Below are 113,517 nucleotides of genomic sequence, written 5' to 3' on the forward strand. Positions count from 1 at the left end.
GCTACGCTGGCGCCAATGGCACGTGGAATCTTCAATTCCCCAGTCGTCCGGTGGTTCAATGCGGCAGCCGTAGGCCTGACCCGGGTTCCAGTACTCGGCCGATGGATAGGCCACGGCGTGGTGGTCATCCGTTACGCCGGGCGGCGGTCGGGCCGCACGTTCGAGACCCCGGTTTCAGTGACGCGCGACGGCAACCAGGTGACCATCAATGTGATGACTCCGGACAGCAAGAACTGGTGGCGCAACTTTCTTGGCGACGGTGGTCCACTCACATTGGTGAACCTCGACGGCCGGGACTGGACCGGGCACGCCACGGCGCACCGCGACGGACAGGGCAAGGTGACCGTCACGGTGCAGCTCGACGCGCCCTGAGAGTCAGACGTCGATGCGCTTGCGCCGGTACAACGTTCCGGCCATCAGCAACAGTAGGCTCACCACCAGGATCGCCGTGGCCAGCACGTTGATCTGCGGTGGCACTGCGGCCTTGACCGCCGCGTTGACGTACAGCGGATAGGTGACCGTGGAACCGCTGACGAAGTAGGTGATGATGAAGTCGTCCAACGACAATGCGAACGACAACATCGCGGCGGCCACGATGCCCGGAACGATCAGCGGCAGAGTCACTTTGAAGAACGTCCGGGTGGGGCCGGCGCCGAGATCCATCGAGGCATCCTCGAGGGTCCAGTCGAAGCCGCGTACCCGGGCCCGCACCGTCATCGCGATGAAGCTGACCTGGAAGCCGATGTGGGCCAGCAGGATCGTGGTGTAGCCGGTCGCCCAGCCCAGGTCGAGGAAGAGAGTCAACAGCGACGCACCCATGACGACCTCGGGGGCGGTGAGCGGCAACACGAGGAAGGTGTCGACGGCCTTCTGGCCGCGGAATCGCTGGCGCACCAGGGCGATCGCCACCAGCGTGCCGAGGACGAGGGCGACCGCAGTGGACACCGCGGCAACGTTGAGGCTCAGTTTCAACGCGTCGGTGAGCGCCGGGTACTTGAAGGGGTGGGCCCAGTTGTCGAGGGTGAATCCCTGCCAGGTGTAGTTGAACTTGCCGACCGGCTTGTTGAACGAGAACAGCACGATCACGAAGATCGGGAGGAACAGATACAACAACACCAACCCGGCGACCAGGCGCAGCACCAGGTCGCCCCATCGCGGAGATCCTTTGACGGACTTGCGTTGCGGCTGGTCCAACGCCTCCGTCATGGCCTGAGTGGTCAAACCAGATCCTCCGTTCCCAGGGCCCGGGTGTAGAGGAGCACACCGACGAGGATGATGGCCATCAGCACCATGCTGAGCGCGGCGGCGGCAGGGTAATCCTTGACCACCAGGAACTGCTTCTGGATCACGTTGCCGATCATGCTGGTTTGGGTACTGCCCAGATAGTCGGCGTTGATGAAGTCGCCGACAGCGGGAATGAACACCAGCATGCTGCCGGCCAGCACGCCCGGCATCGCCAGCGGCAGAATCACTTTGGTGAAGCTGCGCCGGTTGGATGAGTACAGGTCCTTGGACGCTTCGATCAAGCGGGGATCGATCTTCTCCAGGCTCACGTAGAGCGGCAGGATCATGAAGATGATCCAGTTGTAGACCAGGCCGCCGATCACCGCCCAACTCGTCGAGAGCAGCCGTCCCTCGCTGGGCAGCAGCCCGATCGAGCCGAGCGCACTGACCACCAATCCGTCGTCGGCCAGGATCGTCTTCCAGGCCAACGTTCTGATCAGGAACGTGACGAAGAACGGCAGGATGACGAGCCCGAGGATGAGGTTCTTGTACCGACCTGCCTTGAACGCGATCACGTATGCCAGCGGGAACGCCAGCATCGCGCACATGACGGTGGCGACCAGGGCGTAGCCGAAGGACCGCAGGATCTGATCCTGGTACTGGCTGAACGCGTCGGTGTAGTTGCCGAAGTTCCAGTCGAAGGTCAGCGTCGGCAGGTAGATCGACCCGCCGGACGTGGACAGCGAGGTGCGCGCCAGCGAGAAGAACGGCACCACGAAGAAGATCCCGAGGTACACCAGTGCCGGCAGGATCATCAGGTAAGGAGCTATCTTGCTCCGTTGCCGGCTACTGGTTGCCACGCCCGCCACGCGGTCAGCCTCCGGTCACTGCGGCATAGAGCTCGTTGAACTCCTGGGTCTGCTCGTCGGTCAGGGCTGCCCAGGACTTGAGGTTGTCCAACGTCGCGGCCGGCGGGTTGATCAGTTGGTTGCCCGCGATCGCGGGGTCGATCTTGCTCAGCTCGTCGGTCATGTCCGACAACACCGGGACGAACTGCGTGGTGGCGATCAACTTCGCGTAGTTGGCCCGGTCGTAGATGTAGTCGATCCACGCTTCGGCGGCCTTCTGATTCTGTGTGGTGTAGGGGATCACCATGGTGTCGATGAACCAGGTACCGCCGGCTTCCGGCACGATGAACTCGATGTCGGGGTTGTCGGCCTTGAGTTGCACGGTGTCACCCGAATAAGCCTGGGCGATAACCACATTGCCCGATGCCAGTTCCTCGGCGTAATCGTTGCCGGTGAATTTGCGGATCTGGCCCTTGTCCTTGTTCTCCCGGATCGTGTCGACGGCCTTCTTGACCCCGTCGCTGGTGGGATCCTCTGGTGAATTGCCCTGCGAGAGCATGACCATGCCCACGCCGTCCTGCAGGTCCGACAGCAGGCTGACGCGACCCTTGAAGGCCGGATCCCACAGATCCTCGATCTTGGTGATGGGGCGGCCGGTGGCGGCCTTGTTGTATGCCAGGCCCACCATGCCCGACATGAAGGGTGCGATGAACTTGCGGCCCGGATCGATCTTCGAGTTCAGCAGATCGGGGCGCAGATTTTTCTTGTTGGGCACCCTCGAGTCACGAATCTCACTGAGCCAGTGCAGATTATTGATGCGGGCAGCCATGAACTCGGTGGGCACCACCAGATCGGCGCCGATATCCTGCTTGCGCGACAACGGCTCCTTGACCTTGGCGAACCACTGCTCGTTGTCGTTGAAATCTTCCTTGTAGTCGACCTGCAAGCCGGACGACTTCTGGAATGCCTCGACGAAACCGGGTGCCATGTACAGCGGCCAGTTGGAGACCCGCAGCAGGCCGCTGGCCGGTGAGCCGTCGTCGGGCGCGGCCGACGTGGACGGGGCACTGGATTTCTCACCTGAACTACATGCGGCCAGGACCGAGGGGCCCAGCGCGAGAGCGGCGGCAGCTGCGGCACCGCCACCCAGGAATCGGCGACGTGAGGTGCGGTTCGCGGTGAGCCGGGCAAGCAGTTGGGGATCGAATTGAGCGGGCATGGGCGACCTTTCTGAATTCGGCGCTTTCGTCGATAAAGGGTGGATGGCGGCTTCTGCTGCTGATGCCTAGGTGTCGTCGAGCATCTCTTCGAGATCTTCGGTGGTGGGGATGTCCGCGGCCGGAAGCACCCGCGACGCGTCGGGTGACCAACCCACGTGGACCTGATCGCCCGGACGCAGCAAGGGGAGCTCCTGCTCGGGGCCGACGTGGGCGATGATCGTCGAATCATCAGGAGCGGCAAGGGAAAGCCGGAGCACCGGACCCTGGAACGTCAGGTCCTTGACGGTGGCGGCAACGGTGGCCACATCCCCGGTGGGAACATCCATCGAGACGCGGACCCGTTCCGGGCGGACCATCAGGGTGGCGTGCCCGCCGGGTTCGATGGTGGTGTCGCCGGGCTTGGCCTTGAGCGTGGCGCCCAGCACTTCCACCTCGACGAAGTCGCGGTTGGCGCGTCCGGTCTGTCGGCCCGCCCACAGGTTCGCCTGCCCGATGAAGCTGGCGACGAACACCGTCGCCGGGCGGTCGTATATCTCGGTGGGGCTGCCGATCTGCTCGACGTTGCCGTTGTTCATCACTGCGATCCGGTCGCTCATCGTGAGCGCCTCTTCCTGATCGTGGGTGACGTAGATGAACGTGATGCCGACCTCGCGCTGGATCCGCTTGAGTTCGAATTGCATCGCGTGCCGCAGCTTGAGATCCAGGGCGCCGAGCGGCTCATCGAGCAGGAGCGCGCTCGGGTAGTTGACCAGGGCGCGGGCCAGTGCCACCCGCTGCTGTTGCCCGCCCGAGAGCTGGCCCGGCTTGCGCTTGGCGAAGTCGGTGAGCCGAACGATTTCCAGCAGCTCGTCGACGCTGCGTTTGATCTCGGCTGCGTCTTTCTTGGCGGTCTTCCTTCTACTTCGCGGCCCGTAGGCGACGTTGTCCCACACCGTCATGTGCGGGAACAGCGCATAGTGCTGAAAGACCGTGTTGACGTTGCGCTTGTGCGGCGGCACGCGGGAGACGTCGACACCCTCCAGTCGGATGGCGCCCTCGGTCGGGCTTTCGAAGCCGGCGATCATGCGCAGGGTGGTGGTCTTCCCGCAGCCCGACGGGCCGAGCATCGAGAAGAACTCACCCGACGCGATCGAGAAATCCGCCTCCGTTACGGCGACGTAGTCACCGAACCGTTTCGTAACATGGTCGATCTCGATGACGGGCGCGCCAGTGCGTGGCGCGCCGTCGTGTCCCGTCGATTTGTCGACGGCGGTGATATCTGGGCCGGTCAGCGGACTCCTCCTCCATTACAGCCGCGGAAGCTGTCGGTAAACAATCGCGGATTGCGCCGACCTTCGCAAGCGATTCCGCAATGAATTAACAATTATTCAATGGAATCCTTCGTTTGGACGGTCTTGACAGCGTGATTCCATAGCGTGATGGGTGAACGGCCGCGGCGCCTGTGATCGGTCTACGGTTCGATGGAGCAGCAACTGACTGGTCTCAAGTTTCGCAGCCCAGCGGGTCGTCACGGCGGGAAACCGGCGACTGAGCGGATCAGCCCCACTCGTGGTTCATCGCGCGGGACTCCGACATGGTGTGCACGGACTCGCCGTGGCGGTCCGGTGCCCGGGAGACTGCGATGAGTGCCATCGCCAACGCGGCGGTGACCGCGCCGGCGACGAAGATGGTCACGAAGCTGACTGCCGAGGGCACCATCTGATGCCCGAGCAGCACGGCCACGACCGCCGCCGCCACCGAGCTGCCGATGGTTCGGGCGATGGCGTTCATGCTCGTGGCGATGCCCGTCTCGCTGGTATCCACCTCACTGACCACCAGTGCGGGCAACGCGCCGTATCCGAGGCTGATGTACGCGTTGGCCAACATGCCCGCCAGGACGACCTGCCAGGGGCGGTCGTGGGCGACGGCAAGCATGACGAATCCGGCGATGCCCGCGAGAGCGGCCACCATCAGTACCCGGCGGGCGCCGTACCGGTCGATGTAGTGGCCACTGACCAGCGCCACCAGGAAACCGGTGAGCGCTCCGGGGAGTAGGAAGTAGACGCTCGCCTGCAGAACGGTGGCCCCGAAACCGTAGCCGGCGGCCTGGCGTGACATCTGCACGAACTGGGTGAGGCCGAGAAAGGCGAAGTACAGGCCCATTCCGACCAGGATCGTGGCGAGATTGGTCAGCAGAATGGGGCGCCGGGCCAGCATCGTGGTCGAGACCAGAGGATCGGCGGCCCGTCGCTCCCACCACCACCATCCGGTCAGTACGCCGACGCCGCCGAGCAGAAAACCGACGGTCCCCGGGTGACTCCATCCCCACGAATTGCCCTGGGTGATCGCCAACAGCACCGACGACAAACCGACCGCCAGGCCGACGGCGCCCAGCCAGTCGATCGCCCCGCCCGCATCCGGTCGACGGTTGGGCACGACCACGACCGCCACGACGATGACGACGGCGGTGAATGCAGTGGTGAGCCAGAAGACCCGGTGATACCCGGCATCGCCCGACATCAGTAGGCCGGTGACGACCAAACCGACGCCGCCGCCGAAACCCAGCGTTCCGGACAACACCGACATCGCTCCGACCAGTCGATCCTCGGCGAGTTCCTCACGCAGGATCGCGATGCTGATCGGGTAGAGCGCGTACGAGGCGCCCTGCAGGATGCGTGCCGCAACCAACAGAGGTACCGACGCGGTGACCGCGGCCAGCACGGAACCCGCCAGCACGACCACCAGTACGCCCAGCAGGACACGCTTCTTGCTGTAAAGGTCGGCCAGACGCCCGATCAGCGGGGTCGAGGCGGCCGCGGCGAGCAGGTTGGCGGTCACGGCCCAGCTGACAGCCACCGAGGTGGTGTTCAGCTGCCGGGCGATGATACCCAGGATCGGAACCACCGCGGTCTGCAGGATAGCGACGGTGAGAGCGGTCAGACTGAGGCCGGCGATCAGGACACCGGCGCGGCGCGGCGTGGGGAGCGAGGGGGAAGCGGACCGGTCAGTTTCGGTCCTGGCCACTTCGGCTCCGATCCATAGCTAACCTTTGTGTTCGGTCGATTATGGCCTTGGTCCGGCACGTGCCCGCACACCGGGTGCGTGGTCGAATAGACGAATGGCTTTCGGAGTCAGCGGACTCAACGCATCCACGTTCAGCGGGCGCCGCCCGACCGGCTCGGGTGATCTGACCGTGGAGACCCATGGGATCGCGCCACTGGCCGCCGACCAGCGCTACGGACATCCAGCCCGGCTGTTCACGGTGTGGTTCGCGCCGCAGGTCAATATGACCGGAGTCTTCACCGGCACGTTGGCGATCACCCTCGGGTTGGGGTTCTGGCTCGGGCTGCTGGCCATGGTGATCGGCACCGTCCTGGGTTCAGCCGTGGTCGCCTACCTGTCGACCTGGGGCCCACGCACAGGGACGGGTCAACTTCCCAACGCGCGCATGGCATTTGGCGGTCTCGTGGTAATACCGGGCATCCTGCAGTGGGGATCATCGATCGCCTGGGACGCCCTCGTCGGATTGTTCGGCGGAGAGGCGCTCGCGGCACTGCTGGGCATCCCGTTCTGGATCGCGGTGCTGATTGTGCTGGCCGTACAGGGCGTGGTGGGGTTTTTCGGTTACGAATTGATCCACCGCCTGCAAGCGGTGTTGACCGTCATCCTCTTCATCACCTTCGCGGTCTTCACCGTCAAACTGGTCAGCGGCCATGACATCGTGGTGGCGGCATCGGTGGGCGGCGCGGATCTGGCCGGGGCATTCGTTTTCGAGGTCACCATCGCGCTGAGTCTGGCGATCTCGTGGGCCAGTTACGCCGCCGATTTCAGCCGTTACCTCCCCACGGATTCGCCACGGTGGCAGGTCTTCGGATATTCGTTCGCCGGAATCGTGTTGGGCTACATCTTCGTTCAGGGCATCGGTATCGCAGCCGCAGCCGTCATCGGTGAGCACACCGCCGACGGCGTCCACGCCGTCATGGGCGGGGGTCTGCTCGGCGGTCTCGCCTTGTTGGTGATCGCGCTCGCGGCGATCGGGTCGGGAGTGATGAACGATTACAGCGGCTCGTTGGCGTTGCAGACCATCGGTGTGCGCGTGCGCCGACCGGTGTCGGCGATCATCGTGACGGTGCTGGCGTTCGGCTTGATCCTGTGGCTGCACGCTGCCGACACCGCGACCCGCTTCACCGATGTCCTGCTGTTGGTCAGCTACTGGATTCCGGCGTTCGTCGCGGTGGTCGTGGTGGATTGGATGCTCCGTGCGCGGGGACGCACGAGCATCGATCCGAGTGCCGAACCCACGGTTCGCCGTGACGCGATAGCTGCGCTCATCGCGTTCGTACTGGCCTACGCGGTGGCGGTGCCGTTCATGAACACCACGCTGATCCAGGGTGCGGTCGCCACCGCATGGCACGGCGCCGACATTGCCTACTTTGTCAATTTCATTGCGGCGCTGATGCTTTACGGTGGCTATCGGCTGCTGACGCGGCGGTCTCACCGACCCTAGCGGTCACTGCAGTGCGGCGAGCACGTGCTCGGTGATGGACAAGGTCATCACCACCGGGTTGGCGATGTCGCGTCCGGCGACGAGCACACTGTCATCTTCCGCTCAAACGGGATGGGCCGCGAACCACTGCAACAACATTCCTGCGATGTCCGCCGGCTTCTCTTCCGGAAGCCAGTGCGAGGCCCCGCGGAGCGTTTCGAAACGGTAGGGACCGCTCACGTACTTCGCGGTGTCGCGCGCCGGCTTGGCGGTGATCGCGATGTCGCGGTCACTCCAGACATACAGCGTCGGCACGGTGATCTTGCCCGCTGCGCCCGGGCCAGATCGGCTCAGCGGCATGGCGCGATACCAGTTCAGTGCCGCGGTCAGGGCCCCGGTTTCCGCCATGGATCGAGCGTCGCGCATGGCCGCCTCCGGAGGCAGTCCGCTGCGGATCAGCGTGTTGGCCATCGCTTTTCCTGTGCCGTCGCGCCCGAGCATGAGCCGTTCTGGCACCCACGGCAGTTGGTTGACGTACATGTACCAGGACGCCAGTCCCTGGCGGCTGGTCAACATCGACCGTAGGAAGGCAATGGGGTGGGGCACCGACAGCGCCGACAACGAGGCCAGCCGCTCGGGCGCGTGGTCGGCCAGGCTCCAGGCCACTGCAGCTCCCCAGTCATGACCGACGAGATGCACGCGGTCGGCACCGCTGGCATCGATCAGCGCGAGGGTGTCTTTGACCAATTCCGTCGGACAGTAGTCGCGGCGGCGTGACGGCCGGGCGCCGGGTGAGTACCCGCGCTGGTTGGGTGCCAGACACCGGAAGCCTTTGCCGGTGAGCAGCGGGATGATCTGCTCCCAGCTGCTGTTCTGCTGCGGGAAGCCGTGCAGCAGAACAACCACCGGCCCATCGGCAGGTCCGCTGTCGGTGACGTCGAATACGAATTCCCCGCGGCGGTATTGATCCATGTCCAGCATCATGCCAAGCAGGCCTGTCGATCAGGCGTTGTCCTTCGATGAGATGTTGTTGAGCAGGCTTTGTGCCTGGCGGTCCACCATCCCGGTGATGCCCTGCTGCGATGCTCCGAACAGCAGCGAGTAGCCGACTACGTGGGCGTTGGTGGTGACGCTGACCCCGTCCCCGGCGATACCTGCCTTGACCATCAGCAATCCGGCGACAGCGGTCAATGCGCCGGTGGGAAGTTTCAGCAACAGCGAGGCCATCGGCACCGCGTAGGCCGTGGACGTTCCTTTCATCCGGCGGATGGCCACTGCCCCTACGAGGCTGGCGCTCACCAGGCCGAGGAGCTCCGCAATGGCGATATCAGCGCGGGGAGACGATGTGCCGGTGGTCACGAGACCGAAGGTATCCGGACGGAGGGCGCCGACAACGCCGAAACATATGGCCAACAGCGCCAACGCCCCGGTGGCGCCCAGCAGGACGTTGCGGAAACTGCGTAGCCGCATGCTCTCGCTGTCGGAGGCGGCATGTACCGCCTTGGCACTGCGCGCCAGGGCTTCCCGGTCGTGTTCGGTCCACTTCGAGTGCCCCAGAATCTCCCGGATCGCCACGACCGACTCATGGCTGTCACCGAGCAATTCCTTGCCAGTGGAGATGATTTCGGGTAGCCGGGCCCGGACCAATCCGGGTGTCGCCAGCCGGATGACCATGACGTCCACGGCGTGAATTCGAATCCACGTGGCTTCCACAGCTGCGCCGTTGAGCAGGCCACGCAGGCTGCGCGGGGCATTGACGATCTGGGTGGCCTCCTTGAGCCGGCGCCGTGCATCGAGGTAGCGCGGGTCGTCCCGGCAGTCGACCGGGAGCCCGTCGAGATCGACATGGAGATCGGCGAGCCGGCCCCGGGCCACCTCACGCCACACCGACAACGGCCGGTGACGCAACGTGTCCCGGAGTCTGGAACCGGTTGGTTGGTTGCCAGCCGCCGCGGCCCCGGCGAGCGTGAGCGTCGGGCGGTCGCCCACCGCTGAGTGCTGGGTGGTCAACGCGGTCATGTCCACGTCTGATTCGTCATCGTCATCACCGTCCGGCAACTGAACTGACAGATCGAGCATTCACAGCATGGCCGGGCTTTTGAGTGCGGGCACGCGTAGTGCGCTACCTCAAACGCACTACCTCAGATCTGATGCCGTCATTTGAGGTAGCCGGCTACGCGCGACCGTCTCCGTTCATAAATCCGACACTGAGCCGATCGACGCCTCATGCGATCAGAAAGGTACGGCCAGATGAAGAACTACACCGTGGCGCTCGGGGACACCCTGTTCGGGATCGCCCAGCGTGAATATGGCGACGGCGGTCTCTATCCCGTCATCGCCGAACAGAATCACCTCAGCAATCCGGGTCTGATCAACATCGGGCAGGAGATATTGATCCCGTACGTCACCTACCGGTACCTGTTCACCACCGACGACGGCACTGCCGCCCGTCAACAGCTCACGCAGTCGTTCTATGGGACGCAGAGCCCGGCCATCCAATTGATTTGGGAAATCGTCAACGGTGTGGCGCAGCGGGAAATCCATCGTGGCACCTGGTTGCTGCTGCCGGATCTCACCAACGTCGGGCACCACACGGTTGTCGACGGGGAGACCTTCGCAGGATTGGCAGGCCGGTGGTACGGCGATCATCACCTCGCAGCCGTCGTCGCCAACGCCAACGACCTCGACGCGTCGACCGATCCGGCCCCGGACCAGATTCTGATTGTTCCCGGACTCAACCGTCGCCGCCACATCGCCGGTGACACCCTCGAGTCACTGTGTGCCGAGGAGTACGGCGACCACGATGTGAGTACTCGGGCAGCAGTTGCGGCCGCAGTCAATTACATCGGCCGCCCGCACACCTTGTTCTCCAACCAGGCGGTGTACTTTCCGTCGTGAACACACCGGGGCGGTCGACAGTGGTTGTTTGCCAGTGGATCCCGCGTTGCCGTTGCCTTGAGGCGCCGTGATCTTTCGGTGGCCAACTTGTGACAGCAACGTGGTGACGTAGCAGTGCTGTCCCGGTTGCCGAGCGTGCACAGGATCCGGTACCAATCATCAGGTGTGGGTGGGAAGGGCGAGCCGATGACCGGGTTTGGGGCAGAAGACGTTGCGGGGCACTGGCTGACCGCGGCAGAAATCGCCCAGGCGTCGCAGCTGCGCGAGGATCTGGTCGAGCGGTTCCTCCCGGCCATACCGCCGCAGGAGAATCTCTACGGCCGCGATCTGGTGTCGGTGGCCAGATTCGTCAAGGCGCTCACGGACCTCGGGACGCCGACCGCCGCGGTCGAAGTGGCTGTCGCTGAGCTTCGCGCCCGCCCGGACGCGGCGTTCAACGTGGCACTCGGCGCTGGTGGTGGTGCCGGTCGCCGGCAGCTGAACGCCAAGTTGTCCGGTGCGCGAGTGTGGAGGGCGATCGGTGCGACCACCGCCGCTGCATTGCTCGTCGGCGGCGTCGTGGCGGTCACCGTCTCCGGCGATGATGAGCAACGCGCCGCGGGACCGCCGCCGTCCAGTGCGAAACCTGTTCCCGCTGAGGTGATTGCGTCGACAGTGACGGATGAGCCGGGCAGCAGGCCTGCGCAGGCGTTTGCCGCGCCCAAGCCGGATCCGGTCTGCGCTCAGTGGCAGCGGGCCAGCGCCGGGTTCGACGGCAGGCAACACGCTTGGGACAAGACCGATCATCGTGTTGCGGCCTCGCGATGGTCGCCCAAACAACGGTCGGTGACGATGTCCGTCATCCCGATCATGCGTCAGGAGGCTGCCGAACTGCGCCGGCTGGCGGACAAGGCCACGGATCCGCTGCTGGCCGGACTGCTGCGGGCACAGTCCCGGTATGTGGACAACTACGCCACCAAGCTGCCGAAGTTCGAACCTGTGGACCATGGGAACTGGACTGCGGCAGCCGCGATGGGCGGCGCGGTGAAAGCAGTTTGCTCCACGCCACGTTGACCGTTCTCATTTCGGATTCTGGTGGGGCACTAGGGGATGAGTGCCCCGCCAGAATCGGTCAGCTACATCGGAACCCATCGATCGAGGAACCAGAAGCCCCAGCCGCGGCCGTCACCGGAGGGCATCGGGGTTACCCGCTGGCCATTCCATTCGAACGGTTGATGATCGCGACGCCCCGCGTCGATGCCGCGACCGTGCCAGTCGTCGGGCCGAGCGCCACGGTCGTCGTGACGGTCGCACTGCGGCGCGCCCGGACGGTCGCAACCAGGGCCCGGTTCGGCGGCGGCGGTACCGATGCCAAGGCCTAGTAGCCCGGCCATGCCGATTCCTGCCGCCATCGCCGATATGCCAACGGATTTTCTGAAACGCATCGCTTTACTCCGTTTCTGACCAGTGCGACGACGGTGCCGCACGGAGAGCAAAGCTATTTCGGCGGGTTGTGTTTGCCCTGTGCTGATTGTGGGGACGGGCTGTGCAATTGGTAACGTATTGAAATCCGCACGGTATCAAGATGATTGATCGCTGACAGCCGATTCTCAGATACGGACCGGCGACCCACCATCACCAGGTCAGGTTGTGCTTTTCGAAGTGGCGGGCCAGCGCCTCCATGTATTCGTCGCCGTGGAACGGCCCGCGAGCGCCGATCGCCTTCTCCAGGAAAGGCCCGTACTCCTCGTCGTTGACGTAGGTCGACCAGTGGGTGATCTGGCCGTCGTCGTTGGTGTCGATGAAGCTGATCGAGTAGAAGCCCATCGTCTCGCCGTCGGCCGTCGTGCCTTCCCAGCGGTAGCGCATGACAAGGCCGTTCTCTGCCGGCCAGAACTTGTGGTCGACGGGTTTCCAGTCCGGGAAGGCCACCGAGTAAGCCTTGGCCTCGACGGTGGCCGCGACGTCGAACGATGTCGCCACGTCTTTGAGGACCAGTTCCTGCCCGGCTACGAAGTAGGGCGAGGTGTATACGGCGTCGTCGGTGAATTCCCACTCGTCATAGGACTCGCCTTCCTGGACCTTCCGCAGTACGTATTTGTCCCGGTAGCTCTCGGCCATACGGCGGTGTTTGGCGATTCGATCGACCAGATCCATTGCGGTCCTTTTCCATTGGGGGGGCGATGGGTGCAGGCCAGCGACTCATGCGGCGTGGCGCACACAATTAATATACAGAGCTGTATCGTAGATTCAACGGTGAATTTCCGGGGTGGGGCGACGGTGACCCATGTTTTGCGGGGGCGCTGGGAGGATGCGGCGGTGGCTGAGCGGTGGACCAGGCAGAGGCGGGTTGAGCACACCCGTACGTTGCTGCTCGACGCGGCCGAGGAAGTGGTGGCGCAGCAGGGTTTCGGCGCCGCCGCCCTCGAGGTCATTGCGGATGTCGCCGGTTACACCCGCGGCGCGATCTACTCGCACTTCGGCACCAAGGAAGAATTGTTCCTGGCCGTGATGGAGCGCCAGCTGCAACGCTTTCTCGACGGGTTCACCGACATTGTCGAGTCTTTTCACACGGTCGGTGATTTCGACGCCGGCAAGTTGGCCGAGCGCTGGCGAGAACTGAGTATCGGCGCACCCGACCGTGCGGCGCTCGGCTACGAGTTCACTCTGTTCCTACTGCGCAATCCCGAAGCGCGGGAACGGGTGGCGAAACAGCGTCAGCAGACCGTGCGTTTGCTGGCCGACTACATCGACGCCCACCTCGCGAAGATCGGGGGACGCCTACGGGTGCGCTCCGACCTGCTGGCCAAGGTACTGATCGCCGCCAACGAGGGAATCACGCTCGGCAGTCACATCGATTCCGAAGACTTGTACCGGCCTTTTCTGGAAATGGTGATGGCGCACGTGGAACCCGACGACCGGAGCTAGACCAGGTCTATGAGGGACGCTCGGAGCCGGATTGGATACCCGTGCTTTTCGGATGGATTTGCCGTCCGAGGTGACTGTCTTCGAGATCGACCTACCTGAACTCTTCGCGTTCAAAGAGCCCGTTCTGGCCAACGAAGCCGTCACCCCCGTCTGTCATCGCCGTGTCATCGCGACCGATTTGCGAGGGGATTGGACGACGCCCCTGCGTGAAAGCGGATTCCACTCGGAATCGCCGACCCTCTGGGTCGATGAAGGCGCACTGGCCTATCTGCCCGACGGCTCGCGTCGCGATGTGGTCGCTGCACTGACCGAATTATCCACTCCCGGTAGCCGATTCGGCGTCAGTCGGTGCTCGGTGGATTCCAACAGCCGGCCCTACTCCGGGCTGCGAAACCTGGTCGGCACCAACACGGCAGGTGACGTCCCGCGTGAAACCATCGGCGATGTCCGCGAGTGGCTCGACGGCCTGGGTTGGGACAACGAGTTTCACAGTTGGAACGACACTGTGGCCCCGCTTGATCGTGCTGTCGCGGTTGAGGATTCCGAGGTTGGCCACATCGCTGCGGTGCGTCGGGGACAGTAAGCGCAGCGCCACCGCTATATCGGGGCATTTGCCGATACGGCTGTGCGAACCGTGGGACCGCCCCGGTCTCCTTTCATCGGCTCGTTCCGTGCCCGGTTCGTATATTGGAAGATAGAGCGAACGGTGAACGGAATCGACGAACGGCTCGCCGTCGACATGATCACCTGGGCACAGCTGCACGGGGACGAGCGCGTCTCGCTGCCTTTTGCGCCGTTTCCCGATCTCTTCGGGAAAGACCGAAGCGGTGAGGTCACCGTGCGCGCACTGCGAACTCTTGCGCACGTCGGCGACCGGCTCATCAAGCTGGAGTCCTTGTATCGCTACGTCCGGAAGTTCGACGCGATGGCCGAGCAGCGTTACGTGTTGCTGCCGCTGGTGGATGTCCTTCCCGCGGCGGCTGCGTTACTCACTTTGGAACTCGCTCCACAGCGCCCGACCCCATTGACCAGCGCGTTTCGGCAATCGCAGCCTCGGTATGCTGGATCGGGATGTTGTCGCGAGTTTTCTCCAGTCTGATCCGGGTCCGAGTCACCCTGACGTACGCGACGGCACTGTTCGTGATCGCGTCGCTGCTGCTGATCCTGGGGCCCCAGGTGCAAGACCGTGTGGTCGGCCACCTGAGCACCAACTTGGAAAACCTCGGCCGGGGCAATCTCGCAACGCTCCTCGGGAGTGCCTTCGTCACCGCCGAGGGATACACATATCTGCTGCTGCCGGGCCTGGTGTGCCTGCTCGCGTTGGCAGAGCTGCACTGGCGCAGCAGGCGGTTGATCCAAGCATTCGCCATCGGCCACGTCGGGGCCACCCTGATCGTCGCCGCCGGACTGGCCGCCGCGATCAAACTCGGCTGGCTGCCCATCTCGGTCGCGCACGCCAACGACGTGGGGTTGAGCTACGGCGCTCTCGCAGTCCTCGGCACCCTGACCGCGGCGATCCCGATGCGGTGGCGCCCGGCATGGATCGGCGGTTGGGCGACAATTGCCCTCGTTGTCGCGGTATCGGGGACAGATTTCACTGCGACTGGACACGCCATCGCGTTGATAATCGGAATGCTGTTGTCGCTCCGGTTCCGCTCTGAGTCGAACTGGACGCCGGTCCGGCGGACGCTGCTGGCGATTGGAATCGGGTTTGGACTTCTGCTGCTCGTCGGCGCATCGCCAGATGCGGCGCCGATGGCGCTGCCCGCGGGTTTGGCGGTGGCAATGGTTGCCACGTGGGCGGTTCCAAACTTGCCTGGCTGGCGTTCCCGTTCCTGCGCGAAAAGATCCATGGACGGGAATTTCTGAGACCGACGCGCCGGGGTCTGCGGAGCCAGCCCTCGCATCTGAATTCGACCTGAATTCACCATGAGGTTCCTATGCGGTCATTTATGCATCGCGTATGACTTTCTCCCACGCTTCGTATTCGCAACTAGGCTCGGTGTCATACGCCTTAGGAATACGAGGTCGCCTTAGAGACTGGCCGGAAAGGGAATTCGATGACGAATAATCTGCTCGTGAAGACCATCGCTGTTGCCTCGGCTGCGGCAGCACTGGGACTTGCTTCACCCGCGTCGGCACTTGCCGCACCCACTGGTCAGACGTCCGCTCAGACGACCATCAACGACCTCGAAGCGCAGGGATTTCGCGTGATCCTCAACAAAGTCGGGAATGCACCGATGGATCAATGCACCGTCACCGCGGTGCGGCAGGGCACTGACATCAAGCATTCGTGGGTGCAGCGGGGCCCTTCGGGCAACGTGAACAACCTCGTGCGCTATACCACCGCATACGTCGATCTCATGTGTAATCGCTGAACGCCTGCCCACCCATGACAATCAATTGTCTGACTTTCGATTCGGAGAAATTCTCCGCAACAATTCAATGCGACAGAAAGAGCCGAAGTAGGTCGCAAATCAAGGTGCCGGGCTCGGCGCCGGCTCGTTGATCTTCACCAGCATCTTGCCGATGTTGGCTCCGGTGAACAGTCCGTTGAGGGCGTCGATACTGGATTCGAGTCCCTCGTAAACGGTTTCGCGATGGACGAGCAGACCTTGTTGCTCCCAGTCGCTCAGGGCGGCGAAGGCCTCGTCGAAGTGCGCCCACTCCTCGAGCGCGATGAAGCCCTGCATCGTCGAGGACGTTGCGAGCAGGTTGACGTAATTGGACGGGCCCGGGTGCTCGCCGTTGAGATAGCTGGAGATGATGCCGCACATCACCACGCGGGCTTTGTGCGCCAAGTTTCCGAGCACGGCATTGAGAATGTCTCCGCCGACATTGTCGAAGTAGACGTTGATCCCGTTCGGGCACTGCGCCTTGAGCGCGGCGGGCAGGTTGCCCGCCTTGTAGTCGACGCAGGCGTCGAAGCCGAAATCCTCGACCACAGCGCGACATTTGTCCGGGCCGCCCGCGATACCGACCACTCGCGCGCCGGCGATCTTGGCGATCTGGCCTGCCACCGATCCGGTGGCACCCGCTGCGGCCGACACAACGACGGTCTCACCGGCTTGCGGCTTGCCGACGCCCTTCATGCCGAAGTACGCCGTGGCGCCCGTCGGTCCGTAGATCGACATCACCGCGAGCGGATCGGTGTAACCGACCACCGGTGTACTGAAGAGATCGTCACGGATGATCGCATAGTCCTGCAACCCCGTCAGCGTGGTGACCAGGTCGCCGACTTTGTAGGCATCACAGCGTGATTCGACGACTTCGCCGATACCGGCCACCCGGACAACCTCGCCCAATTCGAGGGCCGGCAGGTAGCCGGACTCACCGTCCAGCCAGGTACGCGCGGCAGCATCGATGCCCACATAGGTCGTCCGCAGCAGGGCTTCGCCCTCGGCAGGGACCGGTGCAGCCGTGGTCACCATCTCCGTGTCATCGGGGGAGACCAGCCCGTCCGGGCGGCGACGCAACCGGACTTGACGGTTCTGGCGGTGCGCGGAGTCAGTCATGTCGCTGCTCATTTCTGTGGACGATCGAGGTGGTCATTACGGGCTTCCGCCGGAACCCGCGGACTAATAACTACCCGGCATGCGGCGAACCAGGCCGTCGTCGAGCATCTGCTGGAAGTGGTCGGTGACGGTCTGCGCGGCAGGTCGGTAGGCCAGTGCCAACTCGTTACGGCTGCGGCTGTTGTCGAACGTCAATGGGTAACCGATGTTGCGGTCGACGAACTTTCGCGTCAGCCCGGCAACTGGGGCGATGGCTTTCACGACCGCCTTGGGCGCGGTCATCCTCGGGAACGGGTACCAGGGACCGAACCGGCGGCGCAGCACCTTGCCCATGTCGAGGAGGGACAGCGATTCGGCGTTGACGATGTAGCGGCCGTGGGCCTCGGGGGTGTACCCGGCCCGTAGATGGGCATCGGCGACGTCGCGCACGTCCACCACACCCATGGTCAGTGCGGGCGCTCCGGCCAGCAGGGTGCCGTCGGTGAACTGCTTCATCGTGCTCAGGCTGGCCGAGTCGCTGGCACTGGTCAGGGCAGGCCCGAGCACCAGGCCCGGATGGATGGTCACCATGTCCCAGCGCTCCTGCGCCTTTTGATACCGCCAGGCCTCCTGCTCCGCCACCGTCTTGGAATAGGGGTACGGCTGGTGATCGACGCTACTGGTGGTGTTCCAGTGCTCATCGCTGAAGACGCCGCCCGGCACATCCCGCGACTCACAGGCGTCCCCGTAGATCGCGACCACACTGCTGGTCAACACCACGCGTTTGACGCTCTCGGTGCGGTTGACTGCGTCCAGCACGTTGCGGGTGCCTTCAAGCGCGGGGCGGATCAGCGCCTCCTGCGCATCCTTGAAGCCCGAGAGCAGGAATGGCGAGGCGGTGTGCATGACAAGCTCGCATCCCTCCATCGCTTCGTCGAAGCTGCCAGGGTCGAGGAGGTCGGCCTTGAACAGCTTCAGCCGGCCGGGATGGTCGGCCGAAAGCTTGTGCAGATGCTCCAACCCGGAGGCCTTCTGCGGGTTGCGCACCGTGCCGTGCACGGTGTGACCGGCTTCGAGTAGGTACCGGACGATCCAACTGCCGATGTAGCCGCTGGCGCCTGTCACGAGCACTGGCGCGTCCGGGTCGATCAGTGTACGACGGGATGTGCTCATGCGGGTTCCTCTCCTGCGGGTCAGCTCGAGCATATTGGGGACGGCGTGGCCCATGTGGGGGACAGTTATCGGTATGAGTAGCCCGAAGGTTCAGCACGGGCAATGACGCCTTCCCGAGGTTGACGAACATCCCGGGCATTTCCACCCTGGGCCGGATCGCCGGCCGCGGTCAGGACGACCGAGGCTGACTGCGGTTCACCTGTCGGCCTACGTGATGCCGAGAACGGCAGCGGTAAAGCGCCAGAGCGTCTGCGTGGCCTCGTCGGAGTTCGGAGTCGGGATGACTCGGAGTTGTTGCGCAATGCCGTGGCGCAGGCCGCCGATGACGTAAGCGCCGGCGCTGTCGGGATCCAGGTCTGCTGGGAGTTCACCCAGTTGCTGGCCGTGGCGGATGTTGGCAGCGGCGTTATCCATGAGGTTGTGAATGTAGGCGGCCTCGAGCTCGGTGAGTTGCGGGTCACTTGGGGTGCGGTTGAGCAGAATTGGCGCCAGCGGGTCGGCGAGGTGATAAGCGACGAAGCGGTGGGTGCGTTCGCGTTCGCGCGCGGCCCAGTTGCCGCTGGGCAGGCGGGCGTCGGCAATCGCGTGTCGCAACCCGTCGTAGAAGCCGTCATACAGCGCGGTAAGGAGACCACTCTTCGATCCGAAGTGGTGGTAGAGCGCACCGGTGCTGAGCCCGGCGCGTCGGGTCAGCCCGCTGAGTTCGATGGCACCGTTTCCGGCGACGAGTTCGTCGCGGGCTGCGTCAAGAAGTTGTTGACGTCCGACCGGGGCCCGTGCCATAGTCCGAACCATAACAGAAGTCAGTTATGTTTCGGTGAGGGTGACCATGAGCACTGATGTGACCTCGTTGACGGAGTTGGCCGGCGACCTGGCCGGTACGTATCGGCGGACTCCCAGCAGTGGTGAACAGGTGGACCCTGCGGTAGCCGATGCAGACCTTGTGGCAGTGCTGCGCGACGGATACGTGATCCTGCCTGATCTGCTCACTGCAGCCGAGCTCGACGAGATTCGGGAATCTGTGGGTCCGCTGTTGGATCCGCTGGGCCGCAACGGGTTTGAAGGCCACGCCACCCAGCGGGTGTACAGCGTGCTGAACAAGACCCGCAGCTGCGACCGGATCGCCGACCATCCGCGCGTGCTGGCGCTGTTGGATCGGCTGTTCTTGCCGAACTACCTGTTGTCGATGTTGCAGGTGATCAACATCCTGCCGGGGGAGCAGGCGCAGATGCTACACACCGACGATGGCTTCTACCCGTTACCGAGGCCGCGAAAAGCCTTGGGTGCAGCCACGATCTGGGCGATCGATGACTTCACCGCCGACAACGGCGCAACCGACATCGTCGCAGGCAGCCATGCGTGGGGCGATCGATTGCCCGAGCCTGCCGAACGTGAACCGGTGGTGATGAGCGCCGGGTCGTGCGTGTTCTTTCCCGGGACCTTGTGGCACGGGGGAGGCGCCAACCGATCCCCGAACGCTCGCCTGGCGCTGACGGCGCAGTATTGCGAACCGTGGCTGCGGCCGCAGGAAGCGTTCACCTTGTCGATGACCCGCGACACCGTGCGTGCGGTGTCCGAGGACATCCGCCGCATGCTCGGCTACAGCATCCATCCGCCGTTCATCGGCCAGGTCGATGGCATGCACCCCAAGCGTCTGCTCGAACCGGGTGTGCAGCCAGTCTGACGCATTGCTGTGCAAAATTGCCCTCCATGCAACATGATTCGTGATGATCGCCGTCAATAATGCTCGCTCAGTTGAGGATTGACACGGCTGTCGCTTTTTCGTGTGACTGCGAGTATCGTTAAACCTGTTGGTGTTCCGTCATAACAGATTGCCCATTCGGGTTTGAGGGCATCAATTCAATAGGCCGATTGGCTCGGCCGTAGATGGGAACGGCCACATGGCGCTACAAGTGATTGACAATGGGCCACGGTCGCAAGGCTTGTCGCGTATTTCGAGGTTGCGGTTGAAACCGACGGCGCCACGCAGTGGGTTCGTCGATGGGGCATGGTGGCCTCGCAGTGATGACCTCTGCGCTGAACTTCCCGATCTTCTAGCGGGGCTGTCCGTCAGGCTGGGGCATGTTGAACGCGTGCTCTACCGATTGTCTGACTGGCGGCCCGCGCCGCGAAAACTCTACGTAGACGGCGGTCCAGTCAAGCTGGACGGGTATGAGCGCCAACGGATCTCAACCATCAGTCTGCTAGGCCCTGGATTCCTTCGACTCGATTTGCTGGTCTTGGCTGTGCATGCGGAAGCCTCCGACGCGCACGCGACGATGATGAGGGCCGCACATCCCTGCGACGAGACCCGGGTGGATCGCCTTCTCGGAATCGACCCGCGCGTCCGGATCAGCTTGGATCGAGCCAGCGTTGCCCAGCAGCGCTGGGAATCAGCAATCTCCAAACCACGCAGTGCGTCCCCGAATACCCATCCGGTGACCGCTTTCTGAAGACCAAAACGCTGGCGATATCGTCAGGGATCGGATTTGACCATGACTGTACAAGTAACACGCAACGACGGCATCACTGATGAGTTTGCACGCTTCGGCGATCGCTACGTCAAACACGCCGACGGGTCACTGGAGGTTGTCCGCGCCGGAACGATGCAGGCCGCGACCTATCCGGCGGACGGCTGGACCGAGGTGGCCGGAGACGAGAAGCGCAAGCCTCACGGGCTATTTCATCACCGCACATAGTGCGGCTAGTGCCGAGTGAGCATCGAGTCACGTTCGAGATTCACTCGTCCCGTCATTCCTCCTTCTGATTCCCAGCGCTCTTGAGCATTGGATGCCTGCGTGCGGCTGTCACGTTCTCGCTGGCTGATCCTGAGCAATCCGTCGACGGTCGCGGCGTTGTGGGGTTGCGCTGCGGTCATCATGGTGCGGTGAGCGTCGTTGTCGTCGGCATGCGGCGGAATCACCAGAAGGGTGAGCCGGTCACCGTCGAGCCCGAGAACTTCAATGGTGTTGATCGGCTGACGCCGATAGCCATCCAAGCGCACCGCGCGCCCTCCGGTGGTGAGCTTTCGTGGTGCGTTGGCCCATGCCTTCAGGTGATACATCACCCGGTCGATGCGGCCCAGACGTACCGAGAGCACGGCCAACAGGTCTGGCAGCTCGGCGCTGAGGTCGTCGCTATGCGGCCACCAAGCCCCGTCAACATAGCCGCTTTGGGGTGCCTTGGGTTTCAACCGCAGGCGTGGCGTACGCGCCGGCACGGTGGAGTTCTGATCATGTTTGCGTGTCTGCTGTGGCGTCATGACGACGCTCCTGCCCGGACCGCGTGAAGCGGTCCTATCCTTCAAACCAGCGATGACACACTCAAAATGGTTGCGTGTACGAAGTACCGCCGATAGTTGTGATGCTACGCCGATCCGGCTGACTGCAGTGCCCACCACGATAAAACCCATGCCGGGTCGTATGCGTTCGTGGGGCATGTGGCCTTCCACCGGCTAGTCAATTGTTCTGGCGGTCCTTGCCGTCAGGAGTCGTGCACGTCTGGGGTGACGGTGGGTCTGTATCCATCGTGTCCGCGCGGTCCCACTGGGTCGTTGAACTGCTCAGGGGAGGTCGGCGCCGCGTTGCGGGGGACGTCGTCCCGCTGTGGCAGACCCCAGGCTGGGGCCGCACAGATATCGGCTTCTGACTGCGTTTGTTGCCCGCCACCCACGCGAAGACCGCGATGAGCGTTGTCACCGCGAACACCACTAAGACGATGAAAACGCTACTGCTGGTGGCCATCTCGGCTCCTCCGGTCAGTAGTAATGGCGTCGGCCGCCGACGGCGTGACCCGTCCGCCCCATCAGCATCATGAGCAGGCCGACGACCAGCAGGATGACCCCGATGACCAGTACGACATGGGCGAAGGCGAACGTAGGGACGAGACTGGGGAGGAGTAGCCCCAGAACGATCATGATGATTCCGAGGATGATCATGGCTTTTACCTAGTTTCGGTACGTGAAGCAGGGTGAGATCGGTCCCGGCAGCTGCGTTTTGAACCGCCGGAACCTCAGCGTTCTGAGCCGCCGGCAGCACACAACTCCGTAGTTGAGTAGTACCCGTTTCACGCCCCCGTCAACCGTTTAAATGTCACGCGGCGATGAAAGCAGCATTAGCCGAGCCCGTCCCAGAACCGGGTTAGGGCGGCCGCGCCACGAGCCGGGCGGATCAGTCGCCTGCGGCCCGCAGCGTGATCTCTGAGATGCTGGTTCGGCTCTGCCCGTCGAGGGTGCCCAACTTCGAAATCCACACCACCACATTCGAGGTTTCCGTCTGATTGTCGACTGTGATGGTGTTTTCCCCCGGCTGTAGCACCACGTTCGGCGTCAGCTCGGTTGTGTCGGACAGGCTGTTCGGGTGGGCACTGTCGGCCGCACGAACCTGGACCTCTGTTCCGGTGCTGGGCACGTCGACCGTGACCTCGCTCAACGCGGTCGGCGAGGGCAGGTGAAGTAGCAGGCCGACGCCTTCTTTGAAGACAGGAAACGGCGCGGCGTCCTGGTAGATGTCGGTGGACCACGAGGTGTCCGGGTTGCCGTCGATGGCCAGACCCGCCTGATCCGGATGGTCTGGTGAGCCGCCGGGGGAGAACACCGTCGCACTCTCGGGCGTCACGATCGGCCCCGGGGCGCTGTGCGACGACGAGCCCAAACCGCGAATGAGGAGGACGGACATGGCAACGATCATCGCGATCACCGCCAGGACCGAGACGATGCGCACCGGGCGGGACGTCAAAGCACGGCGGCGCTTAGCTGACCTCACTTCGAACGGGTCGCCCCGGCGGCGTCCACGGGTCCCGGCCGAATGATTGACCACCGAGTCGGCGAACAGCGTTCGGTCATCCCAGGGGCCGCTGACCTCCACCACATCCCCGTCCGAGAGTTCGCCCGTAATGGAGTTGCCGCGTAGCTCGACCGGCACGACGGTGTGCGCTTCACCGGTCGATTCGTATCGTTCCACACGGAAGGTCCAGATCTCTTCGTCGCCGTCAGGTCCGGACGGGTGCTTCTGCACCCCCTGGGCAGTGCCCAGGATCGTGAGCATGGCCAGCCGCCTGGTCTCCGGTGCACTGCTCCGCTCGCGGACGTGGGGGATCTCCAGCGGGGCGGTGTGCCCACCCGTTTCAGGGGGCGCCGGCGCGGCATCCCGCGCCGGGACCGGCTCGGGCGCGGTCGACACATCCGTACTGCCGCCCAGCGCCCGGGCGAAGTCCAGGCACCGCGCATAGCGCCTATCGGGTTGCTTCGCCAGCGCCTTCGCCATCACGGCGTCGAGATGGGCAAGGTCACGGCGGCGCTCGGACAGCAGGGGCGGTGGTGCGTAGAGGTGGTTGCCGGCCTGGACGATGCGATTGGCGTCGTCGAAGAGAGGCTCGCCGGTCAACAGATGGAAGGCGGTCGCCGCCAGGGCGTACTGGTCTGCTCGGCCGTCGAGCGTCTTCCCGGTGAGCTGCTCGGGCGCTACATACGCGACGGTCCCGATGGCCACGTCGGTCTCCGTGAGGCCATTCGCGTCGTCGGCTTCCCGGGCGATACCGAAATCGGTGAGCAATATGCGTCGGCGGGCACTTCCCGACGGGGTGGTGACCAGGATGTTCGCCGGTTTGACGTCGCGGTGCAGCAGGTTCCGTTCGTGCGCGACGTCGAGGGCTTCGGCGACGGCCGTGACGATCTCCACCACATCCTGCAGGGGCATCCCTGACGGGTACTGCTCGATCAAATGCTTGGCATCGGTGCCCTCGACATAGTCCATCGAGATCCACAGCCGGCCGTCGAACTCGCCACGGTCGTGCACCCCGACGATGTGCGGATGCCACAGCGCCGCGGCCAACTCTGCCTCTCGGGTGAACCGGGCGCGGAACTCCTCATCGCGCGTGGTGTTCAACGAGAGGATCTTGAGCGCATCCAGACGGGGAAGGCGGGGATGCTGGGCCAGGTAGACCTCACCCATGCCACCGGCACCGAGGAGCCGCTGAATGGTGTACCCGGCAAAGACGTCACCGGCATTGAACGGCATATTCGAAGCCTACAAACCACCGCAAATCGAGCCGAACAGGTGTTCGTCAGGGCTGCGACGCTCTGAACAGCATCAGCCGAGCCCGGCCCAGAACCGAGTGAGGGCGGCCGCGCCACGAGCCGGATCCTGCACCATCCACCAATGCCCCAGTCCGTCGAGCACCGCCGTGCGTGCAGCGGCCCGCGTCGCGGCGCGCTGTCGAATTTCGTCGGAGCCAATGTAGGGATCATCGGTGGCGAGCAGGGAAAGGCCCGGCCGGGCCTGCGCGTTGTCCAGCGCGCGCCCGGCCTCCGCCATCGCGGGCTGGCGGGCCGAGCGGTACAACAAGAGGATCGCCCGCCCCATCTCTGGTCCTTGCTCGGCGGCGATCGAAGTCGCGATGTCGATCGGGATGCCCAGCGCGGACATCTGGGCAGCGCGGTCCTCGACGGTTCCGCCGAGCATGGTGTCGACGAGTTGTTCACCCTCTCCGGGCGTCTGCCAGACCTGGGCCATGTCGTGCCACACGTAGTCGGGGTCCAGGACACCGATGACATCGGTGGCCCAGCTGCGCACCAGCTCGGGTCGATGCATGACAACGCTCATCACGTGGCCGCCGCCCCAGTCATGCCCGACCACATCGACTGGTTCGTCGATGTTTTCCAGCTCGTTTTCGAGCCAGTCACGGTAGGCAAGGAAGGTCGCCGAAAAGCCGTCGGGGAGTGGGGCACCGAAGCCCGGCGGCGACAGCCGCACCACATCGTCGCGACGGAGCGCATCGACGAGTGGACCCCAGATCGCGTCAGTCTCCGGATTACCGTGCACGAGAACCACAGTCATGGCAGTCATCCTTGCATCGTCATCGTCCTGGCGCGCCTGTTCGCTTGCTCCGCCTGCCGCGCAATCGAACTCCGTGCCCAAGGCCATGAACGTTCCAGTGAACGGGCCACCGTCAACCGTCCCGTTCACCGGAACATCGCGGTGGTCAGCGGGAATCGCTCGGGTCTGTGTCCTCGAGAGAGACCAAGCCATTGCCATCAGGATCGGTGAAGGAGAACATCGCCGGTACACCCTCCGTCCGGACAAGCCCGTCGTTGGACCATTCAAAATGCCTTCTGCTGCAACATAATACGTCACAGTGACGAATTTGGCGCTTCTGCGTGTTCAGGGAAAGGGGATAGGGGGAATCGCTGACGGCAATTGAATCCGAGGGATCGCGGCAGGTAGCTCAACTTGCGGTACATCTGCTGGAAGTTGAGCTCGCGGAATCTCGTTCGGCATCTGCACGTCAGGGATGGCGCTCGGCAACGGTACAGGCGGCAGGTCGCTCGGAAATGGGAAAGGTGGGATGTTGGTCGGAACCGGCAATGTCGTCACGGGGTCATCGGATGCGACAGATCGGATTGGATCGACACTGCAACCGGCGGTGACCGCCAGCACGGCCATCAGGGACACGAGCGGCGCAGTTCGCTGCCTCGTCCATCCCGTCCCGATTTTCATCTGGTCGACCCCTTGCGATTCACCATCGACGTTATCACCGGTATGACACCTGGGGCCTCCGTCCAGCCCTGGGGCCAATGAAGTGCCGAAAGCGACTGCAGGGCAATTGAATCAGCGCACAGGCACTAGTCACAGAAACGTCACTGTGACGCAATTGGCGAGGGGGCACAGGGGCGGGCGGTGGGGCAATCAATAACCGCAGCCACCGGCGGACCGGCGCTGCTGGTACCTATCCCAACGTCGACGCGACGCGACGCGACGAGATCCTCGGGCGCAACCCGCATCGTGACGCTGGTGCGGCTTGCATATGGCGCAACAGCGCCAGGGATGGCGTTTCGGGAACGGCTCCACAACGAGCCGAGATGTCCGATCCGGAATTACATGAAAGTACGGCGGTACCCTGACCTGCGCACTCTCAATTGGTCTTGGACGTCGTTTGGGAGGTCTGTCCACGAAGACCTGAGAGTGTCGGACAAAATCCAGAAAGACCTGAGAGTGTCGGACAGTCGGCGGTTGATGCCCAGCTTTCGAACGAAGAGTCATCGTGGCTCGAAGGTCTGCCCGCGGTGGCTTCGCATTCAGCCGCCGCTCGTAGGCGCACTTAGGCTATCCGGGGAAGCTCACATTGCTTGGTCCGCCGGGGTCGAGGGTCCACGCGATCGACTTTCTTCGGGTGGGAACCGGATCGGTCCGGTCAACGTCCTAAGTGGTATGGATGCTGAGGACCGCGAGGTGCTGGTGGATGAGGGTCTTGATCCTGATGACCCGCGAGTGGTGGCGGCGATTGATTTGGTGCGGTGGGAGCTGTCCATGTTTCTCGATGACGGCTGAGATAGCAGCGTTGGTATCCGGTACGGGCACCTGGCCGGTGACGTCATGAGTTGGCGGTCGGCCATCATCACCCGACGCCAAGCGTTGACGACCGACCCCCAGCGATTCAGAATGAATCAGGAGGTGTCAACATGTGCAACGAGGCGGCCGATGAAACCCTGCCCGAACATCGGCTCGCGGCCAAGGCCGCGCGTCAACGAGTCTGCGAACGTGACCTTGAACGCGAGATCTACTGCGCCGCAGTGATTCACGGCCTCACGCAGCGCCAGATCAGCGGACTGGTTGGGAATCTGTCGCAGCCCACTATTCAACGCATTCTGCGTCGCTTCGCGGAGGACACAACCCAGCTCGACGTCAAGCCCGCTGAGATCATCGATCAGCGCACCGCCGGCATGATCACCACAGATGAGATGATGGAACAGCTCGTGGGGACGACGTGCAGCTTCGGTGAGGTAATACGGATCGATGGCGTGGCCTCCGACGCCTACACCGCCGGCGACTGGGATGACATCGAAGCTGCTTACTATCGTGGCCAACTTTGCGACGAGGAATTTCGGCGACTTGCCGTCCATCAAACGTCGGGCTGACCTTCCCTGATTGATTCGCCCAACCCAGATCCGACCGATACGAACGTATTAGGCAACAGCAGGCACGGTGCGCACAGTTTCCGGCCGGCAACCAATGTGCTTGGCAATCGGACTTCTAGGCCGGCCCGTTGATCGTCGACTTGCGCGCTTGCTGGCCAGGTTCTCGTGCTGCGTTCAATGGCCTGGCAAGCGACGAGCGCACGCCGTGCGTAACGCGGTGTCGGTGGCACCGAGGCGGGCCTCGGCGTGCGCTGATCTGCGAATTCGACGTGCCAACTCCAAAAATGGCGCTCAGGAGGGCACTTGAGGGACGTCTGGACCGATATTGATCGTCGTGCGCGGTCGACTCTTCACCTCGATGGTCGACTCTTCCGAACAGCCACTCCTGAGCTCCACCGAGAATACCTCATCTTGTGGGGGCGTCACAGGGGTGAATGTCCGGGAGATTGCCTGTAGAAATTGCGACATTTGCCGTCGACAACTTGTGCGAACCCGGCGTGCACACCACGGAGTTCGAGGTCCGGTCTCGATAATGAGGGCCACGTGTTGGCCGATGCCCGATATGGTTCGTTGCCACGGCCGGTGACAGTACATCGGTATCGGCGGTGAGCCTGCCTGCAGTGGGCTCGCCTACGGCACCGGATGTGTGGGCGCGAGCTGCGCCGAAGTGGTCACCGAAGTGATTCGGTTGCGCCAGGTGCTGTATCGGATTGAGGTGGTTGCTGCTCGGGTTCCGGAAGTCACTGCTGCAGAGGTGGTGTCCATCAGCATGTAGGACACGGCGGCGCCGCCGAGGAAGGTCATTGACGTGTTCCACAGCGACTTTCGGGTGATTACGTCGGCACCGAGAGAATCGATCTGAACGTGCAGTAGGTGGGTGGGTGCGCGGCCACCGGTTGTCGCGGCGTGGACAAGCGCTGCGACCAGCGCTGGCGATGAATGGTCCGTGGGAGCGCGGGTGTGCTCGTGCAGAAAGGCGGTGACCTGATCAAGCAGGTAGGCGGCATTGGCGAGGGCCGCCTCGGTGGGTGCGGCAGTGTCTAGCAGGGCGCGTCGTTCGGCATGCAGTTGTGTGAGGCGGTCAGTGACCGTACCCGGGTAGGAATTGGTGGCGCGGAGGTCGTTGATCTGCGTTTCGAGGTCAGCGACGGTGCGCCGAACTACGTCCAGCACAGCTACCTGGCGGGATGCGTGGGCGGCCGTCAGGGAGTTTCGAGCATCGTTGATTGCACGTAGGCGCAGGAGGATTGGGTTTGTCGTGTCGATCAGTTGGTAGGTCGGCACGATGGCCGCTATTCCGGACGGGTTGGTCAGTGCGTTGATAACGGCTGCGGTGAGTGATGAGCGTTCTTTGTCCACTTTCCGGGTGGTCAGGGTGGAGTCATTGCGCAGCAGTCCCGCGATCTGCGCTACGGCCCCGAGAGTGAATCCGGGCAGATTCGGGGCCGAGAATGTTACCGCGGCCGGCTGCAGTCCTTGGCTGAGGTTGCTTGCAGTGCCAGTGATTTCAGGGAGAACGAGGGATTCTATTTCTGTTCGAGAAATCGATAGAAGTCGCTCGTAGCGCTCGAGTGCGTCCTCGAATACCGCAGCAGACCAACTGGCTTCGAGGACATTCGCGTGGGGGACCAGGCAGACGACAGCATCGCGGTTGAGCGTGGTTGAGATCTCGGCGCCTAGTCTGCGGGCAGTGCTGTCGAGGGCGATGTGTGAGGCGAGTTCGGCGAGGTATCCGGCGTTGCCGTGCGATGTGGCTTTGTCATCGGTGACCCAACGATCAGGCCGTGGGGGAGTTCCAGCGCCGGTCCCAGATCGCTCGTTTGCGAGGGAGGGTGGCCATCCGGACGGGGTCGACGGGGCGGTGCAATCGTAGGTGGATGGCCTCGTGTCAGCTGGTGGCGTGGAAGGCATTGAAGGTTCCTCTCCGTTCGCTGGGAACTGGTCAGGGAAACCACTCGCCGATTTCCAGGATCGCTTCGGCGGTGGCCTGGATGGCGGGTTGTCCACCCAGGTAGGCGATTAACGGTGCGAGCGCGCCGAGATCCTTCAGCAGGGAGCTGCGGTGGATCGGCGGTAGATGCCGAAGCAGATCTGCTGTCGGGCGATAGAGATCCTTTTCGGGCAGCTTAAGTAGGTGCGGCACGAGTCCGGGCAGGATAGGTCCGACGATGTGCACGGGGCCGTCGCCGGACAGTGCCTTGTATTGGGGCAGGGCGCCGTGGCAGCTTGCCTCGCGCAGCGCCAGCGGTGCGAGCGTGAAGTGACTGTCAGCGGGTGTGTCAGGCGGGCGGATGAGGGTACTTGCGCGGTCAAGGAATTGTTGTGGAATCCGTTCGGCGATCGCGCCGATCACCGTCCGCACGGTGTTGGGGTCTTTGGCTGGCGGCTGCTCAAGTTGCTGTAGGCATTCTTCGACGTAGCCCATGTGGGCCAAGGCAATTAAGCAGCGCGGCATTAGGGCGCGGGCAAGCTTGTCGTGGTGGCTGATCGTGTCGCGCCCGCTGGTGTGAAGGCGCGTGGCGACGGCCTGGTAGAGGTGTCGCACGGCAGTGTCGTCGAGGCCCGCGATCGCCGCGGCCAACGTTTCGTCAAGAAAATTACCGTTGCCGAACACGGTGAACAGTAGGTCGGTGAGCGTGTCCGGGGGCAGGTGCGGGGCCACTGCGACCAGTAGTCGTCGACGCACGAATGGATCGAGAATGTCGGTGGTTCCGCGCAGGGTGGTGAGCGCCAACTCGACAATGGCGGGGGCCGGTGGGGGCTCGGCGCATGTCAGGAGACGTACGAGTGTGTCGCCGCGGTTTTCAGGCTGGGTGTAATCGGTCAATGCGGCCCAGATGGATTCCATCAGCTCGGCCCGGGCGGATTGGTCGTCGATGTAGGCAAGGCCGGCAGCGGCGACTTCGAGGCGGAATCGGTTCCTGGGGTCAAATTGGCCGTCTGCTAGCCACCGGGCGGCGGCTGGCCTCAGGATGTGCGGATTTTGTGCCCGCCATTGCTCGGGTAGGTTGAGTAGCCGCGGGAAGTCCCAATTCCCATCCCTGAGGATCGAAAGCACCGCCGTGTTGAGGCGGGCATTGCCGGTCGCCGCGGCTGCGGCCGCCAGAGACGTGGCGAGTGTGTCGCTGAGGTAGCGGTTCTGGTCGTGGTGCAGCAACGCCACGGCGTCATCGGTGCAGTCCAGTTCGCAGAGCCGATGCAATATCTGCGCAAGCACTTTCGTATTGTTGGTCGTGGCGGTGGCGCGGTCAGTTTCGACGTTGGCGAGGTTGAGCACTTCCTCAGCGCCCAGTAGCGGCAGCAGTGCAGCGACGAGGTCTGGGTAGTTGGTGGCGATGTCAACTGCAGAGTGCTTGGTGTCGAGCCGCTGTCGGATCAGGGCGGTCCAGGGTTTACGTTTCGGATCGTCGAGGTGTGCTGCGGCGATGCTCAGGGTCCGCAGCTGCTCGACGGTGTCGGCGATGTGCATCTGCAGGCTGAGCAATTCTTGCAGCGCCGCTTCGGGTGCCTGGGGGGCGACGATCTCAGCCGCGGCCAGCCGCACGTAGCCGGTGCTGTTGGCAATGAGTTCGGTTACCACTGAGAAGAACTCGCCGTGAAGCTCGTCGTCCACTTGGTCGAACGCGGCGAGCAACTGTGGTAGCGCGGCCAGCAGACCAAGCCACGAATACTGGACCCGCGACGGTGCTGCGGTAGCCCGCAGGGGGGTTAACAATTCACGGGCCGGAAGTTGATCGGCAAAGTCCATCACGCGACCAAGATCGTTGAAAGCGGAGCAGGTCAGCGCCGTAGCCACCTCCTGCGCAGTGTCGGCGAGATTCAGGTGCCGTCGTCGATCATCGGTTGCTATCGCCAGATGCAGTCGGCCCAGCGCCGAGAGTTTGGCCTCTAGCGGTGCCCATTGGTCGATCTGCTCGGACGGAAGGTCTGACAGCAGTTCTACAGCGACCCGCTCTTCGTCGATCGTCGGTGGCCGCAAGGTGCAATCCTGGATCGCCGCAAGTGCTCTGCCACCCAGTTCACGCTTACGCAGATCGTCGAGACGGCGGGCCAATCTGGTCATGAACTCCACGCCGTTCAAGGCCAGGGAGCTTCCGCGTTTCCACAGGCCGTCGGGATCGTTGATGACCCAACTGGCAAGCTGATCGAGCAGGTGCTCATCTGCTTCCTCGACGAGATAGCAGAGCATGTGGACCGGTTCCCCCCTGCCTGTTCGGGTGGCTTCTTGTATTTCATCGTCGATTGCGGCCAGGATGTCGGCGTGCAGCACATGGCGCTGCGGTGGCGCCAGTAGCCCTGACGTACTGATGAGGCGGATCATCTTGTGCGCGGGCTCGGCGATCAGGTTTGCCTGCCGTTGGGCTTGAGCTGACACAACGTCGCGGCATGCACCGTCGCTGCTGGCTCGGGCGATGCTCAGGAGCACATCGCAGCTGACCTCTGGATCGCCGATGGCACTGGCAGCGTCAGCCGCCTTCAGCAGCAGCGGCGTTCGCTGCGCGGAAGGCCGGATGAGAGCGATCGCTAGTAGTGCGTTGGCGCGGCCGTGCGTATGGGTCATGGTGAGAAGGGTTTCGGTGAGTTCTTGAACTTGAGCATCGGTCAGGATGGGCAGGATTGCGTTGACCGACTCGGCCGAGTTCGGGACCCGGCACGCGCGCGGGAACATGGACAACGCGGTGTGGCTTAGCTGTGCGCGTCGGGTGTTGTCCTGTGTGCCAATTCCCGACAGCACTTGCAGGTGCGCGGTGGTGGGGCCGAGTTCTTCTGCCGTGCTCAGGACTTCGTCGATGCGGTCGGGGTCTAGGCGGGCGACGGCCAGCAGAACTGGGACGCGCTGGACGTTGGTCATGCCTCGGCTGAATGCCAACGCGCGTTGCACGCTCCATATACCGTTGTCGAGCAGCGCCACCACGATGGCGCCGGAGACGTTGGCCGTTAGGCTGTCAATTGAGGACCGCACCAGTGCATAGCGGGTGATCATCGAGAGCAGCCAGCCCGCCATGCGCCCACGGCCAAGCTCGATCTCTGCGTTGAGCTGCTGATCGACTCGATCCCACGCCCGGTCAAGATCGGCCAGAAAACCGTCGTAGGTGTCGGTCAGTTCCAACCAGGCTCGCTGCCAACTCGGTGTCACAAGTGCGTCGAATCGCTCGACGCTCACGAGTTCGGCGTCGAGTTCACTTTTGTTGGCCTTGAGGTCCTCATGTGCTTTGGTCAGGTGCGCGCCGTAGTGGCGCACCGCATAGGGTTGGTCGACTGTCGATGGTGTTGGGCTGGCAACGCGTTGCACAGTGCGGTGGCCGAATTCCAGAAAGAGCTGGTCGCAGTGCGCGCGCTCGGCGGCGAGCATTTTCTCTTCGTTGAAAAAGTGGGCCAATCGGGAGTGGCTGAAAACCCACCCGTGCCTGCGTCCGTCGCCGGTGATGAATCGTGCCGCATCCTCGCTAAGATGCTCGAGTTCGGTGGATGACCATGTGCCCTGGCTGATTTCGGCGACATCCTGGAGGGTGATCGGCCCCAGGGCCCGGGCGCACAATCGAAAGAGATTCATGACACCGACCTCAGCTTGTCGAGCATCGCGTCCGTCTTGGGTCCATTGCCATTTTTGCTCGACCAACCATTGGTTAAACACTTCGGTCAGGCCGGGCTGGAGGCGATGTAAGTTGTCTGCGGTCACCGCGTCCTGGTCGTATTGGGCTCGGTTCCATAGTGTGGTGAGCCATAGCCCGAGCATCAGCGGGTCTCCCTCGCTGAGCCTGGTCAACTCGGCCAGGGCCGCCGAATCGTCGGCAAGACCAGCCAACGACGACCCCATCGAAGTGACAGCTTGGCGTACGCCGCCGGCATCGAGGGGCCCGATGTCCAGCACCGTGGCATCAGGCCAGTTCAACTCCCGAGCCCATGCCCGGCCATCACGACTGCCCGCATGTCGAGCCACCACAATGATCTTCACCCCTGACGCGACGGTGGAGAACTTGAGATCGTGGGGCAGTGTCCAGCCGGCGGCCTCATCGGCACCGTCGATGATGACTACCAATGGGCGGTCCGGCGGGCGCTCATCATGCAGCATGCCAGGAATCTCACCGAACCATGTGGCGGGGTCAACATTGTCGTCGGTGGCTTGATTTGTGATGTGTCGCAGTCGGTTACCGAGGATGGTGGCGGTGGACCGCTTGGTTTCGGTGGCGAACCTGAGACTGACCGGTACCAATACCACATCCGCGGTGTCGCCGAGGACGAGTTGGGCGGCCCAGTGCGCGACAAGCGCGGATTTGCCCGCTCCTGCGGGAGCGGCCAGCACCGCGAATGGGTGGTCCGGATCGTGAAGCCAGCGATCAAGCTTGTCGAGAGCCACGTTACGCCCGCCGAAAGGTGCTGGTCTGGTGGCGGTTCCCAGATATTGGTGGAGGAACTGTTCGACACTGTCGTGCGGGTTGTCGGGTAGACCGGCCAGCCCGGCGGTCAAGACCGCGACAGGGTCGGTTACTCCCGGCCATTCGATGGGCACAAAGCGTGCCAACGTGTCGGTGGGCACCATCGTGGCTACCTTGCTCGGTGCCTGCCCCGGGGCGCCGCGGTGATGGTCACGAATCATTCCTACGACGCCTACGACACCACCGCCGCGCACCAACCACACGGGTGTCCCACTGAAGCCGGGTTGTATCGAAATACCTGTGGTTCTGGGCACTTCAAGCTGAAATGACCTATCGGGAAGCGGCAAACTCAGCCGCGCCCCGTCGGCCCACAAACCATCGCCGCCGCCGACTGGAAACCCGAGAGCGGCCACTTCCCTTCGCGCGGCGTGGGCCGCCGGCAACAGCCGGGCCGGACGAACATCGGAAGGAAACTGACCGGTGAGTCGCAGAATCGCAATGTCGGCCGCTGCTCGCGGCTCCGCGTGCTCCACCGTCGCGGTGGCAACACTGCCCGGCGCACAGGGAAAGGCCAGTGTCAGCGGCGTGCCAGGCAGCGGCGGGTCGGCGTCGATCGGGCGCCCGAGCGCGGCATTGAGGACGTGTGTGCACGTGCAGACCTGATCGTGGGTGACAAAAAACCCAGCGCCACAACTGTCCTGGCGGCCGTTCAGAATCCGCACCACACTGCGTTCGGCTTCAAGACGTTGACTGAACACCGATCGTCACCTTTCCCGTCACCTCGGCGCGTTGCGCCTGTGCCCAGCAGAGGCAGCCCCCCGGGTCTGGCTCACAACATCGCCGGAACCGTGCCGAAGGCGCCCATCGAAATTCGGCCACGGGCCGCGACCAGTACGTCCCGGTCGACGGTCCAGTTCTCGCTCATCGCCCGCGTTGCTGCGGAGCTCATAGTTGGGGCATGAGCGGACGTCGCCCCTGTGCCGTGCTGACATGGGGACTCTCGGTCCGGTCCATCGCACAGTGGCAACCTCGGTCATAGTCGCATCGTGGCAGATAGCCCTGACATCTCGTGTATGTCTACCTCAGCGTCGTACCGGAGTGTCCTACCCGGCCGAAAGCTGGTGGGCAGCCCGTGCGGTCCGGGGGAGTCGTCGCGGCGTCTAGAGCATCGCCGAGTGTCACAGGCTTGCCGAAACGGCGTCGCAGGTCAAGGGCCGCGATGGCGAAGACTTCTCATGGCGACGCTTTTCACCGGCACTAGAGATCGTGTCAAGGTCATCGCGGCATATTGTTCATCCGAGTGCCACTGGTTGATGCCGTGCTCGCGCGACACATTGCGACTTGCTGCTCGTGCCAGCCGAGGAGGATGTCCATGTGCGGGGAATCTGGGCTGATGTGATATCGCCTCGCCATGTCGCCGATGAGGCGCTGGAGCGCGGTGGCTGGGGAGCCCTCCTGGTTGCGACCGGGCAGGTGACGAATCAAAGTCGCAGTGAGGTGGATCTGTTCGACGTAGTCGACGAACGCCGCCTCGATGCAGGATGTGGAGAACTCGGTCGTCGTTGTGGCGATGGAACCGGTGTCGATTCGTTGCCAGCATTGCATGATTCGCACAGCGTCGCGGCGCAGAAACTCGATTTCTGCCTCGAGGTAGCGCCGCTGCAGCTTGCGATGTGTTCGCGCGGCCCCGATGACCGCCGGTTGTGAGCTGACGCTGACCTGGTCACGCGGTTCTCTGACCGGCAGCCCAATCCAGAGGTGGTGGCGCAAACACACCACCCGGTAAAGCCTGGGCATGCAGTACACCGGTTCGAGCACTTTGCGGCGGGCCATGCACAGTCGGCATGAGGCGACCACGTTCGCGTAGTAGCTTTGTCCGTCCAGAAGGCGCAGCCGGGTTTGTAGTGTCTGCTGGTCATAGCCGCTGACTGAGGCCAGGCGCACAGGGTCGATCTGTCTAGCTTGAGGGGTGATCCCCACGAGGGTTCGCAATGTCGACAGTGGAAAGTAGTTGGCGTTGGCGAGTCGCTGTAGGTAGGACGAGCCGATTTCGCCGTCAAACGGCGCCACCGTCACCGGCAGCGGTCGCAGCAGGGATCGTTTCCAGTCGAATCGGTGCATTTCGCCTGTCATGGCGGCGTTTCCACTTCGTCGGGTGGTTGCATATAGGTGGCGTCGAGGGCACGCACATAGGGGTCCCAGGCCCCGGTCGGGCGCAAACCGCTGATGATGCCGGCGATTTGGGTCCGGCCGCGTGCCAGGATTTTCGGGGTGGGCTCGCCGTGGTGGTCGAGGTCGTGGCGCAGTTGCAGCAGCATGGCGGTCAGTTGCACGGTGGTGGGGTAGTGCGCAGCGCAGTCATGCGGCGATCCGGGGCGGGGATCGATGGCATGCAGCTGTGCCGTTCGTGTGGCGACGGCGGGATCGGTGCGGGTGGCTCCCAGCCTGCGCCAGTTCTGCAGTGCGATGATCGCTTCTTCAAACCAGAACTGCACCCGGTGACGTCCCCACTGGGCGATCAGCACGCGGTGGGCGAGGTGGGCGTCGACGATCGCGGGGCACGCGGCGATGCTGAATTGGGAGCTGCCCGTGGTTGCAAGCAGTGGCCCTCCGGTCCAGCGGTAGTGAACCAGGCAGATGACCTGGTCGTGTGTCGTATGCACGTGGATGCGCGCGCCGGGATCGCCACGGGCAGCAGCGCACAATTGGCAGGCATCAGTGGTTTTGGCCGACGCGCTGGGTTTTCCGAGCAGGTAGGGCCATCGGGTGAGATCGTCGGCCGTGCGGGTCTGTGGTAGGGCGCTAACGATGCTGCGACGCGGTCTATCGGTGAGCTTGGCTACCGCTGTCGCACCATCCTCGGCGTTACCGACGAGGGTGGTCAGCGCGTGGGCGGGTAGGTGGTTCTTGGCGGCGAGGCGAGCCAAGAAGCTGGGCAACGTCTCATTGGTAAGTGGGGGCAGCACACAGGGAAGGCGTCGTAGTATCGCCTCCGGTGGGGGCATGAGGCCTGGGAGGTTCGGAGCGTCGTGCTGTGACTTGGTCACGGTGGCGGGGGTTGAGTGGCCTCAGCGGCGAGTCGGCGTGCTTCTTCGTCGACGGCGACTACGTCGAGAAGTTCGGTGGTAATGCGTTCTTCGCCTGAGGTGATGGCCAGGTAGGCGCCGTCGGCGATGAGTTCGCGCAGCGTCCCGATCGACCCTTGGCAGCGGTCCCACAGGTAGTCCGCGTGATCGATTAGATAGCCGCTGTGGTGCCGAGGAAGGGGCAGGTACTGCTCGAATCCACCGGCCAGCTCTGCCCATTCGCGTTGTTGAGCGTTGGTTTTGTGTTCGTAGCGTTGCATGTTGGTGCGCTTGCAGCGTGCACGCCACTGTGCACCGGCTTTCCCGGTAAACAGGGGTGCGGTGTCGAGGTCTGTCCCGGCGTAGATCATCGTGGCGTCGAGGTATTCGGCGAAACTCTTGAGTGAGTCGGCGACCTTGATGTCGGGAATGTGGTCGGTGTTGAGACGCTGGACCTCATCGACGAAAACGAACCGAGTGCCCAGCACGCGCAATAGCGCACAGAGCCGAAACATCGCGCTGTCGTCTCGGAAGCTGCCCTCCGGTAGCCCTAGGAAGTGGGCGATGATGGCCCACAACTTGGCCGGCGTTGTGGCCGCAGTCAGCGATATGTAGAGCAGAGGGAGGTATTGAAGGTCGCCGATACGGTCGTAGCGGCGCCGCATCTCTGCCTCGAGCTTGCGTGCCGCATAGGTGATGGCGGTCGTCTTGCCGACCCACGGGGGGCCCGAGATCTGCAGGCCCGAACGCAATGTGTGTCTTGGCTTCTCGGATGCATGCAGTAGTCGCTCGGCGGAAGCTTCGAGGACCAGGAGGTTTCGGGTCTTCATGACACGTTCCTCGTCGATATAGTTGTATCGGCGGGCGTTATAGGCTTTGCGTTCCGTCGGTGTCAAGTCGGCGATCTCGGCACAGGTGAGATTGGGCTGCAAGGCATCTGGAGTGTTCGTGTAGGCGCAGAATTCGCGCCACTGTTCTTTGGTGGTGGGGGCCGCCATGATTACCATTCCTCGCTGTAGTCGACGGCGCGGATCGGCGTGATGCGGGTCGGCAGTGGCGGCTCATCCTCAACGTCGACAACATGGCGGGCATCGATGGGGGCATGGTCGGGCGGAATCTTGGGGCGCATGACCTGGCGGGTGAGGTTCTTGCGGGCGGCCGCAGCTTCACGGTGACTGAATGCGAGGTCTGCCTCGTCAGGCCCGGCGAACAGGCGCATATGAATGTCGTTGGCCCGCTGGGCGATCTCTTTCTCGGTGGGCCGATTGGCATCGCCGTATCCTTCGAGCATCGTATGGAGAAGTTGCAGGCCGAAGGGGACAACCACCAAATCTGCGTGTTTCCAGCGGCATTCGATCCAGGTTTTCCGCTCATCGTCACGCACCCATATCTGCATGACATTGGTCGGGTCATACCGGACCTCCCAGTAACCGTCTGGCCGCCGGGACCGGGAGCGGGCCAGGCCACGCAGCCGGGCCTCGTCGGGGGAGTCGCGCTGTGGCGTGTAAGTCAGGTGGTGCATGTTGACGCCGTAGCGTTGGATGGTGCGTTTGTCGAAGGCCAGCAGGCCAATCCATTCGTCGCGGTCGAGCGTGCGGATTTGCCCGGGGATGTGGGCGCTGAGCGCGGCATAGAGGTCGTTGGGGGTGACTTCTTTGAGGTGGGGCGCCAACCCCAGGTCGAGTCCAGCGTGGGGGCGGTACTGATAGACCGACAGGATCCATTGGTCGAGCAGGCTTTGCAGCAAAACGATCGGCCATACCGCCTCGATCTTGCTGCTTCGGCCCCGGTTGGCCACCGAATTGCCCGTGTAACCGCGCATCCACTGCACGAAATCTGCCCCGATAGTCTTGATCACTCGTTCCACGATGGGTTTTGCGGTCGGCTCATGCGGTGAGGCAATGCGCTGGTGGATACCTCGCGACTCCATGGCGCCGACAAACGTCGGAACGACGAAGATCCGTCCTCGGTCGACGAAGACACCGCGGATATCGAGGATGGGGCGGGCAGCGGCCAGTTTTCGAAGTTCTTCTTCTGGACTGATCGAACCCCTGGGCAGGTAGTGGCGGGCGATCGACATTGTGTCGAGCCATCCCGGCAGCTGCAGCAGCGGGATCATCGCGCGGTTGACCATCTCGGTAGCCTCAACCGACAAGTGTGCCTTCGGCCGCAAGATGGCCGCGGCTATCGTGCGCGTCGCCACGTCGATGACCACAGCGAGATCGATTCTTGCTGACGTGCCGTCGGCCAACAGAGCCCAGGCGTCCAACGAGGTGGAGTCGATTTGCACTTCCTGTCCGGGATAGACCGCCGTGCACGTGCCCCAGCCACGGTCGGGGCTGGTGGCTACGCTCTGGCGACGAGTGGCCGCACCGAAGCTGCTCTGTCCCCGGTCCAGCTTGCGCAGCTCTTTGTAGGCGGTGCTGCGGCGCAGCGGCGTCAACCCCAGCTGCAGCGTTTCGCGGGCAGCAAGTTCGATGACCTGCGCCCCCGAAGGTGTGGGTTTCCAGGTGAAACCCTTGCGCACCTTGTCCAGGACCGCACGGACCTCGGGATCGATCGTGGAATTGCGGGTGTGGCCGGGCAGGCCACGCTTGTCGGCGCAGCCCAGCACACCATGTTTGAATCCGACGTAGCGGCGCCACATCGTGGCCATCGACACCGTCAACCCTTTGGCGGCCAATTCTTGTCGCTTACGCTCCAATCGCTGCACCACCGTGCCGACCACAGGCGGCGGGTCGAGCACGCCGCGTTGCGCTGGTGTGATCCCGTACGTCAGCTCGTACATCTGGTCGTACCAGAACTCGGCGTCACGTCGTCTCGAGGTGCTCAGCGCGGCAACAAGATGCTGATCCTGCTGACTGCCGGCGGGGTCGTCTGCGGCGGCAAAGGTGTCGTCGGCCAGCAGCACCGCCGCGGCGATTAGCATCATGGTGCCATCGACGGTGTTCTGCAGCCTGACCATCAGACCGTCACACTTGATGACCTCCCAGGTGCCGTCCTGGTATGAAATGATGTCTCCGTCGGTGACCACGTTCACCGCCACACCTCGCTATCGCTACCGAGTGGCCGTGCTAGATCCAGATGCAACTCCTGCTGCCACATCAGGTGATAGAGCCCGCTGAGCACCACAGAGCGGCAGTGATCGGTGCCCCGGCAACAGTCATCGACGAGGCAGTCCAGCAGGACCGGTGGCCGCGCTGGCTGGGGATCGGTGGCGCTCAGCAGAAAGGTGCGCAACGCGGCGGGTGGCGCGAACCGTGGATGCCCGAACCCGTTGAGTACGAGGATGTTGCGCTCAACGACCGGGTCGATTGCCGCGAATACCCCGTAGCCCCATCCCAACTGGGCGCAGACCTGCTGTGTGCGTTCGTGCCGCACTGCGACCTCGGCGTCGATCAATGCTTGCGGGTGCACATCGACCACCAGCGCGGTGCCGTCGCGCAGTCGCGCGAAAAAGTCGGGGGCATGACGTTGCGGCCGCGCCCCTTTTGGCCACAGGATCCAGAACGGATTGGAGGCTACGGCCACGACCTGCCCGCAAAAATCGAGCAGCATCAGCGCGATGAACTCGAACCGCGATTCGCAGCGAACATGGCGCTGCGATCGGGTGAACCAGTAGTTGCCCTCGTGGGCCCGCTTACCGGGGTAGACCGGGAATCGCCGGACTGGACGGTGATCTTCGAACCGAACACTGGACAGCTCGCTGGTGAGGCGGTGATAGGACAGCGCCCGGCTAGTCGCGTCACGGAACAGCAGCTGTGTGTAGCGGGCCGGATTGACGGGGAGCTTGGCAGCTGGCCGGGGCCTCACCGGGACCACCAACCCCAGGTGGGCCGACGAACCGAAATCCAGCGGGCATTGACATCGTGGGCCAGACACGGTGAAATGAACATGATTCCTCCCCAGCGGATGAATCGGGAACAACATCTTCAGATCGAGCCAAAAGCCGGGTGGCCGCCCGGCTTTTTTGCTTTGGCCCGACCAATACCGTAGGCGGGCGTAACGGCGCCCCTTCATTATCCGGGTCCGTGGATGCTGTGGCGGCTCCTTCCCGCTGCCTGGGTGTCGGTCTCATAACTGAAACCGACTCCGTGGCCGCGTTAGCTGCGACTGCTCCTGCCGACCCTCGTAGGAACCCCAAAGATCGAAGTCACAACCTCAGGTCAACTAACAGTTGAGCACAGCGTCTAATCGCAGAACAAGAGGCGCCACAGCACGATGGGCATCTAACTGTCGGTATTCACAGAGGATTTGGCGGCCGCTTTCCCCGCGGCAAGGGCTGGACCACACGGCCGGCGACGAGCACAGTCCCCACCCGGTCCGCTAAGGCGCATCCTGCGGCCAGACACCCTGCACACAGCGAGAAACGTTTGCTGTTCAGGAAAATGACACAATTGGCGAACGTACGAGCTGGTATATGACGAGTGCAGCACGGCCAGTCCACAACGTGCACGCTTGCTGGCAGTTGCTTTTGTCTCGACCAAATACGGTGCAGGCGAACCACAATGGGCTGTCTATTTGATACAGCTCGGTCAACACGTGAACACAGCACGAGGTGTTTGCAGAGTCCCCACATTCGCCCGGCTGCACAGGTCGCACCGGTACGACTGCCAACTCCGCGTCGCCGACGACCGGCACGCGCGCAGTGAACGCGTCCAGTCAGCGTTTCCGGGAACGGTTGCACGCTGGGTCAGACGACGTACGGGATAGTAGGGCGTGGAGGATTCTCGTATCGACGCGACGGGCCGGTGGCGCCATGTCGGGGCTATTGCGATCGTCATATCGCTGTCGGCATGTTCGAGCAGCCTCGACGGGAAGGCTGCCGCACACCGCCCAGGTCCCGAACCCAGCGCTGTCATCCAATCCATGATGAAGGCCCTGCCCGATCCCGCAGAACTGTCGGTGATGGTGGGCGCGACGATGCAGACTGAATTTGACGGACCCGTCGGCGGGATTGACGTGTTGCCGAACGGTATGGGGGACGCGTCGCCCATCGAGTGCCTCGGTGTTTACTCGCCCCGCATGCGTCGCACCTTCCAGGACGCCCCAGTGACTGCGGCCGTGGAGGGCCAGTGGGAAGCCACCTCGGAGTCCGGCGAGCCTGGCGACGCGGACGTCCGGATCACTGCCGGCCTGATCGAACTGGACTCAGCAGGCAGCGCACATTCCTGGTATTCCAAGTTCGCTGCGCAATGGCAGAGTTGCCAAGGCCAAACGGTGACGATGGCCAGTGCCATTGCCGGCTCACACGAGCAGAATGCCGCTGAGATCACCGATGTCGCTGACACTGACGGTCTGCTCCATGCCGCAGTACTGGTCAGCGCGCGGTACACCGCGGATGCCCGAATGCCACTGGTAAAGCAGCGGGCGCTCACCGCGGCGGCCCGTTTCATAGTCGATGTTCAGGTTGTTCGCATCAGCACCGACAGTGCTAATCATGTGGCGGATGACGAGGCGGTCGCGGTGGCCCACTTGATCGCGAATCGGATCGTTTCCACACAGTGATTTGCTACCGCAACATCCATCACGACAACGATGGGTGCGGGTATCGATCCCTACGGCACGTTCCATCCCGGCGACACAGCCGCGACCACACCTGCACGTTGACCGATTGCCGATGCCGCTCGCGCTACAGGGCGGTGGGACAAGCACGTGGTGCGCGTTGGCAGCAAGGCCAAAAATTGCCGCACGGCGCGCTCCAATGAGGGGGTTAGGCTTTTGCGGAAACGTCAGAGGGGAGACGTCGTCGTGGCCGATGATTTGAGGGTTGACCCAAGCGAGTTGCGTATGGCCAGTGACCATCTTGGGGTGGCTGCTGCCGATCACGCCACCGAGACTGCCCGTCATCGCGATGAATTCTCTGACGGAGCGACACGGTGGCGAGGCGGAGCCTCAGTGTCAGCACTGCAAGCTGTAGCCCAACAGTGGGAAGCCCGACACGCTCACCGCCAGCGGCAGGTCAACACCCTTGAACGACACATGTCGGAAGCGGCGCAACGCTACACCGCCACCGATGACGGAGCAGCAGAGTCGATCACCGCGATTCCGGGCATCGGCAACGCGGTCGACCTGTAATGAGTGACCTCACCACTGACGACGTTCGGCACTGGGATGTCTCGGTCATTCGACAGCTGTTCCAAGCAGCGCAAGGGGTGGGAGCCGCAGACCATAAACTCGGCGAGTCGCTGGACCATACCGGCAAGCGCACCAACTGGAACGGCCAGGCCGGCGAGGCGTTCCGCGACGAAATCGGCAAGCAGCGTAAAGACCTCGACCGCGATGGCCACGAGTCGAAAGGGGTGGCGACGGCACTGCAACGCGCCGAGAAAGACGTCGAATACTGCCGCAACAGACTTCTAGATATCGACGACCGCGCCCGCGAATACGGCTGGACGGTCACTTCAGACTGGCGCATCGACGACAGCCAAGACACGCAACGAAAACACGACCCGCAGCTGTTGCAAAACGACCTCAATCAGCTCAAGGCCCGGGCCCACACCGCTGATCAGGAGCTCGCGACCGCCATCCGCGCCGCCGTCGGCGATGTACTGGTCGACGATCAGGGTCACGAGACCGGGACTCCGCCTCCGGGTCAGCCCGCACCAGCCGGCAAGCTCACCCCGGAGCAGCAGGCGCAGGTGGGCCAGTGGTCACAGTATGCCCTCGACCACGGCGGCGGCGATTGCTCACGATGGGCCATCGCGAGCACCTTGGCAAACAAGTTCGGCGTGCGGGAAGGACCCAACGGCACAGAGATCAACCTTCCCGCGGATGTGCAGAACAAGATGATGGGCGGTGTGCCGCTGCACTTTCCGCCGACCAAAGCCGAGATCGACAAGATCGCCACCAAACAGGGCGTCACCCCTGTGCCCGGTGTCGAGAACGACGGTTTGCCTGGCGGGCCTGACTTGATGACCAGCCAGCTCAACGAGTTCGGTTTGAAATCCGAATACCACACTGCTTCCAGTCGCGACCAGATCCCCGGCCTCGTTGACCAAATGACATCAGATCTGCGTGCGGGCCATTCCGCCATCGTCAACGGTGCACCGCAACCCGGAGGCGGACATTTTCTTTCGGTCACCGGAATCACTACAGGTCCCAACGGCGAGACGTTGTATCTAGTCAACGATTCCAACAGGGCATCAGACGGGAGTCTGAGCAGCGGAACGCTTCCGCATCCGTGTACCCGACAACAACTGACGACGTTCCTTGAGAACAGGGCGTCAGCCGGGCCGCCCGGCTACAGCACCGTCGAGTAGCTCTCGGGGGTTATGAGCGCGTCCGATGCACTTCCTCGTCTCGTCTCCGCCTAGCTATCCTGGCTGCTGACTTGCCGAAATCCGCCAACGCCATTGCCACCTAGTGGCATCCACGAGACGGGAAACCAGATGTTTCGAGCCATCGTATGTGCGTCAGCGGTTCTGGTTATCGGCGTCTCGGCGACGGCTTGCGACACAAAAACCATCACCTCCCAGATGCCGTCATCCACCGATGTTTCACCCGGCACTACACCTCCGGACCAGTCAGCTGTCTTCTTTCCCACGACGGTGGATACCTATGGCCTCAATCCGACACAGGTCGACCGCGATCACCTCGCCGAACTACACGCCCTCCGTCAGATCGACCCCTGTGGCTTCGTCGACCAACAAACGCTAGCCGCCAACGGCCATCCAGACTTCAGCTACACCTATACGGCCATCCCGTCGATTGAATCCGGCGGGGACTCGCCGATTGCCCCACTCGGTGGCGACGGGTGCACGATCACCTTTCCGTCTGTAAAAGCCGGTCTTGTGCTTCAGGTGTTGCCGGGGGAGCCGCGATGGAATGACGCACAGTTCAGCCCCGACCCGCAACACCCAGGCGTCACCAAGCAATCCGCTCCCTCATGTACGTTTCGCATCACTCTTCCTCTCGCCAAGCTCGTCGGCGCGCCCAGCTCGATGCGCGACCCCGTGCTCGAAGTAATGCCGGCGAACGTTGCTGACAACACGATGAACTCTGAAGTCGCCTCGGAATGCCAGATCACCGAAGCGCTCACCGGCGCTATCGCCGCACGCGTCGAAAACACAGGTGTCCCGGCGCACGCTGATGGGGACTCGCCAGCCGCGCGGTTTCTGTCCGGCGATCCGTGTACAGCTGCAGCCGACCTACCCGCAGCACGTTTTGTCTGGAAGGAGCCCAACCCCACCGCTCAGTGGCCGACATCATGGCGGCACCCTGGGGTGTGCAATCTCCAATTGACCGAGACCGACGACGGTTCCGCGAGTGCCGTGATCAAATACGGCCTCGTCAACTGGTCCGACGACATTCTCAAGATGCCCTGGGGTGAAGACCCGGCACGCGACGAACAAGACGGCGTCGCATTGTTTGACTTCAGTTCGTACCTGGCGCCCGGCTGTCTCGTTATCGCCAAGGCCCACCTTGATATCGAGCCGGCCCAGATCGGGTCCGGCGCACCCGCTCTGACTCCGTCCACCCCTGTAGTCACCGTGCGAGTGAACGGTCCTGTCGGCGGGAACTGTGCCGACACCGCTAAGCAGGTGGCACTGAACGCTCTCAAACGCGTGACTTAGCAGGCAATGTCGATCAGTGTCGAGGCGAGAGCCCGGCACAGTGGTCCTGCTATCTCCGGTCAGTCACATTGTCCGATTCTGCAGTGTCGGAGTCGTGCTGGCCCCAAAGTAGTCCTCCAGTAGCGATGCACTGGCTGCTGAACACCAAGGCGGCCGCAGGCATAGAAATTGCCGACAAGATGGTGGGCAGGGAGGGCTTACGATGCTAGCTAGCTCGGGGGAGGAGCATCCATGTCAGAGCCACTGCGCGTCGACCCACATGCGCTCGCCGTGTCGGGAAAAGACACGATCGATCACGCCCACGATGCCCATCAGGCACTCAGTGCCCACGACAACGGCATTGCTGAGGCTAGGTCGCGTTGGGTGGGTTCGTCGGCGTCTGCCCTTTCCGAGCTTGCTGAACGCTGGCAAGCCCGTCATGTCGCGCACTTGGAACAGACCCGTTCACTGGGCGAAAACATGGCCACTGCAGCACTTAGCTATGTCGTCACAGACGACGATTCCGGTGAGTCAGTCACCCGCGCGGCGTGTTCCATCTCGCCGGACCAGATGGGTTTGTGAGTGGCCCCGCTGACCGTATCGACGATCTTGAAGTGGGATTCCGCGGCGATCTATGACGTGTTTCGCATCGCCAAGGACCGAGAAAACACCTTCGCCAACTTCGGGGCCAACCTGCAGCGAACCCAAAACACGGTCGCTGATTGGAGCGGCGAGGCAGGCGAAGCATTTCACGACGCGATGGGCCGTCGTCGTGCAGATATCGACGCCGACGGACACGAATCGGCCAAGGTCGCCAAAGCCGTCGCACGTGCCGAACACGACGTTGAAAACGTCCGAAATCGGATGAAGACAGTGGTGAACTACCTACAGCAACGCCATGTCGATGTCGCCGACGAAGGCACCCTGAAAATCCAGCCCGGCTGGGAAAACAATCCAGACGTGAAGAAGACGCTTGCCCAGCAGGCGAAGACGGGCAACGGGTTGACCGTCGCCGAGATCATGGCCGACGCCGACCGGGTCGATGAAGAACTCGCCGCCGCGATGCGCGCCGCGGTGGGCGATGAACAACTCGATGAAAACGGCAGGCCCTTGCCAGACACACAACCGCCGACCGCACCGCCGGTACTTCTCACTGCTGAACAACTCAAGCAGATATACCCGACGCTGTCGGATGCCCAAGCCCAGCACTTCGCTGGTCCACTCAGTGACGCGATGCGGGCCGCAGGAATGACATCACCAGAGGCGCGTGCAGCGTTCCTGGCGACCTTCGCCGTCGAATCAGCAGAGCTGCACTTCGACACAGAACTACGCAGCACCCAGTCCGCAACCGAGATGTATGGGCCCGAATATGCCGGCGTCACCTTCGGCCCAGGTGTGCCCCGCGATCCAGACACCCCGTTGGGATACCAAAACTCGTCGGCAACGCTCGGCAACACGCAGCCCGGCGATGGTGATCGGTTTCGCGGCCGGGGCCCGATCCAGCTCACCGGGCGCAGCAATTATGCTGCGGCAGGTGAAGCGCTCGGCGTCGACCTGGTCAATCATCCCGAGCTGGCGGCGGCTCCCGAGAACGAATTCCGGATCGCGACATGGTTCTGGAACAACCACAGCGCCACACTGCCCGACGGCTCAGTTGTTCCCCTCAACCAGGCCGCAGAGACAGGTAATTTCGCCGCTGTGACACAAACGATCAACGGAGGCGCGACCGGCTATAACGAGCGGTTGCAGTACTTCAATACCGCTGTCACCGTGTTGAGCCGCCCGTGATCACCCAACGTCGGCCCTTGTCCATCCTGACCTCGCCACTGCGCCGGACCGCTGGGGTGATTGTCCTTGTTGCTGCGATGGCCGGTTGCAGGCTACCGCCTGAGACAACCCACCGACCGGTCCTCGCCCCCCCGCAACCGTCCCAGGGCACGGGATCGGGGGTGTTCGCATTCACCACCGCTTCCCAACTGAGCATCGTTAACGGCGCGACAGTCGTGGCCACAGCCACAACGCCAGGTGAACCCATGCATCCGGTGTTCACCGATAGTGCACGGTTCGCCGCGGCCGCCACCAGTGACGGACACATCGTGACCACAGGCCTGGCTTCCGACTCCGCTCGAACAATCCCCGCTGACACGCAACAGGTATTCGCCGACCACGATGACACGATCAGCTGGTGGCAGCGGCCCAACCAGCTGATGTCGCTGGACTTGTCCCAACCATCGGCCGAGCCGGTCAGCACCCGTATCGATCTTCCCGGCGGCACCACCGACAACACCCGCTTGCTCAGCCTGGCCCACGGGGTGGCTGTGTTCGCCCGGCCGGGCCCACCCGGCGGCGGAGAAGAACTGATTCGAATGGACCGCGACCGCACAACGTATACCCTGGCTCCTTCTCCGGAAATCACCAGCCCAATCCAGCTCACCGCCCCCAGCAGTGACGGGCGAAACTTCGCGTACGTAGGGATGGTTCGCGCCGCCTGCCCCAAAGACGGCGTCAACATCGTCGACACCGACACAGGCGCGGTGTCATCGCCGGCCATGCCTTACACCCTGTTCGATAAGGCCACCACACACAGGATCTGGTGGGACTCCGACCAACTTCTGCACATGAGCATGACAACGAAACCTTGCACCACAGATGCCAGCACGCAGACGATGTCCTCGTGGAAACTGGAACAGGAAAAGTGGATCCGCGCCGAACCGGCCGATGCGTTGGTTTCCCGCCAACTCGGACAGGACACCGTTGCGATTGTGACTGCGACACAGTTCAATCCGCCGCATGGGACACTGACGCTCCAGACCGCGACCGACGGCACCCACATCGCCGACGACGTCACCGACCTGGCAGCCCCAATCCTGCCCGACGTGCAATAGCCACGTTGTGGCCCTGTTCGAACCGCGACCGCTTCGTGCGGCATGCCCGCTGAGCAAAGGAACGCTCACATTTGAGTCAGCCGAGTTCGCCTGCAGACCACCCGATTCGACGATGGCCAACATCGTGAATGGCGTTGGGCGCGACGGAGTTCGATTCGGGCCACACCTGTCAAAATCAACTCGCGCCCAATTGGGCGCCCGCTCGTCAACGCGGCTCACCCCGTCATGCAGCTCCGCCGAATGCTGTACCGCCCAACATTCTGAGCGGTCACTGCGGTCGACGGCCACCAGTGGCGGGTCGGCTGAGAAGCGCGTTGAGGAAGTGTTGACCATGAACGTGACGCGATTCATCATGAATCGGGGGGTTTTTATGTCGCCCCAACCCGCGGACCAGGCCCTGGCCGTGAAGCGGCTGGCAACCAAAGCAGCACGTCAACGAGTCTGTGAACGCGAACTTGAACGCGAGATCTATGACGCTGTGGTGGTGCAGGGACTCACCCAGCACCGGATCAGCCAACTGGTGGGGCATCTGTCCCAGGCCACCATTCAGCGCGTCCTGCGTCGCATCGCCGATGATCCAACTCAGCTCGACATCAAGCCCGCTGAGGTCATCAACCAGCGCACCGCTGGCTACATCACCACAGAGCAGATGATGAAGCAGGTCTCCCATTCGTTTCCGCAGGAGGGGAGCTGCGGGGTTGTATCGCTGGCTGCGCGCCTGAGCGCCCGGTGAGCGTAGCCCGGAAGAAGGGTAGTCATGGCGCATAGGGATCGTCAGGCGAGCCCCGCCGAGTTAATCGCGGGGGCTGCTCGGTTGTTGAGCAGGCTGAGCCGTCATCTTGACTCACTGCAGAGTGGTGCGGACGGAGCGGTCGAAGATGTCGCGGCGGTCCTGCGGACGGCGATGTGCCCAGGCAAGGGCGACAAGGTCATTGACCGCCTGTGCAAGCAGCTTCATATCCCTGCACCGCTGGTGAGGGTATCCGGTCCCGCCAGGACTGATCCGCCCGTAATCTTCGCCATAGGTGGAATGCCCCTCAACGACAAGCCCAGTGCGGAGACCGGAAAGCCTCCCGGCAAGCTTGTGAGTGTTGAGACCTGGCTGCAACAGCCTGCTCTGGTAGTTAGGGGTGCCGCCCCGCGGCGCGAAAGCTCTTGGGCTCAAGTAATCACCATGTACGCGAATACTTTCGGCGCTCACTTGAGTGGAACTATCCCTGAGTTGACATTCGCCTCGCCAAACTCAACTTTCGGATCAAAATGTCTGCAAGAACATCTCATCTACTCTGCCGGTCTGGTCGGCGAACTCGCCCTGAGCAAGGTCCTCGGCGAGGCCAGTGGTGTGGCAGGCAGCTATGCCCATCGACGTCCGCTCAGCCCCGTTTTTGCTGTATCAATGCAGACTGATGGAAGGCTGCCCACGTTCGAATGTGGGGTGACGACGGGGCCCGAAAGCCCAGGGTTAGTAGAAGAATTACTGAAAGTCCACTACGACGGCCACTACTTTCGCGCAGTGCAGCGATGCATGCCGGATAGCTCCTACAACATGGATCTGTCCGTAAGCCATCCCCCGATGCCTGTTCCTGAATGGTGGACGACTGACTAATCGGCTCGGAGCTGAACCTACCCATGCCAACAAGCTGTGCATGGTTGATGCGAGGGAGGGCGACGGGGTCGCGGTAGGACACGCGCCTGCGGCGAGCTCGCCGCAGCCGACTCACGAGCGCGCTCCTACCCGAGCTCATGCCCGCTGTGGATATGACGGTCAGACCAACCGCGATGATTACGCCGGTGATCGGCGACCAGGAGGTGACCTCGGTGGCGCGCGGAGGCAGCGGTAAAGGGTGAGTCGGTGACCGCTGGTTGGTGCAGGTGGCGCAAAACACCACACGTCGCAGGATGCGCAGGCGAGGATGGTGGCGTGGGCAAACGTGCACGTCTGGACCGTCGCAGCAAGCGACACATCAAGGTTGATGATGCGGCCGAAGTCATCACCGGCCTTCACGCCTGGGCCGAGCGCGACCAGCGGCTTCTCAGTGAGGGTGGCCGCTGGATTGCGTCAGTGGCGGGTCTGATGGAAGAGCAGTGGACAGCCAGCCCGGTGGTGTTGCGGGTCGACGGCGAATTCGCCGGCGCCCTGATGAACTCCAACACCGATGTGGAGTTGGCCCCTGACTGGCTGCAGCGGTTTCCGTTCAACGCGGTGGCCTACAGCCTTGCCGAACCGATCTCGTTGCACGATGGACACCGTTTGTGTCACTACAGCGGGATGATCGTCGCCGGGATCAACTCCACCCGAGTCGGCACGATGACACCGCGGGCGCAGGGCTCGCGGTCACAGGCCATCACGTCGGAGGGATCTCAGTTTGCCCACTATCTCAATATTCCTGCCGCCCAAGGTGTGCGGTGTCTGTGGGTGTTCAAGGAGGACGGTGACCCCAGCCCGCAACTGCAGACGGTCAGCCTGCCGTTGCGCGGGCCTCTGGCCCGCCAAGGCGGCACCCTGGCCGGTCTCATCGACGCACAGATCACTTTGGCCCAAGATGCCGGGCGCTCCGGCGGATCAGAACTTCCCGTCCTGATCCCGCTGTCGCTGTCACTGTTGCTCTACACCGCCGCCGGCGATCCCGAAATTGATTGGCCACCAGCCGAGCAGATCAGCCGCATCCAGCAGATCCGCACTGCACAGATCGGGCATCTGGGGTGGCGTACCGGGGCGGCGCTGCGGCAGGCACGGAGTCAACCTGGGCGTGCCGGCGGCGATGCGCAGCCCGGTTTGGGTGGGTGGCGGTTGCCGACGCACATCCGAAAAGCGCACTGGCACAGGGTGCGCGTGGTTGAACGCGACGAACACGGCCACACGGTCGGCCGGCGGGATGGTGTCGAAGGTATTGACTGGCATTACGAAGTGCGGTGGTATCCGCCGACACCGGTCAATGCGGCCAAAGGGGTGGGGCCGATGGTGCGCAATCTGGCCTGAGTTGCCTAGGATGCACGGTCGGCACGGGGTATCGACGCCCTGTCCGGGTGCCGGCCCTCGGTGGCGAGAACGGCATGCCTAACCCATGAGATAGCGCAGCGAGAGAGTCGATGTCCACATGCGCCGGCCAGGACCCTGATCATGACACAAGGCAGTGAGGTAGCTGGTGCAGGGCCGCGGCACGCCCACCCGTCACGCCGGGTGTGGCGCGGGTAACACGCCAAGAGATCCATACTGTTGCCTTGAGCACACGCGGACAGAGCGAAACCACCGTTGTGGCCGCATGTTTAGCTGGCTGTGGGTTCGCCGTGACCTCCTCCTTCCCACGTGCCGGTGACGAGCCAGAGTTCGTAGTACAAAAGCCACTCGCTGGTCCAAGGGATGGTGGTGTGGGCTATGTACATATGCCCGTTCCACTGGCCGGGCATGTGCAGACATAGCTTGTCTCCGGGGAATGTGTGGGGCAACTCAACAGCGCTCTGGTGCAGTTGCAGTTGTGGCCGCAGCACGAGCACCTCAGGTCGCTCGCCAAGCCGATAGCCGACTTTGACGGTGTAGGTGCGCGACATCGCGGTGGGCTGAATGTCTGCGGTCATCACCAGGTTGACGCCACCTCGAAGTGTGACTCTCGCGTTGGGGAGAATGCTGCGGAGAGCAAAGGCCTGCTGGCTGATGCTCAGATGTCGCCTACCGCGGTGCACGGCCATAGAATTGGTGGGCAGGTGATGGTCGGCCAGATCCGATTGTGAGAGCGCCCACGCCGGGCGCGACGGCGAGCCGGCCCGCTGCCCGGTGGTCGATCGTCGTCCGGGCCCAGTTCGCTGCGGATTTCGCCAGAATTCCGCGGTCCAACGTTGTACCAAGTCGATTCACGAGCACGTCGATACCGAGGCCCTGCGCGTCGTAGGCGCTGTGGAGGTCGTCTTGGATTTTCTCAAGCCAGCGGTTGAACTCGTGGCGGCGGTGGGCGGTATCGGGTTCATTCCATTTGTCGGCGAAGTTCTCCTTGGTCTGGGCCGGATTGAGAACCTGCCAACGCCCGCCGATCTTGCTGATGTAGTCGGGCATGCCCTCGAGCACTTCGAGTATGGCCTGGCCGAGATCGTCTTGTCCGCGGTAGGCATGCGCCGCGAGCGTTGTGATCAGTATTGATGGTGGACGGTTGTCGACATCGTCGATGAAGTCGAGGTAGCAGTGCCATTTGAGCACCTGGACCAGGCGCTGCAGTGTGGAGCGCACGGCCCAGTTGGGGACATCGTCGACGTTGTTGGCGCGGGCGCTGGCAGCGATCTTGCGGCGCATCTCGTCGGACTGAGTACGGAACCAGATCGCGTAGTCCTTGGGATTGGCGTACTGCCAAGGTCGCAATTTGGTGTCTGTGAGCAGGATTGAGTTCTTTGAGCGCTGGAAGTCGGTGTCGACGACGGCCGGCAGTACGTCGAGGTGGAAGCCTTCGCCTGAGTATGACAGTGTCCAGCAGCGGCGTTTCTCGCAGAAATTCTCGGGTGCGTCGGCGGCACCGGCCTTGTGGTCGTAGTACGCCTGGAGGAGGTCGCCCACCCGTTCCTTGAGTTCTGCTTGGGTGGTGTCTTCTTTGGAGGTGCTTTCGCGAAACACCAGATCGATGTCGTATTCGGCATCGCGGGGAGGCTGAATGGCGGTGCCGAGCAAGAAACTCCCTTGCGGATAGATCGCGCAGCTGTGGTCGCCGTTGGCGGCGAGGAACTCACCGACATCCCGATACCGGGCAATCACCACATCGCGCAGGTGAGGGGGAATGTCTAAGAGGTCGGCAGATCCGGACAGGAGAGCTGACAGGGGGTTGATAGCGCCAGTCACGATGTGGTCCTTACTGATTCGGATGGTCCGTCGATGTGGTGAATTGGTAAGTGTGATTTCCAGTTGCGCGGTCAAAAATGTGCAGCGCAGGGTGGGCTGCGCGCATCAGGTGACGGCCCATGCTCACTGCCGCGACCGCGGGGACCGCGGGGAATGTGCGAATGGAACTGATGTTTTGATGATTGGCCTCGACGTGTGCGAGTAAGGCTCGCCAGGCGCGGCTGAACGCCTCTAGCGACGGCTGGGTCTGGATGATGCCGGGTGCGGGGAGTGCCTCAATCGGTGAGAGCTCGTAGATGGTGAAGGTGTGGTCGATTTCAGGCGGAAGTCGGGTGAGATCTACTGATCCGGACACCGATACGAGCAGGGCGACGTTGCTGTGGTTGGTTCCCTGCCGAAGTTGGGTGAAGCTGAATCCGACGTCGGGTCCGTCGGGGGTCCAACCCCAGCCCTCATCGCCGTCGCGTTGTTTCGGGTACAGGTCGGTGGGTACTGTGTCGTCCAGCATCGTTCCCAGCAGGATCAGAACTGGAATTCGGGCCAGCGGAAATACCGACACGTGAGTGACGGAACCTTTGGCGACCAAGGTGCGCAGGCGCCCGAGTCGCTCCTGCAGGTGGGCTCGTGCCGATGCCCAGTAAAGCGGGGTGCCTTCCTGTTCACCCGGTACTGCGCGGAGGTCGACTTCGTAGTCGTCAAGCCCACTTAAAGTCCAGTCCGGGAACCGTTCTCGGGTGAACAGCGCGCCACGCACCCGGGCTTGCGTCAAATCGACGGGCTGGTCATGGATGCTGCCTACGACTCTCAAGACCGTCGTTGAGCGCTCGCGCCCCATCGCGGTAAGCGCTCGGATCCGGCCTTCATGATCGCGCTTCATCGCGCGCAGCGTGTTCTGGTCGTACTTGTCCCACAACGACTTGTCGTCGACGACCTTGTGCTGGTCGTAGCACAGCAACATGATGTTGTCGGCCTCGTTGCGCAACGCAGGATCGAGGTCTGCCGATCCTCGCGGTGAGCCCGGTGCGGTAGACCATCCGACGATGTGCGCCAGCTGACCGACCATCACATCATCACCAGTCGTTTCGTCGCTGGCGAGGTACTTGTTGCAGATGGTGCATCGGCCGCCAGCAGCGATCCACACGCGTCGCGCCGTGCGTTCTGTCACGGTTCGTGTCTCCCCATTCGGGCCCAAAACCTTGTTAGAGGCGATCGCGTCGTCGACCCGCTGCACCGTCGATGTCGGTCCCACCGCGATCAGCCCTTCTCAGTGACTGTGGTCTTGGGATGCTTGGCGGCATCCTCGGCGGTGACGTATCGCCCGTCAACGGCACTGCGATGGCGGATGCCCGAGCCACCGTTCGATGCCGACGATTCGTGGATCGATGTGTTTGGGTGTCGGGCGGCTGCGGCCTTGCCGATGTAGCGGCCGGAAATTGCACTGCGGTAGGGCATGGGAGTCTCCCCAGTGTGGATCGGAGGGTCTCTTGTGGACCCTGTCACCTGGGTGTGACGTCACATCTGCGACGTTGTCCGGTCGCCGGGCATTTGGCCTGTTCAGGCGCTACAGTCGCGGCATACAGCGCTGCCTTCAGCGAAGCGCGCGGGGTGAAGTACACAGAAGCACTCCGTGCACGTTTTGTCCTTGGCGGCTCGGGCGACGTCGCAGCCACAATGACCGTGGGTGCACCGAGGTTCTCTGCATCGGGGACAACGCTCACCGATGGTGAAAGAGTCCGCGCACGTTTCGCATGTCCACCATCCTGCTGGCCCCTTGGACCGTAAACGGCCGAGGCAGCGCGAGCGGCTTCCATGCTGCGTGATCGGTGACAAGAACAGCAACCAGATAGCGCTCGTCGAACCATCGAGCCTGGCCGTAGAGCGATTCGCTGGTTGCGCCGTTGCGATAGCGGATGAACGTCTCGTCGCGGCTAGCTCCAACACCAGGGTTTCGCAGGGCGGCCTCGATGAGCGGAGTTGCGGACTGATCGGACTTCTTGGCTGGGGGAATGAAGCTCCTAGCTGCCGCGAACAGCACCACACCCGAGTTGTCGAGGAGGACAACGATGCCGGAGCCTATTAGATGCCGGGCAGCCCACACGCAGCACGCTTCGCGCGAAGCCGATGAGTGCAGGTTGTACAGATCGGCGACATCTTGGGCCGTGGGCCCGCGTGGACTGATTTGGTTGGCTAACTCGTCGTCGGGCAACAAGACCGCGGCGGCGAACGCGTCGCAAGCTTGCTCTTCGAAAACATCGGGATCGCTGAAGTTGAACATGACGTTGCCCAGGTCGATATCGGTCTGCTGAAGGTGGTGCCCGAGTTCATGCAGAACGGTGAAACGACGTCGTGCGGTCGATAGCGACCGGGTGACGACCAGTGTCGGCGGACTCGGGTGGTAACTGCCGGCAACCGAACAGCCCACATCGGTGCTTGTCTCTTGGACCATAGAGATAGACAGGTCGCGCCAAAGCTGGAGTTCTCCAATGGGATCGTGGCGCAGTCGCAGAAGAGAGCCTGGGTGGTCGCGCTCAACGGCAGCCTTCATCAGTTCGGCCTGTCGTTGTGCCTCAGTCGTGTACATCCCGCGCATTACGGCATCCTCCGGTTGCCCCGGGAAGCGAGGAACTGGGCGAGGCGGGCATGCCAGTCCGGTTCCTGCCCACCGGTCTGTCGTGCAGCAAGGGCGAACATCTCATAGCTCATCTCTAACCGCGCATCAGCTTCGTCAACACCACTGCTGTCCGCGCGTTCGCGCCACACGGGACGCCATCGCGGATGCGCTACCTCGCGCACAAAGCGTGGGGGCAGAGGCTGGACTGTTTGCCTGACCTGTGTGACGTCGAAGCCAGTGGTGTCGGCGACGGCCAACGCAATCGCCGGCGTGACGGGCCGTTTTCCCTTGAGCAGTCGCATGACATCAGCCTGGGTAAGGCCGAGCGGACGGAGCGCCTCAACAAGCACGCTGAGGTCAAGCTCCTTGCCCAGCAACGCCGCCAGCGTTGGCCTGTTTGCTGGGCTTGACTCGGAGGCTACGGGCAGGGCCGGACTTGAGCGAAGTGCGGCAAGGTCATCTTCAATTTCGGCTCTGAACTGTGTGGCTGTGTTGAACGGGTTTTCAAGCGCGCGGCCGTGACGCATGCCGTCCCGCGACAACTTGTCGATCCGCTCGGGATCTAGCAGCGACTGCAAAATCTCCTCGCTGAGTTCGTCGATGATTTCATCGAACACCCGCATCGGCAGGGTGGTGCGCAGACCTACCCATAAGGTCGCATCACAGCCGAACGCCGACAGCCCTGGATCCAAAACTAGGCAATCACTGTCTTCACCTTCGGGATCAATGGTCAGGGGGATGACATCGATGTCTGTCTGGTCAAACTTGACCACAAGCGCGAGCACGCTGACGTCGTCCCACGACGCTCGCCATATCTGGCCGGGCGCGATTGTGTGATCGTGAGTATTACCGAATCGGTCGCGCCGACCAGCGGGCGATATGCGCGGGTTAGCGGCGCTACGTGCCAGTTCAAGGTGGCCGAGCGGTGTCGCACGCTCAATCATCTTTCTTTCCAATCCGTTCGAGAGGGCCGCGGGAGCTGCTCTGCTTCAAGTTTGACGACCTAATCGTCATGTTGTCCGTTTTCGAGCGGAACGCCTCCGCATAGAGCGATGACTTCGCGGGCGATTTCCTCAGCATCGTCACCGGTTCCTGCAAGTTCGCGGATCTTGCGCTTCAAGGCGGTAGCGAAGGCTGCCGACTGGCTGCGTCCCTTGCCCAACTTGAGTCGGACGGCCGAGCTGTCGCCAAGCAGCGGTAAGACCGCTCGTTCGGTTGCCGTCAGATGACCGGCGATTTCAGCAGCAGCCGTTGCGATGTCGAGGGCAATTTCCTCGGCGATGAGGTTGCCCTCGGGGCCGGCTTCTCGGGCGGGCACACTGACCGGATGCCGTTCGTCGTCGATGGAGCCCACTGACGGATCCAGGGCGGCTGCGAACCGATTTGCGAACACGAATACCAACTCAGCGATCTCCAAACTTCCCTCAGCACGTTCAAACACCGCGCGCAGAATGCCCACCAGGGATGCCCGGTCGGCAATCGGGGCGCGCCTCGTGTCGCTGCTCCACTTGGGAACACCGACCCCAGGGACACTCCACGCCGCCACGACCAGATCGCGAACATTTCCACCCCAGGGCTGGGCAGCGGTGCCTGCCAGTCGCCAACGGCCCGCGCCTATCTCGCTGGCATCTACACGTTCAAACAGTGCGGCTGTATCCAACACCTTCTCGATGGTCCGACGGAGTGGACCAGTTCCCGTCGCCCTGGCGCGGTCAATCAACCAGTTCTTGATTGAGCGCCGGAGGAGCTTTCCCATCGATGTGTCGTTCGTTGCTTGAGCAAGAAGCGAAGTGGTGAGCGGCTTTATCCGATCAACGAGGAAATCTTGAGTCATGTCGTCAAGTTCGTGGCTTGACAGGGAAGGGAAACGTCGAAGCTCCTGACCCATCAATTTCGCGACCAAACTAAGACCCTGTTCACCGAGATAACCGAGTTCGCACAGCTCCAACAATGGTGAGATGGCGTCGCCTCCTTGCACCTGGTATCAACTCCACATTCTTAGCACCCTGTGCCTGATGCAACTGGTGTTCTGGCCATGATCAGACGCCGCCACCGGCGAAAGCCCATACCGATCTCGGAGTATCGCTGGTACCGCACGAGCCTCATCAAGGCTCAGGATTACCAACGACACCGATGCCGCCGCCGAGGTCCGCCCCGTCTAGCCCAATTCGGTTGAGCGAGTGCGCATCAAGGGCGGTCGCAAGGAGTTGCTATTCGTCTGCGCCCAGGCTGGCGATCGGGGCAAGCAGGTTGTTCAGGTTGTGCGAGAACAGGTTGTCGGCTCCGGTCGAAAAGTGAGCAGGTAGTTCCGGGGTGGGTTCTAGTCAACGTCGCAACACCGACGGACCCAGTGAGGCTAGCAGGACGGCGAATAGATCGGCGGGACAACGGTCTTGCAGGACCATGCGGGGACGGTTGTTGAGTTCCTCCTCGACCGCCACCGAACGGGTGGTCAACATCGTCGATGCCTTCGAGGCCGTCGGTGCCTGCGCCCGCGGGTTGATGACGCGCACCGATGTCGACGCGATCGAACGTGCGATCTGCCCGGGAGCCGGTGCGTGCGCGGGAATGTTCACCGCCAACACCATGGCGTGTGCAGCCGAGGAAGTCGATACGCATGGCCCTCCCACCCTCGTCGGGGGAAGGAACCATCAGCCAAATGGCGGTTCAGACTTGGGAGTAACGCGGGCACTGTCCATTAGCCGGGGGCCGCGCGGCTTTGGGTTTGCGCTGCTTTCACACACGCGTCGACCATGTCGGCGAGATGGGTAGCAGGTGGCGCCTAGAGGTGCTCTCCAGCTGGCGGTCACGTTGCCGTACAGGTAGATCGACGACGCGTGACGATGGGTTGTTGGCTGAGGCGCCAGGTTCCCACACATCCTCGCCAGGCAACCGTGGCCCTGACATCCTGATATCGACACCGAGGAAGTTCCCCACCGCATCCTTCTTGGCCAGTTCCAGGATCTGCGTGCGGACCTGCTGGTTGGCCTCGCGGACCGGGCCGCTGATGGTGTCGTGGACCAGGGCGGTGGTCATCACGCGGATCTGTGCGGGTTCGCCGAGTTGTCCTGTGTATCGGCGCCGGGCTACACCCCACAGTGACGACACAGCGTGCTGGATGAGCACGGCCACCCCAATGTCTTGATCAGGCAGCGTGTGTGTCAGGGGCATGTGCCATTGCGGCAGCTGCTTGTTCTTCGGAGGGTTGGGAAACTGAGGCTTGTGCAGGTAAGCAAACTGCGCGCCGGCATGGATTTGGATCGGTTCGTCTACCTCCGGCGGGTGCAAAGAGGTCTTGGATTCGTCGTCGGTGTGCACCACGGTCAGGCCGTGTTTGGCAGAGTTGTACAGGAATGACTCGGCGAGCACGGTGTGTCCGGCGAACCCCAGGAGTATTTGCACCGCGCGCACCGAGTCCTCGAACTCGTCGTCGTCGACGTCGATGACCGCATCGACGGGATCACTGCCACCGAGAAACACCAGGGCCACATCATTGCGATCGAACCCGGTTCTAAGTGCGGCACTGACTTTCTCTTTGAACTCAACGAAGCTGACTGAGGCAGCCATGCCCAGCCATGGACAATCCGACTTTTCGACGTGCGCGAAAAACAGCCGTAGCAGCATCTCGCAGGCGTGGTGGAGCAGCAGCACGCATTCGGTTCGCACATAGCGGTCACGTGCGTCTTTCGACGGCACAGGCATCGCGCCCAGGGAGGTCACGCCGATCCGGCGGTCGACCGCATAGGCGGGTGCCAGTGCCTCCTCGGGCGCCAGCATCAGGGTCAGCGCCTCGATCTTGGTCATCAGGTACTCGCTGGGATTGTCGCGGTAGAACGTCGCGTTCAGTTCGGTGAAGAGCTCGTGCGCCAACCGCGGCCCAGCCGTGGTTGAGGGTTTCGACTTCTTGCGGGGTTTGTTGCGGTCGTTCACCATCGGTGAAGCGTAGAACGGGGCGCTGACAGACACCGGTGCATTCGGCTGAGCGTGGATGCCCTTCGGGGCTCTGAATGACGAACTTCGCTAGGGCCCTTGGCCCCCTCGCTCGTGTTGAGTAGCGGGTCGACGCTGCTAGTTCAGAGGCAAAGGTAGGTCGTAATCGGTGCGCCTTTGCCCAGGGATCATCGGGCGTCGGGCTCGGTATGGGTTGGAAGCCCGCTTCATACGCGGCCGGACAGTCCCCGTGCGATACATTCACCGTCGCGCCCGACAAACAGCGCAGCACGCACCCGGCGGCCGTCACGAAATCATCAACGAAGCTGCGTATTTCGTGCGTCTGCATCACCCATGCCTGGTGCATGAACCCCATCAACGATTACCAGGCCACCTGGGCGAGGGGAGCGGCCCCCTTCTCAACTCGTCTCGTCAACTACTTTCCGCCTTTTTGGGCCTCGTCGCGCAGATGGTGGCGGCCGCCTAGTGAACGGAATGCGCTACCAGCGGGATCCCTTGATAGCCAACCAAACACGGTATACCCGACTGACGTCGACTGCGAGGTCGGACCGCGAAACTCCCAAAGCACGAGTCGCCCAATCCGATACTGAGGCGCCATAGCGCAGCGTCGCGCTTACGCTGACAGCAGGACTGTCCCGCACCGAACAAGTCAGGCCCGATCGCTGATCATCGTCCCAACTACGAGACGCCACCGCGTCACCGCACGGTGGTGTTGTGCGTGGTCGACACGTCAACAACCATGCTCGCGATCTCGTTCACACGTTCACTTTGGACCCACCTGCGGTTGTCGAGAGCTGCAAGAATGTCCTCAACAAGTCCAGGTCGCAGCGGTGAGCGTCGGACGGTGATACGTAGCCCGCTGTAGCGATCTTCACCGATGATATCGAGGCACGACTGGTCGATGTCGTCTTGAAATTCAGTGCGCGCCTGGTCATAGAGGGCGGCCGGGACGGCTAACCGGACGCATAGCCCTTCGCTGTCGTAGTGGCTCCACTCGGTCGAGAACTCCGACGCTGCAACCACCACGGCTGCTTCGCCATGCCCTCGGGCGACGAGTAAGTCTGCTAGTGCTTGTCGATCTTGGTCGTATTCGCGCTGTGCGTCAGCCTCATCACCCCATGACATCTACATCTTCTCCCTCTACTTACGTGGTCGGCTGTAATCCAGGGTCGCATAGCCCTCCGACAGGTTCGTGTGGCCGCTTTTTCGATGACGGCGCGCGGGCGGTCCAGGGCCGAACCAGGGCTCAACAGCTCGGCGGCACCCTCACGGTGGTGAAAGAAGACGAGTTCGTTGTCGTTGAAGTGCCCGGCGGTGGATGGCTAGGTTTCCAACATGTCGACGCTCCAAGCCCCGGAAAGAACCGGGCGCATGTCGATTTCCGGTCCTCGGACCGCGATGCCGACGTGGCTCGGCTTCTCGCCACGGGTGCATCTGAGGTTGAAAAGCACCAGGTTACACCGGAATTCGGATGGATAGTCTTGGCCGATCCCGCGGGCAATGTGTTCTGTGTTGGCGGGACCAGCTCCGAGGCGTGATCCCGTCAGCGACCGGTGGCCATCGACGAATCGCGCCTTGTCCTGACGGGTATACGAACCTTGCGTGCGGTCTGCCCAGCGGTCTCGTACCGACTGGTGGTCGGATCCGGTCGGAGGACGCGCTGGTGGTACCGCTTGTCCACGCCGGGGCCACTGGCCAGACCGATGGCGGAACGCCCGAAAGATCGCAGCGACGCTTAATCGAGGATCCGAGGTTCACGTCAAGAGCGTGTGCAGCGGCAACTCCAACTGGGATCATCGAGAATGGCGCCACGGGTTGCCAACTCCGCCGGGTCGTGATCTCCCAGGGAAGCGCCAGTCAGGTTCGTTCCCTGCAGGACGGCCCCCGACAATATCGAGCCTTCCAGGTCGGCTCCGGCAAGATTGGCATCGGTCAGGTCTACCTCGGTAAGGTTGGCACGGCGCAAGTTCTCGTGAGTCAGGTCGGCGTGATCGAGGACAGCCTTGCGTGCGTAGACATTGACGAGGCGGGCTTCGACAAGATTCGCCCGGGACAGCAGCACTCGTTCTAGGTCTGCGAATTCAAGGTTGGTCGCAGCCATGGTGGCATCCGCAAGATGAGCGCCCGCGATGTGGATCCGACCAAGATTGCAGGCAGCCAACGACGCCCCGTCGAGGCGAGTGTCAGCCTGTTTCCAGAGGCCCAATCGTGGGAAGAGCTCTTGCAGCAGAGCGTCTGAACGTGCTTTCCGACGCCGGATGGTGACGTTCCGGCGTGCGCGTCGGAGCGAGTGCAGATGCCCAGCGGCCCGTCCTGCCAATGTCTTCCGGTGAAGAAGTCTTAGTTCTTCGTGGCGTTGACTGATAGCGTCGTCGGCCAGTTGCGACCACCAACTCGCGCGTTGGCTTGTCTGCAGCAGGATGGTTTTTCGTATTTCGTGTTCTCCTGGCCCGTACTGTCCTGCGGGCGCGACTCGTAAGTATGCGCGGAGTAGATCTATGGTCATCTGACCGCTGACGGTGCTGCCACGTCCGAGCCAGTCGTCTGCTAACGCAACCAAACTGAGAGCACCGGCGAGCCGAATCGCAGAGGATTCCGCCCCGAGTTGGGTAGCCGCTTCGGTGTACCTGTCTTGCAGACTGCGCTCACGGTCAAGGTCATGCTGCGACGCAAAGTGGCGTTGCACTTGACGGCGTCCCAAAGCGGAGCTCGCGAAGGTGACTACTGCGGCAACAGCGACCACCGAGCCGGCCAACAACGTGGCTAGCGGCTGTGTGAGCCAGACATCCATATCTGCGTCCCCCGGTGGCTCTGTTGTGTCTCTCTGGGTATTGGTGTAGCACAGGCGGAGCGGTTGTGCCCCCGAGCTCTTCGATGAGGGAGGCATATCGCATTCCATTTGGCCGACGCGTCTGCCGCCCCCACGGCCGCGTTGATCTCCAAAATGGCTGAACCGCAAGACACTTCAATGGGCTTCGGGGAGCGACGGTGGTCAGACGAGGCGGAGTTCGCGCAGGAACCGGCTGGGCCCGGATGCGGTTTTCGATCCGGGCCTCCATTCGACATAGCCGGAGTAGAACAGCTGCAATTCGTCACGAGCTCGGGTGAGGGTGACGTAGAATTTTCTGCGTTCCTCGCGCATCTCGGTGACGCTGTTTTTAGCGCCGAAGTGTGGCACGCGGCCCTCGTCCAAACCCAGGACCACTACGGCATCAAATTCCAGGCCCTTGCTGGCGGTCATCGTGCGGACCTCGACTCGATCGGTGAGTCGTGCGCGTTGGGCCAAGTCGGTGAGCAGCGGGGTGCGCTTTCGCTTGGCGGCCTGGCGAAGTGCGTGGAGCAATTTGTCGACTTCGGGTGCATCGATCGCCAGTGCCGGTCGCCGCAACGCGGTTCCCATCCCGGCCTCCATGAGCGTTTCGACTAGCTCGAGGGCCGATGCCGTTGCGGCACGTGCCGTGTAGTCGAGGAGGATGGTCGTCAGCAGGCAGTCGGACTGGGTGTTCCACTGGTCGGCGAGAATGTAGCGCCAGGTTCGTAGCAGGTTGGCGAGTTGGTAGTGGCTGGCCTCCATGCCAAAGCAGCACCATGCCGCACAGGCTTCGATGAACAGCGTTGCGCGGGTGGCCCGGTAGTCGTCCCTGCTGCGGTAGAACGCAGGTATGCCGGCTGCGCGCAGAGCTGCGGTCGCTTGCTGACATTGCTCGTTGGTGGGGCACAACAAACCGATCTCATGCAGCGGGTATCGGTCTCCGATGCTGCCGATCCATGCTGCGGCGCGGCTGCACTGCTGGGTGAAGCCGTCGGGACAGTGGTGAACGTCGATTTTGCCGCCGGCCCGATCCCCGACGACGATGGCACTGCTTTCTTTGAAAGTGTCGGCCATGGCGATGATTTGGCGTCCGCAGCGGTAATTCTTCTCCAGGCGCACCGGTGTGGTCATGGGATGATCGGCCAGCCTCTGTAGCAGCTCGGGCATCGTGCCGGTGAATCCGTAGATGGCTTGATCGGGGTCGCCGACGGCGAACAGTTGCGAATTGACCCCCTCGCGCAAGCACACGGCTTTGACAAGCCGGTCCAGTCCGGGTTCGAGGTCTTGGTATTCATCGACGTAGATCCGCGGGTAGCGCGCGGTGAGCGCTTTGCGCACCAGTTCGTCGTGTTCAACGATGTCGACCGCGGTGCGTACCAGCTCGGTGAAGTCGACGAGCCCGTCGGCGCGCAGTTGTGCCGTGTACCTGTCGGCGATGGTCTTCATCCGCGGGTCATGACGGGCCCATTGCTCGTCGCTGGCCAGCCGGCGGCGATTGATGTTGACTGTGGAGGGAATGTTGCGAATGTCGGCGTTCGGCCCGTAGACGTCGTAAACGATGCTGTTGAGCATATTTTTGGCGTCGGTGTCGTCGATGATGTTGATCTGGTTGAGGTCCTCGCGTCCGACGATGCGCGCGAAGGGTGTGATGATCTCGTTGATAAGGAAGCTGTGGACGGTGCCGATGAACACGTTGGGGCGCCGGATCGTCAGCAACCGGTCGACGCGGCTGCGCAGTTCTTCGGAGGCGGCGACGGTCAGGGTGACACACGCGACGCCTTGCGGCTCGGGGATGTGGCGGAGTAGATCCCAGGCCATGCGGGTGGTCAGCACCTCGGTCTTCCCGCTTCCCGGTGGCGCCAAAACCACACAGTGGCCGGAGGCCTGGAAGGCCTGCCACTGCTTGTCGTTCGACCGCAATCGTGCGATCGATTCCGACAGGGCAGCCATTTAGCAGTCCGCCAGATAACGCAGTGCCGCGGCGATGTAGTCGGGCGGGTACAGATCGGCAAGCGCCAACCTTTGAGCGTAGCGGCCTTTGCCGCCAGCGTTTTTGATCGCCCGCATGAAGGTCTCCTGATCGGGCACGATCCCGTTCCACGACTCGATGACTGCCTGTGATGGGGCCGCCGAGAGCTCGGACAAGGCGCCGAATGCCGCGGCGACGTTGTTGGGTTCTCTTGCGACAACGTCGTATTCGAAGGTCGTGGCGCCGACAAAGCAGCCATGATCTTCCGGCGATCCCGACAGTTCCAGGCTGGCCAGCAGGTCTTCGGCACGTTTGATGCCTTGGAGGGTTCCCTTGGTGTCTGGGTCACCGTCGGTGACCACGGCCCACGGAATCCCCAGTGCCTGGCAGAACCGCACGTAGGAGGTGAAATGGGTGCCGTGCACCGCGCACACCGAGATCCCGAGCTTGTCGAGATCGATGTTCATGCCGGCGGCGATGACCGGTATGAGCACTTGCTCGGCGAATCCTTCGACTAGCAGCACTTTTCGTGAGAAGACGATTTCGGCGCGGGTGACGTCGAGGTAGCGGGCGATGTCATCCCAGTCGTTGGTGTCGAGGTCGGCCGAGCTTGCCGCGCAGGCCACTGTTTGGCCTTCGACGGTCCGCAGCAGGATCAGTTTTCGTGGGTCGGTGACGCTGACGATGTGGGGTGACTGCGTGGTGACCACGACCGTCCGCACCTCGCTCGCGTCGTGGAGCGCCTGGCGGAAAATGACCCTCTGTAAGTGGGGATGCAGGTGCGCCTCGGGTTCCTCGATAGCCATCAGTGTGTGAGCGATGGTCTGTTCTTGCAGGCGGTCGTGGAGTCCGAGGTCGAGCAATGCGAGGTAGAGGATGTTCAGCGTTCCCAGGCTGGCACTAGACAGGGGACGGCGGTTGGGGCCGTCGAGGAAGATGCGCATGCTGCGGATCAGTCGCATCGGGTCGTCGGGGGCGACCGCGAGGTCGGTCTGGGGAGCCTGATTCGATCCGACCATCTCAGTTAGCCGGGTGCTGATGCGTTGGCTCAGTTCGGTGATCTGGTCGAGCCCATTGACCGTGTTGTTGGCTGTGCTCATGGCCTGGCGAACGTCGCTGAGATCCTCTTCGGCAACGCTACGCGCGGCACGTTCGAGCAGTTCTCGCAACGGGGAGCTCCGCCAGCGCCGAATGTCTTGCTCGACGTCGCGTAACGCGGGCAGCAGGTGGAAGTGCAATTGGCGTCGCACGCTGGTGGACACATCGCGGGTGTAGTTCTCGCCGCCGTAGACGCGCCCTTGATAGCGCGAAGCAAGGGGGATCGTGTCGTCGCCCATGTCGATCGGCCCGAATCGATAAGTCAGCCGGGCACGGGGCGGGTTTTGGGCAACGAGGGTATCGGCCAGCGCCGCCAGCACGCGCGGATCATCGGCGAACTCGACGATATCGATGGTCACTTCGATGGTGTGGCCGGCCTCCAGCGGGTCCCAGTCATCTGTTCCGTCGTTGAGTCCGTCCCAAAAATCGTCACGGTCGAGCTGGCGGTCAGCGATCGACAGCGACGCGTCGAGCACCAATCTCAATGCGTGAATCAGATTGCTTTTTCCTGACCGGTTCTCACCAACGATGACCGAACCGGGATCAAGTCTGAGGTCGACATTCGCCAGGTTCCGGAAGTTGACAATCCGCAGCCGCTCAATTCGCATGGGCAATCTGTACCGCAAGGGTCTTCGCTACGTCAACGGCGGATCATGGTGTTTGCCAAGGTATTTGCCCGGCGGAGCCTCGGTGCGGCAGGCTGGCAGCTATTGAGGAGGGCCAGCCAGGTAGGGAACGAAGCCGGCATTGCGAGCTTTGCTCCACACGGCCAATGGGGTGCGTTGGTGCCGCGCGCCGATCGAGCTCCATTCCAGTCCTGCCTCGACTTCGGATTGAAGTTGGTCGAGTTCGGTGTCGTCCCAGCGACCACCTCGTCGTCCGCCGGCCCCGACCGTCGTAGCCGGTACCGGCGCTGGGTCGTGGATATCGACGATGGGCCATGGTTCGTCGGGATTGAACCGGAGCTGGCCTGATTTGGCTGCTGCTCGGAGGAGGTCTTTGCGGCGGGACCGTTGATGTGCGGTGATGTGCAGCGGATGCGGCCTGGCATGATCGGGAAACCGAGAGCCGACAGCATAGGCGATCTCGCGGGCCCGACGTGCATCGGCGATGGCATTGTGTGCGTCGAAACCGGCGAGCTTGTACTCCTCGGACAGGGCGGCCAATGAGCGCGATGTCTGCGTTCTGTTGCCGATGAGATGGATCACCAGAGGGTCCACCACACACGCTGCCGCCCAGTCCGGTTGAGTGAGGCCGTAGCGGTCAAACTCGCGGTACAGCCACGTGAGATCCATGCGCGCGTTGAAGGCGACGATCAAGTCCCGTTGAGCAATGCTGGTATGCAGCATTTCTGCGATCTGACCAAAACCCGTTGCAGGATCCACTCCATCGCGAGCCAACTTCTCATCGGTGATGCGGTGCACCTCGGTGGATTCTGGGGGAATGTGATCGACCGTCTTGAGCAGCCAGGGGTGTTCGGTGTCGTCCGGGGTGATGATCCCGACGCTGACTATCCGAGAGCGGTCGAGGCTAAGCCCCGTTGTCTCTGTGTCGATGGCGAGCATCGGCAGCTTGTGCCAGCCGTCATGGTCGCCCTCATCGGGATGCAGACAATCCTCGTGGTACGTCTTCCACGTTCCGGTGAGCAAGCGGCGGCGTACACCGGTGCCCGCTGGGACCTCTTTCCGGCACCGCTGACAAATGCCCGTTCGCTGGTTTGGTGCATCCATCCGCCCATTGCAGCACCGGCCACCGACAGAATTGGAACTGGCGCACAGGTCGGACACCCTTTAGACGGCGCCCAGATGGGGTTCGCCGGCAGCCCGGCCGTCATGGAGGCGCACTAGGACTGCCTGAGAACCCTAGATGTGGTGGTTCACAATGCGGCGAGGTAGTCGACCAGTTGTTGAGGCGAGGCGATGAGTACCGTGCCGAACGTTTCGTCGATGTGTCGCCGCTTGAGCATGTGCGTCCAGTGCTTCTCGGTGGCAACGGCATCGCAGTAGGGAACAGCGATGCTTAATGCAGTGAAGTCGTGAAGATCGTTGGGTTTCCATCGTTTTTGAGGTTGCGCATGCTGCAGGTACATGGCGTGGACCGTCCATCTGCTGGGCAACGACTGGAGTAAGGCCATCGCGTGTCCGGTGATGTACTCAACGATCAGGTCTGCAGACGTGCCACACGCAAGCGCAGCACGAATCAGTTCGTGGCGGATCTCCAGCAACGTGTACTGCGCCAAGCCCACCTCGAGGTCTCGGCCACTGAGGTGTAAGTCCCTGATCACGGAGGCGAGCTCCGCCTGCCCCGTGGCGAATTGGTTGTCCGCGGCGCGCAACCGCGCCATCATCTGGTCACTGTCAGGGTCGGTTCCGGGTCGGGCACCTGCCAGGGTGATCAAGTCCCAGGCTCTGTCGGGACCACACGACGCGAGGGTCTCGACGAACGACCGTCTGTATCCCAATTCCTCCCACGGAAAGCCATCCACATGTGCCGGCGGTCGGTCCAACCCTGGGAGCAGACTCGCCACGCCGACGCCGAAGACCGTTGTCACCGTCGGATCTTGGCCGGTGAGGGTCTGGATCGCATAGTCGACCTCCAGGGGCACGACGGCCGTCACGTGTTTGATCGTGTGCAGCTTGGACAGTTCGGCCATCAGCTCGACGATGTCGAGTCGACTGTCCCAGCCTTGCTTCTTTTGAGTCTCATACAGATGTGTCTGGGAAAGGACAAACGACGCCAGGCCCAGTTCTACGGCACGTTTGGCGAGGTAGTAGGCGTCCTCGAACCGAGGGTGCGCGTCTTTCGATCCCAGCTTTGCCTTTGCCAGCTCAACCCAAATGTTCTGGTCGAGATAGATCCTCTTCATGTTGGTCGCGGCAATGCCGATGATGCCAAGGTGGTCACCTCCATTTGCCCACCCAGAGTAGGGCCGTTCGGGGACTGCGAAGGGCAGGCGCATCTGGTTGACGGCGTGTCGCACTGCAACCGCGATAGTTTGACTGGGCGCCGCGCAATACTGAAAGGCTGCAGTCGCACATGACTGGGGCTGACGCTGCTGAAGGCTCTGCAGTGGCGTCACCGTCATGACGCTCATGGCCGCTGGGAGCCGGCCAGGTGCCTGAGTTGATCGTCCAATACCCGATGGGGAAGTCCGGGGAATCGTGCGGTCTGTCGTCTCACAGTGGCCGGGAAGGAGAAGATTGCGATGGGTAAGTCGAGCAGTAGCCGCGTTACCAGCTCCTCGGTGGCCAAGAAAGCCTCCGCGTTGTTGAGTAACCCCAAGACGCCGGCGAAGACCAAGTCGGTGGCCGCCAGCGCATTGGCGCAGACCAAGAGCAAGCGCAAATAGGTACCACTGATTGCACCACAGAGCCGGCTCCTCTGTTGCACATCGCGAGTCAGGTGCCCGGGGCAGGGTATGTTGCCGCAATGTCGGCGGCGAGTTCATACATGCGGTTTTGTGCTGCAGCGGTGCGTGTTTCGGTTCCTGCGGCAGTGACGTAGCGCTGGGATGTGGTCATTGATTCGTGCCCCAGCAGCTTCATCAGTGTGTAGACGCTGACATTTGCGTTGGCCAATTCGGTGGCGAACGTGTGTCGCAACCCGTGCACCATCGCCCCGGGCACCGGTTGGGCATCGGGACCGGCAAGCTTGAAAGCACGCTTGATGCGTGACTGCACCGTTCCCCGTGTGATGCGCTGACCGTTACGCCCAACAAAAAGTGGTGAACGTGCCGGCCACCGAGAAACACCGCCGACCGTGGGTCCAGCCTGACCTTTGACGGCGTCAGGGAATCGCGTCGCCCTGCTGTCGAGGTAGGCTTCGATCACTCTCAGCAAGTCGGCTTCTACCGGTACCGCCCGATCCTTGCCACCCTTGCCTTTTACGTGGATGATCCCGGCACCGTCGTTGACGGTGCGCACGTCGCCGACGTCGGCCTGGCGCAGTTCCTCTGCCCTCAAGCCTGCCAACAACGATGTGAGGATTATCGCGAGATCCCTTTCTGCCCAATCTGTTTGACGTGTCGAGACAGAATCATCTGCGACAGCTTGCAGCAACGCGCCGACGGCGGCGTGGGGGAGCGCCTTGGGTAATGGCCGCGCGAGTTTCGGTCGGCCGACCAATGCCATGGGATTCGCGGTCAGCAGTTCAGAAGTGAACTGGAATGTGCACAGCACATTCCAGGTGGACCAGCATCGCCGGATCGAAGCGGCTTCATGGTCGCGCGCGTAGGCGGCGAACGCGGCGCGCATCGAGTCCTTCGTTATGTCAGATACGGCGAGTCGAGCGGGATCGCCGCCGGTGGCCAGCGTGGCGATCGCGACGAAGTCCTGGCGGTACGCCTTCATCGTGTGTGCGGATGGTTTGCGGGTCTGCCGATCATTGAGGAACTCGACGAACCAGGCCGGAAGCGGATCGGTGGATGCCTCGGTCGTCGCCATAGGGACAGGCGAGGTAGGCGAGGACTCACGGCTGACGACCATGTCTCAACGCTCACGCAAAAATGATGGATAATCAACGTTATCCATGTAATCGACTCAAAGCCGAAGCGCAACAGTAACTTTCCCGCAATCAGACCCGGGGGAGAAGTGTCACTGTGACAAAACTGTGCGCTCCGGCCCCGGGGTCACCCGGCATAGACTGTCGGAGTGAGTCGCGAGACCGCCGACGACAAATCCGACGCCTTGGCCGTCCTGGCGGAACTGCTGCACGCCAGCGACCTGTCGACCACACAGAAGCGCGCCGTGTACGACGCTATCGCCGACAGCTCGATCGAAGGCGCGACACCTAACCGCGAATTCATGCTCCGGCTCATTGAGCTTGCGGCCGGGCGTCTCAACTTCGACCAATACAAAACACAAACACTCCAGGCGCACACCTCGACCGTCGACCACAAGCCCCGTTGACCGACGCCGACTCTGCAGCCGGCAGCACAAGCCACCAAGAGCTACGCGAACGCTAGCCCAAGGTGGCGACCCAACCCGAAATACCATGGTCGAGAAGATAATTCACGCTCCATCAACATCCAGCCACAACCGGAAACAAACGTCACGTGACACTTAAGTCTCGACGGGGTGGGGTGGCACATTGACGTCACTGAAGGCCCAGCAGGCGAAGATGCCATCGAAACCCGGAACCGTCAGATAGTTCCGGACGAGTGATACGGCATTGTCAGGTAATCGCAGAATCGGAGCCAGCACCCGACCATCCAGGCAACTCTCATGTTTTCCTGGATTTCCGCTCAGATCGGACAACTCTCATGTTTTCCGGGATTACTCTCACCTTTTCCTAGATCGGACACGAGAGATTGAGGGTGACCCATCGCTTATCGCCAGGTTGGAAATGTACCGATAAGCTACATTATGTTAAGTAAAAGTCTCCGTTTTCATCAGATGAATCATCTTCAAGCCGATCGACGACGGGATCGGCACTGGCGTCGCCACCGCCGGACCCGAGCGGCGTTCACCGAGTTCAGCACTGACGCAACGTGTTAGGCGGGAGCGCGGTCATTCAGCATCGTCCCGCGTCGCTTCGCAGACCATGATCGCCAGTCTCAACTTTGTGTTGGGGTCTCCCATCCGGGGTACGTCCCATGCCTCAACGATGTATTCGGTTCCATCGATCGTGACGTGATCGCCGATCGTCATCGTTCGATTTCCCAGTTGCTCTAGGTCAACTAGGGCCCATCGCCCTCGACCAGTGATCGTGAACCACGATTCTGAGTGAAACTCGATCATTCGTGCACGCTAGCCCAGGGAGGCTAGTTCCAAAGATTATTGTCACTTTCGACACCAACTCCCCGACAATCTGCAACCGCCGCTCCCGCACACCGAGCAGGTAGGCCAAATTCTCCTCACCCTGCACCACACTCAACAACCGCGCATCGCCGGGATACGGCGTCAGATACGGCGGATAACTCGCCAACAACCGCGGCAACCGACCAAGCGACGACGCAAAAACCCAACCACATCGAGGATCTAACAGACCCACCCACGACCGAGCCGAGAAAACCCAGACAGAACCCCGGGCCGTGGCTGCGCTGATGTTGCCTGGCTAGCTAGAAAGGGTCAATGACGTCTTGGCCTGTCGCCACCACTCGGACGTCCGATCGTAAATCGTCATCAAGGTGTGCGAGTTGGTCGGTATCAACGATCAGCGTGGGATACCCGGGCGCCAGGATTACCGCGTTAGCGCGGCGAGCGAGCTCCACAAGAAGGTCAAACACTTGACCTCCGGCCGGACGGTGGACAGCGATGCTGTCCTGGGTATCTGCCTGCAGTTCTAGGGAAACATGTCTCCCCCGCCACCGTCAGCACATCGAATCTCAGGCGATTCAGGGTCGGTGAGATCAAGGTGTCTCGCAAAGACCTCAAGGACCGTTGCGGTGGGGATCGGAGTGCTCTTGCCGTCACGAAAAGCCACGACGAAAATATCGAAACTCACTCGCCAACCCTACTTTTGAACTGGTTCTGCGCGTGACCTCATCCGGCGAACCTCATACGACGGGACAACCGGGTACCTCGCAGGTCTGATCGCGGTCAGTATCGCCGTGCTCGTACTCGAAGTGGAAGCACACGTAGTGCATCCGCTCGAACACGACGGCGAAGTGCGTGCCGGCGGATAGTTCTCCGCATGCGCGGCACACTTGAGCAGGAGAGAGCAGCGCTTCAAGTGCTTCATCCACCACGCGATCGATGTCGGCAGCCGTGCACTCAGCCTCATGAACATCGCCACCCGCCGTCCGGCGGACAACATGGCGCGAACCGTCCACGTGAACTACCACCGAAGCGGTGAACGGGAACGTGTCTCCGGGCACAGTGAACAGCAGGTCGTGCATCGACGTACCACAGTGAACGTGCTGCGACCAGCGCCCGCGTGCTGCGACAAGTGTTGTCGCATTGCTCAGGGCAGCAGGAACACGGAGGCGGTTCCTCAAGAAGTCGAGGCTCTCGACCCACGAGTCATAAGTGCTGTGCACGCCTCGATCGTGCCTCAGGCGGGGCTCCTTGGCGAGCGTCTTCTAGTGGTTGATGCCAGCGGACCGCCTACTTCTGCGCGGATTTCCACTCCACACGGCTGCGTGAACCGGGCGAGGGCGCCTGTGGACGCACTCACGGGCTCGCAGCAAACTGTTGTCACCATCAAACTCGGCGGCGGCAACCGCATGACCCCGCATCGCCCCGCGACCAACTCGCCGCCCCGCCCCATCTTGATTCATCGCCTACATTCCCGGGAATACGGCGGAATCGAATATGGCGGGTTACCAGTAAACGTCGCCGTTTTCATCAGGTGAACCGCCGGCTCTGATGAGGGTTGTTACGGGTTCGACTACTCCATGTCGGTGCCCGACAACATCCGGAAGACGATGCCCTGTCCATCTGACGAATCATGCCAACCTAAGCCGATCGGAATGGTTTCGCACTGATGGGGTTTGGGGATTCGCATCGTCGGGAAAAATCAACCTATGCGAACACTCATTGCCCGTTCGACCATCGCCATTCTTGCCGCTGCTGCTGCCATGTCGCTGTTCGGGGCCGGGATCAGTTCGGCAGAGCCCCTGAACTGTATCAACGGACAGTTCTGGGATCCGATCACCAACACCTGCCAGACGCCCCGTCCAGCGGACAACTGTGCGCCCGGTGAGTACTGGAACGCTTTGTCCAATGTCTGCCGGCCTATCGGTCAACTCTAGCCCGCTTCGCCGCCCCAGGTGGCGAGGAATACGACGGAATCGGATATGCAGCGTTACCAGTAGAGCGCGCTGTATTGCACTGCGGCCCAACCGTTCTCAACTATCGCGCAAGGCCGAGGAATGCCATCATCGCTCGCTCGACTTCGACGACTTGCTCCGCCGTCAGACGACCGACTCGGGCGTGGACGTTCGACCTTTTGACGGTTGTGAGCTTGTCGATCATCACGTCACTGTCGTGATCAAGTCCGGATAACCGGCCGTCTCCGCCGGTTATCCGGATGCGCATCAACGGCGCATCCAACAGCGTGCTGGACATGGGAGCAACAGTTACAGAACTCGTGGCATCAAAGAGATCATCCTGAACAATCACCGCGGGACGCGGTTTGGTTGCGTAGACGCCTCCCGCCACGGTCCAGATCTCCCCTCGGTTCACTCCTCGTCCCATGGCGTCGAGATGGCCTCAATGAAGTCCTGGTCATCGGTGCTTTCGTCCGCTCGCGCGACCAACGAAGCCTGACGATGCGCCTCGGCGGCAAAACTCTCAGTGCGCACGTCAGGCACCCAGACCTGCACCGGTCGCAGCCCCCGCTCCCGCATCCGCCGTCGGTACTCGCCGACCCTTTCCCTCACTGCCATGCCGCAATGTTACATGTAACGCCGAATCGGGGCAGCCCGATAGCCGGATCGGCCGATGCAGCAAACAAACCTCCAAGCCACAGGGTCCCGCTCGACGGTTCGCCCGAGCTACCTGAAACTAGTCATCAGCACGAGCCTCGTGAAGCTGTTCCAACTTTGGCGCACCACTTTGCGGCCGGGTGGAATACGCCGGGATCGAATACGGAGGTTTACCAGTAAAGTACGCCCTGTTGCGCTGCACCCCAATTGTTTTCATCCGACAGCGATGCTGCGCCGGGGGCTTGGCATTACACATCCAGGACGAAGCGCACTACTTGGTCAATGGCTTGCATCTGTTCTGGACTAATCACTCCCTGGCGAGATGACAGTCGTTCGACGGAGACCACTCGCAGTTGGTCGCAGCGAACATAGGAAGTATGGTCCAGCCCGCTGTTCTCTGGCTCAAGTTCGACGTGGCTTCGCAAGCCGTAACCAACGGTCGTGATCGGTACGACGACCACCAGACCGCCCGGTCCATTGTTGAGAATGTCGACCGACACCACCGCCGCCAGCCGTCGAATGACTGAACTCGGTGCATATCCAGGCGAAAGCCGTTGGCTCGGGCAACAACCCTACGATGTGAAGAGTTCATGGAGATGCTGATCGATTGCGGCGAGGGCCTCCCCGGGATTGATGACCTCCAGGTCGAGAAGGGGCGTCAAGCCGGTCAACGCAAGGATACGGTCGGTCTCGGTGTTCACGTCGCGATGGCGTGCGATCTCTCCATCCGTAATCGCTTGCGCGATGATCACTTTGACCTGTTCCCGCCCCTGGCGTAGGCCCTCGCGCGTGTGATCGCGAATCGCGTTGTCGTGCAGTGCTTCGAGAACGTAGGCGGCATTCATTCGGCTCGTCGCGCGCGCATCGTCATGCAGCGGCAGCATTTCGGTGAGTATCAACCGCAGGACGTCTCGCGGATGCGGCACCGCGCCGAGCGCCTCCAGACCACGCGCCACTCGCTGAGCAGTCTGTTCGGCAGCGAAGTCCATCGCGAAAGAAAGCAACTCCCGACGACTCGCGAAGTAATGCTGGAGTTGGCCGTGTGACATCTCGGCCTCCGTCGCCACCTCACGCACACTCAGACGAAGGACCCCGCGTTGATCCACCACGCGCCACAGGGCGCGAGCGATGGTTTCGCGGCGTTCTCGATGGTCGACCTGTTTCGGCAACGCGCACCCCTTTCGGTTATTACCATACATCTGACATAATACAGTTGGCTTGGAAAGGTGGTGCGAGTGACAGGTCTGCCGAGGAACGTCGAAGCACTCACTGAGGACCGCGACCGGTCGAGCCGGGCGGAGGTTGACGGCGCGCCACACGCCCGGGCGAGCGCAGCCGCTTCGAGTTCGGGAGGGCGCAATGACCGCATTCGCCGACCCTGAGCTGGAGGCAGCATATTTCGCGGCATACGACGCGGTGATGGCAAATTGGCCGGTGCCGGCCGAGACGGTAGATCTTTCGGGGCGATTCGGAACGACACGAGTCACGTCCGCAGGCCCGACCGCAGCGCCGTCGCTGGTCCTGCTCCACGGATACAGCGGCACGTCCGGAATGTGGTACCCGGTAGTCGGTTCGCTGGCCGAGGAGAACCATGTGCGGGCCGTGGACACCATGGGCGAGCCGGGCCGCAGCCGACACACCGGCGCCGCCTTGACCAGCATGGAAGATCTGGTGGACTGGCTGGCCGAAACTTTCGATCTGCTCGAGTTGCCCGCCGCCGACCTGTGCGGCCAATCCTTGGGCGGGCATCTCGCGCTCCGGTTCGCGCTCACCCATCCCGAACGGGTGAAGCGGCTGGTTTTGCTCGATCCGCCTCTGGTCTTCGCCGGGCTCAGCCCCGAGTTCGAGGAGCTGGGCCGGAATCGCGACCCGCACCCGACTTTCGAAGATGCCCGCGCGATCCTGGCACCGGGCGCCCCCGGCAGCGGACCGGCGCATCTGGAGGTCTACCTCGACCTGCTCGCTCACGGAGCCGCTCACTTCCCGGCCTCGCCGATCGTTCATCCCCGCCTGCCGGAAGGGTTGACGCACCTGCCGGTCCCGACGCTCGTCGCCCTGGCCGGGGCGAGCCAGATACATGATTCGGAGGCGGCCGCGGAAGTCGCGCGGCGTGCCGGGGCGCACACGGTGATTCTCCCCGGTGCGGGGCACAGCCTCCTGGCCGACGTCGAACCTGTCCGCAGCCTCGTCGTCGAACACCTCCGGCGGAGGGACTGGCCGACCTGATGCCGCGACCGCGGACCCACCTTAGGGGCTGCGCCGACACACGTTACCCCGTTGTCCCCTAAGATATTTCGCCGGAACTACCGGTCGCTCGTACTTCGACCTAGCAGGTCCCGTTCCAGGAAATCTCGGAAGATTCGCGCGAGACTCGTCGCGATTGGGTCGGAGTAATCTCCGAGTCGGTTTCCGAGTTGAAAGGCCTCGTTGATAACGGCCCGACGTGGCAGCTCAGCACGGACCTCGTCGCCAAATTCCGTCTGTACCTGTTCCCTGATCGACTGGTCGATGCCGTTTCTACGGTCGAAACCGGATAAAACTACACCACACCACCTGAGTGGATGTGTTCGTTGGATACGCTCAACTCTGTCACGGGCCTCGCGGGCTTTGCGCACCGCATCAAGGGTCGGAGTGATCGGCGCGTACGCAACATCACCTAGATGCATTGCCAGGGCTTCCAGAGAGCCAGTGCGGCCGCCGGTGTCGATCAAAACAACCTCATAACGACCAAAGATGCCGGCAGCATCAAAGATGGCCCGCAACAATCCGGTGTCCGATACGCCGAAGCCCGCAACACGGCCTAAGGAAGCACCTGCAGGCAACAAATCGATGCCGGGCCATCTAGTTTCGATGATCTCCTCATCGATTCGCTTCGCGCCCTTGTCGGGATTCCCCCAAAAACTGATATCGGCGTCCTCGAGCACCGAACCCAAGCCGGTCGAATGCTGCGACACTCCAAAGTGATTGGACAGATTCCGCTCTGGGTCTGCGTCGACTAACAACGCGGAGATCCCGGCCCGCGAGGCTTCCCCCGCCAGCATCATCTGCCACAGCGTTTTCGCTGTGCCGCCCTTACCCGAGAGCACCAGCACCGAAACAGCTACCATTGCGAGCCTCTATGCAACGCGTGACTCACCTCGCCGTACTCCCCCATCGTGGTCGCGCTGTTGCCAGACACCGTGCGTTCTCAGCTTATATGTCGAACACCGGCTATCCCGTCGTCACCCGATGCGAACGGGTATCACGGTGCAGGGCCCATGGAAGCTGGCGTGACCGTTTCGGTGCGATCTACACGCCGCCGCGGCGCAGCATCCGACCCTGTGCGGTCTTGAAGTCAATCTTCTTGCCGCGCAACCAGGTACTGGTCACGACACCGGCGAGTGCACGTCCGTCGTACGGGCTGATCGGGTTCTTGTGGTGCAGCTTGTGCACGTCGACGACCTGCGCAGACTCGGGCTCGAAGATCGCGAAGTCGGCGTCGTAGCCGAGCGCGATCTTGCCCTTGTTGTTCAATCCGGCGAGCGCGGCGGGTTTGGCCGCCATCCACTCGAGCACCTGCGTGAGCTTTATCCCGCGACGCTTGGCCTCGGTCCAGATCAACGACAGGCCGAGCTGTAGCGACGCGACGCCGCCCCAGGCAACACCGAAGTCACCGTTCTCGACGTCCTTCAGGTCGACCGTCGACGGTGAGTGATCAGAGACGATGCAGTCGATCGTGCCGTCGATCAGGCCCTGCCACAGAAGTTCCCGATTCGACGCCTCACGGATCGGTGGACAGCACTTGAATGCGGTCGCGCCGTTGGGGATCTCCTCGGCGAGGAGCGTCAGGTAGTGCGGGCACGTCTCGACAGAGATCCTGACGCCGTCGCGCTTGGCCGTCGCGAGCATCGGCAGCGCGTCCGACGACGACAGGTGCAGGATATGCGCGCGGGCACCGGTCCACCGAGCGCGCTCGATGACCTCGGCGATCGCCACGTTCTCGGCGCCGCGCGGTCGCGACGCCAGGAAGCGTTCGTACTGGTTGCCCTCGGCCGAGGGGGCATGGTCGATGGCGCGGGAGTCCTCGGCATGCACGATCATCATGGAGTCGAAGCCGGCCAACACGGCCATGTCCTTCTCCATCTCGTCCGCGTCGAGATGCGGGAACTCGTCGACGCCGGAGTGCAGTAGGAAGCATTTGAAGCCGAACACGCCGTCGTCGTGAAGACCGCGCAGATCATCGGTGTTGCCGGGGATCGCGCCGCCCCAGAAGCCGACGTCGATGTGTGTCTTGCCCGATGCCGCCGCGCGTTTGGCGTTGAGTGCGTCGACGTTGACCGTCGGCGGTATGGAGTTGAGCGGCATGTCGATCAGCGTGGTCACTCCGCCCGCCGCCGCTGCGCGGGTAGCGGAGTCGAACCCCTCCCACTCGGTTCGGCCCGGCTCGTTGACGTGCACGTGCGTATCGACCAAGCCGGGGATCATGACCTGCTCGTCGGTGAGTTCGACGATCTCCGTGCCGGTGAGGCCACTCCCCAGCGGCTCGATCGCGACGACGCGACCGTCGCGGATACCGATCTCGCGGGCGACGATTCCCGCCGTCGTCAGCGTGCGTTCGCCGCGGACCACCAGGTCGAATTCAGGGTGGTTCGACGTCTCGGGTGCGGCGGCGGTCATCGGCAGCTCTCCATGGCTAGCAGCATAATTCCTCATCGTGGAAATGACACTCCACCCTTCGGGCAACTCTAAGTGTGAGCGCTGACACAGTCAATCGCGCCAAAAGCTTGACAGTCGGTGTCTGCATGCGAGTTACTTACTAAATTCGTGGAATATTACTTCCACATAATGGAATGTATGCGCCGGCATTGAGCGGCGGCGCACCGACCGTGACAGGCCTATCCATGACCACAGAGTCCACCGGGCTCATCGGCGACTCCAGTCGTACCGGTGCAACCCCGTCCGCCGACGTCAGTCCGCATCTGTACAACGCCGATCTCGCGCCCACCAAGCGCGAAGGTCGACGGTGGGGCGCATACAACATCTTCACCTTGTGGGCGAACGACGTACACAGCCTGGGGAACTATTCGTTCGCCATCGGCCTGTTCGCCCTTGGCCTCGGTGGGTGGCAGATCCTGCTGGTGCTCGGACTCGGTGGCGCCTTCCTCTTCCTGCTGCTCAGCCTGTCCGGGTTCATGGGGGAAAAGACCGGTGTCCCGTTCCCGGTGATGAGCCGCATCTCGTTCGGCACCCGCGGCGCGCAGATCCCCGCCGTCATCCGTGGCGCGGTCGCGATCGCATGGTTCGGCATCCAGACGTACCTCGCGTCTGTGGTGCTGCGCATCTTGATCGTCGCGCTCGCACCGTCGGCCCAGACCCTCGACTCGAACAGCTTCCTGGAGTTGTCGACGCTCGGCTGGATCTCGTTCGTCGGGTTGTGGGTGATCCAGGTGGTCATCGTCAGCTACGGCATGGAGATGATCCGCAAGTACGAGGCGGTCGCCGGTCCGGTCATTCTGATCACGATGGTCGCGCTCGCGATCTGGATGCTCAGCAGCGCCGACTGGTCCATCGCGTGGACCACGCCCGACTCGCTGACCGGCGTCGACATGTGGCTGAAGATCGTTGGCGGCGCCAGCCTGTGGGTCGCGATCTACGGCACGTTCGTCCTCAACTTCTGCGACTTCACCCGTAACGCGACGTCGAAGCGGGCCATCGTGAAAGGCAACTTCTGGGGCATCCCGCTCAACATGCTGGTGTTCGGCAGCATCGTCATCACCCTGGCCGGTGCTCAGTTCCGCATCGACGGACGCATCATCGAATCGCCCGCCGACATCGTCAAGGAAGTGCCGAACACCCTGCTGCTGGTGCTCGCGGGACTCGCGCTGCTGATCCTGACCATCGCGGTGAACCTGATGGCGAACTTCGTCGCCCCGATCTATGCGCTCAACAACCTGTTCCCCAAGCACCTCAACTTCCGTCGCGCAGCACTCATCTCGGCCGTCATCGGCCTGGTGATCCTGCCGTGGAACCTGTACAACTCCCCTGCGGTCATCAACTACTTCCTCGGCGGCCTCGGCGCCATTCTCGGGCCGCTGTTCGGCATCATCATGGCCGACTACTGGTTGGTGCGTCGTTCCAAGATCAACGTTCTCGCCCTGTTCTCGACCGATGCGTCCGGTGAATACCACTACGCGAAGGGCATCAACGTGCGTGCCGTGGTCGCCCTCGTCATCACGGCGGTCGTGGCACTGCTGCTCGCGTTCGTTCCGGCGTTCAGAGTTGTCTCGGAGTTCTCCTGGTTCATCGGTGCAGGACTCGGTGCGATCGTGTACCTGGCGGTCGCAGACCGCCGAGGACCGTTCCACGACATCTCCGGTGAGCCCATCGCCGTGGCGAGCACGCACTAGACAGGAACCGCCATGAGAATCCTCGTAGCCAACGTCAATACGACGGTCTCGATGACCGATGCGATCGCAGAGTCGGCGCGCGGTGTCGCGTCCCCGGGTACCGAGATCGTCGGCATCACACCGCGTTTCGGCGCGGACTCGTGTGAAGGAAACTTCGAGAGCTACCTCGCGGCCATCGCCGTCATGGACGCGATCACGTCGTACCCCGAGCCGTTCGACGCGGTGATCCAGGCCGGCTACGGCGAGCACGGTCGGGAAGGTCTGCAGGAGTTGCTCGACGTCCCGGTGGTCGACATCACCGAGGCGGCGGCGTCGACGGCGATGTATCTGGGACACAAGTACTCGGTCGTCACCACCCTCGACCGCACCGTCCCGCTGATCGAAGACCGTCTCAAGCTGGCGGGACTCGACGCACGATGCGCGTCGGTGCGCGCGTCCGGCCTCGGTGTGCTCGAACTCGAATCGGATCCGGAGCGGGCGGTCGAGGCGATCGTCCGCCAGTCTCGAGAGGCCGTCGAGAACGATCACGCCGAAGTGATCTGTCTCGGCTGCGGTGGCATGGCCGAGCTCGAAGCGAAGGTGAGGGCCGCGACCGGCGTCCCGATCGTCGACGGAGTCCGCTCGGCGGTCACCATCGCCGAAGGGCTGGTCCGGATGGGCCTGTCCACCTCGAAGGTGCGCACCTACGCGACTCCGCGCGAGAAGAGGGTCATCGGCTGGCCATTTCAGTTGTAGGCCAACGAGATAGCCGTCAGAGGATGATCTGGCGGTTGACGTCCTTGTACAGCAGGTAACGGAAGTTCGACGGCCCGCCCGCGTAGCACGCCTGCGGGCAGAAGGCGCGCAGCGAGAGGAAGTCGCCTTCCTGGACTTCCACCCAGTCTCCGTTGAGGTGATAGACGGCCTTGCCTTCGAGCATCAGGAGCCCGTGTTCCATCACGTGGGTCTCGGCGAACGGAATGGTCGCGCCGGGCTCGAAGGTGACGACGTTGACGTGCATGTCGTAGGCGAGGTCCTGCGGGTCGAGCATGCGCGTCGTGCGCCATTTGCCTTCGGTACCGGGCATGGCTGATGGTTCGATGTCCTGTTCGTTGCCGAACTTCACCGACGCCGTGTGGCCCTCGATCGCCTCGTAGCGCTTGCGGATCCACACGAACGTCGCGTCGACGTCGCCGTTGTTGTGGGCCGACCAGTCGGTACCGGCCGGCAGGTAGGCGAAGCCGCCCTCGGTGAGGGTCTGCGACTGACCTGCCGCGTCGACGGTGAGCGCACCGGAGGTGACGAACAGGAAGCTCTGCACCTCGGGCTGCGGCTCGGGTCGCTGCGCCCCACCGCCCGGCTTGACCTCGACGATCGCCTGGTAATACGTCGTCGCACCACCGGCGACCGGGCGGTTGATGATCCATGCGCGCGTATCGGTCCACTCCGGGAACACCGAGGTGACGATGTCCGAGAGGACGCCGCGCGGGATCACGGTGTAGGCCTCGGTGACGATGGCGCGGTCGGTCAGCAGATCGGTCTGCGGGGGCAGGCCGCCGCGGGGCGTGTAGTACGACGCAGTGGTCACTGATTGCTCCTGGTTGTGCGGCCGAGCGCGATGTCGCGCACGGTGGACATGGAGAGATCGGTGGCTGTCTCGATCTCATCGACAGTGAGGGCGCCGCACACGCTGCCACGATGGATCACGTCGGCGAGCGCGCGGGCGGTGGCCGGCTCGTCCATGACGGTCGAGTCGAGCTGGTGGACATAGTTGCGCAGGCGTGTCGCGGCCGGCGCGAAGGCGCCACGGTAGAACGCGTAGGTCGCCAGGTATCGGGTGACCAGTTGGGCGGGGTGCATGTCCCAGCCCTGGTAGATACCGCGTTCCAGGTGGCGCCGGACGAGGCGCGCGTGCAACTTCCACGCCATGGCGACGTTGTCGGGCTCGCCGACCGGGAGGATGTTGGTCGAGCCGTCGGACATGTGCACGCCGGTGCCTGCGACGGCCAGTTGCATGACGTTCTTGGCGTGGTCTGCCGCCGGATGCTCCATCGACTGGTAGGCGGCGGCGATACCGAGTGCCGCCGAGTAGTCGTAGGTCCCGTAGTGCAGCGAGCTGACGCGGCCCTGGCCAGCGTGAATGAACTGGGCAACGGGTGCGCGCCCATCGGCGCCGAGGATCGCCTGCGGTGTTTCAACCTGCACTTCGAAGCGGATGCGCCCGACCGGCAGGTCGTTCGCGGCTTCGAGCGCGCCCGCGACCACGACCATCGCCTCGACCTGGTCGACGGACGTCACCTTCGGCAAGGTGAGGGTCAGGCCGCCAGGGAGGCCGCCGGATTCGACGAGTCCGCTGACGAACATGTCCAGCGTGCGCAGTCCGCGGGCCCGGGTGCCGGCTTCGAAGCACTTGAAGCGGGTGCCGACGAACGGCGTCGAGGTGCCCGTGTCGAGCGCGGTCCGCAGCGCGGCGATCGCCCGTGCGACATCGGCGTCCTCGGTCGCGTCGTCGAAAGTGCCGTAGCCGTCCTCGAAGTCGATGCGCAGGTCTTCGATCGGCTCGGTGGTCAGCTTGTCCTCGACGAGGACGGCGAGAGTCTCGGGTGCACAGTCGGTTTCGCTGCTCGCACCCACGAGTGCGGCCACTGCGTCGAGCCCGCCTGCGTCCTTCGCGGCAGCGAGGGCGGTTGATCCCCAGTCAGCGGGCATCGTCGCCGAGTACCGGTTGCCCGGAATGTAGACGGTGTGGACAGGCTGCCGACGGCCGTCGTCGCCTGGGTATCGGTTCACCAATTGTGCGTCGGCGGCCGAGAGGCGGCGGTCGACGTCGGCCAGCACCGCATCGTCGAGGCGTCGTGTCACAGATGTGCCTCCCCTGTCTGGAAGTTGCCGTGGAAACAGAATTCCACATTGTGGAGTTTAGCGCGAGTGTTACCGGCGCACCATGCATGTATCCTTATCCACAATTTCTTCCATATTGCGGAAGTTATCGTGTGCATGTTGGATGGAACGACAATCGTCGACAGGGAGTGGACTGTATGGCGGAGAAGACCGGCGGCGTGCAGTCGGTGGAGCGCGCGTTCGAGTTGATGGAGTTGATTGGGCGTGCCGGAGGAGAGTGCTCGCTGACGGAGTTATCGGCGGAGTCTCCGTTGCCGCCGCCGACAATTCACCGCTTCCTGCGCACACTGGTCGGAATCGGCTACGTGCGCCAACTGCCCAATCGCCGCTACGCCTTGGGGCCGAGATTGATTCGGCTTGGCGAAGTAGCGAACCGCCAGTTGGGCGCGGTCGCCGCTCCGGTGCTGCAGTCGTTGGTCGATGAACTGTCGGAGACGGCGAGTCTCGCGGTACTTGACGGTGACATGGTGATCTACACCGGACATGCTCTGCCTCCGAAGCTGATGCGGACGGACAGTGAGGTCGGCAAGCGCGTCGGTCTGCACACAACCGGTGTGGGCAAAGCGGTTTTGGGTGAGTTGGATGATGCACGCATTCTGAAACTGGTCACGCAGTCTGGATTTCCCGCACCGACCGAGAACAGTGCGTCCACCCTTTCTGCGGTGTTCGCCAACGTCGAACGCGTGCGCGTCGACGGTTATGCGATCGACAACGAGGAGTTCGAGATCGGTGTTCGCTCCGTCGCGATGGCGGTGCCTGGCGCTCCGACGCCGATGGCAATCGGCATCTCCGGGCCCTCGGCTCACGTCAACGAGGAATTGATCGCTCGAGCCGTTCCCGCACTGAAGAAGGCGACCGGCGTGATCTCGGAAGCCCTGATCGGGGCGAGGGAGCAGTAGCCCACTGCTCCGGAATCCGTACGCGACGAATACTAGAACGTGTTCTAATTCCGTGTATGTCCAGTTCGGCGGAGGGGCACGCTGACCCCGCGTTTGCGGAAGTGAAAGCCGTCTTTGAAGCAAGTCTGGCCAACGGTGACGACCTCGGCGCCGCGGTGGCGGTATTCGTCGACGGTCGTGCGGTGGTGGACCTTTGGGGAGGCATCGCCGACAGACGGACCGGACGTCCGTGGACGCGCGACACCGCGTGTCCGACCTTTTCCTGCACCAAGGGTGTGACGGCAACCGCGGCCCTCGTGGTCGCCCAGCAGCGCGGCCACGGTGCCGACGAACCAGTGAGTGCCTGGTGGCCGGAATTCGCCCAACACGACAAGCACGAGACCACACTGAGCGACCTGATGGCCCACCGGGCCGGGTTGCCCGTCTTGGAGCGCCCGGTTTCGGTGACCGAAGCCGCAGATCCTGCGGCCATGGCCGACCTGTTGGCGCGCCAATGCCCCCTCTGGCAGCCCGGGACTGAACATGGTTATCACGCTTTGACTTTCGGATGGCTGGTCGGCGAATTCGTGCGCCGCCAGACCGGTATGACAGTCGGCGAGTTCACTCGGCGCCACTTGGGTGATCGGCTGCTCATCGGCGCTTCCGGTGCGGCGGTGCGCGAGGCTGCCCGGATCAGCTCGCCACCACCTGAGCAGCGTGTCTGGAGCGCCGAGAACGCGCCGCCGATACCGGACGATATTCTCGCCGAGATGGCGGCCGCGATGGCCGATCCAGAATCGCTGTTTCTCCGGGCAGCATCGAATCCCGTTGCATCCTATAATGATCCAGACGTACTGGCGGCCGGCTGGCCCGCGGCCGGCCTAGTCGCCACCGCTCGTGATCTGGCTCAATTCTATGGCGACCTGATCAGCGGAACCCTCGTCGCCCCAGGTCTCCTGCGAGAAGCGATCGCCGAACGCGTACGCGGCCACGACCGGGTGCTGCGCTTGGAAAGTGCATTCGGGCTCGGCTACATGCTGCCGTCGCAGAACTTCGTGGTCCCCGAACCCGCACAACAGACTGCTTTCGGTCACCCGGGGGCCGGTGGCTCGGTGGGCCTGGCAGATCTCGAACACAAGGTGGCCTTCGCCTTCGTGCCCAATCTGTGCCGCGACTGGCTGGCAGGTGATCGCCGAGCCTATCGGCTCATCGCCGCGGTGTACGACGCGCTGTGACTGCGCGACGCAACCGACACGCGCGATGTTCCATCCCACGCCGACCAGCACGACAGCAAACAACCACGCATAGTTGGTGCGGTCGGCCGTCCGAAGCGGTGCACGAGCGGATCAACACGGCAACATGAACAGCTGCGCGGTCGGGCTATGCGGCGTATCCGCCGTCGATCCTCAGTACTGCGCCGGTGACGTAGGAGGCCTGGGGGCTGGCGAGGAAGGCGACACCTGCGGCGATCTCCTCCGGCCTGCCGTACCGCCCCATCGCCGTTGTCGTAAGAAACATCGATGCGGCTGGGCCGTCGGCAGGGTTTCCTTCGGTGTCGATGAATCCGGGCTAGATGACATTGACCGTGATACCCCGGTGTGCCAGATCGCGGGCTGCGCCCCGGCTGAAGCCCTCGAGGGCAGATTTCGTGCCCGTGTAGTACGCCATCCCCTGGAAACCCGCCCGAGTAGCCACGCCCGAGCTGATACTGACGATCCGCCCGCCGTCGGGCAGTAACGGCACCGCCGCGTGGATCCCAGCCACCACGCTGGTGTAGTTGACGGCGAGCTGCCGCTCGATGGCGGACTCGTCGACCAGCTCACTGTCGACGAGTCCGCCACCACCCGCGGCCGCGTTGTTGACCAGAATGTCGATCTTTCCGAAGTGCTCCACCACGCGCCGTATCAGGCCCACAGCCTGTCCGGCATCGGCCTGGTCGGCTTGGAAGGCCGCCGCGCGCACTCCTTTTGCCTCCAAGTCGGCGACTACGGCCCTGGCTCGATCCGCCGAGGACGAGTAGCTGATCGCGACGTCGGCTCCTTCGTCAGCCAACGCCAGCGCCGACGCCGCCCCGATCCCCCGCGATCCGCCTGTCACGATCGCCACCTTGTTGTCCAGCTTTCCCACGTGCTTCCCACTTCCCTGGTGCGACTTAACCTTCCGTGGATTTCTTGACCACGCGGTCCACAATAACCTCCACGATAACCATAGTGGACCGCATGGTCAAAAAACCGTAACCTGTGCTGCATGGCACGTCCGCGATCGTTCGATGAGAAGCAGGTGTTGACCGCCGTCTGTGATCAGTTCTGGGACGCCGGTTACGGTGCGACCTCGCTAGAGGACCTGATGCGAGTGAGCGGGCTCGGCAAAGGCAGCCTCTATGCAGCGTTCGGTGACAAGCATCGGCTCTTCCTCCAAGCACTGCAGGGCTACACGGACACCAGGCATGAGCTTCTGAGGAAAACGCTCACCGAGACTCCACGGGCTCTGGACGCACTTCGCAAGCTCCTCGAGGCACCGACCGAGGCCGATTCGCGGCGTGGCTGCCTGATGGCCAACAGCACCTATGAGCTCGGTCATGCCGATCCGGAAGTCCTCGCCCACGCCCACCGCACCTACGAGACGTCCACCGCACTGATCGGCGACTGTGTCGCCCGCGCGCAACGCGAGGGCGACGTGCCGGTCGGGGCGCATCCGATCGCGTTCGCACGGGCACTCCTGGCCGCGCAACAGGGGCTAGTGTTCATGGGCCGGACCGGTTTGGATAAGGACACACTCGCCGCCACGGCACGATCGCTCGCGGCCCAACTCCTGCCCGATCGCTCCGGCGACTAGGAACAATGCCGGAATGAGCCCCATCGCCGAATTTGACTTCATCATCGTGGGAGCAGGCAGCGCGGGATGCCTGCTCGCCAATCGGCTCAGCGCCAACCCTGATCACCGTGTGTTGTTGATCGAGGCCGGCGGCAAAGACGACTGGTTCTGGATCAAGGTGCCAGTGGGCTATCTGTACACAATTGCCAACCCCCGCACCGACTGGTGCTTCACGACCGAGGCCGATCTAGGTCTGGCCGGCCGCAGCATTCACTACGCGCGGGGCCGCGGTATCGGCGGCAGTTCGTCGATCAACGCCATGATCCATATGCGTGGACAGGCCAGCGATTACGAGCTGTGGGCGCAGGCCACCGGTGACGATCGATGGCTGTGGGGTGGCCCGGGCGGTGCCGGCGAGACCCTGTCGATCTACAAGAAGTTGGAAGACTACTTCGGCGGCGCCGACGAATGGCACGGCGCCGGTGGCGAAATCGCCGTCGAGCGGCCGCGGGTGCGCTGGAAGATCTTGGACGCCTGGCAGGACGCCGCTGCCCAAGTGGGCATCTCCCCGATCGACGAGTTCAATCGCGGTGACAACGCCGGCAGCGCCTACTTCCACGTCAACCAACGCCGTGGCCGTCGCTGGTCGATGGCAGATGCTTTCCTGCATCCCGTCGCCCATCGACCCAATCTCACCGTGTACACCCAGGCCCAGGCCTTGCGGCTGCTGATGGACGACCAGGTCCGCGAGGATCAGCGTCGAGGTGCCTGGACCACAGCCGCACACCGGGCCATCGGTGTGCAGCTGCTCAAAGACGGCCAGATCGTTGACGTCCACGCCCGTCAGGAAGTGATCCTGAGTGCCGGAGCGATCGGGTCGCCGCACCTCATGCAGGCCTCGGGTCTGGGCCCGGCCGGACTGCTCACCCAGCATGACGTGCCGGTGGCCGTCGACCTGCCGGGCGTCGGTGAAAACCTCCAGGACCACCTGCAGTTGCGAACGGTCTACCGGGTGCGGGGCGCCCGAACCGTCAACACGTTGTACCGCAACTGGATCACCCGTGGCGGCATGGGGGTTCAGTACCTGATGCTGCGCTCCGGACCCATGACGATGCCACCGTCCACGCTGGGAGCTTTCGCCAAGAGCGACCCGGGGCTGGCCAGTCCCGATATGGAATGGCACGTGCAGCCCTTGTCGTTGGCCAAGTTCGGTGAACCTCTGCACCGTTTCGGAGCCATCACGCCCTCGGTCTGCAATCTGCGACCCAGCTCGCGTGGGCATGTGCGCCTTGCCGGTGCAGATCCGCTGACCTACCCGAAGATCGTCTGCAATTACCTGTCCACAGACGCCGATCGCCAAGTCGCAGTCCGCGGGTTGCGGATGACCCGGCGGATCATGGCGGCATCTCCCCTGGCCCGTTATTGCCCGGAAGAAATACTGCCCGGCCCGCAACTCGTGAGTGACGAAGACCTGCAGCAGGCGGCCCGTGAACTCGGTACAACAATCTTCCACCCGGTGGGCACCTGCGCGATGGGAGCCTTTGACGCACAAGGCCTTCCGCGATCAGCCGCCACGGTGCTCGACACCGACTGCCGCGTGTACCGCGTCGCCGGCCTGCGAGTGGTCGATGCTTCGGCGATGCCCACCATCACTTCCGGCAACACCAACGCGCCGGTCATGCTGATCGCAGAGCGCGCTGCGCGGGCGATCCTGGAATAGGTTCGGTCTACGTGCGCAAGCTAAGCACGCGGCAGTGAGACGCGCCATCGGCGTCAGTCGATGCGATGGCGCAATGTAGGGACGACTTCTTTGCCCGGCCAACGATTTCCTTGATCGCGATCCACTGCTTCTCAGGGCGCACTCGTCCTCAGCGGTCATGCGGCCATTGAACCATGCTTGTGCGGCACATATCCGACAGTCGCGTCGGTAAAACCCCAAATCCCTTGGTCGCCGGGACGACTCGGCCGCAACCGGCCACGACTTGGTGCAATCTCGCACATGACATGTAAGTGTGCTGTTGACTTTGGATATGCGACGGACAACTGCGGTGGCTGGCGGTGTGGCGTATTTCGTCGCTGTGCCGGGGGTTATTGCGGGACTGGCGCCGTGGGTGATTACAGGTTGGCAGTTTCACGGATCGTCGACGGCGTTACGAGTGGTCGCCGCTGCAATGATCTCGGTCGGACTGATCCCGCTAGTGTCGGCATTCGCCGAGTTTGTAAAGGCCGGCGGCACGCCTTCGCCGACCGCCTCACCGCGCAGCTTGGTTGTCGCCGGCTTCAATCGATACGTCCGCAATCCGATGTATGTCGGAGTCCTGTTGATCATCCTGGGGCAAGCTTTGTTGTTCGGCAGCGTCGACCTGGCGATTTATGGCGTTCTGTTCTGGGCTTCCGTGGCCGCCTTCGTCCACTGGTACGAAGAGCCCACGCTCAGCCAGCGGTTCGGCGCGGCCTACGATGCGTACCGCCGAGCGGTTCCAGCCTGGCGTCCCCGACTACACCCTTGGGTCCCAAACCCGTAGTCCAAAACTTGGCTGTTTCACCCGATGAATCATCATGTTCCTTGCCGGCCCCTGTCAGTCCGGACCCCAGCGGAGCCTCCTGCCGGGGCAGAGTCATCCGGTGTGCCGACAGGTCGTAGTCGCGCTCCTCCTGCGGAATCGGCGAGCCGAAGCCACACGGCCGAGCCTTGGATAGGTGCTCCCCTGCCGCTTCGTCCGGATCTGACTCGGGAACGTCTATGCAGCAATCGAATACGCATGGTTGCCAGTAGATGGATCCGTTTCATCTGAACTGGTAGCAGTTGAGACTCAGAGATCGAGGACGACGCGTAGCGGCGCATCGACGCGGCGCATTTCGTCGAAGCTTAGGAACCCGACGCTCTTGCCGAGTCGGCCTGGGTCGACCGCTGCGGCCTGCTCGGCAAGTACCCGGGTGTTCACGCCGCCGATTCAACTTCGGGTCGGAAGCTTGCGGCACGAGCCGAGGTAGAGGTCGGTGCAACCAGCCAGGTCGACAGCGGCAGTTGATCTGACTGGACTACTACGGCGTAGCGGGAACCGGGCTGCTCGTGACCGCGACTCCCCCGCGGGGCACGCAACTGAAAGACCTCACCACGCACGCAGCGTCTCCATGTCCCGCAGCACCTGCATGGCCTCAGCGCGGTCGGCCTCGTCGTTGGCAAGCCTTTCCGCCTCGGCGCGAATCGCCTCGCCGGCCTTCCGGCGCGCGGCGTCGATGAGAGCTGAGCGAACGGCTACGGACACAGCCGTGCCATCTTTGGTCAAGACTTCCAGCGCCTTCGATGTGTCTTCGTCCGGCCGGAAGGTAATCGCGTCAGCCATTGCACCAATGTATGACGTTTTGTAAGACATTCACTGGTCCGCCTCGGGAACGTTTGCACGGCAGTGACAGTCCCGGCGACGCCTACGCGCCGACAACTGAGTGACTTCGTCGAAGGCTCAAGTCGCGGTTGACTAGTTCCCGCCTGCGTCGGACGGGTCCGTTGCGATGGGGATGGCGTTGTCGATGAGGACGGCTGCCATGGCGGCGGCGGTGGCGAAGGTCTCGGAGTTGAGGACTCGGCTGCGAGCTGAAGCACCGTCCAAGAGCAGCGCGAGTTGTTCGCCGAGCTGTTCGGGGTTGGTGGCGCCGGCCTCGCGGGCGGTTTCGGTGAGCCGCGCGGCAAAGGCTTTCTTGTAGTCGCGGGCACGTACGCGTGCCGGGTGGTCCGGATCGTGGATTTCGACGGCGGCCGCGATGAACGGGCACAGCGGACCGTGGAGGTCGAAGGCGGCAAGGAGCCGTTCACGAGGTGTGAGGTCGGTGCGGTCGAACACCTCGGGCAGCAAGTCGGGATCGAATCGGCGTAGGTGTTCGGCGATCAGCTCGTCCTTGCCCGTGAAGTGCTGGTAAAACGTGCGCTTTGACACCTTGGCCACCGCGCAGAGCTGGTCCATGCCGGTGCTGTTGATGCCTTGATCGCGGAACAGCTGTCGTGAAGCGCTGAGAATACGCTCTTGCGCTCCCCTGCCCCGGCGTAGACCCCGCGGCCCCTTCTCCAGCTCCGTCATAGGCCCAGAGTAGTCCCATTGGGTACCAATCGGTGTGCATAGCTTGTGATCGACGCAATGTTCCGATACGTTAAGGAGACAGATCGGTGTACATACCATCGGCACGATGAATGGAGTGATCATGGGAAAGCTTGATGGCAAGGTCGCGGTGATCACCGGCGCGACAAGTGGTTTGGCGCTGGCCGGCGCCAAGTTGTTCGTTGACGAAGGAGCTCATGTCTTCATCACGGGCCGACGGAAGGACGCGCTGGACGAAGCCGTCGAACTGATCGGGCGGAACGTGACCGGCGTACAGGGCGATTCGGCCGACCTCGACGATTTGGACCGTTTGTTCGACACGGTCAAGCAGGAAAAGGGCGCGATCGACGTGTTGTGGGCAAGTTCCGGGACGGGCGAGCAGAGCAGGCTCGGCGAGATCACCGAGGAACACTTCGATGCGACCTTCTCACTGAACGCGCGCGGCACGCTGTTCACGGTTCAGAAGGCGCTGCCGCTATTCAACGATGGCGGATCGATCTTCATGACCGGGTCAAACGCGTCGCTCAAGGGCTACCCCGAGTGGAGCGTGTACGCAGCGAGCAAGGCCGTGCTGCCCGCCTACGCGCGAGTGTGGGTATCCGAGTTGAAGGACAGGAAGATCCGGGTGAATGTGCTGACCCCCGGCCAGGTCGCCACGCCGAAGCAGGAGGAGTTGTTCGACGAGGAGATGAAAGCGCAGTTCGAATCCCTGATCCCGCGGGGAAAGATGGGCCGCCCCGAGGAGATCGCGTCGGTCGCGCTGTTCCTCGCCTCGGACGACTCGAGCTATGTCAATGGCATGGAGTTGGTTGTCGACGGCGGCACCGCAGCGATCTAGAACAGGCAAGAAGCACACAGGGAGTAGTCGCCATGACCACCTTCGCCCCGCACCGCGACACCGTGGAGTCCTTCGTCGACTGCATGCACGGCGGCGCAGACAAAGATGCTCTTTCCGGCATCCTCGCCGACGATGTGGTGCTGTACAGCCCACTCGGCGATGAACCACTTACCGGCCGCGAGGCAGTCCTGGAAGCCATGCAGACTGTCGGCGCGGCAGCGGCCGACCTCACCTATAAGGAGGTCCTCAGCGGCGAGACCCACCACGCCGCATACTTCAGGCTGCAGATTGAAGACACCGTGGTCAACGGAATGGACTACATCCTGCTCGACGCGGACGGCAAGATCGCCGAGGTGACCATATGGTGGCGCCCGTTGCCGGCCGGCGTCGAGATGCAGGGACGCCTTGCGACTCTCCTGGGCATGCGGCCCTGGGAACTTGTCACGGATGTGGGGTAAGCACCGGTCCAGCCCCACGTGTTGCACTGCCGCCCAACACCTTTCGGCCTGCATGCGTGCAGTTCGACAGTCGACGGTTGCGCGACGTCCGTGACGGCGCACCGTCGACTGGGATCCGGTGTGTGACCGCGCGCAGGCCTAGCTGGGGTACCGACATCGACATGCCCGTCCTGTCTCGAAGTGCCGATCCGGAATAAACCCGGCAACCGGTGCACTTGGCTCAAGAGTCATTCCTTCCCCGATTCAGGAGCATCCATGACTCGTCCCGTCCGCGTCGCCGTACAGATCCAGCCCGGCGGCACGCCCGACTATCGCACGTGGCGCGACGCCGTCCTGGCCGCCGACGACCTCGGCGTCGACGTGATCTTCGGCTACGACCACTTCCACCGCCCGGCGATGAAGGCTCTCGTCGACGGCAAACCCGTCCTGTTCGACGAGCAACCCGACGTCGCCAACTTCGAGGGCTGGACCGCGCTCGCGTCGTGGGGCGAGATCACCTCACACGCCGAGATCGGACTCCTCGTCACCGGCGTCGGTTACCGCAACGCGGACCTGCTCGCTGACATGGCGCGCACTGTCGACCACATCAGCGGCGGCCGGCTCATCCTCGGCCTCGGCGCGGGGTGGTACGAAAAAGACTACACCACTTACGGTTACGACTTCGGTACCTTCGGCTCCCGCTTCGATCTGTTCGACGAAAGCCTGATCCGCATCGAAAACCGGCTTGCTGCACTGATTCCGCCGCCCGTGCGCAAGCTGCCGATCCTCATCGGCGGCACGGGCCCCAAGCGCTCACTGCCCGCCGTCGCCCGGCACGCCGACATCTGGCACGCGTTCCAGGACCTCGACGCGTTCCGCAGGTCCAGCGACCGGGTCGACGAACTGGCAGCGACGTTCGGCCGCAACGGGGCCGATATCGAACGCTCGACGCTGTGGGAGAACGCCGACAGCGCCGACGCCTTCCGCGAAGCAGGCGTCACGTTGTTCCAGACCGAACTCACCGCCGACGACGGTTACGACCTCTCGTCGCTCAAGGAGGTGCTCACCTGGCGGGACAACGGGTGACCCCTGCGGGTTTCTGACTCTGACTCACCGTGGTGTGCACGATGGTGTCTGACGGCACAGGGGTTCTCAGTCGGCCGGCGGTGCTTGTTTGTGGGCGCAGACGGCGGCCGCGACTTGGGAGGCGTGTGCGTCCGGTGGGAATATCGGGTAGAAGACGTGCTCGATCGCACCGTCGCGGATGGCCAGGGTGAGTCGTTTGAACAGCCTCGTTCCGGCGGCCTCAAACGTCGGCAGGTCCAATAGGCCGGCCAGGGTGAGGTCAGGGTCGGTGAGCACGTCGAAGGGCAGGCCGAGTCGTTCCACCACTTCGTGTTGGTAGTCGGTGTCGTCCAACCACACAGCCGTGCGCGGTGGGCGGGGACCTGACGGACGTCGTCTTCGCGGTAGTTGCGGTAGCCGTTGAGCAGGCGCTCGGGAGCGAGCAGCCCCAACGACTCGTAATAGCGCACCGCCTCAGGTGTCACGCCCGCCCGACGGGCTAATTCACCGATGGTCATCCCGTCCATGTCCCAACGCTAAACCTTGCCATAAGGGGCAACGGTCAAGGCGTGGCCCGCAAATGGTGGCGATTCCCACGTATCGGATTACGCGAAGAATACAATTCGTTTTGAATCCACGGAGATTTGAACGTTATCTCGTGGTGCGTCGCGATGAGTTTTGCCCTCCGGCGCAGTCTGATGTGCATGGGCAGACTCATCTATGGCTTCAATGTGTCGGTGGACGGGTACATCGCCGACGCCCAAGCCAACATCGACTGGTCCGATCCGAGCGAAGAACTGCACCAGTACTGGAACGACTTCGAGCGGGAGACCGCCCTGGCGTTCTACGGGCGGCGGCTCTACGAACTGATGTCCGCGTACTGGCCGACCGCCGACAAGGACCCGGACGCCACCCCTCTGATCGTCGACTTCGCCCACATTTGGCGCGACATGCCCAAGGTCGTGTTCTCGCGCACCCTGGAGTCCGTCGACTGGAACTCCCGGCTGGAACGCGGCGACCCGGTCGAGGTGGTAACGAAGCTGAAAGCCGAAACCGACGGCAGGCTGGAGGTGGCCGGCGCGACGCTGGCCGCACCGATCGTGCAGGCCGGACTCGTGGACGAGTACCGGATCGTGATCGCACCCACCGCCGTGGGTGGCGGCACCCCGTTCTTCCCAACACTGCCGTCATGGATCTCGCTGCGACTGTTGGAGAACCGTACCTTCCCGTGCGGCACGGTCCTGCTGCGATACGAGGCCACACGCGACTGATCGGACTTGTAGAACGGGCATCACTCAGTCCGTGGCGGAGACGATTCGGTCCAGCAGCCACGAATTGACGCCGTCGAGCGCCAATTGGGCCATGGCCGTTGGATGTCCAGTGAACCCGTGGGGCGAATCAGGATAGATCCGTAGACCGGCGGGGGTCTGCGCGCGACGAAATACGCTCCCGCTGCGTCATTTTCGGCGACAGCCTCCACCAGCCGAGACCGGCCTCGCGGGGCCGCCACCCTGACCGAGCTACGAGTCCAACGTCGATAACTATGCCTCCCAAACCGGCCGGAACATTCCTGGTGCGCCCTACTTCGGTGCGTGGAAACCGCCGATCTGCTGTTCGAGCAGCTCGGCCAGCCTCAGTGTGGTGCGGTCCTCGAACATCGGACCGATGAGCTGCACTCCCACCGGCAGCCCCTCCGAAGAATGACCCGCAGGTATGGCAGTGGCGGGCAGGCCGGGCATCGTGGCCAGACCGGCCCACACGAGCTGGTCGAAGAACGCGTACTCGACGCCGTCAATATCGATCCGACGTTCCAACAGATCCGGATTGTGGTCGTGCGGGAACGCGGGAGTCGGCGTGATCGGACACACCACGGCGTCGAACTCGGCGAACAACTGTCGCCAGCCGTGGCGGTGGAGCTCGCGACGGTTGTTCACCTCGATCCAGTCGCGGTGACTCAACACCATGCCGCGCAACCGCGCCGCGTCGAGACTCTGGTCGTCAGCACTCAGACCGGCGGCGCGGGTCCTCAACTGCTCGTACGCGTCGACAGGAAATCGTGCTGCGGAGCCAGAAAACAGCAGCTGCGTGTACAGCAACGCGGCTTCAGCCAAATCGGGTAGCAGCAGACTGTGCCGTTCGACGCGGGCGCCACTGGAGATAAGGGCGTCAGCCACGCGGTTGATGCCGGCGCGCACCGCGGTCCCTGTAGCAATGAACGGATGCTGGTCGAGGACCAGAACTCTGAAGTCGCCCAGTGCGTCGTGGCGCGGGGGCGGCAGCGTCACTTTGTGCGCGACGCCGAGCGTCAGCGGGTCCGGTCCGGCCATCACGTCGAGCAGGAGTGCGAGGTCGCGGGCAGTGCGCGCCATCGGACCGACGACAGCGAGATCGGCCTCGGTCGGCAAGGCGGGCGCAGGCGGCGGGGTCATCCCGCGCATCGCGGCCAGCCCCAGCGTTGGCTTGTGCGCGTAGATGCCGCAGAAATGTGCCGGGGTCCGCAGTGACCCGGCGAGGTCGGAACCGATGGACAGTACACCGAATCCGGAGGCCAGGGCCGCGGCCGAGCCACCGGACGATCCGCCCGACGTGCGACTGTGATCCCACGGATTGTTGGTGGTGCCGTAGATCTCGTTGAAGCTCTGGATATCTTGCAGCCCCAATGGGACGTTGGTCTTACCGAGTACCACCGCGCCGGCAGCCTTGAGCCGCGACACCTGTACCGCGTCCTCCGCCGGCACAAAGTCCCGGTACTGGGGCATTCCCCAGGTCGTGGGCAGCCCGGCCATGTTGTAGGACTCCTTGACCGTCACCGGAATACCCAGCAGCGGCCGATCCGTACCCCGGGCACGCGCCCGGTCGGCGTGCCGCGCAGACTCCCGCGCACGGTCGAAGTCGGGCACACAGATCGCGTTGATCGCCGCGTCATCCCGCTCGATCCCAGCGATCGCCGCCTCGGTCAATTCCACCGAGGACACTTCGCCAGCGCGCAACGCGACGGCCACCTCACCGGCCGACTGAAAATTCCACTCCATGAATCCGACGCTAAAGGTCCACGATCGAAGCCATAAAATCCCAATTCCGGCAACAGGAAAGTTCCGTTCGACGCCGACCTACACGACACCACGTATCAGGCTGTGTAGCAGCATCTTTCATGCCCCGCTTCGGCACCGTCAGCTACAGCCCGGATGGCACGACCTTGTCGTTGACCGTCACCTCGACCTGGCCGGTCTTCGCGTTGTACTCGATCCTGCCGTGCTCGAACGTCGACACGAGCAGATCGCCGTCGGCGTTCTCGTCGCTCGTGGGGACGCCCAACGGGCCTGCCGAGCCGTTGTCGCCGGTCACCACGGGAACGCCGCCCGGGTCGCGTGGGACATTCCAGGCCTCCCGGATCTTGCCCGCGACGATATACGCCGGCGTGCCCACCGCGTCGTTCTTGGCGACGATCACGCCGCCCTGGAACTGCTGGAACACCACGCCACTGTCCCGGGTGCCCGCGTTGCGGTCGCCCGTCAGCGGCTTGCCGAGCGTCTCCTTCTGTTTCTCGGTTGCCGACGAGTACTTGGCAGCGATCGGGCCGGTCAGCGTCACTTCGACGTCTCTCTCGCCGACGAGCTTCACTTGAGCGGACTGCGCCGGGTTCTGAACCGTGGAGGTGGAGATCAATCCGACCTGAGGCGTCACCGACGCGTCGACGCCCTTGTCATTGCTACAGCCCGCGGTGATCAGCGCGACGGCGGCCAGGCCGGCAAGTGCCGTTTGGCGGTATGCGCTCGTCCTCATGGGTTTCCTCTCGCGTGTACCTGCGGTGTGGGTCAAGTTACAACTGAACCCTCGTCCGGCCGGGACCATACCCCAACCACTTGAGTGGCGCAGACGATCGCGGTCCGCCCGACACCGACGATGTGGTCGCCTACTACGGCATTACCAAGTCGGTCTGACGGGTTGGGGGTGAAGGATTACGTGATCGGTTGCAGCGGGGTGCTGACGGCGTGGCTGTACAAGTCTGCGGCAGCGCTCATCGCGGCCTTGACGGTGTTGTAGTAGTGAGTTCCGACCCCGCCACCGCGGTACTTGAGCAGCTGTGGGTTCTGCGCGAGCGTGGCCGCCAGCACCGCGTCGCTGCTGATGCCGTATTTCTTGAACGCCTCAGTGAACCGGGCGATGAACCGGGCGATCGACTTGTTGGGGTCTTGGCGCTCGTCGACGGTGCCGAAACTGGCCTTCTCCTGGAACAGGCCGATGACCTCATCCGCCGCGCCCCCTGAGCCGCCGTAGGCCTGCACACCGCCGGAGGCGGTCGGGCGGAAAGTGGACTCGATTTTCGCGGTGGCGATGATGGTCTTGATCTGGTCTTCGTTCAGCCTGGCGGCTTGGCCCTGGCTCACGATGGCCTTGACGATGTCCTGCGCGCTGGAGTTCTTGGTCACGACCACAGGTCTGGGGGTGATGGCTGCAGGCTTCTTGGCGACTGTGTCCCCCGCCGGCGGTCGCTCAACCGCCACCACCGCATGCCGCTCCGTCGGAGCAGAAAGCAGAGTGGCACCGCCGAGGCCAGAAACAACGAGAACAGCGGTGACGATCTTCTTTACTTGTCTATGTTTTCCGAACGTCTGGATCGGTCCGCCGAACTTCAGCATGGGTTTACTCGCTTCTGTGGTTTGAGGGTGTGGAGCCGTGTCAGACACGAACACCCCTCCCACCGCGCTTCTGGACGCCGAGAAGACAGGGATGGCCCGTGCACTGGTCGCTCTGCGGCGACCAGGCGCCGATCCGACCAAATGCGCGCGAGTAAAAGTTTGCTACGTGCGATTACGGCCGAAGCGACGCAATAGTCGACCCGCCGCCGACACGTCACATTTGTGGCAACTACCACCCTTATTGCCAGAATGTGATCGGTGTCACCTCACCTGGCACTACAGAGGTGTAGTAATTAGCCGAGAACTGTAATAGAACATCCGAGATCTGGCAAAACGCCAGCGAGGATTCGTTCATGAGCGGCTAGCAAAGCCAGGATTGACAACCGGCTATTCGTTTGCCGAGAGGCCAGTCGCGGTGCTTTGTCAGACGTGTTCTCGCCCAGTTCGTCGCGCGCGACACTAGGTGCACAAATATTGTCCGTTGAGAACGCAATTCGACGGCGGTACGTACGAGCCAGACAACACGCCCCTGAGGCCGCCGGTGGCGGTGCCGCCGGGTGCGATGATGCGATTCCAATTCGCGGGCGTGAGCACATAGTGCGTGCCATACCGCGTGAGGTTGCTACTCCACGTGTGCGAGACGGATTCGCCCATCGGCAAGTCGAATTCAAGCTTCCAATCCGATAGCGGCACCGTGCTCGGGTTGGTGATGGTGAAGTGGCCGATGAAACCGGTCTGCCACGTCGATGACACCGATAACCTCGCCGCGGGCGCAGCCGCATGAGCTACGGGGGCGATGACGAGTCCGGGAATGGAAACCATCAACGCCGACATGGTTGCGTGAAGCGCTGTGCGCCAGTGCTTCACGTATTTGTCCAATCCCGCCATAGTGGCCAAAGTTAAAGCCAAACGGGCGATATCGGCGCTGCGCATCGCGGGTAAGCGGCCGTTCCTTTGCGCAACTGAAACCGTCACGCAACCTCCAGCCTCCTCGGCCCCTGAATCTCGCGGTCCCATTCAGCCCAAAATTGGTTCGTGAAACCTTCATCCCGGTCGGCGAGCGTATGTATAAACTTCGTCAGCCGACGATGGCTGGGAACATGCGGAGCGTTGTGGTCATCCGCCGGAAACGATCGGGACAGCCATGGGTCGGCACAGTGCCTCGTATATCGCAGCGCAACAACGAGTTTCCACCGGACCGACCGCTCCGGAAGCGGCAATGTACGTGGGTCGCGTCGGTCTGTTGGCGCTGGCCTTGGGTATCGGTGCGGTGATTGCAGGAAACGCTGGAATCGCCAATGCCGAAGGCTCCGCAGACAATAACGCGGGTGGTCCCACTGCACATTCGTCGGATTCATCGACCGACGCCGGCACGGTCAAGGGATCGGCCTCAGTCAGATCGCCTGCCGTCAAGACGCGCAAACCCAGGTTGTCACCCGCCCCAAGGATCAAGCTGGCTCACAGCCGCAGGGCGTCGCTCGGGGATCAACGCTCGCGCCTGATTGCCACGCCGACCGCAGACCCGACTCCCACCGCAGACCTGCCCGTACGCCGTCCGGGCGACAGCGCTGCCGAGCCAGTCCGTGCCCCCGGTCTCAAGCCCCTCCGTGCGGTGCCCTCGCCCGCCGAGGCGATCAATCAATCGTCTGCCCCTTCGCCTTCGCCGACCGCTAGGGCCCCGATGTCCGCAGCGGCGGCGAATCCCGGTGGCGCACCGGAAGTACCGATGCCGATGGTGCAGGCCATGCTGCAGTTGGTTCACCGGGAAGTCGAACGCTTTGCCCTCGGCGCCAACCACTTCGGACCGGCGGCGGTTTCCACCCCGATCGGGGTCAACGCGGTCCCGGCGATTGCACCCGGGGTCCCGACCCCCGCTGACCAGGTCCCCACGGTCTACGGCGATATCGGCAAATGGATGCTGCAGTCCGACGCGCAGATATCGGATTACGGTGGGCTGCCGTATGGCGGCAGGACGGTCTTGGAACCGGTCAACGTCATCATCGTCGACCCCACGTCGACATCGGCTGCTGAGGCCGCGTGCAAGCTCAACACGGTGATGTTCTGGTCCGGCTTTCCCGCCCAGCCCGTTCACAGCACCGGGTTCCAAGGCACGATTGACGACGTCACCTACGGGCAGCAGCCCACTGGCCCGTTGTTGGGCTACTCCGACAACTTGTTCCTGTTCCCCAACAATCATGGCCGCATCTTCGGACCTGACCCGGTGGAGACCAGCGCCGGGTATGTCTGGAGTGGCTCGTTCAGCACCGAACAGTTCGTCATCTACGACCTGTTGCCCAGACACGCATACGTCTCGTCCAACCTCGCCCGCAATGCGCTGGCAATGCGGCTCATCGCGAGCGGCCGGGCAACCTATGGCGGCATGGTCCCGTTGGACAACTCGTACAACACCGCCACCACGACAACCGGCGACCATGACGGTTACGCCGTGGTCATCGTCTTGAAGTAGACGCGACACCGACACCGCCAATCCACCGAGCAGAGGCACCGATGACCCACAGCGGGGGAACACCGTTCGACACGCACCCCGACTACGAACCGGTCGGTGCGACCGATCCACGCGATCTCACGCTGCCCCTGTACGGAGCGACATTCGGCCAGGCATTGTCGCGGTTCTTTCGCAGCCCTGCCCGCTTCTCCGGCCGTGCGTCTCGCAGTGAGTACTGGTGGGTCATGGCCGCACTCGGAGTCGTCGCCTTCGTCTGCGGGATGTTGGCCGCTGGCTTCGAAGAAGACAGCACACTCGGGCTCACGTTCCTGGTAATCCTGCTGATATTCATCCTGGCGTGCGCGGTTCCAGGCTGGGCACTCTTGGTCCGCCGGCTCCACGACGCCGACCTGTCAGGATGGCTGTCCCTACTGACCGTGTTGCCGTACATCGGATTCGTGATCCAGATCGTCTTCGGTGTGCTGCCGCCCAAACACTTTGGCGAGCGTTTCGACCGCCGTTGAGAAGCGCACGGCCCTGCGGTCACCGAACCCTCACGTTCGTAACGTGGTGGCGGAGAAATCCGAGTTCCGCCACCACCCGGTTACAAACGCGGCATGACCAGCGGACCGCACTCTATGGCCGCAAAATTTCTGCTGGAGAAGCGGTTTCGACGAACGCACGCGCCGCATCGGCGAGCTTCCGATCCGCAGTAGCCAGCGCGTCCGCCTGCAGCTGGGTCAGTGCGATGTACTCGGCCTGGTAGGTGTCCGGCCAGTCCAGCTGGGCGGCAATCCGCCAGGCGTGGTCCTGCAACACCCGATCGCTCAGGAGCCGGATCCGCAGCCCACGGATACCGTCGAGAACCTTGCGGGCACGCTGTTCATCGATCTCGCCGCACCGCACCGATTCATAGACCAGGGCGAGCGCCTGCGAGCGCAACAGCGTGGGCGCCACCAGGCTGTGCCCCGGTGGAATCGTCGCTCCCTCAGCGGCGAGCTGGATGGCTACCGGAGCGTCGATGACAAATGCTGTCATACCAGTACCTTCGCACGGATGGCAGCCACAGGCACCCGATAGCGTCGTCTATCGAGAGCCGCGCCCCACCGCCGAATCGTCGGAAATGTGACGACCGCCGCCGGTCTGCGGTAACACTTTTGGACATGACGATCGCAGAGGACGTCAAGGCCGAACGATCGGCGTTGACGGTGTCGTTGATCGAGTTGGGTCCGTCGGCCCCGACCGCGTGCGGCGATTGGACCGCACTGGATCTTGCGGCCCATCTGGCCGGCGAAGAACGCTACGGCGGCGTGACGACCTTCATCGCTCGATCCCTGGTAACACGCGGAGTTTCGGTGGCCGGCACACCGAAGATGGTGGACACCGCGCTTCGTCGGGAGCGACGCCACGGTTTTGCGGCAGTGATCGAGCGGTTGCGTCGGCCCATACCGCGGCTGCTACTACAGCCGGTGGTGGCTCCGCTTGCTCTGTTCGAATACTGGACCCATCACGAGGATCTCGTCGGTTTCGACACACGAGCCCACGCGGTACCGGCAACACTCGTGGAGGTCATTCCACTCGTGCTGCGCTATCAGCTCAAGAAGCTGCCCGCCGGCGTTCGGGTGACGGTCGGCACCAGCGACGGTGACCACCGCTGGTCGGTCGGGCCGCAATCGGGGCCAGAGGTGATTCTCGGTGGCTCTCCCCCGGATCTGGTCCGATGGCTGGCGGGGCGTCGAGCAGCCGGCGAAATCGCGATGGCCGGACCCGGGACGACGGTGCAGGAGCTACGCGCATTCGGGGGTCGAGTGTGACTGCCGGAAACCGAAGTTGCCTCGCTGTGAGGTTGCCGTGACCGTCGACGACGAACTCAACTCGCTCTACGGCTTGCGGCCGGAGGAGTTCACCGCGCGGCGCAATGAGCTCGCGGCAGCGGCAAAGAAGCGTGGTGATGTGTTGGCGGCCAAGGCGATCGCCGCGGCTCGACGACCGACGACGGCTGCGTGGGTGGTGAACCTGCTCGTACTGACCGACGCGACAGCCCGCCCGAAACTGACCGACTTGCGCGAATCGCTGCGTGCCGCGCATGCCGCCATGGATGGACAACGCATCCGCGAGCTGTCCACGTCGCAGCGGCTACTTGTGCAGGACCTGGCCCGCGCTGGATTCGCGGCCGCCGAACTACCTGATCCGACAGCCGCATTGCGCGACGACGTCACCGCCACACTGCAGGCTGCGATCGCCGATCCCGAGGTCACCGCGCGATTAGGCCGGCTGTCCAGGGCGGAAGAGTGGTCAGGGTTCGGTGACTTCGGAGCATCGTCTGCCGTGACCACCCGGCCCCGGTCCGACACGGAGTCCTCGCCGAGGGCCACCCCACCGCCGTCGACGAAGGAGCAGTCGCACACGGACGCTGCCGCGATCGAGGAAGCCCGACGTCGCCGTGACGCCACCGCATCCGAACTGGGCGCGGCGCGCGCCGCACACGACGACGCGCTCGCAACATTGAAGGAGCGGCGGCACAAAGTCACGACCGCACGCCGGCGCTACGAGAAAGTGCTCGAGACCCTCGCCGCCGCGGAGCACGACCTCGAGGCAGTCGATGCACAACTCGACCTCGCGCAGCGGGCCGCCGACGAGTTGCAGAGCAGGTTGCAAACTGCCGAAACGGTGCTGGCGCAGGCAGAATCGCAGCTGACCCGACTCACGGCCGAGTGATGGTGCGATTCAAGCGTCAGACGCCGAAGGGTTTCGCATATGCAATCTCACCGCTGGGTACCGCGTCATCAGGATTGAGAGTGAGGGCCAGGAAGGTGTCATCCGGTACCGCAAATGGCGCCGTGATGCCGAGACGCGATGCCGGGGCGAACCCGAATCGCGGGTAGTAATCAGCGTGGCCCAGAACGATTACCAGGTTTTCCCCCAGTTCTCGCGCTTGCCCGAGCCCTGCTCGAATCGCTGCCGAACCAGCCCCACTTCGCTGGAGATCGGGCACGACCGCGCAGGGCCCGAGTGCGAGCGCGCGATGATTTTCGACGGTGCATCGCGTGAGTAAACCCATATCCCATCTTCCACTCACCCGCCTGCAGTTCATGTGAGGCGTGAACTACCTCCGCTCCCCCGCCGGCACCCGTCAGTCTGGCACTATGCCCTCACTCCGCCCAAGATGCCGGGGAAAGAATCGGGTGTCGATCCGGTCCGTGGGCACCGGGTGATGCCGACCCGGGAAGGCATGCAGCACTTTGTCTTCCGAGGCGAAGGCGCCGAACAAATCCAGACCGAATCCGCGTGGGATCTCCTTGTCGTCCCATGGGAGCAGGAACTCGATGGGGATGGTTACCTGTTTCGCCGCTTCGAGCAGCGCATCGTGTGCGACGACCCCTCCGAAGAGCGCGGCGGTGATCCGGGGCTCGGCCGCCGCCAGCGGTATTCCGATCGCGCTCGCCAGCGTCATGCCGGAGTAGCCGATAGGCGACCGTGCGTCGATCTCGGGCAGGGCTTGCACGGCGTCGATCGTCGCCCGCCATTCGGGGACGGCGCGTTCGGACACCGAATGGCAGTACTCAGCGAGGAGCCGACCAAACGACGGGCTGCCTTCTGCCCGAGCCTGCTGGAAGGCGGTGACCAGCCGAACATCGGCTGCGCTGCGCGGCCGGTCGCCATGTCCGGGCGCATCAATCGAGACGACGTGAAAACCGTCCGTGAGCACCGAGGAATGGGCCCGCGCTACGTGCCCCGGGGCCTTCTTGTCCAGGCCGCCGGGGTGACCGGCCAGGATCACGGGCGCGCCGTCGGAACCGGTTTCCGGTGACCAGAGCACGCCGGTGATGTCGCCCAGGGTGAAGGTGCGTTCGATGACACCGTTCGACGATGTCTCAGAGGTGAAATGCATGGTGGTGCCTTTCGGGAGTGCCGTTGTTCAGGCGCTCCTGGCGACACCTATCTCGATCGCCCAACCGTGAACGCGAGTGGGAGCACCCACAGGGTTACAGCGTCCATGGGTCTCACCTCCTCGCGTGCTGTCACGGTCGCGGCGACGCTATCAATCCGACCGCGACCCCGTCCAACGATTTTCGCGTGCGTGCCCTGGGGCCACGCAGTGCGCGCTACGTGGGCTTGCGGCCGTTACGTACTATCTATGCGCCACCGGTGACAGCGTGTGTAACGGTGCCGCACCCGGGCCGCCGAGCGGCGCGCACAACGCCTACATCGCCAACGGCATGGTCGACCAGGCCGCACAGTTTGCCGTCAGCCGGTTGTAGCGACCACTCCCGACGACTTCTCGATCTTCGCGGCTGCGTCCAGTCGTGCCACTCCCCTGCTCCGGGTCGACGGCCGCCACGCCTCCTCCAGCACAACAGGACGGATAAAAACCTATGGGTACCAACCGAATCACCAACGGAACCGAGCGCACGCTCATCGAGAACACGCTCGACCGAAACCGTGCCGCACTGATTGCGACCGTACGAGGGCTGACCGAGGCCGACGCCCGCCGGCACCTCGTGACGTCGCTGACGACACCGATCTCGTTGATCAAGCATGCCGCTGCCGCGGAAAGAATTTGGTTCCAACGGTTCTGGGCTGGACTCGAGGAATCCGAATGCGACGGATACTCAAGGCGAGACGAGGGCACGTTCGCCGTCGCCGACGACGAGTCGTTGCCCGACGTGATCGCCGAGTTCCAGCGCGCCAGCCAGCGATCGCGCGACATCGCGTCGCGCTTCGACCTCGACGCCACGATAGACATCCCTGCCGAGGGAACTGTGAGCATGCGGTGGACCCTGCTCGCGATGATCGAAGAGTTCGCCAGACATGCCGGGCACGGCGACATCCTTCGCGAACAAATCGATGAGCCTTGATCGCTGGATAGTTCCTGCGGCTCGAGAACGTTCCCATGAGAAAGACAGGTCATTCGACATGTCTTCAGTGCGGCCCTCAGGAGGAACACAACATGAGTTTGGACAACATTGCCCGGACGGAAAGTCCTGTCGACGAGTTGGTTCCGTCGCGTTATGCGGTGCAGGTAGGCGACATCGAGGTACTGGTGATCAGCGACGGCGTGCTGCCGATCACGGCCTCGACGTTGGCCACCAACGCCGACCCGTCCGACCTGGCGGGTTGGCTGGGCGACAACTTCCTGCCGGCCGAGGTGGTCGACTGGCCGCTGAACATCGTTGTGGTCCGTAGCGGCGACAAGACCATCCTCGTCGACGCCGGGCTGGGGCTGGAATTCCCGGATTTCCCCCGGGCCGGACAGACGGTCCAGCGACTGGAGGCTGCCGGTGTCGATCTCGGTTCCGTGACCGACGTGGTGCTCACCCACATGCACATGGACCACGTGGGCGGACTGATCACCGAAGGGGTGAAGGAACGGCTGCGGCCGGACCTGCGGGTCCATGCGGCGGCCGCCGAGGCTGAGTTCTGGGAGTCACCCGATTTCTCCCGCACCGTCATGCCGCAGCCGATACCGGATGTGCTTCGTAGGGTTGCTGCGCAGTTCTTGGACGACTACCGGGGCCAGCTGCGGACGTTCGAGACGGAATACGAGGTGGCACCGGGCGTGCTCGTCACACGCACCGGCGGTCATACCCCCGGGCACAGTGTGGTCCGGCTGGCGTCGGGCGGCGAGAAACTGACATTCGCCGGCGACGCCGTGTTCGCGCCCGGGTTCGACAATCCCGAGTGGCAGAACGGATTCGAACACGACCCCGAGGAGGCGGCTCGCGTCCGCGTCCAGCTTCTGCGCGAGTTGGCGGCGACGGGAGAATCGCTGGTGGCCACCCACCTGCCGTTCCCGTCCGTCTGCCACGTGGCAACCGCCGGCGACGTCTTCCGGTGTGTACCGGCCGGCTGGGATTACTGACCGCCTGTCGTGATTGGCCGGCATTCTCCAGGGAGGGCGCCGGCCAATCACGCGTTCGGGTCCGCAGTGGCAGCGAGCCGGTCGGCCGTCTTTTTTGACATGCACGTCAAAGTTCAAGGCGTCGTTGGAGTTTCTGCCAGCGAAGTTACGGTTTCCACCCACAGCCGGTGCGGAACTGCGACCATAAGCGATAGCGGTTCGGCGCCAGCAAATTATCGCGCAGATTCGTTTGGTCCGGAATGAAGGAGCGGCAGATGCGTTCGATGATGGCTTCTGAAATGCGACGCGGGCTGACAAAAGCAGCGGTGGCAGTAATCTTTGGGATCTCCGTGCTGGGCGCGGTTACGCCGGTGACTACGGTGTCCGTCGCTTCAGCGGCACCCCGCACACCCGCGGCTCTCGATTCCCCCACCAGCCCGGATGATCCGGCATGTGCGACAGAGGGGTGGAATCCAGCCTGTTGGGGAGGAATGTACGACCAGACGCCCGACGACGGAATACCCGGTGACAACGCTGCCGAAGGCGGCATACCCGCCCCGGCGATGGTGCCGAATGTGGACGGGTCGATGAGCCCGCCCGGCACGCCTGGGGCCATCTGATCGCAACCGACGCGAGCTAGCGCTGCACGGCATACAACTTCTTGCGGTATGCCGCCAGCGATCTCGCAAAACTCGGTTCCCGCTCAGCGGTCTGTTCGGATGGAGTTGGGCTGATCCGATCGCCGCACTCCTTCTCGCCGGCGTTGCCGTCAACGAAGGACGCGAAGCGTGGCGCGGCGAAACCTGTTGTGGAGACTGAGAACCCGAGCGTCGCCGTCGGACGATTCATACCCGGTGCGGGACGCAACGACAGGGTGCCGATCACACGTTGACGTTGAAGCCCAGTTCGACATCGCAGGCGGCCTGCCCGCCACGAACTCCCCAGTTCTGCATCGGGTGGTCGCGCACGAGGATGGTGACATGGTCCGGTGGGATGCCCAGCGCCTCCAGGCGATTGACAATCTCCCGGTAGAGATCCCGCTTGGCCTGAAGCGATCGGCCGGAGAAACAGTCGACTGTCACGAGGGTGTACAGCTCGGGTTGCGCCAGGCCCGGCGAATGCGAGAACCGATGAGGCTCATGGGATGCCAGCCGGACATGCTTGTCGCCGGCCGGGATCTGGAATGCGACCACCAGTGCATCGTGCACCGCATCAATGATTGCCACCTCTTCGGACTGGATGTAAGGCCGCCGAACCTCGATGAGCGTGCTGGGCATCCGCGAATCGTCACACACGTTGTCTGCCGTGGTCACTCGAATTTTCTGCGCCCATGTCGATTGACTCCACGACCGCCAAAGCAAGGGGCCCCAGCCCGGACACTGCCGGCTGGGGCCCACTGAGCTGTTTCTACCGTTACGCCTGGACCTGCCCGAGGGTGACGTCCACGGTGCGCGCGGCGCCCGACGGATCCTCATAGGTCAGCGTCACGGTGTCCCCCGGCGCCTTGGATCGCACCGCAGCGACCAACGCATCGGGACCGTCGATCACCTGATTGTCGACCTTGGTGATCACCGCGCCGTCGGGCAGACCGGCGGCGGCTGCCGGGCCCCCGGCGACCACGCCGGCAACCGTTGCGCCGTGCGAATCGTTACCGGAGAGCTGGACACCCAGCGAGGCATGCTGGACGGTTCCGGTCGAGACCAGTTCGTCAGCAATCCGTTTGGCCTGATCCACCGGAATCGCGAAGCCCAGACCGATGGAGCCGGCCTGCCCACCGCCCTGCGAACCCTGGCCACCGCCCAACGATGCGATCGCCGAGTTCACCCCGATGAGGTCGCCGTTCATGTCGACCAGTGCACCGCCGGAGTTACCCGGATTGATCGCGGCGTCGGTCTGAATGGCGCTCATCACCGAATTCTGGCCACTCTGCTCGTCGCCGGTGGCGACCGGGCGGTCCAGCGCGCTGATGATGCCGGTGGTCACCGTTCCCTGCAGGCCCAACGGCGAGCCCACCGCGACGACGTTCTGCCCCACCTTCAGGTCTTTCGAGGAACCGATCGTGATCGGGGTCAACCCGGACACGTTCTGCGCTTTCACCACCGCGATGTCGTCGTCGGGGTCGGTGCCGACGACGGTGAAGGGCACGGTGCGACCATCGGACATGGTCACGGTCGCCTGCATTGCGCCGTTGGTCCGGCCGGAAGTCCTGGCCGACGGTCCGTCAGGCGAGTACTGGTCGTCACCGGGGAACTGCCCACCAGGGAACAGACCGCGTGGCATTCCGGGGAACTGACCACCAGGTGAGTCCTCGGCGGCGAGCGGTCCCTGAGTGCCCGCGCCGCGCGCGGCAGCCGCGACGACATGGTTGTTGGTGAGGATCAGACCGTCCTCGCTGAGGACGATCCCGGATCCCTCCTCACGCCCCTGCCCGGTCACTATCTGCAGCTTCACCACACTGGGCAGCACCTTGGCAGATACCTGTTCGACCGATCCGGCCGGTGCGGAACCCTTCGGCTGAACGGGGGTGGATCCGGTGGCCGGCGACGGTATGCGGGCGTGGTCAGCAGCCGGCGCCTGTGCGACAGTCGTGGGCTTTCCGGACTGGTCGACCACCGCGACGGCCGCGACGGCACCGGTAGCCATGGCCACCGCGGCAGTGCCGGCAACCAGCACACCGACGCGGGACTTCTTCTTCGGCGGTGAAACGTCCTGTACCGGAGGTGCATCGAACTTCTGGGTCATCTCGGGATGCAGCCCATACGGAGGAAACGGTTGCTGATAGCCGGTCCGGCTCCATGGGCTTGGATTGCGTTGATCCACCGCCTGTTTCGCATCCCATTCGCGATTGCTATTCTGCGGCGATCTACCCGACCAGTAATTCATTCCGTTTGCTTCTTCCCTTGCGACACCGACATATATGCGCCGTGCCGGCGCCCACCTAGATGTTGCAGTGCCCTACTGAGGGTTTGCTGAGAGTGAGTTCGGTGCTGGCCAAGACTTTTTCAACGCTCGAAAGCACTACGGCCGCAGGAACGTCCTGAGCTGAGCGCTGGCCAGCACCTGCTCGGCATTGAATTGCTCGAAGGTTTCCACCCGCGTGAACCCGAGTCGGTCGGCGAGGCGGAGCGCCGCGAGGTTTGCCGACTGGGTGATGATGACGATCGGGTGGTCAGCGAGTTGCTGTGCGGCGCAGCGCAGTAGCGCACGAGCAGCTTCGGTCGCGTAGCCCCTGCCCCAAGCATGTGCGCGGAACACGTAGCTGAGCTCGAGCTCGTCGCCGCGCTCCTGCACATGACCGGGAAGGTCGGGACTGCGTCGGCTGAGCGTCACCATGCCGAGCATCGCATCGGATTCCTTGTCAGCGACGACGTAGCAGCCGTCGGCGGCCAACAGGGTCGGCGCGCCCGCCGCGGCCACCACTGCCCGGACATCCGCTTCGGCGCGCGGCCCGCCGAGGAAACGACGTACCCGCTCATCGGCCTGCGTCTCGATGAGCCCCTCGGCGTCGTCGTCACGGCCCATACGCAGGTGTACCCGCTCGGCCTCGATGTGAGTGACAGCGAGCATTCGTGGTTCGTGAATGTCGGTTTCAGCCCAGCGGGTTGAGCACGAAGGTGCACAGCCGCGGCAGGTTCCTCAGGGGGATCCAGACCATCACCTGGCGGCAGGTTCCGGTGGCCTGACCGACCGGGCCCCCGCAGACCGGCCAGGCGCCGAGACCCTGGGTCTGCATCACGTTGCGTGCCACGCGGATCTGTTCCTCCCGGCTCGCTGCGGCAGGCGATCCCATTCCGCCGTGGGAAGACCACGTGGCCGGGGTGAACTGCAGCCCGCCATAGAAGCCGTTGCCGGTGTCCGCCGCCCAGTTTCCGCCCGATTCGCACTGAGCCATCGCGTCCCAGTTCGGTTCGGCGCCGGCGTTCGGGACGGCCAGGACCATCTGAGCCAGGGTGATCGCACCGATGAACCCGAATACGGTGACGACCTTGCGCACGCGCATGTCGATCCCTTCATGGCGGAGTGCACTGCGGTGCACGCCGGGAATGGCGGGGCGACAGACCATTTTCAGCCCATCGTGATACAGAGTTTACCGATGGGGCGAAAGTAAAATAGCCGTGCTAGAGAGTCTAATTATCTTCTTTGAGTTTATTTAATAGTTATGGGCCCAGTGTGGCCTCTGGGGATAGCAACATCCCGCTCGTCTGCGTTAAAGTCGCAGTTCAGGGCTATGGCGGCACTGGAGGGGCAGGCGGGAAGCGCGCACTGCCCGCGTCACAGAGTTCGGCGTCAAGGTTGTGAAATTTTCAGCCTATTGTGAATTCAGTTTCCAATGGTATGGCAGTGAAAGAATTGAATTCTGATGCCTATGTGACTGGTGGGATAGATGTGGTTGGTGTTACATCGCACTATTCGTTACGGCTGCGGGCCGCAGCCGGGCGATGATTCCGTCGAGATCGACGAAGAACATGTCGGGGCGGAAAACGTGACCTCCCGGCACCTCATGCGCTTCATTTGGGATTCCGGCGTGGTCTAGAAGTCCGCGGAACTCACGCTGGCCGGCGAGCACCGCAGTCTCGTTGGCGCTGTCGAACCAGTTGATCGGATCCGGACTGGTTCCGGCGACGAGGAAGACCCGCTTGTTGCGGTAGCTCTCGATCCGCTCGACCGGGTTGTCGGCACTGACCCTCGCCTGATCCCAGAGCGGGGCGCCATAAACGGTTCCGCCGGCCAGATCCAACACCGCCGACGTGATGTTCGCCCAGTGCGCGACGAGGCCGAAATCGCGGCGCAGGCTTGCCGGGCCCGAATGGGCACTGACCGAAGCGAAGTGGCCGTAGTACTTCGCCGCGTACTTCAGCGCGCCGAAGCCGCCCATCGAGAATCCGCCGACCGCCCGGCCGTCGTAGTCGGCGTACGTCCGGAAGTTCGCCTCGATCCAGGGCAGCAGCTGGGCGATGTGGAAGGTCTCCCAGTTCCGGGGTCCGACGAATGAGGTGACCGGGTTGGAATACCAGCCGGCGTGCCCACCGTCAGGCATCACCACGATAATCGGTTTCCCGGCGGTCCAGTCGCGGATGCCCATGAAGTCGAACGAACGGAAATCGTCGTTGCCGCCGTGGAACATGTAGAGCACCGGATACGTGCGCCCGCTGGTGTGATAGTCATCGGGAAGCAAGACGTTGACGCCGGGGTTCCAACCGATGGCCGCAGTCTGGAATCGGTAGTACCACAGGCGAGGATCGTTCTCGTTGCGGTCGACGATCCGCAGGCCGAATCCGTCGCCGCGCCCGGTGAATATGACCAACGCCTGTCCGGGACTTATCGCGCCGGGGTCGGGGATGCCGTTCACGCTGGCGATCGGTGGATAGAACGACGCGTCACCGTAGAAGCGTGATGCCAACGCCGACAACGTATCTCCCGGGGAAACCGGGTACGTCTTCAGTTCCGGGATGATCAGTTGCTGACCGGGATTGATGCCGGCATCATGGGCGACGCCGCTGGCGGCGGCGATCAGCCGCGACAGGTCGGCCTGCCCGTAGAGGCGCGACGCCACTCCCGGCAACGTGTCGCCTGCGGCCACCGTGTGTCGCGTGTAGTCGGGAAAGAGCAGCCGCTGCCCCACTTTGATCGCATCGGGATCGGGCACCCCACTGGCCGCGGCGATCAGCCGGTACCGATCAGCGTCCCCGTAGAACCGCAATGCCAACGCCGACAGTGTTTCCCCCGGCACGACCGTATGGATCCTGACCATGATTCCCCTCCTTCAGTTGCAACTAGACCCGGTCCTGGCGCTTGTAATACGACGCCGGTTGCCCTGATATCAACAAGTCTAGGCCTGGGGCCGACAGCGCGAAATGGTTGACTTCTAAGGCATTACGAGTTCCCGGCACGCGCACTCACGTACGCTCCCCACGTGCACGTCGACGTGATGACAGTGCCGCAGCCGCTGGCAAAAATCGGGAACCTTGCCCGCCGCACCCAGTCCGCCGGATTCTCCGGGCTTCTACTCACCGAGACGGGCCGCACCGCGTATCTCAACGCGGCGGTCGCCTCGCAGTCCGCTCTCGGACTGGATCTCTCGACCGGTGTCGCCGTTGCCTTTCCGCGCAGCCCGTTCATCACGGCAGCATCGGCATGGGAGCTCCAGGAGGCGACCGGCGGCAGGTTCCGGCTCGGCCTCGGCACCCAGGTCCGCACACACGTGGTCCGGCGGTATGGGATGCCCTTGTAGCAGCCCGGTCCGCGCCTGCGGGAGAAGCAGAAGGCCGGCGACATCGCAGGCATGGCGGCGCAGATCACCGACGACCACATCGCTGCCCTCGCCACCGAATCGACCTGGGACGGGCTGGCAGATGCGCTGGCCGCCAAGTACGGCGGAATCGCCACCCGCGTCGTGCTCTACAACGCGCTCGGCAGACCCGAACGTTTCGAACGGTACGGGGAGATCGCACAGCGATTGTTGGCGGTCTGAGGCGAGGCCGTGCCCGTTCCGTAGCACTCTGCTACGCTTGTTTCAGAGTGCTACCAGGGAGGTTCTCATGACCGAGACCGCAGATCGGGTGACCCGGTTCGCCGCCGACCTCGTCGACAGCGCGGCCGCAGAAGGTGCACGTCAGAGCCGGTCGGCCAAGCAGCAACTCGACCACTGGGCCCGTGTGGGTCGTGCCGTGTCGAGCCGGCACAGCGCTGCCCGTCGCAAGGTCGAGGCCGCCCTGGCCGGCGACATCCCACTTCGGGAGTTGACCGCCGAGGAAGGCGCGGTGTTCGACGCCGAGATCGCCGCGTCCATCGAGGAGAGTCTGGCGCGCGCCGACTACGGTGCGACGCTGGCCGCCCGCGGCATCACCACCGTCGCACTCGATGAGGACGGCGAGATCGTGCAGTACCAGCCGGACGGCAGCACCACTGTGCTGACGCCGCAGCAGTGATCCTGGCTCACGCTCACACGGGCCGCACCGTCGCACAGTGAAGCGTCTCGATCTGGTCGTCGGATGCAACGGCGCCGGCAAGTCCACCTTTGTCGAACTCACCCTCGCCCCGCTGCTTCCGGGTAGCCCCTTCGTCAACGCCGACGAGATCGCCAAGCGTCGCTGGCCTGAAGATCCGGCCCCGCACTCCTACGAGGCCGCACTGGTCGCCGCCGAAACCCGGGCCAAACTCATTGAACTCGGCGAGTCCTTCATTGCCGAGACAGTGTTCTCCCATCCCTCCAAACTCGAGCTCATAGACGACGCGCAGGCCGCCGGGTACACCGTGATCCTGCATTGCGTCCTGATTCCCGAGGAGCTGGCCGTGCAACGAGTGCGCCACCGCGTGCAGGCCGGCGGGCACCACGTTCCCGAGACGAAGATTCGTGAACGCTACCAACGACTTTGGGATCTTGTCGCGATCGCCGCGCCGCGGGTGGACTCGGCACTGTTCTACGACAACAGCACCGTCAAGGGCCCGCAGATAGTCGCTCAGATGGCCGGCGGGTTCGTCATCGGATCGTCCATCTGGCCCAGATGGACGCCGGCGACGCTCAGTTCCCGATGGAATCGATA

Annotated in this window: 106 protein-coding genes and 9 pseudogenes (1 of these 115 running past the window's edge); 50 read left to right on the forward strand and 65 right to left on the reverse strand. The window is 63.2% G+C overall.

Annotation, left to right across the window (positions count from 1 at the left end; genetic code table 11):
* The first annotated feature begins 15 nt into the window (after nt 1–15).
* Entirely contained in the window at nt 16–372 is a 357-nt protein-coding gene (locus tag HBE63_RS10610) for a hypothetical protein (RefSeq protein ID WP_166904711.1), read from the forward strand.
* Between the two features lie 3 nt (nt 373–375).
* Here the strand turns inward: HBE63_RS10610 and HBE63_RS10615 are convergent, their stop codons facing one another.
* The 5 genes from HBE63_RS10615 to HBE63_RS10635 all read right to left on the reverse strand — a co-directional run bounded on the left by HBE63_RS10615 (nt 376) and on the right by HBE63_RS10635 (nt 6,295).
* Nucleotides 376–1,221, reverse strand: coding sequence for an ABC transporter permease (locus HBE63_RS10615; RefSeq protein ID WP_166904712.1), 846 nt, complete (start codon nt 1,219–1,221; stop codon nt 376–378).
* A complete protein-coding gene (locus tag HBE63_RS10620; protein WP_166904713.1) occupies nt 1,218–2,093 on the reverse strand; it encodes an ABC transporter permease in 876 nt (291 codons plus the stop codon). The genes HBE63_RS10615 and HBE63_RS10620 overlap by 4 nt, the downstream gene beginning before the upstream one ends.
* Nucleotides 2,094–2,097: 4 nt before the next feature.
* Nucleotides 2,098–3,291, reverse strand: coding sequence for a spermidine/putrescine ABC transporter substrate-binding protein (locus HBE63_RS10625; RefSeq protein WP_166904714.1), 1,194 nt, complete (start codon nt 3,289–3,291; stop codon nt 2,098–2,100).
* A gap of 66 nt (nt 3,292–3,357) precedes the next feature.
* On the reverse strand, nt 3,358–4,398 hold the full coding sequence (locus tag HBE63_RS10630; protein ID WP_371814954.1) for an ABC transporter ATP-binding protein: 1,041 nt from the start codon (nt 4,396–4,398) through the stop codon (nt 3,358–3,360).
* Nucleotides 4,399–4,828: 430 nt separating this feature from the next.
* Nucleotides 4,829–6,295 carry an MFS transporter gene (locus tag HBE63_RS10635; RefSeq protein ID WP_208301341.1) on the reverse strand — a complete coding sequence of 489 codons (1,467 nt, stop codon included), beginning with the start codon at nt 6,293–6,295 and terminating at the stop codon, nt 4,829–4,831.
* A 94-nt stretch (nt 6,296–6,389) separates the two neighbouring features.
* Between HBE63_RS10635 and HBE63_RS10640 the strand changes: the two genes are divergently transcribed.
* Nucleotides 6,390–7,778, forward strand: a complete 1,389-nt coding sequence (locus HBE63_RS10640) for a cytosine permease (protein ID WP_166904715.1) — start codon at nt 6,390–6,392, stop codon at nt 7,776–7,778.
* A gap of 102 nt (nt 7,779–7,880) precedes the next feature.
* On the opposite strand, the gene HBE63_RS10645 is transcribed toward HBE63_RS10640, so the two are convergent.
* Both HBE63_RS10645 and HBE63_RS10650 read right to left on the reverse strand, forming a co-directional pair.
* Nucleotides 7,881–8,729 carry an alpha/beta fold hydrolase gene (locus HBE63_RS10645; RefSeq protein WP_166904716.1) on the reverse strand — a complete coding sequence of 283 codons (849 nt, stop codon included), beginning with the start codon at nt 8,727–8,729 and terminating at the stop codon, nt 7,881–7,883.
* A gap of 30 nt (nt 8,730–8,759) precedes the next feature.
* The gene (locus tag HBE63_RS10650; protein WP_166904717.1) at nt 8,760–9,836 is read right to left on the reverse strand and encodes a hypothetical protein; all 1,077 of its coding nucleotides are present in this window, start codon (nt 9,834–9,836) and stop codon (nt 8,760–8,762) included.
* 171 nt (nt 9,837–10,007) lie between these two features.
* On the opposite strand from HBE63_RS10650, the gene HBE63_RS10655 reads away from it, so the two are divergent.
* Entirely contained in the window at nt 10,008–10,655 is a 648-nt protein-coding gene (locus tag HBE63_RS10655; RefSeq protein WP_166904718.1) for a LysM peptidoglycan-binding domain-containing protein, read from the forward strand.
* A gap of 186 nt (nt 10,656–10,841) precedes the next feature.
* Nucleotides 10,842–11,708, forward strand: a complete 867-nt coding sequence (locus tag HBE63_RS10660) for a hypothetical protein (protein ID WP_166904719.1) — start codon at nt 10,842–10,844, stop codon at nt 11,706–11,708.
* A gap of 62 nt (nt 11,709–11,770) precedes the next feature.
* On the opposite strand, the gene HBE63_RS10665 is transcribed toward HBE63_RS10660, so the two are convergent.
* Together HBE63_RS10665 and HBE63_RS10670 are read right to left on the reverse strand one after the other, a co-directional pair.
* A complete protein-coding gene (locus HBE63_RS10665) occupies nt 11,771–12,046 on the reverse strand; it encodes a hypothetical protein (RefSeq protein WP_371814955.1) in 276 nt (91 codons plus the stop codon).
* Between the two features lie 223 nt (nt 12,047–12,269).
* A complete protein-coding gene (locus HBE63_RS10670; protein WP_166904721.1) occupies nt 12,270–12,791 on the reverse strand; it encodes a hypothetical protein in 522 nt (173 codons plus the stop codon).
* Nucleotides 12,792–12,953: 162 nt separating this feature from the next.
* Between HBE63_RS10670 and HBE63_RS10675 the strand changes: the two genes are divergently transcribed.
* The 5 genes and pseudogenes from HBE63_RS10675 (at nt 12,954) to HBE63_RS10695 (ending at nt 15,940) form a co-directional block, all read left to right on the forward strand.
* The gene (locus tag HBE63_RS10675; protein WP_166904722.1) at nt 12,954–13,562 is read left to right on the forward strand and encodes a TetR/AcrR family transcriptional regulator; all 609 of its coding nucleotides are present in this window, start codon (nt 12,954–12,956) and stop codon (nt 13,560–13,562) included.
* Between the two features lie 52 nt (nt 13,563–13,614).
* Nucleotides 13,615–14,145 (forward strand): SAM-dependent methyltransferase, encoded by a 531-nt coding sequence (locus HBE63_RS10680; RefSeq protein ID WP_166904723.1) that lies wholly within the window; start codon nt 13,615–13,617, stop codon nt 14,143–14,145.
* Between the two features lie 123 nt (nt 14,146–14,268).
* On the forward strand, nt 14,269–14,661 hold the full coding sequence (locus tag HBE63_RS10685; RefSeq protein WP_243858599.1) for a phosphatidylglycerol lysyltransferase domain-containing protein: 393 nt from the start codon (nt 14,269–14,271) through the stop codon (nt 14,659–14,661).
* Nucleotides 14,634–15,137, forward strand: a pseudogene (locus tag HBE63_RS31885) (rhomboid-like protein); the annotation flags it as partial. The gene HBE63_RS10685 and the pseudogene HBE63_RS31885, both read left to right, overlap by 28 nt.
* Nucleotides 15,138–15,640: 503 nt before the next feature.
* Nucleotides 15,641–15,940 carry a hypothetical protein gene (locus tag HBE63_RS10695; protein ID WP_243858601.1) on the forward strand — a complete coding sequence of 100 codons (300 nt, stop codon included), beginning with the start codon at nt 15,641–15,643 and terminating at the stop codon, nt 15,938–15,940.
* A gap of 99 nt (nt 15,941–16,039) precedes the next feature.
* Here the strand turns inward: HBE63_RS10695 and HBE63_RS10700 are convergent, their stop codons facing one another.
* The 3 genes from HBE63_RS10700 to HBE63_RS10710 all read right to left on the reverse strand — a co-directional run bounded on the left by HBE63_RS10700 (nt 16,040) and on the right by HBE63_RS10710 (nt 19,012).
* Nucleotides 16,040–17,077: an NADP-dependent oxidoreductase gene (locus HBE63_RS10700; RefSeq protein ID WP_166904726.1), complete on the reverse strand. Its 1,038-nt coding sequence runs from the start codon at nt 17,075–17,077 to the stop codon at nt 16,040–16,042.
* 63 nt (nt 17,078–17,140) lie between these two features.
* Nucleotides 17,141–18,229, reverse strand: a complete 1,089-nt coding sequence (locus HBE63_RS10705) for an aldehyde reductase (protein ID WP_208301342.1) — start codon at nt 18,227–18,229, stop codon at nt 17,141–17,143.
* 207 nt (nt 18,230–18,436) lie between these two features.
* Nucleotides 18,437–19,012 (reverse strand): TetR/AcrR family transcriptional regulator, encoded by a 576-nt coding sequence (locus HBE63_RS10710; RefSeq protein WP_166904727.1) that lies wholly within the window; start codon nt 19,010–19,012, stop codon nt 18,437–18,439.
* A gap of 46 nt (nt 19,013–19,058) precedes the next feature.
* On the opposite strand from HBE63_RS10710, the gene HBE63_RS10715 reads away from it, so the two are divergent.
* From HBE63_RS10715 to HBE63_RS10725, 3 genes are all read left to right on the forward strand, one after another.
* Entirely contained in the window at nt 19,059–19,913 is an 855-nt protein-coding gene (locus HBE63_RS10715; RefSeq protein WP_166904728.1) for a phytanoyl-CoA dioxygenase family protein, read from the forward strand.
* Between the two features lie 217 nt (nt 19,914–20,130).
* The gene (locus tag HBE63_RS31365; protein WP_166904729.1) at nt 20,131–20,682 is read left to right on the forward strand and encodes a DUF5994 family protein; all 552 of its coding nucleotides are present in this window, start codon (nt 20,131–20,133) and stop codon (nt 20,680–20,682) included.
* A 42-nt stretch (nt 20,683–20,724) separates the two neighbouring features.
* Nucleotides 20,725–20,928 carry a hypothetical protein gene (locus HBE63_RS10725; protein WP_166904730.1) on the forward strand — a complete coding sequence of 68 codons (204 nt, stop codon included), beginning with the start codon at nt 20,725–20,727 and terminating at the stop codon, nt 20,926–20,928.
* Between the two features lie 5 nt (nt 20,929–20,933).
* On the opposite strand, the gene HBE63_RS10730 is transcribed toward HBE63_RS10725, so the two are convergent.
* The 4 genes from HBE63_RS10730 to HBE63_RS10745 all read right to left on the reverse strand — a co-directional run bounded on the left by HBE63_RS10730 (nt 20,934) and on the right by HBE63_RS10745 (nt 25,065).
* Nucleotides 20,934–21,491 (reverse strand): DUF5994 family protein, encoded by a 558-nt coding sequence (locus HBE63_RS10730; protein ID WP_166904731.1) that lies wholly within the window; start codon nt 21,489–21,491, stop codon nt 20,934–20,936.
* Nucleotides 21,492–21,986: 495 nt separating this feature from the next.
* Nucleotides 21,987–22,166: a DUF6131 family protein gene (locus HBE63_RS10735; RefSeq protein WP_166904732.1), complete on the reverse strand. Its 180-nt coding sequence runs from the start codon at nt 22,164–22,166 to the stop codon at nt 21,987–21,989.
* Nucleotides 22,167–22,398: 232 nt separating this feature from the next.
* Nucleotides 22,399–24,246: a serine/threonine-protein kinase gene (locus HBE63_RS10740; RefSeq protein WP_166904733.1), complete on the reverse strand. Its 1,848-nt coding sequence runs from the start codon at nt 24,244–24,246 to the stop codon at nt 22,399–22,401.
* 72 nt (nt 24,247–24,318) lie between these two features.
* Nucleotides 24,319–25,065, reverse strand: coding sequence for an alpha/beta fold hydrolase (locus HBE63_RS10745; RefSeq protein WP_166904734.1), 747 nt, complete (start codon nt 25,063–25,065; stop codon nt 24,319–24,321).
* 1,622 nt (nt 25,066–26,687) lie between these two features.
* Here HBE63_RS10745 and HBE63_RS10755 point away from each other — a divergent pair.
* The gene (locus HBE63_RS10755) at nt 26,688–27,143 is read left to right on the forward strand and encodes a winged helix-turn-helix domain-containing protein (protein WP_166904735.1); all 456 of its coding nucleotides are present in this window, start codon (nt 26,688–26,690) and stop codon (nt 27,141–27,143) included.
* A gap of 630 nt (nt 27,144–27,773) precedes the next feature.
* Here HBE63_RS10755 and HBE63_RS10760 read toward each other — a convergent pair.
* The 7 genes from HBE63_RS10760 to HBE63_RS10790 all read right to left on the reverse strand — a co-directional run bounded on the left by HBE63_RS10760 (nt 27,774) and on the right by HBE63_RS10790 (nt 40,398).
* Complete coding sequence (locus tag HBE63_RS10760) at nt 27,774–29,054, reverse strand: hypothetical protein (RefSeq protein ID WP_166904736.1); 1,281 nt, start codon at nt 29,052–29,054, stop codon at nt 27,774–27,776.
* A gap of 31 nt (nt 29,055–29,085) precedes the next feature.
* Nucleotides 29,086–34,278, reverse strand: coding sequence for a serine protease (locus tag HBE63_RS10765; protein ID WP_166904737.1), 5,193 nt, complete (start codon nt 34,276–34,278; stop codon nt 29,086–29,088).
* 517 nt (nt 34,279–34,795) lie between these two features.
* The gene (locus tag HBE63_RS10770; RefSeq protein WP_166904738.1) at nt 34,796–35,596 is read right to left on the reverse strand and encodes a TniQ family protein; all 801 of its coding nucleotides are present in this window, start codon (nt 35,594–35,596) and stop codon (nt 34,796–34,798) included.
* A gap of 53 nt (nt 35,597–35,649) precedes the next feature.
* The gene (locus HBE63_RS10775; protein ID WP_166904739.1) at nt 35,650–36,459 is read right to left on the reverse strand and encodes a hypothetical protein; all 810 of its coding nucleotides are present in this window, start codon (nt 36,457–36,459) and stop codon (nt 35,650–35,652) included.
* A 104-nt stretch (nt 36,460–36,563) separates the two neighbouring features.
* The gene (locus tag HBE63_RS10780; protein ID WP_166904740.1) at nt 36,564–37,583 is read right to left on the reverse strand and encodes an ATP-binding protein; all 1,020 of its coding nucleotides are present in this window, start codon (nt 37,581–37,583) and stop codon (nt 36,564–36,566) included.
* 2 nt (nt 37,584–37,585) lie between these two features.
* Complete coding sequence (locus HBE63_RS10785; RefSeq protein ID WP_166904741.1) at nt 37,586–39,625, reverse strand: hypothetical protein; 2,040 nt, start codon at nt 39,623–39,625, stop codon at nt 37,586–37,588.
* Complete coding sequence (locus tag HBE63_RS10790; protein WP_166904742.1) at nt 39,622–40,398, reverse strand: TnsA-like heteromeric transposase endonuclease subunit; 777 nt, start codon at nt 40,396–40,398, stop codon at nt 39,622–39,624. The genes HBE63_RS10785 and HBE63_RS10790 overlap by 4 nt, the downstream gene beginning before the upstream one ends.
* A gap of 906 nt (nt 40,399–41,304) precedes the next feature.
* Here HBE63_RS10790 and HBE63_RS10795 point away from each other — a divergent pair.
* From HBE63_RS10795 to HBE63_RS10835, 9 genes are all read left to right on the forward strand, one after another.
* Nucleotides 41,305–42,093, forward strand: coding sequence for a sensor domain-containing protein (locus tag HBE63_RS10795; RefSeq protein ID WP_166904743.1), 789 nt, complete (start codon nt 41,305–41,307; stop codon nt 42,091–42,093).
* 282 nt (nt 42,094–42,375) lie between these two features.
* On the forward strand, nt 42,376–42,663 hold the full coding sequence (locus HBE63_RS10800) for a hypothetical protein (RefSeq protein WP_166904744.1): 288 nt from the start codon (nt 42,376–42,378) through the stop codon (nt 42,661–42,663).
* Nucleotides 42,663–43,847, forward strand: a complete 1,185-nt coding sequence (locus HBE63_RS10805; RefSeq protein WP_166904745.1) for a hypothetical protein — start codon at nt 42,663–42,665, stop codon at nt 43,845–43,847. The genes HBE63_RS10800 and HBE63_RS10805 overlap by 1 nt, the downstream gene beginning before the upstream one ends.
* A gap of 129 nt (nt 43,848–43,976) precedes the next feature.
* Nucleotides 43,977–45,161 (forward strand): hypothetical protein, encoded by a 1,185-nt coding sequence (locus tag HBE63_RS10810; protein WP_166904746.1) that lies wholly within the window; start codon nt 43,977–43,979, stop codon nt 45,159–45,161.
* A gap of 231 nt (nt 45,162–45,392) precedes the next feature.
* A complete protein-coding gene (locus HBE63_RS10815) occupies nt 45,393–45,722 on the forward strand; it encodes a WXG100 family type VII secretion target (RefSeq protein WP_166904747.1) in 330 nt (109 codons plus the stop codon).
* Nucleotides 45,723–46,928 (forward strand): glycoside hydrolase family 19 protein, encoded by a 1,206-nt coding sequence (locus HBE63_RS10820; RefSeq protein ID WP_166904748.1) that lies wholly within the window; start codon nt 45,723–45,725, stop codon nt 46,926–46,928.
* A 245-nt stretch (nt 46,929–47,173) separates the two neighbouring features.
* Nucleotides 47,174–48,025, forward strand: a complete 852-nt coding sequence (locus tag HBE63_RS10825; protein ID WP_166904749.1) for a hypothetical protein — start codon at nt 47,174–47,176, stop codon at nt 48,023–48,025.
* Between the two features lie 331 nt (nt 48,026–48,356).
* The gene (locus tag HBE63_RS10830; protein ID WP_166904750.1) at nt 48,357–48,758 is read left to right on the forward strand and encodes a hypothetical protein; all 402 of its coding nucleotides are present in this window, start codon (nt 48,357–48,359) and stop codon (nt 48,756–48,758) included.
* A 1,188-nt stretch (nt 48,759–49,946) separates the two neighbouring features.
* Entirely contained in the window at nt 49,947–51,005 is a 1,059-nt protein-coding gene (locus HBE63_RS10835) for a hypothetical protein (protein WP_166904751.1), read from the forward strand.
* Nucleotides 51,006–51,292: 287 nt separating this feature from the next.
* On the opposite strand, the gene HBE63_RS10840 is transcribed toward HBE63_RS10835, so the two are convergent.
* The 7 genes from HBE63_RS10840 to HBE63_RS10870 all read right to left on the reverse strand — a co-directional run bounded on the left by HBE63_RS10840 (nt 51,293) and on the right by HBE63_RS10870 (nt 57,433).
* On the reverse strand, nt 51,293–51,601 hold the full coding sequence (locus tag HBE63_RS10840; protein WP_208301343.1) for a hypothetical protein: 309 nt from the start codon (nt 51,599–51,601) through the stop codon (nt 51,293–51,295).
* Nucleotides 51,602–51,692: 91 nt separating this feature from the next.
* A complete protein-coding gene (locus HBE63_RS10845) occupies nt 51,693–52,919 on the reverse strand; it encodes a nucleotidyltransferase (RefSeq protein ID WP_166904753.1) in 1,227 nt (408 codons plus the stop codon).
* Entirely contained in the window at nt 52,855–54,009 is a 1,155-nt protein-coding gene (locus HBE63_RS10850) for an SAVED domain-containing protein (RefSeq protein WP_166904754.1), read from the reverse strand. The genes HBE63_RS10845 and HBE63_RS10850 overlap by 65 nt, the downstream gene beginning before the upstream one ends.
* Nucleotides 54,010–54,098: 89 nt before the next feature.
* Nucleotides 54,099–54,296, reverse strand: coding sequence for a hypothetical protein (locus HBE63_RS10855; protein WP_166904755.1), 198 nt, complete (start codon nt 54,294–54,296; stop codon nt 54,099–54,101).
* A 262-nt stretch (nt 54,297–54,558) separates the two neighbouring features.
* Complete coding sequence (locus HBE63_RS10860) at nt 54,559–55,434, reverse strand: ImmA/IrrE family metallo-endopeptidase (RefSeq protein ID WP_166904756.1); 876 nt, start codon at nt 55,432–55,434, stop codon at nt 54,559–54,561.
* Nucleotides 55,434–56,399 (reverse strand): hypothetical protein, encoded by a 966-nt coding sequence (locus tag HBE63_RS10865; RefSeq protein WP_166904757.1) that lies wholly within the window; start codon nt 56,397–56,399, stop codon nt 55,434–55,436. Before HBE63_RS10865 ends, HBE63_RS10860 begins: the two co-directional genes overlap by 1 nt.
* 59 nt (nt 56,400–56,458) lie before the next feature.
* Nucleotides 56,459–57,433, reverse strand: coding sequence for a hypothetical protein (locus HBE63_RS10870; RefSeq protein ID WP_166904758.1), 975 nt, complete (start codon nt 57,431–57,433; stop codon nt 56,459–56,461).
* Nucleotides 57,434–57,885: 452 nt separating this feature from the next.
* On the opposite strand from HBE63_RS10870, the pseudogene HBE63_RS10880 reads away from it, so the two are divergent.
* Nucleotides 57,886–58,059, forward strand: a pseudogene (locus HBE63_RS10880) (dihydroxy-acid dehydratase); the annotation flags it as partial.
* A 132-nt stretch (nt 58,060–58,191) separates the two neighbouring features.
* Here the strand turns inward: HBE63_RS10880 and HBE63_RS10885 are convergent.
* Nucleotides 58,192–59,388 carry a hypothetical protein gene (locus HBE63_RS10885; RefSeq protein WP_166904759.1) on the reverse strand — a complete coding sequence of 399 codons (1,197 nt, stop codon included), beginning with the start codon at nt 59,386–59,388 and terminating at the stop codon, nt 58,192–58,194.
* Nucleotides 59,389–60,102: 714 nt separating this feature from the next.
* Nucleotides 60,103–60,531, reverse strand: coding sequence for a hypothetical protein (locus HBE63_RS10890; protein WP_166904760.1), 429 nt, complete (start codon nt 60,529–60,531; stop codon nt 60,103–60,105).
* A gap of 149 nt (nt 60,532–60,680) precedes the next feature.
* Here HBE63_RS10890 and HBE63_RS31370 point away from each other — a divergent pair, with 149 nt between their 5' ends.
* On the forward strand, nt 60,681–60,944 hold the full coding sequence (locus HBE63_RS31370; RefSeq protein ID WP_243858603.1) for a VOC family protein: 264 nt from the start codon (nt 60,681–60,683) through the stop codon (nt 60,942–60,944).
* A 221-nt stretch (nt 60,945–61,165) separates the two neighbouring features.
* Here the strand turns inward: HBE63_RS31370 and HBE63_RS31140 are convergent, their stop codons facing one another.
* From HBE63_RS31140 to HBE63_RS10920, 5 genes are all read right to left on the reverse strand, one after another.
* Nucleotides 61,166–62,197 (reverse strand): pentapeptide repeat-containing protein, encoded by a 1,032-nt coding sequence (locus HBE63_RS31140; RefSeq protein WP_208301344.1) that lies wholly within the window; start codon nt 62,195–62,197, stop codon nt 61,166–61,168.
* Between the two features lie 201 nt (nt 62,198–62,398).
* Entirely contained in the window at nt 62,399–64,168 is a 1,770-nt protein-coding gene (locus HBE63_RS10905) for an ATP-dependent helicase (protein WP_166904763.1), read from the reverse strand.
* Nucleotides 64,169–65,893 (reverse strand): ATP-dependent endonuclease, encoded by a 1,725-nt coding sequence (locus HBE63_RS10910; protein ID WP_166904764.1) that lies wholly within the window; start codon nt 65,891–65,893, stop codon nt 64,169–64,171.
* A 99-nt stretch (nt 65,894–65,992) separates the two neighbouring features.
* Nucleotides 65,993–66,850: an exonuclease domain-containing protein gene (locus tag HBE63_RS10915; protein WP_166904765.1), complete on the reverse strand. Its 858-nt coding sequence runs from the start codon at nt 66,848–66,850 to the stop codon at nt 65,993–65,995.
* Between the two features lie 311 nt (nt 66,851–67,161).
* A complete protein-coding gene (locus HBE63_RS10920) occupies nt 67,162–68,379 on the reverse strand; it encodes a hypothetical protein (protein WP_166904766.1) in 1,218 nt (405 codons plus the stop codon).
* Nucleotides 68,380–68,466: 87 nt separating this feature from the next.
* Between HBE63_RS10920 and HBE63_RS10925 the strand changes: the two genes are divergently transcribed.
* Nucleotides 68,467–68,634, forward strand: a complete 168-nt coding sequence (locus HBE63_RS10925; protein ID WP_208301534.1) for a hypothetical protein — start codon at nt 68,467–68,469, stop codon at nt 68,632–68,634.
* A gap of 49 nt (nt 68,635–68,683) precedes the next feature.
* Here HBE63_RS10925 and HBE63_RS10930 read toward each other — a convergent pair whose 3' ends face one another.
* Nucleotides 68,684–69,727, reverse strand: coding sequence for a tyrosine-type recombinase/integrase (locus HBE63_RS10930; protein WP_166904768.1), 1,044 nt, complete (start codon nt 69,725–69,727; stop codon nt 68,684–68,686).
* Between the two features lie 207 nt (nt 69,728–69,934).
* Between HBE63_RS10930 and HBE63_RS10935 the strand changes: the two genes are divergently transcribed.
* Nucleotides 69,935–70,192: a hypothetical protein gene (locus tag HBE63_RS10935; RefSeq protein ID WP_166904769.1), complete on the forward strand. Its 258-nt coding sequence runs from the start codon at nt 69,935–69,937 to the stop codon at nt 70,190–70,192.
* Between the two features lie 1,589 nt (nt 70,193–71,781).
* Here HBE63_RS10935 and HBE63_RS10940 read toward each other — a convergent pair.
* Nucleotides 71,782–72,123: a hypothetical protein gene (locus HBE63_RS10940; RefSeq protein ID WP_166904770.1), complete on the reverse strand. Its 342-nt coding sequence runs from the start codon at nt 72,121–72,123 to the stop codon at nt 71,782–71,784.
* 627 nt (nt 72,124–72,750) lie between these two features.
* Between HBE63_RS10940 and HBE63_RS10945 the strand changes: the two genes are divergently transcribed.
* Nucleotides 72,751–72,978 (forward strand): hypothetical protein, encoded by a 228-nt coding sequence (locus HBE63_RS10945; protein ID WP_166904771.1) that lies wholly within the window; start codon nt 72,751–72,753, stop codon nt 72,976–72,978.
* Between the two features lie 100 nt (nt 72,979–73,078).
* Here HBE63_RS10945 and HBE63_RS10950 read toward each other — a convergent pair whose 3' ends face one another.
* From HBE63_RS10950 to HBE63_RS10965, 4 genes are all read right to left on the reverse strand, one after another.
* Nucleotides 73,079–73,411 (reverse strand): type II toxin-antitoxin system PemK/MazF family toxin, encoded by a 333-nt coding sequence (locus tag HBE63_RS10950; RefSeq protein ID WP_166904772.1) that lies wholly within the window; start codon nt 73,409–73,411, stop codon nt 73,079–73,081.
* Complete coding sequence (locus tag HBE63_RS10955) at nt 73,408–73,614, reverse strand: antitoxin MazE family protein (RefSeq protein WP_166904773.1); 207 nt, start codon at nt 73,612–73,614, stop codon at nt 73,408–73,410. Before HBE63_RS10955 ends, HBE63_RS10950 begins: the two co-directional genes overlap by 4 nt.
* A 287-nt stretch (nt 73,615–73,901) precedes the next feature.
* Nucleotides 73,902–74,156 (reverse strand): type II toxin-antitoxin system PemK/MazF family toxin, encoded by a 255-nt coding sequence (locus HBE63_RS10960; RefSeq protein WP_371814959.1) that lies wholly within the window; start codon nt 74,154–74,156, stop codon nt 73,902–73,904.
* 69 nt (nt 74,157–74,225) lie between these two features.
* The gene (locus HBE63_RS10965; protein ID WP_166904774.1) at nt 74,226–74,822 is read right to left on the reverse strand and encodes a TetR/AcrR family transcriptional regulator; all 597 of its coding nucleotides are present in this window, start codon (nt 74,820–74,822) and stop codon (nt 74,226–74,228) included.
* Between the two features lie 190 nt (nt 74,823–75,012).
* Between HBE63_RS10965 and HBE63_RS10970 the strand changes: the two genes are divergently transcribed.
* A complete protein-coding gene (locus HBE63_RS10970) occupies nt 75,013–75,879 on the forward strand; it encodes an alpha/beta fold hydrolase (RefSeq protein ID WP_166904775.1) in 867 nt (288 codons plus the stop codon).
* A 77-nt stretch (nt 75,880–75,956) separates the two neighbouring features.
* Here HBE63_RS10970 and HBE63_RS10975 read toward each other — a convergent pair whose 3' ends face one another.
* Both HBE63_RS10975 and allB read right to left on the reverse strand, forming a co-directional pair.
* Entirely contained in the window at nt 75,957–76,760 is an 804-nt protein-coding gene (locus HBE63_RS10975) for a ParA family protein (protein WP_166904776.1), read from the reverse strand.
* Nucleotides 76,761–76,941: 181 nt separating this feature from the next.
* On the reverse strand, nt 76,942–78,309 hold the full coding sequence (allB, locus tag HBE63_RS10980) for an allantoinase AllB (protein WP_166904777.1): 1,368 nt from the start codon (nt 78,307–78,309) through the stop codon (nt 76,942–76,944).
* Between the two features lie 224 nt (nt 78,310–78,533).
* Between allB and HBE63_RS10985 the strand changes: the two genes are divergently transcribed.
* Both HBE63_RS10985 and HBE63_RS10990 read left to right on the forward strand, forming a co-directional pair.
* On the forward strand, nt 78,534–80,039 hold the full coding sequence (locus tag HBE63_RS10985; protein WP_166904778.1) for an NCS1 family nucleobase:cation symporter-1: 1,506 nt from the start codon (nt 78,534–78,536) through the stop codon (nt 80,037–80,039).
* Nucleotides 80,040–80,051: 12 nt separating this feature from the next.
* Nucleotides 80,052–80,774 carry an aspartate/glutamate racemase family protein gene (locus tag HBE63_RS10990; RefSeq protein WP_166904779.1) on the forward strand — a complete coding sequence of 241 codons (723 nt, stop codon included), beginning with the start codon at nt 80,052–80,054 and terminating at the stop codon, nt 80,772–80,774.
* A 16-nt stretch (nt 80,775–80,790) separates the two neighbouring features.
* Here the strand turns inward: HBE63_RS10990 and HBE63_RS10995 are convergent, their stop codons facing one another.
* Nucleotides 80,791–81,606, reverse strand: coding sequence for a bifunctional allantoicase/(S)-ureidoglycine aminohydrolase (locus tag HBE63_RS10995; protein WP_166904780.1), 816 nt, complete (start codon nt 81,604–81,606; stop codon nt 80,791–80,793).
* A complete protein-coding gene (locus tag HBE63_RS11000) occupies nt 81,603–82,880 on the reverse strand; it encodes an aldolase (RefSeq protein ID WP_166904781.1) in 1,278 nt (425 codons plus the stop codon). Before HBE63_RS11000 ends, HBE63_RS10995 begins: the two co-directional genes overlap by 4 nt.
* 176 nt (nt 82,881–83,056) lie before the next feature.
* On the opposite strand from HBE63_RS11000, the gene HBE63_RS11005 reads away from it, so the two are divergent.
* Nucleotides 83,057–83,818 carry an IclR family transcriptional regulator gene (locus HBE63_RS11005; RefSeq protein ID WP_166909653.1) on the forward strand — a complete coding sequence of 254 codons (762 nt, stop codon included), beginning with the start codon at nt 83,057–83,059 and terminating at the stop codon, nt 83,816–83,818.
* Nucleotides 83,819–83,874: 56 nt separating this feature from the next.
* Complete coding sequence (locus HBE63_RS11010; RefSeq protein WP_166904782.1) at nt 83,875–85,032, forward strand: serine hydrolase domain-containing protein; 1,158 nt, start codon at nt 83,875–83,877, stop codon at nt 85,030–85,032.
* A gap of 145 nt (nt 85,033–85,177) precedes the next feature.
* On the opposite strand, the pseudogene HBE63_RS11015 reads toward HBE63_RS11010, so the two are convergent.
* Nucleotides 85,178–85,924: pseudogene (locus HBE63_RS11015) on the reverse strand (SDR family NAD(P)-dependent oxidoreductase).
* A gap of 120 nt (nt 85,925–86,044) precedes the next feature.
* Here HBE63_RS11015 and HBE63_RS11020 point away from each other — a divergent pair.
* The 3 genes from HBE63_RS11020 (at nt 86,045) to HBE63_RS11030 (ending at nt 89,136) form a co-directional block, all read left to right on the forward strand.
* A complete protein-coding gene (locus HBE63_RS11020; protein ID WP_166904783.1) occupies nt 86,045–86,632 on the forward strand; it encodes a TetR/AcrR family transcriptional regulator in 588 nt (195 codons plus the stop codon).
* Between the two features lie 13 nt (nt 86,633–86,645).
* On the forward strand, nt 86,646–88,331 hold the full coding sequence (locus HBE63_RS11025; protein ID WP_166904784.1) for a GMC family oxidoreductase: 1,686 nt from the start codon (nt 86,646–86,648) through the stop codon (nt 88,329–88,331).
* A gap of 292 nt (nt 88,332–88,623) precedes the next feature.
* Entirely contained in the window at nt 88,624–89,136 is a 513-nt protein-coding gene (locus HBE63_RS11030; protein WP_305848716.1) for an isoprenylcysteine carboxylmethyltransferase family protein, read from the forward strand.
* Nucleotides 89,137–89,424: 288 nt separating this feature from the next.
* On the opposite strand, the pseudogene HBE63_RS31890 reads toward HBE63_RS11030, so the two are convergent.
* The 3 genes and pseudogenes from HBE63_RS31890 to HBE63_RS11045 form a co-directional block, all read right to left on the reverse strand.
* A pseudogene (locus HBE63_RS31890) lies at nt 89,425–89,735 on the reverse strand (type II toxin-antitoxin system PemK/MazF family toxin).
* The gene (locus HBE63_RS11040) at nt 89,725–89,958 is read right to left on the reverse strand and encodes a hypothetical protein (protein ID WP_166904785.1); all 234 of its coding nucleotides are present in this window, start codon (nt 89,956–89,958) and stop codon (nt 89,725–89,727) included. Before HBE63_RS11040 ends, HBE63_RS31890 begins: the two are co-directional and overlap by 11 nt.
* Nucleotides 89,959–90,090: 132 nt before the next feature.
* Nucleotides 90,091–90,687, reverse strand: a complete 597-nt coding sequence (locus HBE63_RS11045) for a TetR/AcrR family transcriptional regulator (protein ID WP_166904786.1) — start codon at nt 90,685–90,687, stop codon at nt 90,091–90,093.
* Nucleotides 90,688–90,808: 121 nt separating this feature from the next.
* On the opposite strand from HBE63_RS11045, the gene HBE63_RS11050 reads away from it, so the two are divergent.
* The 3 genes from HBE63_RS11050 to HBE63_RS11060 all read left to right on the forward strand — a co-directional run bounded on the left by HBE63_RS11050 (nt 90,809) and on the right by HBE63_RS11060 (nt 93,066).
* Complete coding sequence (locus HBE63_RS11050; RefSeq protein WP_166904787.1) at nt 90,809–91,543, forward strand: SDR family NAD(P)-dependent oxidoreductase; 735 nt, start codon at nt 90,809–90,811, stop codon at nt 91,541–91,543.
* A 32-nt stretch (nt 91,544–91,575) separates the two neighbouring features.
* Nucleotides 91,576–92,001 carry a nuclear transport factor 2 family protein gene (locus HBE63_RS11055; RefSeq protein WP_166904788.1) on the forward strand — a complete coding sequence of 142 codons (426 nt, stop codon included), beginning with the start codon at nt 91,576–91,578 and terminating at the stop codon, nt 91,999–92,001.
* 255 nt (nt 92,002–92,256) lie between these two features.
* On the forward strand, nt 92,257–93,066 hold the full coding sequence (locus HBE63_RS11060) for an LLM class F420-dependent oxidoreductase (RefSeq protein ID WP_166904789.1): 810 nt from the start codon (nt 92,257–92,259) through the stop codon (nt 93,064–93,066).
* A gap of 66 nt (nt 93,067–93,132) precedes the next feature.
* On the opposite strand, the pseudogene HBE63_RS31385 reads toward HBE63_RS11060, so the two are convergent.
* Together HBE63_RS31385 and HBE63_RS31390 are read right to left on the reverse strand one after the other, a co-directional pair.
* Nucleotides 93,133–93,393: pseudogene (locus HBE63_RS31385) on the reverse strand (peroxiredoxin); the annotation flags it as partial.
* Nucleotides 93,394–93,488: 95 nt separating this feature from the next.
* Nucleotides 93,489–93,572, reverse strand: a pseudogene (locus tag HBE63_RS31390) (MerR family DNA-binding transcriptional regulator); the annotation flags it as partial.
* Between the two features lie 177 nt (nt 93,573–93,749).
* Between HBE63_RS31390 and HBE63_RS11070 the strand changes: the two are divergent.
* The gene (locus HBE63_RS11070) at nt 93,750–94,316 is read left to right on the forward strand and encodes a dihydrofolate reductase family protein (protein WP_166904791.1); all 567 of its coding nucleotides are present in this window, start codon (nt 93,750–93,752) and stop codon (nt 94,314–94,316) included.
* Between the two features lie 24 nt (nt 94,317–94,340).
* Here the strand turns inward: HBE63_RS11070 and HBE63_RS31895 are convergent.
* The 5 genes and pseudogenes from HBE63_RS31895 to HBE63_RS11095 all read right to left on the reverse strand — a co-directional run.
* A pseudogene (locus HBE63_RS31895) lies at nt 94,341–94,460 on the reverse strand (alpha/beta hydrolase); the annotation flags it as partial.
* A 165-nt stretch (nt 94,461–94,625) separates the two neighbouring features.
* The gene (locus tag HBE63_RS11080; RefSeq protein WP_166904792.1) at nt 94,626–96,077 is read right to left on the reverse strand and encodes an amidase; all 1,452 of its coding nucleotides are present in this window, start codon (nt 96,075–96,077) and stop codon (nt 94,626–94,628) included.
* Between the two features lie 142 nt (nt 96,078–96,219).
* A complete protein-coding gene (locus HBE63_RS11085) occupies nt 96,220–96,828 on the reverse strand; it encodes an LGFP repeat-containing protein (RefSeq protein ID WP_166904793.1) in 609 nt (202 codons plus the stop codon).
* A gap of 176 nt (nt 96,829–97,004) precedes the next feature.
* Nucleotides 97,005–97,475: a hypothetical protein gene (locus tag HBE63_RS11090; protein ID WP_243858607.1), complete on the reverse strand. Its 471-nt coding sequence runs from the start codon at nt 97,473–97,475 to the stop codon at nt 97,005–97,007.
* Between the two features lie 669 nt (nt 97,476–98,144).
* Nucleotides 98,145–98,573: a cellulose-binding domain-containing protein gene (locus HBE63_RS11095; protein WP_166909657.1), complete on the reverse strand. Its 429-nt coding sequence runs from the start codon at nt 98,571–98,573 to the stop codon at nt 98,145–98,147.
* Between the two features lie 793 nt (nt 98,574–99,366).
* Between HBE63_RS11095 and HBE63_RS11100 the strand changes: the two genes are divergently transcribed.
* Entirely contained in the window at nt 99,367–100,152 is a 786-nt protein-coding gene (locus HBE63_RS11100; RefSeq protein ID WP_166904795.1) for a hypothetical protein, read from the forward strand.
* Between the two features lie 41 nt (nt 100,153–100,193).
* Entirely contained in the window at nt 100,194–100,655 is a 462-nt protein-coding gene (locus HBE63_RS11105; protein WP_166904796.1) for a DUF805 domain-containing protein, read from the forward strand.
* A gap of 112 nt (nt 100,656–100,767) precedes the next feature.
* Here the strand turns inward: HBE63_RS11105 and HBE63_RS11110 are convergent, their stop codons facing one another.
* Nucleotides 100,768–101,169, reverse strand: a complete 402-nt coding sequence (locus HBE63_RS11110) for a type II toxin-antitoxin system VapC family toxin (protein ID WP_166904797.1) — start codon at nt 101,167–101,169, stop codon at nt 100,768–100,770.
* A 125-nt stretch (nt 101,170–101,294) separates the two neighbouring features.
* On the opposite strand from HBE63_RS11110, the gene HBE63_RS11115 reads away from it, so the two are divergent.
* Nucleotides 101,295–101,945, forward strand: coding sequence for a maleylpyruvate isomerase family mycothiol-dependent enzyme (locus HBE63_RS11115; RefSeq protein ID WP_166904798.1), 651 nt, complete (start codon nt 101,295–101,297; stop codon nt 101,943–101,945).
* 37 nt (nt 101,946–101,982) lie between these two features.
* A complete protein-coding gene (locus tag HBE63_RS11120; protein ID WP_166904799.1) occupies nt 101,983–102,849 on the forward strand; it encodes a hypothetical protein in 867 nt (288 codons plus the stop codon).
* 415 nt (nt 102,850–103,264) lie between these two features.
* Here HBE63_RS11120 and HBE63_RS11125 read toward each other — a convergent pair whose 3' ends face one another.
* Entirely contained in the window at nt 103,265–104,023 is a 759-nt protein-coding gene (locus HBE63_RS11125; protein ID WP_166904800.1) for an alpha/beta hydrolase, read from the reverse strand.
* A 484-nt stretch (nt 104,024–104,507) separates the two neighbouring features.
* Between HBE63_RS11125 and HBE63_RS11135 the strand changes: the two genes are divergently transcribed.
* From HBE63_RS11135 to HBE63_RS31395, 4 genes and pseudogenes are all read left to right on the forward strand, one after another.
* Entirely contained in the window at nt 104,508–104,990 is a 483-nt protein-coding gene (locus tag HBE63_RS11135; protein WP_166904801.1) for a DinB family protein, read from the forward strand.
* A gap of 92 nt (nt 104,991–105,082) precedes the next feature.
* Nucleotides 105,083–105,994 (forward strand): MBL fold metallo-hydrolase, encoded by a 912-nt coding sequence (locus HBE63_RS11140; RefSeq protein ID WP_166904802.1) that lies wholly within the window; start codon nt 105,083–105,085, stop codon nt 105,992–105,994.
* Between the two features lie 470 nt (nt 105,995–106,464).
* The gene (locus tag HBE63_RS31705) at nt 106,465–106,593 is read left to right on the forward strand and encodes a hypothetical protein (RefSeq protein WP_256367926.1); all 129 of its coding nucleotides are present in this window, start codon (nt 106,465–106,467) and stop codon (nt 106,591–106,593) included.
* 82 nt (nt 106,594–106,675) lie between these two features.
* Nucleotides 106,676–106,792: pseudogene (locus tag HBE63_RS31395) on the forward strand (cobalt transporter); the annotation flags it as partial.
* 62 nt (nt 106,793–106,854) lie between these two features.
* Here the strand turns inward: HBE63_RS31395 and HBE63_RS11155 are convergent.
* The 5 genes from HBE63_RS11155 to HBE63_RS11175 all read right to left on the reverse strand — a co-directional run bounded on the left by HBE63_RS11155 (nt 106,855) and on the right by HBE63_RS11175 (nt 111,725).
* The gene (locus tag HBE63_RS11155; protein WP_166909658.1) at nt 106,855–107,250 is read right to left on the reverse strand and encodes a tautomerase family protein; all 396 of its coding nucleotides are present in this window, start codon (nt 107,248–107,250) and stop codon (nt 106,855–106,857) included.
* Nucleotides 107,251–107,386: 136 nt separating this feature from the next.
* The gene (locus HBE63_RS11160) at nt 107,387–108,643 is read right to left on the reverse strand and encodes a S1C family serine protease (protein ID WP_371815019.1); all 1,257 of its coding nucleotides are present in this window, start codon (nt 108,641–108,643) and stop codon (nt 107,387–107,389) included.
* A 348-nt stretch (nt 108,644–108,991) separates the two neighbouring features.
* A complete protein-coding gene (locus HBE63_RS11165; RefSeq protein WP_166904804.1) occupies nt 108,992–109,540 on the reverse strand; it encodes a GNAT family N-acetyltransferase in 549 nt (182 codons plus the stop codon).
* Between the two features lie 22 nt (nt 109,541–109,562).
* On the reverse strand, nt 109,563–109,973 hold the full coding sequence (locus HBE63_RS11170; protein ID WP_166904805.1) for a transglycosylase family protein: 411 nt from the start codon (nt 109,971–109,973) through the stop codon (nt 109,563–109,565).
* 396 nt (nt 109,974–110,369) lie between these two features.
* Nucleotides 110,370–111,725: an alpha/beta hydrolase-fold protein gene (locus HBE63_RS11175; protein WP_166904806.1), complete on the reverse strand. Its 1,356-nt coding sequence runs from the start codon at nt 111,723–111,725 to the stop codon at nt 110,370–110,372.
* A gap of 162 nt (nt 111,726–111,887) precedes the next feature.
* Here HBE63_RS11175 and HBE63_RS11180 point away from each other — a divergent pair.
* The 3 genes and pseudogenes from HBE63_RS11180 to HBE63_RS11190 form a co-directional block, all read left to right on the forward strand.
* Nucleotides 111,888–112,445 (forward strand): annotated as a pseudogene (locus tag HBE63_RS11180) (LLM class flavin-dependent oxidoreductase).
* Nucleotides 112,446–112,512: 67 nt separating this feature from the next.
* Nucleotides 112,513–112,902 (forward strand): hypothetical protein, encoded by a 390-nt coding sequence (locus HBE63_RS11185; protein ID WP_166904807.1) that lies wholly within the window; start codon nt 112,513–112,515, stop codon nt 112,900–112,902.
* 37 nt (nt 112,903–112,939) lie between these two features.
* On the forward strand, nt 112,940–113,517 hold the 5' portion of the coding sequence (locus HBE63_RS11190) for a zeta toxin family protein (RefSeq protein WP_166904808.1). The gene runs 1 nt beyond the window's last position; 578 of the gene's 579 nt are visible here — the first part of the coding sequence; its start codon is at nt 112,940–112,942; its stop codon straddles the right edge of the window (only 2 of its three bases are visible, at nt 113,516–113,517).

It is taken from the genome of Mycobacterium sp. DL440 (assembly GCF_011745145.1).
Lineage (GTDB): Bacteria > Actinomycetota > Actinomycetes > Mycobacteriales > Mycobacteriaceae > Mycobacterium.

What these genes read in the sequence shown, in the direction of transcription:
- HBE63_RS10780 (WP_166904740.1), bottom strand. Translation starts at nt 37,583, where the DNA reads ATGGCGGCCCCCACCACCAAAGAACAGTGGCGCGAATTCTGCGCCTAC.
- HBE63_RS11010 (WP_166904782.1), top strand. Translation starts at nt 83,875, where the DNA reads ATGTCCAGTTCGGCGGAGGGGCACGCTGACCCCGCGTTTGCGGAAGTG.
- HBE63_RS11170 (WP_166904805.1), bottom strand. Translation starts at nt 109,973, where the DNA reads ATGCGCGTGCGCAAGGTCGTCACCGTATTCGGGTTCATCGGTGCGATC.
- HBE63_RS10725 (WP_166904730.1), top strand. Translation starts at nt 20,725, where the DNA reads ATGACTGTACAAGTAACACGCAACGACGGCATCACTGATGAGTTTGCA.
- HBE63_RS10975 (WP_166904776.1), bottom strand. Translation starts at nt 76,760, where the DNA reads ATGGTAGCTGTTTCGGTGCTGGTGCTCTCGGGTAAGGGCGGCACAGCG.
- HBE63_RS10665 (WP_371814955.1), bottom strand. Translation starts at nt 12,046, where the DNA reads ATGGCGGCAGGAATCGGCATGGCCGGGCTACTAGGCCTTGGCATCGGT.
- HBE63_RS11155 (WP_166909658.1), bottom strand. Translation starts at nt 107,250, where the DNA reads ATGCCCAGCACGCTCATCGAGGTTCGGCGGCCTTACATCCAGTCCGAA.
- HBE63_RS11055 (WP_166904788.1), top strand. Translation starts at nt 91,576, where the DNA reads ATGACCACCTTCGCCCCGCACCGCGACACCGTGGAGTCCTTCGTCGAC.
- HBE63_RS10840 (WP_208301343.1), bottom strand. Translation starts at nt 51,601, where the DNA reads ATGACCGCAGACATTCAGCCCACCGCGATGTCGCGCACCTACACCGTC.
- allB (WP_166904777.1), bottom strand. Translation starts at nt 78,309, where the DNA reads ATGACCGCCGCCGCACCCGAGACGTCGAACCACCCTGAATTCGACCTG.
- HBE63_RS10735 (WP_166904732.1), bottom strand. Translation starts at nt 22,166, where the DNA reads ATGATCATCCTCGGAATCATCATGATCGTTCTGGGGCTACTCCTCCCC.
- HBE63_RS10830 (WP_166904750.1), top strand. Translation starts at nt 48,357, where the DNA reads ATGAACGTGACGCGATTCATCATGAATCGGGGGGTTTTTATGTCGCCC.
- HBE63_RS10915 (WP_166904765.1), bottom strand. Translation starts at nt 66,850, where the DNA reads ATGCTCGCCATCGACACAGAGACAACGGGGCTTAGCCTCGACCGCTCT.
- HBE63_RS11070 (WP_166904791.1), top strand. Translation starts at nt 93,750, where the DNA reads ATGGGCAGACTCATCTATGGCTTCAATGTGTCGGTGGACGGGTACATC.
- HBE63_RS11060 (WP_166904789.1), top strand. Translation starts at nt 92,257, where the DNA reads ATGACTCGTCCCGTCCGCGTCGCCGTACAGATCCAGCCCGGCGGCACG.
- HBE63_RS11005 (WP_166909653.1), top strand. Translation starts at nt 83,057, where the DNA reads ATGGCGGAGAAGACCGGCGGCGTGCAGTCGGTGGAGCGCGCGTTCGAG.
- HBE63_RS10945 (WP_166904771.1), top strand. Translation starts at nt 72,751, where the DNA reads ATGCGAACACTCATTGCCCGTTCGACCATCGCCATTCTTGCCGCTGCT.
- HBE63_RS10700 (WP_166904726.1), bottom strand. Translation starts at nt 17,077, where the DNA reads ATGACTGACTCCGCGCACCGCCAGAACCGTCAAGTCCGGTTGCGTCGC.
- HBE63_RS10660 (WP_166904719.1), top strand. Translation starts at nt 10,842, where the DNA reads ATGACCGGGTTTGGGGCAGAAGACGTTGCGGGGCACTGGCTGACCGCG.
- HBE63_RS10710 (WP_166904727.1), bottom strand. Translation starts at nt 19,012, where the DNA reads ATGGCACGGGCCCCGGTCGGACGTCAACAACTTCTTGACGCAGCCCGC.
- HBE63_RS31365 (WP_166904729.1), top strand. Translation starts at nt 20,131, where the DNA reads ATGGCGCTACAAGTGATTGACAATGGGCCACGGTCGCAAGGCTTGTCG.
- HBE63_RS10860 (WP_166904756.1), bottom strand. Translation starts at nt 55,434, where the DNA reads ATGCGCGGGATGTACACGACTGAGGCACAACGACAGGCCGAACTGATG.
- HBE63_RS10800 (WP_166904744.1), top strand. Translation starts at nt 42,376, where the DNA reads ATGGCCAGTGACCATCTTGGGGTGGCTGCTGCCGATCACGCCACCGAG.
- HBE63_RS11095 (WP_166909657.1), bottom strand. Translation starts at nt 98,573, where the DNA reads ATGGCGGGATTGGACAAATACGTGAAGCACTGGCGCACAGCGCTTCAC.
- HBE63_RS11140 (WP_166904802.1), top strand. Translation starts at nt 105,083, where the DNA reads ATGAGTTTGGACAACATTGCCCGGACGGAAAGTCCTGTCGACGAGTTG.
- HBE63_RS11185 (WP_166904807.1), top strand. Translation starts at nt 112,513, where the DNA reads ATGACCGAGACCGCAGATCGGGTGACCCGGTTCGCCGCCGACCTCGTC.
- HBE63_RS10730 (WP_166904731.1), bottom strand. Translation starts at nt 21,491, where the DNA reads ATGACGCCACAGCAGACACGCAAACATGATCAGAACTCCACCGTGCCG.
- HBE63_RS10745 (WP_166904734.1), bottom strand. Translation starts at nt 25,065, where the DNA reads ATGACTGTGGTTCTCGTGCACGGTAATCCGGAGACTGACGCGATCTGG.
- HBE63_RS10885 (WP_166904759.1), bottom strand. Translation starts at nt 59,388, where the DNA reads ATGGTGAACGACCGCAACAAACCCCGCAAGAAGTCGAAACCCTCAACC.
- HBE63_RS11040 (WP_166904785.1), bottom strand. Translation starts at nt 89,958, where the DNA reads ATGGCTGACGCGATTACCTTCCGGCCGGACGAAGACACATCGAAGGCG.
- HBE63_RS10655 (WP_166904718.1), top strand. Translation starts at nt 10,008, where the DNA reads ATGAAGAACTACACCGTGGCGCTCGGGGACACCCTGTTCGGGATCGCC.
- HBE63_RS10990 (WP_166904779.1), top strand. Translation starts at nt 80,052, where the DNA reads ATGAGAATCCTCGTAGCCAACGTCAATACGACGGTCTCGATGACCGAT.
- HBE63_RS11110 (WP_166904797.1), bottom strand. Translation starts at nt 101,169, where the DNA reads ATGACAGCATTTGTCATCGACGCTCCGGTAGCCATCCAGCTCGCCGCT.
- HBE63_RS10805 (WP_166904745.1), top strand. Translation starts at nt 42,663, where the DNA reads ATGAGTGACCTCACCACTGACGACGTTCGGCACTGGGATGTCTCGGTC.
- HBE63_RS11050 (WP_166904787.1), top strand. Translation starts at nt 90,809, where the DNA reads ATGGGAAAGCTTGATGGCAAGGTCGCGGTGATCACCGGCGCGACAAGT.
- HBE63_RS10890 (WP_166904760.1), bottom strand. Translation starts at nt 60,531, where the DNA reads ATGTCATGGGGTGATGAGGCTGACGCACAGCGCGAATACGACCAAGAT.
- HBE63_RS31705 (WP_256367926.1), top strand. Translation starts at nt 106,465, where the DNA reads ATGTACGACCAGACGCCCGACGACGGAATACCCGGTGACAACGCTGCC.
- HBE63_RS10640 (WP_166904715.1), top strand. Translation starts at nt 6,390, where the DNA reads ATGGCTTTCGGAGTCAGCGGACTCAACGCATCCACGTTCAGCGGGCGC.
- HBE63_RS10865 (WP_166904757.1), bottom strand. Translation starts at nt 56,399, where the DNA reads ATGATTGAGCGTGCGACACCGCTCGGCCACCTTGAACTGGCACGTAGC.
- HBE63_RS10680 (WP_166904723.1), top strand. Translation starts at nt 13,615, where the DNA reads ATGGATTTGCCGTCCGAGGTGACTGTCTTCGAGATCGACCTACCTGAA.
- HBE63_RS10630 (WP_371814954.1), bottom strand. Translation starts at nt 4,398, where the DNA reads ATGCTCGGCCCGTCGGGCTGCGGGAAGACCACCACCCTGCGCATGATC.
- HBE63_RS10940 (WP_166904770.1), bottom strand. Translation starts at nt 72,123, where the DNA reads ATGCACGACCTGCTGTTCACTGTGCCCGGAGACACGTTCCCGTTCACC.
- HBE63_RS10650 (WP_166904717.1), bottom strand. Translation starts at nt 9,836, where the DNA reads ATGCTCGATCTGTCAGTTCAGTTGCCGGACGGTGATGACGATGACGAA.
- HBE63_RS10715 (WP_166904728.1), top strand. Translation starts at nt 19,059, where the DNA reads ATGAGCACTGATGTGACCTCGTTGACGGAGTTGGCCGGCGACCTGGCC.
- HBE63_RS11085 (WP_166904793.1), bottom strand. Translation starts at nt 96,828, where the DNA reads ATGAGGACGAGCGCATACCGCCAAACGGCACTTGCCGGCCTGGCCGCC.
- HBE63_RS10645 (WP_166904716.1), bottom strand. Translation starts at nt 8,729, where the DNA reads ATGGATCAATACCGCCGCGGGGAATTCGTATTCGACGTCACCGACAGC.
- HBE63_RS10970 (WP_166904775.1), top strand. Translation starts at nt 75,013, where the DNA reads ATGACCGCATTCGCCGACCCTGAGCTGGAGGCAGCATATTTCGCGGCA.
- HBE63_RS11115 (WP_166904798.1), top strand. Translation starts at nt 101,295, where the DNA reads ATGACGATCGCAGAGGACGTCAAGGCCGAACGATCGGCGTTGACGGTG.
- HBE63_RS11025 (WP_166904784.1), top strand. Translation starts at nt 86,646, where the DNA reads ATGAGCCCCATCGCCGAATTTGACTTCATCATCGTGGGAGCAGGCAGC.
- HBE63_RS11080 (WP_166904792.1), bottom strand. Translation starts at nt 96,077, where the DNA reads ATGGAGTGGAATTTTCAGTCGGCCGGTGAGGTGGCCGTCGCGTTGCGC.
- HBE63_RS10905 (WP_166904763.1), bottom strand. Translation starts at nt 64,168, where the DNA reads ATGGCTGCCCTGTCGGAATCGATCGCACGATTGCGGTCGAACGACAAG.
- HBE63_RS10740 (WP_166904733.1), bottom strand. Translation starts at nt 24,246, where the DNA reads ATGCCGTTCAATGCCGGTGACGTCTTTGCCGGGTACACCATTCAGCGG.
- HBE63_RS31140 (WP_208301344.1), bottom strand. Translation starts at nt 62,197, where the DNA reads ATGGATGTCTGGCTCACACAGCCGCTAGCCACGTTGTTGGCCGGCTCG.
- HBE63_RS10855 (WP_166904755.1), bottom strand. Translation starts at nt 54,296, where the DNA reads ATGCCCTACCGCAGTGCAATTTCCGGCCGCTACATCGGCAAGGCCGCA.
- HBE63_RS11125 (WP_166904800.1), bottom strand. Translation starts at nt 104,023, where the DNA reads ATGCATTTCACCTCTGAGACATCGTCGAACGGTGTCATCGAACGCACC.
- HBE63_RS11020 (WP_166904783.1), top strand. Translation starts at nt 86,045, where the DNA reads ATGGCACGTCCGCGATCGTTCGATGAGAAGCAGGTGTTGACCGCCGTC.
- HBE63_RS11175 (WP_166904806.1), bottom strand. Translation starts at nt 111,725, where the DNA reads ATGGTCAGGATCCATACGGTCGTGCCGGGGGAAACACTGTCGGCGTTG.
- HBE63_RS10955 (WP_166904773.1), bottom strand. Translation starts at nt 73,614, where the DNA reads ATGGCAGTGAGGGAAAGGGTCGGCGAGTACCGACGGCGGATGCGGGAG.
- HBE63_RS10825 (WP_166904749.1), top strand. Translation starts at nt 47,174, where the DNA reads ATGCATCCGGTGTTCACCGATAGTGCACGGTTCGCCGCGGCCGCCACC.
- HBE63_RS10810 (WP_166904746.1), top strand. Translation starts at nt 43,977, where the DNA reads ATGTTTCGAGCCATCGTATGTGCGTCAGCGGTTCTGGTTATCGGCGTC.
- HBE63_RS10610 (WP_166904711.1), top strand. Translation starts at nt 16, where the DNA reads ATGGCACGTGGAATCTTCAATTCCCCAGTCGTCCGGTGGTTCAATGCG.
- HBE63_RS10670 (WP_166904721.1), bottom strand. Translation starts at nt 12,791, where the DNA reads ATGGATCTGGTCGATCGAATCGCCAAACACCGCCGTATGGCCGAGAGC.
- HBE63_RS10760 (WP_166904736.1), bottom strand. Translation starts at nt 29,054, where the DNA reads ATGCCTTCCACGCCACCAGCTGACACGAGGCCATCCACCTACGATTGC.
- HBE63_RS11135 (WP_166904801.1), top strand. Translation starts at nt 104,508, where the DNA reads ATGGGTACCAACCGAATCACCAACGGAACCGAGCGCACGCTCATCGAG.
- HBE63_RS11045 (WP_166904786.1), bottom strand. Translation starts at nt 90,687, where the DNA reads ATGACGGAGCTGGAGAAGGGGCCGCGGGGTCTACGCCGGGGCAGGGGA.
- HBE63_RS10815 (WP_166904747.1), top strand. Translation starts at nt 45,393, where the DNA reads ATGTCAGAGCCACTGCGCGTCGACCCACATGCGCTCGCCGTGTCGGGA.
- HBE63_RS10755 (WP_166904735.1), top strand. Translation starts at nt 26,688, where the DNA reads ATGTGCAACGAGGCGGCCGATGAAACCCTGCCCGAACATCGGCTCGCG.
- HBE63_RS10920 (WP_166904766.1), bottom strand. Translation starts at nt 68,379, where the DNA reads ATGAGCGTCATGACGGTGACGCCACTGCAGAGCCTTCAGCAGCGTCAG.
- HBE63_RS11100 (WP_166904795.1), top strand. Translation starts at nt 99,367, where the DNA reads ATGTCCGCAGCGGCGGCGAATCCCGGTGGCGCACCGGAAGTACCGATG.
- HBE63_RS11165 (WP_166904804.1), bottom strand. Translation starts at nt 109,540, where the DNA reads ATGCTCGCTGTCACTCACATCGAGGCCGAGCGGGTACACCTGCGTATG.
- HBE63_RS10705 (WP_208301342.1), bottom strand. Translation starts at nt 18,229, where the DNA reads ATGAGCACATCCCGTCGTACACTGATCGACCCGGACGCGCCAGTGCTC.
- HBE63_RS10930 (WP_166904768.1), bottom strand. Translation starts at nt 69,727, where the DNA reads ATGGCGACGACCGAGGCATCCACCGATCCGCTTCCGGCCTGGTTCGTC.
- HBE63_RS10910 (WP_166904764.1), bottom strand. Translation starts at nt 65,893, where the DNA reads ATGCGAATTGAGCGGCTGCGGATTGTCAACTTCCGGAACCTGGCGAAT.
- HBE63_RS11105 (WP_166904796.1), top strand. Translation starts at nt 100,194, where the DNA reads ATGACCCACAGCGGGGGAACACCGTTCGACACGCACCCCGACTACGAA.
- HBE63_RS10985 (WP_166904778.1), top strand. Translation starts at nt 78,534, where the DNA reads ATGACCACAGAGTCCACCGGGCTCATCGGCGACTCCAGTCGTACCGGT.
- HBE63_RS10625 (WP_166904714.1), bottom strand. Translation starts at nt 3,291, where the DNA reads ATGCCCGCTCAATTCGATCCCCAACTGCTTGCCCGGCTCACCGCGAAC.